This is a genomic window from Xanthomonas sp. GW, from assembly GCF_014236815.1.
Taxonomy (GTDB): domain Bacteria; phylum Pseudomonadota; class Gammaproteobacteria; order Xanthomonadales; family Xanthomonadaceae; genus Xanthomonas_A.
Map to the genome: position 1 here is coordinate 4,717,398 of NZ_CP051189.1, position 111,876 is coordinate 4,829,273.

The 111,876-nt window shown below is 68.1% G+C and carries 104 protein-coding genes (2 of these 104 running past the window's edge); 37 read left to right on the forward strand and 67 right to left on the reverse strand.

The annotated features are described in order from the left end of the window. The 6 genes from HEP73_RS20375 to HEP73_RS20400 form a co-directional block, all read right to left on the reverse strand. Positions 1 to 56, reverse strand: the beginning of a protein-coding gene (locus tag HEP73_RS20375) for a DUF3772 domain-containing protein (protein WP_458309699.1). 2,317 nt of this gene lie to the left of the window's left edge; the window shows 56 of its 2,373 coding nt (coding positions 1-56); it begins with the start codon at positions 54 to 56; its stop codon lies off the left edge, out of view. A 201-nt stretch (positions 57 to 257) separates the two neighbouring features. Beyond that, complete coding sequence (locus HEP73_RS20380; RefSeq protein ID WP_185821321.1) at positions 258 to 1,289, reverse strand: NAD(P)H-quinone oxidoreductase; 1,032 nt, start codon at positions 1,287 to 1,289, stop codon at positions 258 to 260. A gap of 246 nt (positions 1,290 to 1,535) precedes the next feature. Further along, entirely contained in the window at positions 1,536 to 2,885 is a 1,350-nt protein-coding gene (locus HEP73_RS20385) for a histidine-type phosphatase (RefSeq protein WP_458309635.1), read from the reverse strand. 9 nt (positions 2,886 to 2,894) lie between these two features. Next, on the reverse strand, positions 2,895 to 5,399 hold the full coding sequence (locus HEP73_RS20390; protein ID WP_185821322.1) for a TonB-dependent receptor domain-containing protein: 2,505 nt from the start codon (positions 5,397 to 5,399) through the stop codon (positions 2,895 to 2,897). Positions 5,400 to 5,516: 117 nt separating this feature from the next. Further along, positions 5,517 to 6,599: a FecR family protein gene (locus HEP73_RS20395; protein WP_185821323.1), complete on the reverse strand. Its 1,083-nt coding sequence runs from the start codon at positions 6,597 to 6,599 to the stop codon at positions 5,517 to 5,519. After that, positions 6,592 to 7,107 carry an RNA polymerase sigma factor gene (locus HEP73_RS20400; RefSeq protein ID WP_053838954.1) on the reverse strand — a complete coding sequence of 172 codons (516 nt, stop codon included), beginning with the start codon at positions 7,105 to 7,107 and terminating at the stop codon, positions 6,592 to 6,594. Before HEP73_RS20400 ends, HEP73_RS20395 begins: the two co-directional genes overlap by 8 nt. Positions 7,108 to 7,436: 329 nt before the next feature. Here HEP73_RS20400 and HEP73_RS20405 point away from each other — a divergent pair, with 329 nt between their 5' ends. Continuing rightward, positions 7,437 to 8,516 carry a pirin family protein gene (locus HEP73_RS20405; protein ID WP_255423578.1) on the forward strand — a complete coding sequence of 360 codons (1,080 nt, stop codon included), beginning with the start codon at positions 7,437 to 7,439 and terminating at the stop codon, positions 8,514 to 8,516. Positions 8,517 to 8,757: 241 nt separating this feature from the next. Here the strand turns inward: HEP73_RS20405 and HEP73_RS20410 are convergent, their stop codons facing one another. After that, complete coding sequence (locus HEP73_RS20410; RefSeq protein ID WP_185821325.1) at positions 8,758 to 9,360, reverse strand: DUF4142 domain-containing protein; 603 nt, start codon at positions 9,358 to 9,360, stop codon at positions 8,758 to 8,760. A 145-nt stretch (positions 9,361 to 9,505) separates the two neighbouring features. Here HEP73_RS20410 and HEP73_RS20415 point away from each other — a divergent pair, with 145 nt between their 5' ends. Both HEP73_RS20415 and HEP73_RS20420 read left to right on the forward strand, forming a co-directional pair. Beyond that, on the forward strand, positions 9,506 to 9,646 hold the full coding sequence (locus tag HEP73_RS20415; protein ID WP_184412621.1) for a hypothetical protein: 141 nt from the start codon (positions 9,506 to 9,508) through the stop codon (positions 9,644 to 9,646). A gap of 94 nt (positions 9,647 to 9,740) precedes the next feature. Then, complete coding sequence (locus tag HEP73_RS20420; RefSeq protein WP_185821326.1) at positions 9,741 to 10,481, forward strand: GntR family transcriptional regulator; 741 nt, start codon at positions 9,741 to 9,743, stop codon at positions 10,479 to 10,481. Positions 10,482 to 10,634: 153 nt separating this feature from the next. On the opposite strand, the gene HEP73_RS20425 is transcribed toward HEP73_RS20420, so the two are convergent. From HEP73_RS20425 to HEP73_RS20470, 10 genes are all read right to left on the reverse strand, one after another. Next, positions 10,635 to 11,990: an SLC13 family permease gene (locus tag HEP73_RS20425; RefSeq protein ID WP_185821327.1), complete on the reverse strand. Its 1,356-nt coding sequence runs from the start codon at positions 11,988 to 11,990 to the stop codon at positions 10,635 to 10,637. A gap of 141 nt (positions 11,991 to 12,131) precedes the next feature. Continuing rightward, positions 12,132 to 13,052: an acyltransferase domain-containing protein gene (locus tag HEP73_RS20430; protein WP_185821328.1), complete on the reverse strand. Its 921-nt coding sequence runs from the start codon at positions 13,050 to 13,052 to the stop codon at positions 12,132 to 12,134. Further along, a complete protein-coding gene (gene mdcB / locus HEP73_RS20435) occupies positions 13,049 to 13,864 on the reverse strand; it encodes a triphosphoribosyl-dephospho-CoA synthase MdcB (protein WP_185821329.1) in 816 nt (271 codons plus the stop codon). The genes HEP73_RS20430 and mdcB overlap by 4 nt, the downstream gene beginning before the upstream one ends. 821 nt (positions 13,865 to 14,685) lie before the next feature. Beyond that, positions 14,686 to 15,339: a malonate decarboxylase holo-[acyl-carrier-protein] synthase gene (mdcG, locus tag HEP73_RS20440; protein WP_185821330.1), complete on the reverse strand. Its 654-nt coding sequence runs from the start codon at positions 15,337 to 15,339 to the stop codon at positions 14,686 to 14,688. After that, positions 15,332 to 16,036 (reverse strand): biotin-independent malonate decarboxylase subunit gamma, encoded by a 705-nt coding sequence (gene mdcE, locus HEP73_RS20445; protein ID WP_185821331.1) that lies wholly within the window; start codon positions 16,034 to 16,036, stop codon positions 15,332 to 15,334. The genes mdcG and mdcE overlap by 8 nt, the downstream gene beginning before the upstream one ends. After that, the gene (locus HEP73_RS20450; protein ID WP_185821332.1) at positions 16,036 to 16,950 is read right to left on the reverse strand and encodes a biotin-independent malonate decarboxylase subunit beta; all 915 of its coding nucleotides are present in this window, start codon (positions 16,948 to 16,950) and stop codon (positions 16,036 to 16,038) included. Before HEP73_RS20450 ends, mdcE begins: the two co-directional genes overlap by 1 nt. 487 nt (positions 16,951 to 17,437) lie before the next feature. Beyond that, positions 17,438 to 17,752 carry a malonate decarboxylase acyl carrier protein gene (gene mdcC / locus HEP73_RS20455; RefSeq protein ID WP_185821333.1) on the reverse strand — a complete coding sequence of 105 codons (315 nt, stop codon included), beginning with the start codon at positions 17,750 to 17,752 and terminating at the stop codon, positions 17,438 to 17,440. A gap of 9 nt (positions 17,753 to 17,761) precedes the next feature. Continuing rightward, positions 17,762 to 19,405 carry a malonate decarboxylase subunit alpha gene (gene mdcA / locus HEP73_RS20460; RefSeq protein WP_185821334.1) on the reverse strand — a complete coding sequence of 548 codons (1,644 nt, stop codon included), beginning with the start codon at positions 19,403 to 19,405 and terminating at the stop codon, positions 17,762 to 17,764. A 204-nt stretch (positions 19,406 to 19,609) separates the two neighbouring features. Then, a complete protein-coding gene (locus tag HEP73_RS20465) occupies positions 19,610 to 20,056 on the reverse strand; it encodes a hypothetical protein (RefSeq protein ID WP_185821335.1) in 447 nt (148 codons plus the stop codon). Positions 20,057 to 20,156: 100 nt separating this feature from the next. Then, on the reverse strand, positions 20,157 to 20,912 hold the full coding sequence (locus HEP73_RS20470; RefSeq protein ID WP_185814309.1) for an IclR family transcriptional regulator: 756 nt from the start codon (positions 20,910 to 20,912) through the stop codon (positions 20,157 to 20,159). Positions 20,913 to 21,215: 303 nt separating this feature from the next. Here HEP73_RS20470 and fucP point away from each other — a divergent pair, with 303 nt between their 5' ends. Continuing rightward, a complete protein-coding gene (gene fucP / locus HEP73_RS20475) occupies positions 21,216 to 22,529 on the forward strand; it encodes an L-fucose:H+ symporter permease (protein WP_185823521.1) in 1,314 nt (437 codons plus the stop codon). 1 nt (position 22,530) lies between these two features. Then, on the forward strand, positions 22,531 to 22,896 hold the full coding sequence (locus HEP73_RS20480) for an L-rhamnose mutarotase (protein WP_185821336.1): 366 nt from the start codon (positions 22,531 to 22,533) through the stop codon (positions 22,894 to 22,896). Between the two features lie 373 nt (positions 22,897 to 23,269). Here HEP73_RS20480 and HEP73_RS20485 read toward each other — a convergent pair whose 3' ends face one another. From HEP73_RS20485 to HEP73_RS20520, 8 genes are all read right to left on the reverse strand, one after another. Next, positions 23,270 to 24,589, reverse strand: a complete 1,320-nt coding sequence (locus tag HEP73_RS20485) for an L-fuconate dehydratase (RefSeq protein ID WP_185821337.1) — start codon at positions 24,587 to 24,589, stop codon at positions 23,270 to 23,272. 265 nt (positions 24,590 to 24,854) lie between these two features. Beyond that, positions 24,855 to 25,712, reverse strand: a complete 858-nt coding sequence (locus tag HEP73_RS20490; protein ID WP_185821338.1) for a fumarylacetoacetate hydrolase family protein — start codon at positions 25,710 to 25,712, stop codon at positions 24,855 to 24,857. Between the two features lie 34 nt (positions 25,713 to 25,746). After that, complete coding sequence (locus tag HEP73_RS20495; protein WP_185814313.1) at positions 25,747 to 26,493, reverse strand: SDR family oxidoreductase; 747 nt, start codon at positions 26,491 to 26,493, stop codon at positions 25,747 to 25,749. A gap of 51 nt (positions 26,494 to 26,544) precedes the next feature. Continuing rightward, positions 26,545 to 27,399 carry an amidohydrolase family protein gene (locus HEP73_RS20500; RefSeq protein WP_185821339.1) on the reverse strand — a complete coding sequence of 285 codons (855 nt, stop codon included), beginning with the start codon at positions 27,397 to 27,399 and terminating at the stop codon, positions 26,545 to 26,547. Next, positions 27,396 to 28,397: an aldo/keto reductase gene (locus HEP73_RS20505; protein ID WP_185823522.1), complete on the reverse strand. Its 1,002-nt coding sequence runs from the start codon at positions 28,395 to 28,397 to the stop codon at positions 27,396 to 27,398. The genes HEP73_RS20500 and HEP73_RS20505 overlap by 4 nt, the downstream gene beginning before the upstream one ends. A 379-nt stretch (positions 28,398 to 28,776) precedes the next feature. Further along, a complete protein-coding gene (locus HEP73_RS20510; RefSeq protein ID WP_185821340.1) occupies positions 28,777 to 29,421 on the reverse strand; it encodes an HAD-IA family hydrolase in 645 nt (214 codons plus the stop codon). Between the two features lie 104 nt (positions 29,422 to 29,525). Next, positions 29,526 to 29,741 carry a hypothetical protein gene (locus tag HEP73_RS20515; protein WP_185821341.1) on the reverse strand — a complete coding sequence of 72 codons (216 nt, stop codon included), beginning with the start codon at positions 29,739 to 29,741 and terminating at the stop codon, positions 29,526 to 29,528. Positions 29,742 to 29,745: 4 nt separating this feature from the next. Then, positions 29,746 to 30,306, reverse strand: a complete 561-nt coding sequence (locus tag HEP73_RS20520; protein WP_185823523.1) for a peroxiredoxin family protein — start codon at positions 30,304 to 30,306, stop codon at positions 29,746 to 29,748. A gap of 345 nt (positions 30,307 to 30,651) precedes the next feature. Between HEP73_RS20520 and HEP73_RS20525 the strand changes: the two genes are divergently transcribed. Further along, positions 30,652 to 30,870: a hypothetical protein gene (locus HEP73_RS20525; RefSeq protein WP_185816727.1), complete on the forward strand. Its 219-nt coding sequence runs from the start codon at positions 30,652 to 30,654 to the stop codon at positions 30,868 to 30,870. A gap of 113 nt (positions 30,871 to 30,983) precedes the next feature. Here the strand turns inward: HEP73_RS20525 and glpK are convergent, their stop codons facing one another. The 4 genes from glpK to HEP73_RS20545 all read right to left on the reverse strand — a co-directional run bounded on the left by glpK (position 30,984) and on the right by HEP73_RS20545 (position 36,296). Then, positions 30,984 to 32,483 carry a glycerol kinase GlpK gene (gene glpK, locus HEP73_RS20530; protein WP_185821342.1) on the reverse strand — a complete coding sequence of 500 codons (1,500 nt, stop codon included), beginning with the start codon at positions 32,481 to 32,483 and terminating at the stop codon, positions 30,984 to 30,986. Positions 32,484 to 32,578: 95 nt separating this feature from the next. Continuing rightward, on the reverse strand, positions 32,579 to 33,397 hold the full coding sequence (locus HEP73_RS20535; RefSeq protein WP_185821343.1) for an MIP/aquaporin family protein: 819 nt from the start codon (positions 33,395 to 33,397) through the stop codon (positions 32,579 to 32,581). Between the two features lie 180 nt (positions 33,398 to 33,577). After that, a complete protein-coding gene (gene glpD / locus HEP73_RS20540) occupies positions 33,578 to 35,092 on the reverse strand; it encodes a glycerol-3-phosphate dehydrogenase (RefSeq protein WP_185821344.1) in 1,515 nt (504 codons plus the stop codon). A gap of 349 nt (positions 35,093 to 35,441) precedes the next feature. Then, the gene (locus HEP73_RS20545) at positions 35,442 to 36,296 is read right to left on the reverse strand and encodes a DeoR/GlpR family DNA-binding transcription regulator (RefSeq protein ID WP_185821345.1); all 855 of its coding nucleotides are present in this window, start codon (positions 36,294 to 36,296) and stop codon (positions 35,442 to 35,444) included. Positions 36,297 to 36,461: 165 nt separating this feature from the next. Here HEP73_RS20545 and HEP73_RS20550 point away from each other — a divergent pair, with 165 nt between their 5' ends. Continuing rightward, on the forward strand, positions 36,462 to 36,935 hold the full coding sequence (locus tag HEP73_RS20550; RefSeq protein ID WP_179569339.1) for a YehS family protein: 474 nt from the start codon (positions 36,462 to 36,464) through the stop codon (positions 36,933 to 36,935). 224 nt (positions 36,936 to 37,159) lie between these two features. Here HEP73_RS20550 and HEP73_RS20555 read toward each other — a convergent pair whose 3' ends face one another. Then, the gene (locus tag HEP73_RS20555) at positions 37,160 to 37,654 is read right to left on the reverse strand and encodes a hypothetical protein (RefSeq protein ID WP_185821346.1); all 495 of its coding nucleotides are present in this window, start codon (positions 37,652 to 37,654) and stop codon (positions 37,160 to 37,162) included. 655 nt (positions 37,655 to 38,309) lie between these two features. On the opposite strand from HEP73_RS20555, the gene HEP73_RS20560 reads away from it, so the two are divergent. Together HEP73_RS20560 and HEP73_RS20565 are read left to right on the forward strand one after the other, a co-directional pair. After that, the gene (locus HEP73_RS20560; RefSeq protein WP_185821347.1) at positions 38,310 to 39,128 is read left to right on the forward strand and encodes an HDOD domain-containing protein; all 819 of its coding nucleotides are present in this window, start codon (positions 38,310 to 38,312) and stop codon (positions 39,126 to 39,128) included. Between the two features lie 145 nt (positions 39,129 to 39,273). Further along, positions 39,274 to 39,903, forward strand: a complete 630-nt coding sequence (locus tag HEP73_RS20565; protein WP_185821348.1) for an imm11 family protein — start codon at positions 39,274 to 39,276, stop codon at positions 39,901 to 39,903. 76 nt (positions 39,904 to 39,979) lie between these two features. On the opposite strand, the gene HEP73_RS20570 is transcribed toward HEP73_RS20565, so the two are convergent. The 3 genes from HEP73_RS20570 to HEP73_RS20580 all read right to left on the reverse strand — a co-directional run bounded on the left by HEP73_RS20570 (position 39,980) and on the right by HEP73_RS20580 (position 43,117). Next, positions 39,980 to 41,353 (reverse strand): FAD-containing oxidoreductase, encoded by a 1,374-nt coding sequence (locus tag HEP73_RS20570; RefSeq protein WP_185821349.1) that lies wholly within the window; start codon positions 41,351 to 41,353, stop codon positions 39,980 to 39,982. Then, complete coding sequence (locus tag HEP73_RS20575; RefSeq protein ID WP_185821350.1) at positions 41,350 to 41,814, reverse strand: DUF4126 domain-containing protein; 465 nt, start codon at positions 41,812 to 41,814, stop codon at positions 41,350 to 41,352. Before HEP73_RS20575 ends, HEP73_RS20570 begins: the two co-directional genes overlap by 4 nt. 151 nt (positions 41,815 to 41,965) lie before the next feature. Further along, positions 41,966 to 43,117, reverse strand: a complete 1,152-nt coding sequence (locus tag HEP73_RS20580; RefSeq protein ID WP_185821351.1) for an exodeoxyribonuclease III — start codon at positions 43,115 to 43,117, stop codon at positions 41,966 to 41,968. 76 nt (positions 43,118 to 43,193) lie between these two features. On the opposite strand from HEP73_RS20580, the gene HEP73_RS20585 reads away from it, so the two are divergent. From HEP73_RS20585 to HEP73_RS20605, 5 genes are all read left to right on the forward strand, one after another. Beyond that, positions 43,194 to 43,388, forward strand: a complete 195-nt coding sequence (locus HEP73_RS20585; RefSeq protein WP_185823524.1) for a hypothetical protein — start codon at positions 43,194 to 43,196, stop codon at positions 43,386 to 43,388. A gap of 121 nt (positions 43,389 to 43,509) precedes the next feature. After that, positions 43,510 to 43,995, forward strand: coding sequence for a hypothetical protein (locus tag HEP73_RS20590; protein WP_185821352.1), 486 nt, complete (start codon positions 43,510 to 43,512; stop codon positions 43,993 to 43,995). 562 nt (positions 43,996 to 44,557) lie between these two features. Next, positions 44,558 to 45,478 (forward strand): hypothetical protein, encoded by a 921-nt coding sequence (locus HEP73_RS20595; protein WP_185821353.1) that lies wholly within the window; start codon positions 44,558 to 44,560, stop codon positions 45,476 to 45,478. 10 nt (positions 45,479 to 45,488) lie between these two features. Beyond that, positions 45,489 to 45,830, forward strand: coding sequence for a hypothetical protein (locus HEP73_RS20600; protein WP_185821354.1), 342 nt, complete (start codon positions 45,489 to 45,491; stop codon positions 45,828 to 45,830). A 292-nt stretch (positions 45,831 to 46,122) separates the two neighbouring features. Then, a complete protein-coding gene (locus HEP73_RS20605; protein ID WP_185814328.1) occupies positions 46,123 to 46,479 on the forward strand; it encodes a DUF1428 domain-containing protein in 357 nt (118 codons plus the stop codon). A 106-nt stretch (positions 46,480 to 46,585) separates the two neighbouring features. Here HEP73_RS20605 and HEP73_RS20610 read toward each other — a convergent pair whose 3' ends face one another. After that, the gene (locus tag HEP73_RS20610) at positions 46,586 to 48,703 is read right to left on the reverse strand and encodes a TonB-dependent siderophore receptor (RefSeq protein WP_255423580.1); all 2,118 of its coding nucleotides are present in this window, start codon (positions 48,701 to 48,703) and stop codon (positions 46,586 to 46,588) included. Positions 48,704 to 49,026: 323 nt separating this feature from the next. Next, on the reverse strand, positions 49,027 to 49,416 hold the full coding sequence (locus HEP73_RS20615; protein WP_185821356.1) for a ribonuclease domain-containing protein: 390 nt from the start codon (positions 49,414 to 49,416) through the stop codon (positions 49,027 to 49,029). A 304-nt stretch (positions 49,417 to 49,720) separates the two neighbouring features. Between HEP73_RS20615 and HEP73_RS20620 the strand changes: the two genes are divergently transcribed. Further along, a complete protein-coding gene (locus tag HEP73_RS20620; protein WP_185821357.1) occupies positions 49,721 to 50,551 on the forward strand; it encodes a lysophospholipid acyltransferase family protein in 831 nt (276 codons plus the stop codon). Between the two features lie 55 nt (positions 50,552 to 50,606). Here the strand turns inward: HEP73_RS20620 and HEP73_RS20625 are convergent, their stop codons facing one another. Beyond that, positions 50,607 to 50,963 carry a hypothetical protein gene (locus HEP73_RS20625; RefSeq protein WP_185821358.1) on the reverse strand — a complete coding sequence of 119 codons (357 nt, stop codon included), beginning with the start codon at positions 50,961 to 50,963 and terminating at the stop codon, positions 50,607 to 50,609. Positions 50,964 to 51,105: 142 nt separating this feature from the next. Further along, the gene (locus HEP73_RS20630; RefSeq protein ID WP_185821359.1) at positions 51,106 to 51,954 is read right to left on the reverse strand and encodes a DUF6348 family protein; all 849 of its coding nucleotides are present in this window, start codon (positions 51,952 to 51,954) and stop codon (positions 51,106 to 51,108) included. Between the two features lie 360 nt (positions 51,955 to 52,314). Between HEP73_RS20630 and HEP73_RS20635 the strand changes: the two genes are divergently transcribed. From HEP73_RS20635 to HEP73_RS20645, 3 genes are all read left to right on the forward strand, one after another. Then, positions 52,315 to 52,551 (forward strand): hypothetical protein, encoded by a 237-nt coding sequence (locus HEP73_RS20635; RefSeq protein WP_185823557.1) that lies wholly within the window; start codon positions 52,315 to 52,317, stop codon positions 52,549 to 52,551. Positions 52,552 to 52,566: 15 nt separating this feature from the next. Continuing rightward, positions 52,567 to 54,009: a DUF692 domain-containing protein gene (locus HEP73_RS20640; protein WP_185821360.1), complete on the forward strand. Its 1,443-nt coding sequence runs from the start codon at positions 52,567 to 52,569 to the stop codon at positions 54,007 to 54,009. Positions 54,010 to 54,157: 148 nt separating this feature from the next. Continuing rightward, positions 54,158 to 54,568 carry a hypothetical protein gene (locus tag HEP73_RS20645; protein ID WP_221899363.1) on the forward strand — a complete coding sequence of 137 codons (411 nt, stop codon included), beginning with the start codon at positions 54,158 to 54,160 and terminating at the stop codon, positions 54,566 to 54,568. A gap of 467 nt (positions 54,569 to 55,035) precedes the next feature. Here the strand turns inward: HEP73_RS20645 and HEP73_RS20650 are convergent, their stop codons facing one another. Beyond that, a complete protein-coding gene (locus HEP73_RS20650) occupies positions 55,036 to 55,770 on the reverse strand; it encodes a hypothetical protein (protein WP_185821362.1) in 735 nt (244 codons plus the stop codon). 223 nt (positions 55,771 to 55,993) lie between these two features. On the opposite strand from HEP73_RS20650, the gene HEP73_RS20655 reads away from it, so the two are divergent. Continuing rightward, entirely contained in the window at positions 55,994 to 56,713 is a 720-nt protein-coding gene (locus HEP73_RS20655) for a ThuA domain-containing protein (protein ID WP_185821363.1), read from the forward strand. 27 nt (positions 56,714 to 56,740) lie between these two features. On the opposite strand, the gene HEP73_RS20660 is transcribed toward HEP73_RS20655, so the two are convergent. After that, the gene (locus HEP73_RS20660; protein WP_185821364.1) at positions 56,741 to 57,154 is read right to left on the reverse strand and encodes a DUF4124 domain-containing protein; all 414 of its coding nucleotides are present in this window, start codon (positions 57,152 to 57,154) and stop codon (positions 56,741 to 56,743) included. A gap of 314 nt (positions 57,155 to 57,468) precedes the next feature. Here HEP73_RS20660 and HEP73_RS20665 point away from each other — a divergent pair, with 314 nt between their 5' ends. Further along, the gene (locus tag HEP73_RS20665) at positions 57,469 to 58,794 is read left to right on the forward strand and encodes an alpha/beta hydrolase family protein (protein WP_185821365.1); all 1,326 of its coding nucleotides are present in this window, start codon (positions 57,469 to 57,471) and stop codon (positions 58,792 to 58,794) included. A gap of 158 nt (positions 58,795 to 58,952) precedes the next feature. Here HEP73_RS20665 and HEP73_RS20670 read toward each other — a convergent pair whose 3' ends face one another. The 12 genes from HEP73_RS20670 to HEP73_RS20725 all read right to left on the reverse strand — a co-directional run bounded on the left by HEP73_RS20670 (position 58,953) and on the right by HEP73_RS20725 (position 74,101). Then, entirely contained in the window at positions 58,953 to 59,885 is a 933-nt protein-coding gene (locus tag HEP73_RS20670) for an XVIPCD domain-containing protein (protein ID WP_185821366.1), read from the reverse strand. A gap of 18 nt (positions 59,886 to 59,903) precedes the next feature. After that, positions 59,904 to 60,338 (reverse strand): DUF6393 family protein, encoded by a 435-nt coding sequence (locus HEP73_RS20675; protein ID WP_255423582.1) that lies wholly within the window; start codon positions 60,336 to 60,338, stop codon positions 59,904 to 59,906. 154 nt (positions 60,339 to 60,492) lie between these two features. Then, positions 60,493 to 61,059 (reverse strand): CPBP family intramembrane glutamic endopeptidase, encoded by a 567-nt coding sequence (locus tag HEP73_RS20680; RefSeq protein ID WP_255423583.1) that lies wholly within the window; start codon positions 61,057 to 61,059, stop codon positions 60,493 to 60,495. A 147-nt stretch (positions 61,060 to 61,206) separates the two neighbouring features. Further along, positions 61,207 to 61,410 (reverse strand): PNPOx family protein, encoded by a 204-nt coding sequence (locus tag HEP73_RS20685; protein ID WP_185821368.1) that lies wholly within the window; start codon positions 61,408 to 61,410, stop codon positions 61,207 to 61,209. Positions 61,411 to 61,561: 151 nt separating this feature from the next. Next, the gene (locus HEP73_RS20690) at positions 61,562 to 62,038 is read right to left on the reverse strand and encodes a hypothetical protein (RefSeq protein ID WP_185821369.1); all 477 of its coding nucleotides are present in this window, start codon (positions 62,036 to 62,038) and stop codon (positions 61,562 to 61,564) included. Then, positions 61,995 to 66,560 (reverse strand): RHS repeat-associated core domain-containing protein, encoded by a 4,566-nt coding sequence (locus HEP73_RS20695; RefSeq protein ID WP_185821370.1) that lies wholly within the window; start codon positions 66,558 to 66,560, stop codon positions 61,995 to 61,997. Before HEP73_RS20695 ends, HEP73_RS20690 begins: the two co-directional genes overlap by 44 nt. 458 nt (positions 66,561 to 67,018) lie before the next feature. Continuing rightward, positions 67,019 to 67,318 carry a SymE family type I addiction module toxin gene (locus tag HEP73_RS20700; protein ID WP_255423584.1) on the reverse strand — a complete coding sequence of 100 codons (300 nt, stop codon included), beginning with the start codon at positions 67,316 to 67,318 and terminating at the stop codon, positions 67,019 to 67,021. 949 nt (positions 67,319 to 68,267) lie between these two features. Then, positions 68,268 to 68,660, reverse strand: coding sequence for a SymE family type I addiction module toxin (locus HEP73_RS20705; RefSeq protein ID WP_185821372.1), 393 nt, complete (start codon positions 68,658 to 68,660; stop codon positions 68,268 to 68,270). A gap of 451 nt (positions 68,661 to 69,111) precedes the next feature. After that, on the reverse strand, positions 69,112 to 70,026 hold the full coding sequence (locus tag HEP73_RS20710; protein ID WP_185821373.1) for a ParA family protein: 915 nt from the start codon (positions 70,024 to 70,026) through the stop codon (positions 69,112 to 69,114). 74 nt (positions 70,027 to 70,100) lie between these two features. Continuing rightward, entirely contained in the window at positions 70,101 to 70,940 is an 840-nt protein-coding gene (locus tag HEP73_RS20715; protein ID WP_185821374.1) for a TSCPD domain-containing protein, read from the reverse strand. A 92-nt stretch (positions 70,941 to 71,032) separates the two neighbouring features. Next, complete coding sequence (locus HEP73_RS20720) at positions 71,033 to 71,752, reverse strand: hypothetical protein (protein WP_185821375.1); 720 nt, start codon at positions 71,750 to 71,752, stop codon at positions 71,033 to 71,035. 195 nt (positions 71,753 to 71,947) lie between these two features. Next, on the reverse strand, positions 71,948 to 74,101 hold the full coding sequence (locus HEP73_RS20725) for an adenosylcobalamin-dependent ribonucleoside-diphosphate reductase (RefSeq protein WP_185821376.1): 2,154 nt from the start codon (positions 74,099 to 74,101) through the stop codon (positions 71,948 to 71,950). Between the two features lie 474 nt (positions 74,102 to 74,575). Here HEP73_RS20725 and HEP73_RS20730 point away from each other — a divergent pair, with 474 nt between their 5' ends. Next, positions 74,576 to 76,021 carry a Do family serine endopeptidase gene (locus HEP73_RS20730; protein WP_185821377.1) on the forward strand — a complete coding sequence of 482 codons (1,446 nt, stop codon included), beginning with the start codon at positions 74,576 to 74,578 and terminating at the stop codon, positions 76,019 to 76,021. Between the two features lie 21 nt (positions 76,022 to 76,042). On the opposite strand, the gene HEP73_RS20735 is transcribed toward HEP73_RS20730, so the two are convergent. Continuing rightward, entirely contained in the window at positions 76,043 to 76,270 is a 228-nt protein-coding gene (locus HEP73_RS20735) for a hypothetical protein (RefSeq protein ID WP_185821378.1), read from the reverse strand. A 164-nt stretch (positions 76,271 to 76,434) separates the two neighbouring features. Here HEP73_RS20735 and HEP73_RS20740 point away from each other — a divergent pair, with 164 nt between their 5' ends. From HEP73_RS20740 to HEP73_RS20765, 6 genes are all read left to right on the forward strand, one after another. After that, positions 76,435 to 76,803 (forward strand): hypothetical protein, encoded by a 369-nt coding sequence (locus HEP73_RS20740; RefSeq protein ID WP_185821379.1) that lies wholly within the window; start codon positions 76,435 to 76,437, stop codon positions 76,801 to 76,803. 5 nt (positions 76,804 to 76,808) lie between these two features. After that, positions 76,809 to 77,300 carry a phage holin family protein gene (locus HEP73_RS20745; protein ID WP_185821380.1) on the forward strand — a complete coding sequence of 164 codons (492 nt, stop codon included), beginning with the start codon at positions 76,809 to 76,811 and terminating at the stop codon, positions 77,298 to 77,300. Then, on the forward strand, positions 77,297 to 77,752 hold the full coding sequence (locus tag HEP73_RS20750) for a hypothetical protein (RefSeq protein ID WP_185821381.1): 456 nt from the start codon (positions 77,297 to 77,299) through the stop codon (positions 77,750 to 77,752). The genes HEP73_RS20745 and HEP73_RS20750 overlap by 4 nt, the downstream gene beginning before the upstream one ends. Positions 77,753 to 77,898: 146 nt before the next feature. Then, positions 77,899 to 79,020 carry an AI-2E family transporter gene (locus HEP73_RS20755; RefSeq protein WP_185821382.1) on the forward strand — a complete coding sequence of 374 codons (1,122 nt, stop codon included), beginning with the start codon at positions 77,899 to 77,901 and terminating at the stop codon, positions 79,018 to 79,020. A 130-nt stretch (positions 79,021 to 79,150) separates the two neighbouring features. Beyond that, positions 79,151 to 79,867, forward strand: coding sequence for an HAD family hydrolase (locus tag HEP73_RS20760; protein WP_458309636.1), 717 nt, complete (start codon positions 79,151 to 79,153; stop codon positions 79,865 to 79,867). A gap of 73 nt (positions 79,868 to 79,940) precedes the next feature. Further along, complete coding sequence (locus HEP73_RS20765) at positions 79,941 to 81,311, forward strand: leucyl aminopeptidase family protein (protein ID WP_185821384.1); 1,371 nt, start codon at positions 79,941 to 79,943, stop codon at positions 81,309 to 81,311. Between the two features lie 274 nt (positions 81,312 to 81,585). On the opposite strand, the gene HEP73_RS20770 is transcribed toward HEP73_RS20765, so the two are convergent. Further along, the gene (locus HEP73_RS20770; protein ID WP_185821385.1) at positions 81,586 to 82,332 is read right to left on the reverse strand and encodes an anti-sigma factor family protein; all 747 of its coding nucleotides are present in this window, start codon (positions 82,330 to 82,332) and stop codon (positions 81,586 to 81,588) included. Next, the gene (locus HEP73_RS20775; protein ID WP_185814354.1) at positions 82,329 to 82,841 is read right to left on the reverse strand and encodes an RNA polymerase sigma factor; all 513 of its coding nucleotides are present in this window, start codon (positions 82,839 to 82,841) and stop codon (positions 82,329 to 82,331) included. The genes HEP73_RS20770 and HEP73_RS20775 overlap by 4 nt, the downstream gene beginning before the upstream one ends. A 252-nt stretch (positions 82,842 to 83,093) precedes the next feature. Between HEP73_RS20775 and HEP73_RS20780 the strand changes: the two genes are divergently transcribed. Beyond that, complete coding sequence (locus tag HEP73_RS20780; RefSeq protein WP_185821386.1) at positions 83,094 to 84,194, forward strand: catalase family peroxidase; 1,101 nt, start codon at positions 83,094 to 83,096, stop codon at positions 84,192 to 84,194. After that, entirely contained in the window at positions 84,191 to 84,778 is a 588-nt protein-coding gene (locus HEP73_RS20785; RefSeq protein ID WP_185821387.1) for a cytochrome b, read from the forward strand. The genes HEP73_RS20780 and HEP73_RS20785 overlap by 4 nt, the downstream gene beginning before the upstream one ends. 724 nt (positions 84,779 to 85,502) lie before the next feature. Here the strand turns inward: HEP73_RS20785 and HEP73_RS20790 are convergent. Next, on the reverse strand, positions 85,503 to 86,306 hold the full coding sequence (locus tag HEP73_RS20790) for a ThuA domain-containing protein (RefSeq protein WP_185823526.1): 804 nt from the start codon (positions 86,304 to 86,306) through the stop codon (positions 85,503 to 85,505). Between the two features lie 630 nt (positions 86,307 to 86,936). On the opposite strand from HEP73_RS20790, the gene fhuE reads away from it, so the two are divergent. After that, a complete protein-coding gene (gene fhuE / locus HEP73_RS20795) occupies positions 86,937 to 89,087 on the forward strand; it encodes a ferric-rhodotorulic acid/ferric-coprogen receptor FhuE (protein ID WP_185821388.1) in 2,151 nt (716 codons plus the stop codon). Positions 89,088 to 89,181: 94 nt separating this feature from the next. Here fhuE and HEP73_RS20800 read toward each other — a convergent pair whose 3' ends face one another. The 4 genes from HEP73_RS20800 to HEP73_RS20815 form a co-directional block, all read right to left on the reverse strand. After that, positions 89,182 to 89,784: a response regulator transcription factor gene (locus HEP73_RS20800; RefSeq protein ID WP_185821389.1), complete on the reverse strand. Its 603-nt coding sequence runs from the start codon at positions 89,782 to 89,784 to the stop codon at positions 89,182 to 89,184. 52 nt (positions 89,785 to 89,836) lie between these two features. Continuing rightward, positions 89,837 to 91,030 carry a sensor histidine kinase gene (locus HEP73_RS20805; RefSeq protein ID WP_255423585.1) on the reverse strand — a complete coding sequence of 398 codons (1,194 nt, stop codon included), beginning with the start codon at positions 91,028 to 91,030 and terminating at the stop codon, positions 89,837 to 89,839. Between the two features lie 136 nt (positions 91,031 to 91,166). Beyond that, the gene (locus HEP73_RS20810; RefSeq protein WP_255423586.1) at positions 91,167 to 91,994 is read right to left on the reverse strand and encodes an ABC transporter permease; all 828 of its coding nucleotides are present in this window, start codon (positions 91,992 to 91,994) and stop codon (positions 91,167 to 91,169) included. Beyond that, complete coding sequence (locus HEP73_RS20815; RefSeq protein WP_185821391.1) at positions 91,991 to 92,893, reverse strand: ABC transporter ATP-binding protein; 903 nt, start codon at positions 92,891 to 92,893, stop codon at positions 91,991 to 91,993. The genes HEP73_RS20810 and HEP73_RS20815 overlap by 4 nt, the downstream gene beginning before the upstream one ends. Positions 92,894 to 93,142: 249 nt before the next feature. Here HEP73_RS20815 and HEP73_RS20820 point away from each other — a divergent pair, with 249 nt between their 5' ends. From HEP73_RS20820 to HEP73_RS20840, 5 genes are all read left to right on the forward strand, one after another. Next, positions 93,143 to 94,387: an efflux RND transporter periplasmic adaptor subunit gene (locus HEP73_RS20820; RefSeq protein WP_185821392.1), complete on the forward strand. Its 1,245-nt coding sequence runs from the start codon at positions 93,143 to 93,145 to the stop codon at positions 94,385 to 94,387. A gap of 1,160 nt (positions 94,388 to 95,547) precedes the next feature. Beyond that, positions 95,548 to 96,240, forward strand: coding sequence for an ABC transporter ATP-binding protein (locus HEP73_RS20825; protein ID WP_179569547.1), 693 nt, complete (start codon positions 95,548 to 95,550; stop codon positions 96,238 to 96,240). A gap of 61 nt (positions 96,241 to 96,301) precedes the next feature. Next, entirely contained in the window at positions 96,302 to 97,459 is a 1,158-nt protein-coding gene (locus HEP73_RS20830) for an ABC transporter permease (protein WP_185814363.1), read from the forward strand. Positions 97,460 to 97,505: 46 nt separating this feature from the next. Continuing rightward, on the forward strand, positions 97,506 to 98,819 hold the full coding sequence (locus tag HEP73_RS20835; RefSeq protein WP_185821393.1) for an ABC transporter permease: 1,314 nt from the start codon (positions 97,506 to 97,508) through the stop codon (positions 98,817 to 98,819). 371 nt (positions 98,820 to 99,190) lie between these two features. Then, complete coding sequence (locus HEP73_RS20840; RefSeq protein WP_185821394.1) at positions 99,191 to 100,348, forward strand: alpha/beta hydrolase family protein; 1,158 nt, start codon at positions 99,191 to 99,193, stop codon at positions 100,346 to 100,348. Positions 100,349 to 100,410: 62 nt separating this feature from the next. On the opposite strand, the gene rarD is transcribed toward HEP73_RS20840, so the two are convergent. The 5 genes from rarD to HEP73_RS20865 all read right to left on the reverse strand — a co-directional run bounded on the left by rarD (position 100,411) and on the right by HEP73_RS20865 (position 105,641). Then, positions 100,411 to 101,370: an EamA family transporter RarD gene (gene rarD, locus HEP73_RS20845; RefSeq protein WP_185821395.1), complete on the reverse strand. Its 960-nt coding sequence runs from the start codon at positions 101,368 to 101,370 to the stop codon at positions 100,411 to 100,413. Next, positions 101,367 to 102,269 carry a drug/metabolite exporter YedA gene (yedA, locus tag HEP73_RS20850; RefSeq protein ID WP_185821396.1) on the reverse strand — a complete coding sequence of 301 codons (903 nt, stop codon included), beginning with the start codon at positions 102,267 to 102,269 and terminating at the stop codon, positions 101,367 to 101,369. The genes rarD and yedA overlap by 4 nt, the downstream gene beginning before the upstream one ends. Before the next feature lie 451 nt (positions 102,270 to 102,720). Beyond that, entirely contained in the window at positions 102,721 to 103,941 is a 1,221-nt protein-coding gene (locus HEP73_RS20855) for a PQQ-dependent sugar dehydrogenase (RefSeq protein ID WP_185821397.1), read from the reverse strand. Between the two features lie 90 nt (positions 103,942 to 104,031). Continuing rightward, positions 104,032 to 104,805: an SDR family oxidoreductase gene (locus HEP73_RS20860; protein WP_185821398.1), complete on the reverse strand. Its 774-nt coding sequence runs from the start codon at positions 104,803 to 104,805 to the stop codon at positions 104,032 to 104,034. A 41-nt stretch (positions 104,806 to 104,846) separates the two neighbouring features. Further along, positions 104,847 to 105,641: an SDR family NAD(P)-dependent oxidoreductase gene (locus HEP73_RS20865; RefSeq protein WP_185821399.1), complete on the reverse strand. Its 795-nt coding sequence runs from the start codon at positions 105,639 to 105,641 to the stop codon at positions 104,847 to 104,849. Between the two features lie 66 nt (positions 105,642 to 105,707). Here HEP73_RS20865 and HEP73_RS20870 point away from each other — a divergent pair, with 66 nt between their 5' ends. Further along, complete coding sequence (locus tag HEP73_RS20870) at positions 105,708 to 106,634, forward strand: LysR family transcriptional regulator (RefSeq protein ID WP_255423588.1); 927 nt, start codon at positions 105,708 to 105,710, stop codon at positions 106,632 to 106,634. 91 nt (positions 106,635 to 106,725) lie between these two features. On the opposite strand, the gene HEP73_RS20875 is transcribed toward HEP73_RS20870, so the two are convergent. The 3 genes from HEP73_RS20875 to HEP73_RS20885 all read right to left on the reverse strand — a co-directional run bounded on the left by HEP73_RS20875 (position 106,726) and on the right by HEP73_RS20885 (position 111,016). Continuing rightward, complete coding sequence (locus tag HEP73_RS20875) at positions 106,726 to 108,381, reverse strand: M28 family metallopeptidase (RefSeq protein ID WP_185823529.1); 1,656 nt, start codon at positions 108,379 to 108,381, stop codon at positions 106,726 to 106,728. A 140-nt stretch (positions 108,382 to 108,521) separates the two neighbouring features. After that, positions 108,522 to 109,445, reverse strand: a complete 924-nt coding sequence (locus HEP73_RS20880; protein ID WP_185821400.1) for an MBL fold metallo-hydrolase — start codon at positions 109,443 to 109,445, stop codon at positions 108,522 to 108,524. 278 nt (positions 109,446 to 109,723) lie between these two features. Next, complete coding sequence (locus tag HEP73_RS20885; protein ID WP_185821401.1) at positions 109,724 to 111,016, reverse strand: tryptophan--tRNA ligase; 1,293 nt, start codon at positions 111,014 to 111,016, stop codon at positions 109,724 to 109,726. A gap of 169 nt (positions 111,017 to 111,185) precedes the next feature. Between HEP73_RS20885 and HEP73_RS20890 the strand changes: the two genes are divergently transcribed. Further along, a protein-coding gene (locus tag HEP73_RS20890) for a hypothetical protein (protein WP_255423589.1) crosses the window boundary here: on the forward strand, positions 111,186 to 111,876 show its 5' portion. It continues 83 nt past the right edge of the window; the window shows 691 of its 774 coding nt (coding positions 1-691); it begins with the start codon at positions 111,186 to 111,188; its stop codon lies beyond the right edge, outside the window.

The following is a 111,876-nucleotide window of genomic DNA, read 5'->3' on the forward strand; positions in this document are numbered from 1 at the left end:
TGCGCGCTCGCCGCCGCGCTCAGGCACAGGAACAGCAGCAACAGCGAACGGCGCAACAACGGCAGCAGCAGGGCGGAACGGGAAGGCAGGCGCACGCGGGGGACCGGCAGGGAAGCGCGGACCACCGCGCGTGCGGCGCAATATACGGCGTGGCGCTTGAACAGGGCCAGCGGCGTGCGGCCGGTGGGCTTCTGTCGCGGCTGAAGCCGCTCCTACACAGAGCTTTCTGTAGGAGCGGCTTCAGCCGCGACAGGGTCTCACTGCCCCGCCCCGGCCTGGGTCAGCAACACGATCTTGCCGATATGCGCGCTGGATTCCATCCGCGCATGCGCCTGCGCCGCGTCGGCCAGCGGGAAGCAGCGGTCCATCTGCGGCTTGATCCGGCCCTGTTCCAGCAGCGGCCAGACCTGCTGCTCCAGCTCGCGCGCGATCGCCGCCTTCTCCATCACCGAACGCGCGCGCAGGGTCGAGCCGGTATGGGTCAGGCGCTTGGCTAGCAGCGGCATCAGGTCCAGCTCACGGACCTTGCCCTGCTGGATGCCGATCTGCACGATGCGCCCGTCCAGCGCCGCCGCCTGATAGTTGCGCGGCAGGTAGTCGCCGCCGAGCAGGTCCACGATCACGTCGGCGCCGCGGCCGCCGGTCAGGCGCAGGGTCTCGGCGACGAAGTCCTCGTCGCGGTACAGGATCGCCGCCTGCGCGCCCAGCGCCAGGCTGGCGGCGCGCTTGTCGGCCGAGCCGACGGTGCTGATCACGCGTGCGCCGAACGCGTTGCCGAGCAGCGTGGCGACGCTGCCGATGCCGGAGGTGCCGCCGTGCACCAGCATGGTCTCGCCGGCCTGCAGGCGGCCGCGCTGGAACACGTTGGCCCACACGGTGAAGAAGGTCTCCGGCAGCGCCGCAGCCTCGGCCAGGCTCAGCGGTGCCGGCACCGGCAATGCGTTGCGTTCGTGCACCACGGCGTATTCGGCATAGCCGCCGCCGGCGACCAACGCGCACACCGCATCGCCGAGCCGGTAGCGCTCCACGCCCTCGCCCAGCGCCACCACCTCGCCGGCGAACTCCAGCCCCGGCAACGGCGACGCGCCGGGCGGCGGCGGGTAGCTGCCGCGGCGCTGCATCACGTCGGGACGATTGACCCCGGCCGCGGCGACCCGCACCAGCAGTTCGCCGCGGCCCGGATGCGGCAGCGGCAGGCGCACCGGCACCAGCACCTCCGGCTCGCCGGGGTGGCGGATCTCGATCGCGGTCATCGAATCGGGGAGCGAAGCGGCGGACATCGGCGACATGGCGGGAACCTTCAAAGACGGCGCAACGCCACGCGGGCGCGCAGCGCGGGAACCGCATGATCGGCCTTCGCCGCGTTGCGATCCGTGATGGCGCGCGCAGGGTGCCAGACACAGCCCCTCGGAAATCGGACGGTCGCCGTGGAGCCGGTGTAGGAGCGGCTTCAGCCGCGACCGGACGCTACCGGTGAGGCCCGGTCGCGGCTGAAGCCGCTCCTACAGGGGGCGCAACGCGACGAGACGATTGCGTTAGTCGCCGGCCACCGCGGCCTGCACCGGCCACGCGCTCAACGCCGGCACGTCGGCCTGCACCTGCTGCGCGTCCAGCCGCGCCTGCAGCGCCGGCAACGCGACCGCCAACGGACAGCGCAGTCGGCCACCGCAACCCGGCAGTGGCCAGCGCCGCTCGCGCAGCTGGTCGCCGTCGAAACGGTTGTCGCGCAGCGCCTGCAAGGTCGGCACCACGCTGCGCAGTTGCAGATAGTCGCGGCCGCGCTGCCGCACCAAGTCCAGCAACAGCGCGCCGCCGGGCGGATAGGCATCGGGCTGGCCGCGCACCGGACCGGGCACGCCGAGCAGGCCGGCCAGATGCGCCAGGTTGGTGTCGTGGCCGAGCAACAGCAGCGCGCGGGTGTGCGCCGGTGCCAGCGGCGCCACCGCCGGGGTCTGTCCGGCCGCGGCCTGCAGCGTCGCCAGCAGGTGCGCGAGCAGGTTGGAGCCGCCGGCACGCGCCGCCGGCAGGGCGCGCTTGCTGTGGTCGAAAGAGGCGTTGTGCAGCCCGATCAGGCGTTGCAGGGCGGCCGCATCGGCGCGGCCCCACGCCACCTGCGGCAGCGGCAGGCCCTGCGCGTATTCCAGCATCAGGTTCTCGGCCAGGCTGCCGGCGGTCTTCAGCAGCTTGGCCGCCTGCGCGGGATCGTGCAGCCGCTGCGGATCGTCCAGGCGTGGCGTGTCCTGGCCAGGCGCTTGCGCGGCGCAGGCGGCGCCCCGGCAGCCGGACAGGACCTGCTGCAGTTCGCGCAGCCGCTTCCGCGTGGCCGCATCTGGATGCAGCGGCGCGACCACCGCGTCGTTGTCCTTGTCGTCGTGCTTGTCCTTGCCGGCCGCGTAGTGGAACAGCGGATTGTTCTGTGCGGTCGGCAACGCCAGGTACTGGGCGCGGCAGCCCGGCTGCAGGCCTTCACCGAAGGCCGCGGCGCTGGCGTGGTTGCGCGGCGTGCTGTCGGCGATCAACACCACCTGCGCCTGGCCACAGTCAGGCGCCAGCACGCCCTCCTTCAGCCAGCGCTGCCGATAGCGCGCGCCCAGCGCCTGCATCCCCGCCGCGCCGTGCGCGGTGAGCATGCCCGGCGCCACCGGCCATTGCGGCCAGGGCTGCGCCGCGTACCTGGCCAGCGCTTGCGGATCCTGGGTCGGCGCGCGCACGCCGTGGCGCATCACCACGATGGTCAGGCGCACTTGCGCTGGCGCGTCTGCGCCGGCGCGCGCCGCAGCCACGGCCGGCAATGCCGCCGCGGCCAGCATCAACAGCGCGGCCACGCGCTGCAGGCGGCGCCGCGCAAGCGTGGCGGTCCTGGGTGCTTCGATGGAGAGGTGCATGCCCCGGCCTCAGAACTTCAGCGACAGATCGAGGAACACGCCGCGTCCGGCCAGGCCGAAATACAGCGGCTGGTTGTCGGAGGAGCGCGCACCGGCGTAGCCGATCAAGGCGTGCCGATCGAGCAGGTTGTTGACGTCCATGCTGATCGAATAGCCCTTCAGGCCGTAGGGGCCATGCGTACTGCGATAGCCCAGCGCCGCATCCAGGCTGGCGTAGCCGCCCAGGCGCTGGTCGTTGCCGAACACGGTCGCGCCGCTGGCGTCCGTGGTGTTGTCCACGCCGTACTGCGCGCCGACCACCTTTTCCATCAACGAGCCGAAGTAGCCGGTGCCGCTGTTGTACAGCAGGCCCAATGCGCCGGTCACGTGCGGGGTACCGGCGACCTGGGTGCTGCTGTGCTTGTAGGTCGCCTCGTTGTAGCTGGCGTTGGCGTACAGGCTCAGCGTCGGCGTCAGCGCATAGGTGGCTTCGGCCTCGGCGCCGCGGTACACCGCGCCGCCGCCGTTGACGTAGGCGCTCTCGGTGCCGCTGTCGGTGGCGACCAGGGTCTGGCTGATGTAGTTGCTGAAGTCGATGTAGTAGACGTCGGCGCCGAAGGTCAGTCCGCGCGCGGCGTAGCTGGTGCCGAGCTGGTAGTTGCTGGTCAGCTCCGGCTGCAGGCCGCGCCCGCCGTTGAGTTCGATCACGTCGATCGGCGGCGCCAGGAAGCCGCGCGCGGCCTGCAGGTAGCCGCTCCAGTGGTCGCTGAAGGCATCGTGCAGGCTCAGCGACGGCAGCGTCGCGTCGTAGCTGGCGCTGGTGTAGGACGGCGCCGGCGGGGTGCTCTTGTTGAGCTGCGCGTCGAGCTCGCGCTCCACCCGCGAATAGCGCACGCCGGGGCTGAGGGTCAGCGTGTCGCTCAGCTTCCAGTCGTACTGCACGTAAGGCTGCAGCGTGTCGGTGCGGTCGTGCAGCTGGTAGTTGTACAGATAGCCGTACTTGGTGCCGCTGGCCGCGCCGGTCGTCATGTCCACAGGCAACTGCTCGCGTTCGTCCAGACTGCGCTCCACCCACACGCCGGTCTGCAACTGGCCCGGACCCAGGTCGCGCGCCAGCCGCAGCACGTCGCCGAAGGCATGGAAATCGTTGTCCGACAGCTTGCCGGGCACGTCGGTGGCCGACTTGGACAGCTTCTTGCCGGTGCTGGAGTAGAAGGTCACGCCGTTGTCGGCCGCGCTCTCGCTGGTGGGGATGCTGCTCTTGGCGGCGGTATGGTCGAAGCTGTTGTAGTAGACCTTGTTGTCGAGGTCCCAGTCGCCCAGGCGCGTGCTCAGGCCCAGGTAGCTGAAGCTGGAGTAGTACGCGGCGCTGTTGTAGCCGGTGTAGTTCTGCAGGGTCGGATCGTTGCCCAGGCCGTAGCGCCAGCCGTGTTGTTCGATCTGCGCGCGGGTGGCGCCCTGCACGGTGTTCTGGTGCTCCTGGTTGTAGCTGCTGACGAAGGTCAGCGTGGTCGCCTCGCCCAGCTCGGTGACGGTCTTGACGAAAGCGTGCTCGCGGCGGTCGTCGGTGCCTTTCAGGTAGGTGTCGCTGGCTTCCTTGGACAGGTCGGCGAACACGCGGGTGTTGCCGATGTGCTCGTCGGCGCTGACCCCGGTGGACCAGGTGTCCCAGCTGCCGCCGGTGGCGTACACGGTGACGCCGTCCACCGCGCTGGGGTTGCGCGTGCGCAGCGCCAGGGTGCCGCCGAAGGTGGCGTTGCCGATGGTGGCGCCGCCGCCGGGGCCGCGGTCGATCTCGGCCTGGCCGAGCACGTGGTTGTTGAAGTACGCGGACGTGGTGTGGTGCAGGTCGCTGGCGTCGCCGAACGGAATGCCGTCGAAGGTGATGTTGAACTGGCCGTCCTGGAAGCCGCGGATGCTGATGCCTTCGTTCTTGCCCAGGCCCGGGCCTTCCGGCGAGGTGGTGACCACGCTCGGCGCGTACTTGATGATGTCGTCGTAGTTCGCGTTCAGGCGCAGGCCGTCGCGGATGAAGCGTTCGTCGATCACCGAGGTCGGCTGGCTCGCCTCCAGCGGCGCGGCGCTGGGTGCCAGCGTATCGACGCTGTTGGCGGTAACGTTGATCGGCGCCAGTTCGCGCGGGCCGTCGTCGCGGTCTCCCGGGTCGGCGGCCGGCGTGGCCGCGGCGTGCGGTGCACGCGGAGCGGCGGCACTGCGTTGCACCGGGGCGCCGCGCACGATGCTGACCGTGCCCGGGGTCGGCATGCGGTAATCCAGGCCGGTGCCGGCCAGCAGTTTCTGCAGCTGCTGCGCCGGCGCCAGGCCAGCCGGTGCGCCGTTGCTGCGTTGCCCGGTCGCCAAGGCCGGGTCGTACATCAGTTGCAGGCCGCTGTTGCGGGCGAACATCTCCAGCGCCTGGTCCAGCGGCATCGGCGCGATCGCCGGCGCGGTGGCGGCGACGGGGGCCGACCAGGCCGGCAACGAGGAAGTGCTGCCGAGCAGCAGGGCGATGGAAACAACGAGTGTGTTGCGCATGGGGCGTGCTACCGGAGGGGAGAGGAAGGCGGCCGTGCGCATCCAGCGCGACGGCCATGCCTACCTAGGAGTGCCGCACAGCGCCGCGCGGCTACCGGTAATTGCATGAATTTTTTCTTACATAGGCGCCGGCGCGCTGCGGATCGTCACCGCCTGCGCGTCGCGGTGCACCTGCACGTTCGGCAGGCTGCCCAGGTAAGCGACGAAGGCTTCCGGATCGCGCAGGTGGAACACGCCGCTGATGCGGCGCGCGGCCAGCGCCGGATCGGCGATGCGCAGCGGCTGCGTGGTGTAGGCGTTGAACAGCCGCGCCACCTCGCCCACGCTGCGGTCGTGCACGCCGACCTGTGCCGGCAGCCAGGCGGTGGCGCCGGCGATGTCGGCATGCGCGTCCATTCCCAGCAACCGGCCGCGCGCATCCAGCCGCGCCTGCTGGCCGCCGCCCAGGTCCGCCAGCTGCGCGCCCTCGCTGGGCAGCGCGCTGCGCCGCCACCACGGATGCGCGCCGCGCAGCACGTGCACGCGTCCCTGCAGCACGGTGACGCGGGTGGCGCCGTCGTGCTGGTCGACGCCGAACACGGTGCCGATATCGCGCAGCACCAGCGTGCCGACGCTGACCCGCAGCGGCCGCGCCGGATCGTGGCCGAGGTCGAACAGCGCCTTGCCGCGCAGCAGCGCGATGTCGCGGCGCTGCGCGCCGTAGCGCACCGCGATGGCGCTGCCGCGATCCAGGCGCACCACGCTGCCGTCGGCCAGCGCCACCTCGCGCCCGGCATCGGTGCCGGCGGCGTAGACCGTCGCCGGCACCGTCTTCGGCGCCGCTAGCTGCGTGGCGACGCCGATCGCCGACAGCGCGAGGACGGCGGCCAGGCCCAAGGCCCAGCGCCGGCTGCGCTTGCGTGGCACCGGCACCGCTTGCGATCGCGGTGGCGCCGCGCGGCCGAACTCGGGCCGCAACGGCACCACCACCGCGCCGCTGTGGCGCGCATGCGCGCACAGCTGTTCGCTGCTGGCCTGCTGCGAGTGCGCCGCGGCCTGCAGGTCCTGGTGCAGGTGCGCGATGCCCAGGTATTCGGCCACGTGCGTGGGCGATTGCCGCAGCCAGGCCAGGAACTCGGCCTGCTGCACCGGCGCCAGCGGCGCTTCGCGCTGCGCCAGATACCAGGCCGCGGCCGCCGCGGCGATCGGCGACTCACGCATAGCGCGCCATGCCCTGCCGGCACACCGCCAGACCCTTGATGATGTATTTCTTGACCATGTGGCTGGAGATCTGCAACTGCTCGGCGATGTCCTGGTAGCCGAGTTCGTCGCGGTAGCGCAGCACCATCGCCGCGCGGCATTTCGGCGGCAGCCGCGCCATCAGTTCGGCCAGGCGCCGCCGGCGCTGCTCGCGGTGCACGTGCGCATCCGCTTCGCACGGCACCGCCAGCCGCTCCAGCACCTCGTCCAGGCAGGTGTCGCGCTGCGTGCTGCGCTGGTTGAGCAGCGCGTGCTCGCGCATCAGGTTGGCGGCGATGGTGAACAGGTAGGCTTCCGGATTGGCGATCTCCGGCGCGTGCGCCTCGCTGCGCTGCAGGCGCAGCCACACTTCCTGCACCAGGTCCTCGGCGTCCCACGCCGCGGCGCGGCGGCGCAGGAAATAACGGCTCAGCGACGGCCGCCATTGCAGGAACAGCCGCGACAGGGCCGGCAAGGGTTCGGGACGCACCAGGCGCTCGCAGGGTCGGAAAGGCCTGCGATGCTGGTCGCGACGGATGACAGTCCGATGACGCACGGGCCGCGCGTGCGCGGAGGACCGGCTGCGCCCCAGCCGGCATTCAGTTGCGCGCCGATGCCGGCCTCGGTCGCTCGGTCGGCGGAGGCGCGGGGCCGGTGCCATTGCCTGCCCAATGGCCCTGTACGCGGCGGCGGCGCGTACAGCGTTTCCCGTGCGGGACAGGATGTCCTTCGGAGCGGCCTTCCGTTCCATCGGCATCGCCCCATATCGGAAGCGTTGCCGCCTCCATCTCGGGCGGCGTTCGCATGAAGGATCTCTCCATGACCGACCCTGTCGTCCAGATCAAGCCGCTTGGCTTTCCCTGGGAAACGATCGACCCGTTCCTGTTCTGCGTCTATCACGACGACGCCTACCCCGCCGGCAACGGCGCGATGGGGCCGGCGGCGTCGCTGCAAGGCCGCGCCATCGGCCAGGACTTCAGCCGCAAGGACGGCTGGAGCATGTACCACGGCGAGGAGGTCCCCGGTTTTCCCGGCCACCCGCACCGCGGCTTCGAGACCGTGACCATCGTGCGCCAGGGCCTGATCGACCATTCCGACTCGCTCGGCGCGGTGGCGCGCTTCGGCGCCGGCGACGTGCAATGGCTGACGGCCGGCGCGGGCATCGTCCATTCGGAGATGTTCCCGCTGCTGGACACCGCTGCGCCCAACCCGCTGGAGCTGTTCCAGATCTGGCTCAACCTGCCGGCGCGCAGCAAGATGGTGGCGCCGCACTTCACCATGTTCTGGGCGCAGAACCTACCGCGCTTCAGCGCCACCGACGACGCCGGCCGCAGCACCGAGGTGGCCTGCGTGGCGGGTCGCATCGGTCCCGTCGATGCTGCACCCGGTACGGCCGGCGGCCCGCTGGCGCCGCCACCGGATTCGTGGGCTTCGCAGGACGATGCCGACGTGGCCATCTGGACGATCCGCATGGCGCCCGGCGCGCGCTGGACCCTGCCCGCCGCGCAAGGCCGCGGCACGCGCCGCAGCCTGTACTTCTTCAAGGGCGCAGCGGTGACCGTGGGCGGACGCGAGGTGACCAGCCACGCCGCCATCGAGTTGCGCGCCGACCAAGCAGTCGAGCTGATCAACGGCGATGGCGAGGCGAGCGAGTTCCTGGTGCTGCAGGGCCGCCCGATCGCCGAACCGGTCGCCCAACACGGCCCGTTCGTGATGAACACCCAGGCCGAGATCGCCCAGGCCATGGCCGACTACCGCCGCACTCAATTCGGCGGCTGGCCTTGGAAAGACGAAGCGCCGGTGCATGGCAGCGATCCGACCCACTTCGCGCGACACCCGGATGGGCGCGAGGAGCGGCCGGCGTTGCAAGCGGCAGCTGCGGAGATCGCGAACGGCTAGTGGTCGCTCCCTGGCCAATGGCTGCGGGCTAGCAGCTGTCCCTTCTCCCCTCGGGAGAAGGTGGCCCGCAGGGCCGGATGAGGGTACGGGCGAAGCCTCGCGCACCCAAACTCCGCGAGTCGCTTCGCGACGTACCCTCACCCCAACCCCTCTCCCGAGGGGAGAGGGGCTATGTACTGCGTCGCGCTAAGCACCGCAGCCGGTTCGCGACAGACAGCAACGACAACGCAACAAGACCTCCTCAGTAGCGCGCCGACGCCAGCGCCTGCGCGCGCTCCAGTTGCTCGGCGATGCGCTTGCGCGCCTGCTGTAGTTCCTGCTTGGTCGCGTCCTGTTGCGCCGCCGGCACCAGCTCGGCATCGATCACCGCCAGCGCATCGGAATAGCTGCGCACCATCGTCGCCATGTAGGCGTTCATGTACGCCGAATCGTCTTTCTCCTGGTCCAGCGCCTGCAGCTGCGCCTTGCCCTTGGCCGCCTGCGCGGCGATCTTCTCCGCGTCGCCGGGACCGCCCTTGCCGGCGTCCGCGGCTGCGGCGCCGTGGTGCGCGGCGACCACTTCGCGGGCGAAGTCGGCGACGCTGCCGCTGACGTTGCGCGACAGCGCCTGCTGCGACAGCGCCACCGCATTGCCTTCCAGCACCTGCAGCATCGCCTTGGCCGAGGCGTCGCCGCCGATCGGCGCGCGTCCGCTCTCGCCGCCGACCGGAGCCGCGGTCGGCGCCGGCGAGGTCGCCGGTGCGGTGCGCGAGGTCTGGTCGCCCGGCTTGCCGCAGCCGCTCAGCGCCACGGCGGCCAGCGCCGCAAGAATCGAAAGCCGGGTCGTGATGCGCCTCGGGGTCATGGGGGTGCTCCTGGTTTGTCAGCCGCTACCTTGCCTAGGCAGCGCGCAAACCCGCGTGAATCGCCGGGTTTTTTCGTGACGCGGCATTGACGCGCGCGGGCGCATGCAGTGGTCTACCGCAACCGCGGCATCGTGGAGAGCGCACATGGCGAACAACGAGAAAACCGGCGACAAGGCGGGAAAGGCCGCCTCCAAGGTACTCAAGGACGGACGCACCGGAAAGGACAGCAAGACCGCCGCCGCCTCGGCGCTGTCGCAGCGTCCGGACAAGAAGAAAGGCAAATAGCGCGTACCGGCGGGAAACGCCGCGGCGGCGTTTCCCGCCGGCCGCTAGAATGGCCGCATCGCCAGCACCGGCTCCAGAGCGTTTCGACCCGCCGATGACCCTCGCACCCGACACCCGCGCGCCGCGCAAGCGCGTGGCGCTGTACGAAGACGTGGCCGAGCGGCTGCGGCAGAAGATCTACGACTACGTGCTGCCGCCGGGCGAGTGGATCGACGAACCGGCGCTGGTCGCCGAACTGGGCATCAGCCGCACCCCGCTGCGCGAAAGCCTGAAACTGCTGGCGGCCGAAGGCCTGGTGCAGATCGAACCCGGCCGCGGCGCGCGCGTGACCCGACTGAACCTGGAAGACCTCAACGAGCTGTTCCCGGTGATGGCGCTGCTGGAAGGCCGCTGCGCCTACGAAGCGGTGCGCAAGGTCGACGCCGCCGGCCTGGCGCGGCTGGAAACGCTGCACGCGCGCATGGAGCAGGCCGCCGACGAAGGCGACCTGGCCGAGTACTACCGGCAGAACTACCTGATCCACGAATCGGTGCAGGAATTCGCCGGCAACCCGTGGCTGATCCGCGTCACCCACGACCTGCACCGCATCCTCAAGATGCACCGCGGCCGCCAGCTGCTGGCGCCCGGACGCATGCAGCAATCGCTGTCCGAACACCGCGAACTGATGGACTGCTTCCGCCGCGGCGACGCCGAAGGCGCCGAGCGCACCATGAACCGCCACCTGCAAAGCCAGGGCAACGCCCTGGCGATGTACGTGGCCGCCGGAGGAAAGTTGAATGTGCCGGCTCCATTGCCTAACGGCCGGGAATGGGGAATGGGGAATGGGGAATCGTAGGAGCGGGTCTGCGCGATCGATCGGCGCCACTCAACTTCCTGCAAAAAAGCATCGGCCCCGAAGGGCCGACGCTGCAGCAACGAAACCAATAACGCATCGGCTCGCGGGAACTGTTTCACCCCATTCCCGATTCCCGTTTCCCCATTCCCAGCTTCAAAGCCACCCCGGCACCACCAGCAGCAGCCACGCCAGCAGCGGGCCGAACAGGACCACCAGGCCGCTGTAGATCAGGAAGCGCTTGTACAGCGACTCGCGTTCGTCCGGGGCGGCCGAGGCCACCACCAGCGCGCCGTTGGTCGAGAACGGGCTCACGTCCACCACCGTGGAGGAGATCGCCAGCGCGCAGATCACCCCGGCCGCACCGAGGTGGCCCTGCAGCAGGAACGGCACCGCCAGCGGGATGGTCGCGCCCAGCACCGCCGCCGACGAGGCGAACGCGGAGACGATGCCGCCGACGTAGCACACCAGCAGCGCGCCGAGCAGCGGGATGCCGATGTCGGACACGCCGTTGCCGATGTAGTCCACCGCCCCGCTCTCCTGCAGTACCGCCACGTAGGTGACCACGCCGCTGATCAGCAGCACAGTGGACCAGCTGATGCCGTCCACCGCGCCCTTCTGCGCCTTCGGCGACAGCAGCGCCAGTACCACCGCCACGGTCATCGACACCAGGCCGACGTTGAGGTTGTAGATCAGCGAGGCAATGCCCAGGCCGAGCAGGCCGAACAGGGTCAGCACGCGATCGCGGTTCAGGCTCACCGCCTCCAGCGCCGCCGGATCGGTGGACAAGGTGCCGCCGCCGGCCGCCAGCAACGCGCCATGGCCTTCGATCGCGAACTGGCGGTGCGAGGACTGATCGCCCACCGGCACGTACTCGGCCGTGGCCAGCGACGGCGCCTGTCCGCGCCGCAGCAGCGCCAGGCCGCCGAAGGCGAAGAAGCAGATCAGTGCCATCAGGAAGTTGAAGCCGAGACTGGTCAGGAACACCGCCATCTCGGTCACGTCCAGCCCGGCCTTCTCCACCACCTTGTTGGTGATGCCGCCGTACACGCTGATCGGCGAGAAGCCGCCGGCCTGCGCGCCGTGGATCACCAGCAGGCCCATCAGCAACGGATTGATCCTGTACTGCTTGGCGAAGCGCAGCGCGACTGGACCGATGATCGCCACCGCCGCAGGGCCGAGCGCGCCGAACGCGGTCAGCACCGCGGTGACCACGAACATCACCCACGGGATCGCCACGATCTTGCCGCGTACCGCGCGTACCGCCCAATGCACCAATAGATCGATGGTGCCGTTGTTGCGCGCGATCGCGAACAGGTAAGTGATGCCGACCAGGGTCAGGAACAGGTCGCCGGGAAACCCGGCCAAGACCTCCTTCCCGTCCATGCCGACCCAGACGCCACCGATGATGAAGGCCAACGCGAACGCGACCGCGCCCATGTTGACCGGCAACGCCGTGGCCACGATGAACATGACGATCAAGCCGATGATCGTCGCGATTTGTGGACTCATGCGCCCTCCCGAGCTTGCTGGATCCGTACCACTACCACTGCCGCGAATGGCCACCCGCCATCCTGGGTCGATCGCCCACTGCCCACTGCCGTAGCGGCGCGACGGCTGTCATCGCCGCCCCCTCCCGCCGCCGCGGCTGCATCACTGCATGCGTTGCTCCGCCTGCCGCACCCATGCCGCCGCCGCGGCCAGGCTGCCGAACTCCTCCACAGAGCGTGCCTGGCACTCCGGCAGCAGCTCGCGCGCGATGCGCGCCAGCGCACCGCCCGGTCCCAGTTCCAGGAACACGCACGCGCCGCGTTCGGCGGCCTGGCGCAGAGTGCCGGCCCAATCCAGCGTCGTCGCCAGCTGCGCCGACAAGGCGCCGACGGCGTCGTCGCGGTCGCCGATCCGGTGTCCGTCGATGCCGGCCAGCACCGCGGCGCGCGGCGCCGCCAATGGCGCGGCACGCAGATCGGCGGCGAACGCCTGCGCCGCGCTCGCCAGCAACGGCGTGTGCGCGGCCACCGCCACCGGCAGGCGGGTGACCCGCGCGCGCTGCGCACGCGCCTGTCGCTCGCCGTGCGCCAACGCATCGGCATGGCCGCCGAGAATCAGATGGTCGTCGCCGTTGACGATGGCCAGATGCAGGCCGGTCTGCGCACACAGCGTCTCGGCCTGCTCGCGCAGCAGGCCCTGCACCGCGATCAGGCCGTCGCCATTGCGGCTGGCCGCATCCATGCGCTGCGCGCGCTGCACCGCCAGCGCAAGGCAGGCGGACGCCTCCATGCCGCCGGCCAACGCATGCGCGGCCAACTCGCCGATGCTGTAGCCGAGCAGCAATGCCGGCGTCGGCAGTTGCGGCAGCAGCGCCGCGGCATTGGCCAGCACCGCGGTGCACACCAGCGGCTGTGCGATGGCGTTGTCGTAGCGCGCGTCGTCGCCGGCCAGCGCGCGCGGATCGGCGCCGAGCACCTGCGCCGCCGCGGCCAGCACCGCTTCGGCCGCCGGCTCGCCGACGCTGTAGTCGAACATCGCCGGATGTTGCGCGCCCTGTCCCGGGCACAGCAGGGCCAGGCTCATACGCCCTCCTGGCGCTGCAGGAAGCAGGCGCAGGCGAGCAGGTCGGCGCTGCCGCCCGGGCTGAGCCGGCGTGCGACGAAGGCGTCGCCGATGCGCGACAGCTGCTGGCGCCAATCCGGCTGCGCCGCGCCGCCAGCCTCGAGGAAAGCACGCGCGCTGCATTGCGCGAAGCGCAGCCCGTCGCGGCCGCCGCGATGCAACAGATTCAGATCGTCGGTCTGCGCGATCAGCTGCAGCAGGGTCTGCGCCAGCGCCGCCTCCTGCGCCAGGCCGGCACGCAACGCCGCGCGCAGGCTCGGCAACGCCACCTCGCGCAGCAGCGGGAACCCGGCCGCCGCCTGTTCGCGCACGCCGGCCACGCCATGCAGGCGACGCATGCGCTGGCCGTGGCTGTGCGGGTCCAGTGGTGCGTCGAGCAGCGCCTCGCGCCAGAAGATACCGACCGCATTGCAGACCGCCATGCCATCCGGCGCCGCAGAATGCTGGCTGCGCAGCCGCGCCGCCGCGGCGACCAGCAGGCCCAGGCTGAAGATCGCGCCGCGGTGCGTATTGACGCCGCCGGTGGCGCGCAGCATCGCGCGCTCGGCGCCGATGCCAAGTTCGCGCAGCGTGGGGAACGCCGCATCGGCCGCGCCGGCGGTGGCGATCGCGACGAAGTAGCCGCGCAACGCGAACAGGCTGCGCAGGAACGTGGAAGCGTCCATATCGTCGTGGCTGCCGCGATCGAACGGCGTGACCAGACCCGGCTTCGGCGCGCAGGCCAGCTCGGCATGCAGGCTGGCGACGGCGAGACGACCGAGGCGGTGCGGCATGGACAGGCGGTGGGGAGCGATCGCCGCTGCCTTGGCTGCGGCCACAGTCGCTCGCGGATGGCGGGCGAATTGTACCGTCGCTGCTCGGGCTTCGATCGTCGCGACTGAAGTCGCTCCCACAAGGGATGCCATGCCTGCGACAAGTCCTGTGGGAGGGGCTTTGGTCCCGACCGCTTCCGGTGTTGGCAAGACCGCGACTTCGTTCGTCGCGGCTGAAGCCGCTCCTACAGGGGCTTGCGGGCTGTTCGCCGGGCGCACTGTGGGAGGGACTTCAGTCCCGACGCGGTCAGGTCGCAGCACCTCCATTGCTTCACTCGTCGCGACTGAAGTCGCTCCCACAAAGGTCTTGTGGCTTTCTTGCAAGGTGCCCTGTAGGAGCGGCTTCAGCCGCGACAGACAAGCAAAACCACCAGGATTTCTCACTTCGTTCGTCGCGGCTGAAGCCGCTCCTACAGGAACTTGCGGACTATTCGCCGGGCGCACTGTGGGAGGGACTTCGGTCCCGACGTGGTCAGGTCGCAGCACCTCCATTGCTTCACTCGTCGCGACTGAAGTCGCTCCCACAAGGGTCTTGTGGCTTTCTTGCAGGGTGCCCTGTAGGAGCGGCTTCAGCCGCGACAGACAAGCAAAGCCACCAGGGTTTCTCACTGCGCTCGTCGCGGCTGAAGCCGCTCCTACAGGGGCTTGCTGGTGGCCGGCTACCTGCACTGTAGGAGGGGCTTCAGCCCCGAACGCTTCTGGCGCCGGCCCGTCCACGGCTGCGGCCGCCGGCGATGCCGAGAAGCAACCGTCTTCGGTACCGCGCAGCGCCTGCAGTTCCATCACACCCCCCATGCCTGCAGCAGCTCGGCGCGCGGCTGCAGCCGGCAGTCGCGCAGCGCCTTGACCAGCAGTTGCGCGCTGTCGCCGGCCAGTTCGCGCCAGCTCACCGCGTTGCCGTCGGGCAGCAGCACTTCGCCATCGACGCGATGCCCGTGACGCTGCTCCCAGCGCGCAAGGTCGGCGAGCAGCGCGGGTGCCTGCGCCGGCGACGGCACCGTCCACAGCAAATCGATGTCCGAACCGGCCTGCACATAGGGCAAGCCGGTCAGCGCCTGCCAGGCGAAGGCGCCGAACACGCGCGGGGTCAGGCCATGCGTGGCGGCCAGCGCCTGCAATTCGCGCAGCGGCACTTGCCACTGCGGCACGGCCGGCACCTGCGCGCAGACCTCGTCCAGCGTCAGCGGCGCGCGCTGCCGCAACACCGCATCACGCTCGGCCGACAGCGACAGGCGCTGCTTGCCTTCGGCCGGCGGCAACGGCACGCCGAGACGCAACAGCTGCGCATCGTCGCTGCGATCGCCGCGCGCGACGATCGCCGGATGGCCGGCAGCGAACCAGTCGCGCAGGCGCGCCTGCGCACCCGGCGTGCGCGCCTGCCACGGCGCATCGGCCGCGAGCCAGACCAGGTCGTGCCGGGCGAGCGGCTCATGCATGGCCGGCGGCGACCTCCGCGGCGATCGGCGCGGCCAGCAGGCGGCCGTTGCGCTCGGCGCCGCGTTGCGCGCGCACGTCGCCGTGCAGCGGCGCCTGCAGCGCGGCGACCAGCGCTTGCGCCAGATCGCCCTGCCACACCGCTTCCACCGCGCCCATCGCCACGTAGTTCTCCACGCCCGGCGCGAACACCGGCGAGCTCTTGCTCAAGGCTTGCAGCTTCTCCAGCGGCTGCTTGGTGACCCGCGCCATCGCGCGCAGGTCCATCACCCGCACCTGCGCCTCGGGCAGCGCGTAGATCGCGTCGGCCATCAGCCCGAACGCGAGGAAGCCGCCGCTCACCGATTCGCCGTAGACCAGCGTCAGCAGCCGCGCACCACGCCGCCGCGCCAGGTCCAGGCATTGCGCCAGATGGCCGAAATAGCCGTTGATGCCGAGCAGTTCGTCCTTGCGCGACGGCCGCTGGCCGGCGGTATCGACCAGCATCACGATCGGCCGCTGCGGGTGCGTACGAGTGCTGTCCAGCACCGCGGCGGCCAACGCCAGCGCATGCTCCACGCCCACTTCCAGCTTGTCGGCGCTGCCGATCACGGTGACCTCGCCCAGCGCGGTGCTGGCGCTGCCGCCGATCACGCCGTCGCGTACCTCGACCCGGTGGCCGAGCGGGAACAGTGCTTCCAGCAAAGGCTTCAGTTCCATCACGGGCTCCGATCGGCGACGGCGGCAAGGAAGGCGGCGGTATCCAGCAACGGCAGCGCTTCGGGATCGGCGATGCCCTGGCGGCGCCAGATGTCCACGCCGTCGCGGCAGTCGCCGTAGCTCTCCAGGCGTTGGCGCAGCACGGCGTGTTCGGCGGCGATACGCGCCAGGCCGTCGTCGTCTGCGGACGGTGGCGCCGCTGCCAGCGCGGCGATCGCCGCGGCGCGGAAATCTTCGATGGCATCGGCGACCAAGGCCTGCGCCTCGCCGAGCAGATAGCGGTGCTTGCCGCCGGTCACGCGCCACACCAGCGCGCGATCGCGCGAATCGAATTCCTCCACCCCGCGCACCGTCTCGATCACTTCCGGACCCGACAGGCCCAACCGCCCTTCTTCGGACATGACGATGCGCGTGCAGCAGCGGCTGACGATGCCCATGCCGCCGAAGCAGCCGTTGCCGCTGCCGATCAGCGCCAGCACCGGCACGCCGGCGGCGCGCGCGTCCAGGGTGGCGCGCATGATTTCGGAGATCGCGATCAGACCGGCATTGGCCTCGTGCAGGCGCACGCCGCCGGTATCGGGCAACAGCAGCACCGCCGAAGGTTTGGTCGCCACGGCACGCTGCAACAGCCCGGTGAGCTTGGCGCCGTGCACTTCGCCGACCGCGCCGCCCATGAACTGGCCTTGTTGCGCGGCGATCAGCACCGTGCGCCCGTCGAGCCGGCCCTCGCCGACGACGATGCCGTCGTCGAACGCGCCGGGCTGGTCCAGCTGCGCCAGGTGCGGACTCATCGCGCGCTGGCGCGGGCCGACGAACTCGCGGAACGAGCCGGGATCGAGCAGTCCCGCGATGCGCTCGCGCGCGTCGGCTTCATAGAAACTGCGCGGACGGCGATTGTTCGGGATCGCGCTCATGCGCAGCTCCGGTGTGGGCGGCGGACTCGCCGGATTAGTAGTGCGGGGCGCTCGTTCATTGCAGCAGGCGTCCGGATCGCGGCCGGCGCCATCCAGGCACTGCCGGAGGAGCGCATCGGGGCTGAAGCCCCTCCCACAACAGGGCTCTTCGCAAGCACAGCATCCCTTGTAGGAGCGACTTCAGTCGCAACGAGCGAAGCCCGAACAGCGGCCGCTGCGGATGCCCTCGGCACCGAAGCACTTCTCGAAAGGGCAGCGCTCCCTGTAGGAGCGGCTTCAGCCGCGACGAACGGAGCCAAAATGTCCCAGACTCCGGACACCGTCGGAGCTGAAGCCCCTCCTACAAGAAGAAACCGAGCGACATCCCCTGTAGGAGCGGCTTCAGCCGCGACGAACGGAGTCGAGCTATCGCCGGCTGCGGATACCGTCGCGGCTGAAGCCGCTCCTACAGGGAGTGTGGCGATTGCGGATGTGCGGATTGAACGCATCACGCATCCTCCTGCAACGCTTCCACCGCCTGGTCCAGGCGCAAGCCGACCACCGCCGGGGTGGCGCCGACGTCGTTGATCGAGATGCGCACGTCGCGCAGCGGATGGCGCACGGCGAAATCGTCCAGCACCGCCTGCCAGATCGTGCCGAAGCCGTCGGCGGCGGTGACGATCTCGATCTGCATCGCACCGCCCAAGTCCTGCGGTTCGATCAGCACTTCCAGATTGCCGGAGGACACCACGCCGACCAGCACGTGGTCGAGCCGGCCGTTCGGCGCCAGGCGCCCGTCGTAACGATAGCGAAGGGTTTCCATCGACATCCCTTACCAGTTGCGGAAACGTTGCGGCGGTGCGTACAGGCCGCCGGACCAGCGCACCAGATCCTTGACGCTGCGCGCGGCCAGCAGGTCGCGGCTGGCGTCGCGCAGGCGGATGCCCAGGTCCTCGGGGCGGCGGATCACGCCGCGGTCGCGCAGGTTCTCGACCATGCGCCTGTCGCGGCCCAGGCCGACCGCGGTGTAGCCGGCCACGCCGCGGATCGCCTGTTCGCGCTCCTCCGGCGTCCGGCACAGCAGCAGATTGGCGATGCCCTCTTCGGTCAGCACGTGGCTGACATCGTCGCCGTAGATCATCACCGGCGGCAGCGGCATGTTGGCGCGCTCGGCCAGTTCCCAGGCGTCGAGCCGATCGACGAAGGCCGGCGCCATGTGTTCGCGGAAGGTCTCCACCATCTGCACCACCAGCTTGCGACCGCGCGGCATCTCGCCCGGGCGCGCGGCCTCGCGCCCGGCCTTGAGCCAGGCGTTGCTGCCGTGGCGGCGGCCGCGCGCATCCGAACCCATGTTGGGCGCGCCGCCGAAGCCGGCGATGCGGTCGCGGGTGGCGGTGGAACTGTTGCCCTGCAGGTCGATCTGCAGTGTGGAGCCGATGAACATGTCGCAGGCGTACAGGCCGGCGGTCTGCGAGAACGCGCGGTTGGAACGCATCGAGCCGTCGGGGCCGGCGAAGAACACGTCGGCGCGCGCGGCGATGTACTTCTCCATGCCCAGTTCCGAGCCGAACGAGTGCACGGATTTGACGAAGCCCGACTCGATCGCCGGGATCAGCGCCGGATGCGGATTCAGCGCCCAATGCCGGCAGATCTTGCCGCGCAGACCGAGCGACTCGGCGTAGGTCGGCAGCAGCAGCTCGATCGCCGCGGTGTCGAAGCCGATGCCGTGGTTGAGCCGGTCCACGCCGTACTCGGCGTAGATGCCCTTGATCGCCATCATCGCCATCAGCACCTGGATCTCGGAGATCTGCGCCGGGTCGCGGGTGAACAGCGGTTCGATGTAGTGCGGGCGCGGCGCCTGCACCACGTAGCCGATCCAGTCGGCGGGGATGTCCACGCGCGGCAGCGTGTCCACGATCTCGTTGACCTGGGCGATGACGATGCCGCCCTTGAACGCGGTGGCCTCGGCGATCACCGGCGTGTCCTCGGTGTTCGGCCCGGTGTAGAGATTGCCGTGGCGATCGGCGGCCTGCGCGGCGACCAGCGCCACGCGCGGCGTCAGATCAACGAAGTAACGGCCGAACAGCTCCAGGTAGGTGTGGATCGCGCCGATCTCGATGCGCTTGTCGGCGACCAGCCGCGCCAGGCGCAATGCCTGTGGCCCGGAGAAGGAGAAGTCCAGACGCTGCGCGATGCCGCGTTCGAACACGTCCAGGTGCGAGGGCAACGCCAGCACCGACTGCAGCATGTGCAGCCCGTGCACCCGCGCCGGATCGACCTCGGTCAGGCACTGCGAGAGGAAATCGGCCTGCTTCTGGTTGTTGCCTTCCACGCACACGCGGTCGCCCGGCTCGATCACCGCCTCCAGCAACGCCACCGCGTCCTTGGCCTCCACCAGGCGCCCGCGCGCCAGCCCTTCGGCGCGCTGCAGGCGTTGCCGGCGATTGTCGGCGAGCGTGTTCCAGTCCTGAGGCATAAGGCTTTCCGTCGGCGAATGGAGGGCGGCAGCGCCTGGCGGCGGGGCCTGCCAAGATTGTAATTACGATATAATTATGAAACCGTGACCAATGCACGCTGCGGTGCAACAGGCGCCTATCGGGCCTGTGGCACCTGGATCCCGGACAACTACGATTCAACCGTCCGCCGCGTGCTGGCCGTGTCGTTACCGACCTTGCCAGGCCTAGTCAGGCATCTCGCCGAACGCGCGCTGATACGCCACGCGATCGAAGCGCAGCACCGCGCGCGCGCGTTGCTCGGTCAGCGGACGCAGCACCCAGCGCACGTCCACACCACTGCGGCACGTGCTGACCGTCGGGATCGCCAGGAACCAGCGCGCACCGGGCCCACTGCAATACCAGAACGCGTTGCTGCCGTTCATGGCTTCGCTATCGAACATGAAGGACGCATCGTAATTGGCGTCCATGAATTGCTGCACCTTCTTCACCACGACCAGATCCGCACCGGTGAGAAGCACGCCATCGCTGGTCAGGGAAACGCGCCGGAAGGATTCCTCCACCGCTCGCTCCAGCCAATGATCGCGACGGCGCTGAAGCCAAATAAGCCACGCCATGAAAGCAACGACCACGACGATGGCAGCGACGGTGACGGCGCCCTCCCAGGTAAACACGGGCTCTCCCCCCACCTATGTCGCTGTCGTCATGCTGATGCCGGGCTTGCCACCTGCGCAACCGCAGCCTGGCAGCGTGTCCTGCGTACCGCGCGACAGGCTACCCACCCAACGCCGCACTGATCTCCGCCGCAGCCGCGCACACCGCCTGCATCGCCGCCTGCGCGTCGATCTGCTGCGGGCGGCGTTCGATGAAGGGCACGGTCAGCGTGTAGATGGCGCTGCCGTGCTGCAGGATCGGCGCGGTCAGGTCGATCACGCCGACCACCGCTTCGCTGGGGTGGATGCTGTAGCCCAGCGCGCGCACCTGCGCGGCGGCGGCGAGGAACGCGTCGCGATCGTAGCCCACGTCGCTGGCGTCCAGGCGCTGCAGCAACCGCGCCTGCGCGTCTTCGTGCTGGAACGCGAACAGCACCAGGCCGGAAGTGGAATGCGCGAGCGGGCGGCGGTGGCCTGGGCGCACCACCATGCCCAGGTCGCTGGGCACGTCCATCTGCGCGATGACCACGATCTGGTCGTCCGACGGCGCCACCAGGTGGCAGGGCTGGCGGATCGCATCGGCCAGCCGGCGCATCACCGGCAGCGCCGCCTCGGTGACGTTCTGCACCTGCGGTTGCTGCATGCCGAGCATGAACAGGCGGTTGGTCAGCACGTAGCCGCCCTCGCCCGGCCCCTTGGTCAGATAACCGCGCTCTTCCAGCACCTGCAGCATGCGGAAGATCTCGCCGCGCGAGCGGCCGATGCCCTGCGAGATCTCGCTCATGGTCATCGGCCGCGCGTCGCGCGCCAGCAGTTCCAGGATATCCAGGCCCTTGTCCAGGGCGGGAGCGCGGTACTTGGGCGGGGGCGTGGTCATTCCGTCGAGGCCAGGCGGGGGGTGGAAGGGCGCTAGGGTACAGGGAATGTCCGTGGACAGAAGCGCGGCGAAACCAGCCTGCGCCTGGCGCACGGATGTCCGCATCGCCTGCCAGGTCCGACCCGTGCACGCCGGTACCGGCGCTTGCGAAGACCGCCTGCGCCAGGGTTCGGACACCACGCACGCCATGGCGCGCCATGCAAATATAAACACGGATTTTATATTTGCATGGCGACAGCGACCGCAGTACGCTCCGGCCACAACTTCAACGCCACGCGGCACATCCTGGGAGGGGTAGGCGGCATGCACTACAGCAGCGACACCGCAACAGCGGCGCCCGGCAGCCTGGCGCGCACCGCCATCGTGCCCCTGGTCCTGATCGTCAGCCTGTTCTTTCTGTGGGGCATGGCGAACAACCTCAACGACATCCTGATCAAGCAGTTCAAGAAGGCGTTCGAGCTGTCCGACCTGCAGGCCGGGCTGGTGCAGAGCGCGTTCTATCTGGGCTACTTCGTGTTCGCGATCCCGGCGGCGATGTTCATGCGCCGCTTCAGCTACAAGGCGGCGGTGGTGCTCGGCCTGCTGCTGTACGCGACCGGCGCGTTCCTGTTCTACCCGGCCGCGCAGGAGCACACCTACGGCTTGTTCCTGCTGGCGCTGTTCGTGATCGCCAGTGGCCTGGCGTTCCTGGAAACCACCGCCAATCCGCTGGTCACCGTGCTCGGCCCGGCCGAAGGCGCGGCGCGGCGGCTGAACCTGGCGCAGGCGTTCAATCCGCTCGGCTCGATCACCGGGGTGATGATCGGCCAGCACTTCATCCTCTCCGGCGTGGAGCACACCCCGCAGCAACTGGCGGCGATGGCGCCGGCCGCGCGCGCCAGCTTTTTCGCCGCCGAATCGGCGGCGGTGCAGACCCCGTATCTGATCATCGGCGCGGTGGTGGTGCTGTGGGCCCTGCTGATCGGGCTGACCCGCTTCCCGGTCACCCGCGACAGCGGCGCCGCGGCCAGCGGCGGCAAGGCCTATTTCGGCCCGCTGCTGCGCAACCGCCGCTTCGTGTTCGCGGTGGTCGCGCAGTTCTTCTACGTCGGCGCCCAGGTCGGCATCTGGAGCTACCTGATCCGCTATCTGCAGGACGCGGTGCCGGGCACCCCGGAAAAGACCGCGGCCAGCTTCCTCACTGTCTCGCTGGTGCTGTTCATGGCCGGCCGCTTCATCGGCACCGCGTTGCTGCGCTTCGTGTCGCCGGCGGTGTTGTTGGGCGCGTTCGCGCTGCTCAACCTGCTGCTGTGCGGCGTGGCGATCGCGTTGCCGGGCTGGACCGGGCTGTATGCGCTGGTGGCCAGCAGCGCGTTCATGTCGGTGATGTTCCCGACCATCTTCGCGCTGGGCCTGGACGGCTTGAACGACGACGCGCGCAAGCTCGGCTCGTCGCTGATCGTGATGTCGATCATCGGCGGCGCGGTGCTGACCGCGCTGATGGGCGCGCTGTCCGACCGCGCCGGCATCCACTGGGCGATGACCGTGCCGGCGCTGTGCTTCGCGGTGATCCTGGTGTTCGCGTCCTATGCGCGCGACCGCGCGGCAGCGACGCCAGCTACCGTTGCGGGAGCCTGAGATGCCGCGTCACTGCTATCTGCTCGACCTGCACGACGACCCGGCGCTGATCGCCGAATACGAGCGCTGGCATCGCCCCGACACGGTGTGGCCGGAGATCGTCGCCTCGTTGCGCAATGCCGGCATCCGCGACCTGGACATCCACCGCTGCGGCGACCGCCTGGTGATGCTGATGGAGGTGGACGACGACTATTCGCCCGCGGCCAAGGCCGCCGCGGATGCCGCCGACCCGCGCGTGCAGGCCTGGGAAGAGCTGATGTGGCGCTTCCAGAAGCCGTTGCCGGGTTCGGCGCCGGGCGAGAAATGGCGCGAGGCGCTGCAGATCTTTTCGCTGCAGGCGGCGGTAGCGGAGCAGGCGCGGGACTGAGATCTCTTGGTAAGGACTGCGGTCCCTGCCATGCAGAGAAACCACCCTGTAGGAGCGGCTTCAGCCGCGACAGACTGCATCGGTAGAACGCGTCGCGGCTGAAGCCGCTCCTACAGGGGGCGTGCGCGATGCAAGCAGTGACACTGCGAAAGCACTTGCTCCCGATGGCTTGCGAAGCCGTCAGTGCCCCACTTCGTTCGTCGCGGCTGAAGCCGCTCCTACAGGAACTTGCGGCGAGCCAACTGGGTGCACTGTGGGAGGGACTTCAGTCCCGACGGCTTCCGCAGCCGTCGAGTCCGCCGCTGCGTTCCTCGCGGCTGAAGCCGCTCCTACAGGGCGCGTGCGCGGCGTAGAGCCGCGCACGCATCTCGCGCTAAGCCTGCTGCGCGGCCAGGTCCGCGCTCCAGAACGGGCCGTCCGGATACAGGTACTGGGTGACCGACTGCGCGTGCATCTCGGCCGAGAAGCCCGGCAGCGTCGGCGCCAGGTAGCGGCCGTGTTCGATGCGTACCGGATCGACGAAGTGCTGGTGCAGGTGGTCGACGAATTCGATCGCGCGGTCTTCCATCTTGCCGGTGATGGCGACGAAGTCGGCCATCGCCAGGTGCTGCACCAACTCGCACAGGCCGACGCCGCCGGCATGCGGAAACACGCGCACGCCGAACTTCGCCGCCAGCAGCAGGATCGCCAGGTTCTCGTTGACCCCGCCCACGCGCGCGGCGTCGATCTGGATCAGGTCCACCGCGCCGGCCTGCAGCAGTTGCTTGAACACCACGCGGTTCTGCGTGTGCTCGCCGGTGGACACCGGCACCGGCGCGATGCCCTGGCGGATCGCGGCGTGGCCGAGCACGTCGTCGGGACTGGTCGGCTCCTCGATCCAGGCGATGTCGAACTCGGCCAGCTGGCGCATCCAGGCGATCGCCGGACCCACGTCCCAGCGCTGGTTGGCGTCCACCGCCATCGCGATGTCCGGACCGATCGCTGCGCGCGCCAGGCGGCAGCGGCGGATGTCGTCCTGCACGTTGGCGCCGACCTTGAGCTTGATCGTGCGGAAGCCGTCGGCCACCGCTTCCTTGGCCAGGCGCACCAGCTTCTCGTCGGAGTAGCCGAGCCAGCCAGGCGAGGTGGTGTAGGCCGGATAGCCCTGTTCGAGCAGCGTCTGCAGGCGTTCGGCGCGCAGCGGTTCGGCCGCGCGCAGCATGGCCAGCGCCTCGTCGGGGGTCAGCGCGTCGGTCAGATAACGGAAGTCGATGGTGGCCACCAGCTGTTCCGGCGACAGCTCGGCGATGTAGCGCCACAGCGGCTTGCCGGCGCGGCGCGCGGCCATGTCCCAGGCGGCGTTGATGACGCCGCCGATGGCCATGTGCATCACGCCCTTCTCCGGGCCCAGCCAACGCAACTGCGAATCGTCGGTGAGGCTGCGCGCGAAACCGCCCAGGTCGCCGATGACGTCTTCCACCTCGCGCCCGACCACATGATGCGACAGCGCCGCGATCGCCGCGCTCTGCACGTCGTTGCCGCGGCCGATGGTGAACACCAGGCCGTAACCGGCGAGGCCGTCGTCGGCATCGGTGCGCAGGCGCAGGTAGGCGGCCGAGTAGTCCGGATCCGGATTCATCGCATCGGAACCGTCCAGTTCGCGCGAAGTGGGGAAACGCACGTCGAAGGTCTCGAGGGCGACGATTTTGCTCATGGGGATCCTGGTGGTGAGGCGGTAGAGAAAAAGAAAAATGCGATTGACAAGCCCCCTCTCCCCCCGGGAGAGGGGTTGGGGTGAGGGTGCGGGAGTGCACAACTGCCGGCGCCCTTCAGAACACGAACGAAGTAGAAGCACTCAGCCGTGTTGCACACGCGGGATACGAAACGCGAGCGAAGACCGTATCCAGATGGATGGCGAGGTGGCTTCGCCCCTACCCTCACCCCAACCCCTCTCCCAGTGGGAGAGGGGCTTTGCGGCTTTAGCTTGCGTCGCGGGGATGGGCGACCACAGCCTGGCGCTGCTCGCCCAGGCCTTCGATGCCCAGCGCCATCACGTCGCCCGGTTTCAGGTAGATCGGCGGCTTCTGGCCCAGGCCCACGCCCGGCGGTGTGCCGGTGCTGATCACGTCGCCCGGCATCAGCGTCATGTAGCGGCTGATGTGGCTGACCAGCTCGGCCACGCCGAATACCATCGTGCGCGTGTTGCCGTTCTGGTAGCGGTGGCCGTTGACCTCCAGCCACATCGACAGATTCTGCGGGTCGGCCACTTCATCGCGGGTGACCAACCACGGGCCGAGCGGGCCGAAGCCGTCGCAGCTCTTGCCCTTGACCCACTGCCCGCCGTGCTCGAGTTGGAACTCGCGTTCGGACAGGTCGTTGATCACCGCGTAGCCGGCGACGTGCTCGAGCGCGTCCTCCAGCGACACATCGCGGGCGACGTCGCCGATCACCACGCCCAGTTCCACTTCCCAATCGCTCTTCTTCGAGCCGCGCGGAATCGTCACGGTGTCGTTGGGGCCGCTGATCGCGGTGGTGGCCTTCATGAACAGCACCGGCATCTCCGGCACCGCCATGCCCGACTCGGCGGCGTGGTCGGCGTAGTTCAGGCCGACGCAGATGAACTTGCCGACGCGGCCCACGGCCGGCCCGTAGCGCACCTCGCCTTCCACCTTGGGCAGCGTGGCCGGGTCGAGCGCGCGCAGCTTGTCCAGGCCGGCGGCGGTGAGGTGTTCGCCGGCGACGTCGTCGATGATCGCGGACAGGTCGCGCAGGTGACCATCGGCGTCGAGCAGGGCAGGACGTTCGTGGCCGGGTTCGCCGTAGCGCAGCAGTTTCATGGGATGTCCTCTTGGAAGTGGAAGGCAGGCGCGGTCAGTTCGACCAGCCGCCGTCGATGATGTGGGTCTGGCCAGTGGTGAACGAGGCGTCGTCCGAAGCCAGGTACACGACCAGTTGCGCGATCTCGCGCGGGTCGCCGAGACGGCCCATCGGCTGGCGGTCGGTGAAGCTCTTCCACACCGCCTGCTCGTCGCCGCCCAGCGCCTTGACCCGCTGGCCCAGCGACGGCGTCTTGATCGTGCCCGGGCAGATCGCGTTGCAACGGATGCCCTTGGCCACGTAGTCGGCAGCGATGGCCTTGCTCAGCCCGATCACCGCCGCCTTGGTCACGCCATAGGCGAAGCGGTTCGGCACGCCCTTGATGCTGGAGGCCACCGAGGACATGTTGACGATGCTGCCGCGGCCCTGCTCCAGCATGCCCGGCAACACCGCCTGGCACAGGTAGTACATCGCATCGACGTTGATCGCGAACGAGCGCCGCCACGCCGGCTCGTCGCAGTCGAGGATGCTGCCCTGGTGCACGTAGCCGGCGCAGTTGAACAGCACGTCGAACGGCGCGTTCGCCGCGACCAGCGCCTGGATCGCCGCGGCGTCGGTGACGTCCAACGTCTGCGTGACGATCGCATCGGATTCGGCGGCCAGCGCCTGCAATGCGGCGGCATCGATGTCGGTGGCCAGCACCTGTGCGCCCTCGCGCGCGCAGGCCAGCGCGCTCTCGCGGCCGATGCCGGCGCCGGCGGCGGTGATCAGGCAGCGCTTGCCTTGCAGGCGGCCGCTCATGCGCGGCTCCGGGGATGGAAGGCGGACGTGGTCATGGTGGGGCACTCTCGATCAGGGGGAAGGAAGCGGCTGGGGCAAACGGTAGAAGCGGCGTGCGTTGCCGGCGAACACGTCGGCAGCGTGGCCGGCGGCATGGCGCGCGACCAGCGCCTGCGCCAGCGCGAGCCAGTCGCCGTAGCCGGCGCGCTGGGTCAGCACCGGCCAGTCGCTGCCCCACAGCACCCGCTGCGCGCCGAAACAGGCGAACACCTGCGCCACGTACGGCTCGATCGCCGCCGCCTCGGCATCGGCAGGCAGTTCGGTGAGCAGGCCGGACAGCTTGCACAGCACGTTCGGATGCCGCGCCAGCTGCGCCAGGCCATCGGCCCAGGCGGCGAAACCGTCGCCGCCGATCGCCGGCTTGGCGGCATGGTCGAGCACCACGCGCAACGCCGGATGGCGCCGCAGCCGCGCCTGCAGCGCGGGCAGGTGCAGCGGCTTGACCAACGCATCGAACGCCAGGTCGTGCCGCAGCATCGCGTCGAACGCGGGATCCAGCTGCGGCCGCGCCAGCCACTGCGGATCGGCCAGGTCCTGCACCATCGGCCGCAGGCCCTTGAGCAGCCCGTCGCCCTCGACGCACAGCGCGGCGATGCGCGCGGCCGCGTCGGCGGCCTCGAAATCGATCCAGCCGACCACGCCGGCTATGCGCGGCTGCGCGCGTGCGAGCTGCAACAGGTAGCGGGTCTCCGCTTCGGTCTGCGCCGCCTGCACCGCGACGATCGCGTCCACGCCGTGCGCATCGAGCGTGGCGATCAGGTCTTCGGGCACGAAGTCGCGATACAGCGCGGCGAGTTCGGGCGTCAGCCAGTCGTAGTCGCCGCGCGCCAGCTGCCAGAAGTGCACGTGCGCATCGACCACGTTCACGGCGTCGGCACCTGCGCCTGCAGCAGGCCCTGGTTGCGCAGGTCGCGCCACAGCGCGGGCGGGATCGGCGCGTGCAGGCGCGCGGCGGCGCTGGCCACCTCCGCCGGCGTGCGCATGCCGGCGACCACCGCGGCGACCGCCGGGTGTGCGAGCGGGAACTGCAGCGCGGCCGCGCCCACGTCCACGCCCTGCGCCGCGCAGGCCGCGAACAGCTGCTGCGCGTGCTTGAGCGTGGCTGCATCCACCGGCGCGTAGTTGTAGGTGTCGCCGGGGCCGCGCGCGTCGCTGAGCAGGCCCGAGCTGTACGGGCCGGCGACCAGGATGCCGACCTGGTGCTGCAGCGCCTGCGCCATGATCCGCTGCGCCGCGTGCTGTTCGAGCAAGGTGTAACGGCCGGCCAGCATCACGCAATCCAGCGGGAACAGCGGCATCAGCTCCAGCGCGATGTCTTCCTCGTTGACGCCGATGCCGATCGCGCGGCAGGCGCCGCTGGCCTTGAGCTCGGCCATCGCCGGCAAGGCCTCGTCCAGCGCCTGGCGCAGCATCGCCGGGTGGCGTTCGCCATGGGTGAGGCGGCCGATGTCGTGCAGCAGCAGCACGTCCACGTGGTCGGTGCCGAGCCGCTGCAGGCTGGCCTCGAATTCGCGCAGCACGCCGTCGCGGCTGTAGTCGAATGCGGCGCCGCGTCCGGCCACGGCGAAACCGTCGCGCCCCGGCGCGGCACCGGCCTCGTCGTAGACGCGGCGCCCGACCTTGGTCGACAGTGTGTAGCTGGCGCGCGGCAGCCCGCGCAGGCCCTGCCCGAGCCGGCGCTCGCTCAGCCCGTAGCCGTAGTACGGCGCGGTGTCGAAATGGCGGATGCCGGCGGCATGGGCATCGGCGACCGCGGCCAGCGCCACCGCATCGTCCACTTCCGCATACAGATTGCCGATCGGCGCGGCGCCGAAGCCCAGCGTGGCGATGCGCACCTCGCTGCGGCCCAGCGGGCGCTGCGCGATTGCGCCGGGCTCGGCGGCGGCGACCGCGGCGTTCACTGGCACCGGCCTCGACCGTTCGCCGGCGCACGGCGCCCGCTCGGCCTGCAGGATCGGGGACCGCTGGAATTGCGCATGCCACGCCTCCGCCCACCTGGGGCCAGATCGGATGATGGCCGGATCGCGTCGCCCTGGCCGCTGGCGCCGCTTGCCGACTGTTCGTATATGAATATAGCAATCATAAGTGAACAATCAACGACGCGGTGCAGCATGGGGCTGGGAATCGGGAATGGGGAGTCGGGAATGGGTAGAAGCGGCTACCCGGCGCGGAGGGATTGCGAGCAGGCAGGGAACGACGGCGGGGCGGGAATCGGGCGCTGGGTCGCGGGCGCAGCTCGCTAGATCAGGCCGGGATGGGCAGGCCCAGCCGGTCCCAGACGTCCGCCGGGCGCTGCAGCAGCGGCAGCGGCGTGTGCGGCTGCAGCGCGGCTGGCAAGGTGTAGCCCCAGCCGACGCCGGCGAAGGCGATGCCGGCCTGGCGCGCGGCGTCGGCGTCGCGGATCTCGTCGCCCACACAGAGTGCACGTGCGGCCGGTACCCGGCACGCCTTGAGCGCTGCGCTTAGCTTGCGGCGCTTGCCCAGCACTGCTGCGCCGCAGCCGATGTGGCGGAAGCGCGCGGTCAGTTCGGTGCCGAGCACGCGCTCGACATTGTCGCGGCTGTTGGAGGTCACCAGGGCCAACTGCACGCCGGCCCGCGCGAGCGCGTCCAGCAATTCGGTCACCCCGTCGAACAGGGCGATGCGCTCGATCTGCGCGGCCATCAGCGCGCGCATGCGCCGCGCCACCGCCGGCACCCGCCACCAGCGGATGCCGCTGCGCGCCATCAATTCGCGCGCGCTCAGGCTGCGGATTTCCTGCAGCCGCTCCGGCTCGAAGCGGCGGAAGCCGAACTCGTCGGCGACGTCGTTGATGGTGTCCAGGAACCAGGCGAAGGAATCGGCCAGGGTGCCGTCGAAATCGAAGATGATCAGGTCGTAGCGGCGCATGCGGCGGCAGCATGCCGCAGCACCGGCCGCGTCGCCAGCAAGGCCGCGCCCCGCGCCTGCATGCGGTTAAGCCGGAGCCGGCGGTGGCCGGCCCCGGCGCTGGCTCAACCGCAGCAGTAGCAGACCAGCGGCTTGCCGGGACCGCCCGGCCCCAACTCGCCGCCGAACGGCGCGCACTCCTGCTGACACGCCCAGGCGCTACACGATGCATCCTTCTCGATTCCGTCGCCGGCGGTCGCCTGCACCGCGCCGAAGCCCATGCAGGCCAGGAACACGGCCGCGACCATGCCGTTACGCAACGCTGTCCAACGCTGTTTCATGTCGTCACTCCTCGAGAGTTGCCAAAGCCGCCGGCGCCTCCGTGCGTCGCACTGCGGCCACCAGGTCCTGCACCCGCTCCGTGGTATCGAAGACGCCGACGCGTGCGTAACGCACCCGCCCATCGCGGTCCAGCGCCAGCATCGATGGCACGTTGCGCGCGCGAAACAGCATCAGCGCGCGGCGATCGGTGAGCGTGGTCACCGGAAAGGGAAAGCGATGCTCGACGGCATAGCGGCGCGCCTGGTCGGGGCTGCACTGGCACACTCCCAGCACCTGCACGCGGCCGCCCTGCTCGGCCAGGCGCTGCGCCGCCTGCACCACGCTGGGCGCCGAACGCTTGCAGTACGGACAGGTGGTGGTGAAGAAGAACAGCACCTGCGTGTCCCCCGCCGGCACACCCAGAGTCAGCGCCGAACCGTCCAGCGCGGTCGCTGCGATCTTCGGCACATACATGCCCAAATAGGGTTCGGTGGTGCGGGTCACGAACCAGCGCCGCTCTTCGCGCAGCTGGCGGTTCTGCCAGGCCAGCACCATCAGCAGCGCGCAGGCCGCGAGCAAGGCCAGCCAACTCCAGGGAAAACGACGTGCCATGCGCTGTGCATCCCGTGCGGTGTCGCTTGCAGGCTGCGCAACTGCGCCGGGTTCGGTCAACGCCTGGCGTGCGGTTTTTGCGGCCGCGTGGCGATGCTGGGGAGGCAATCACGCTTTACCGCAGGTACGCATTCCAGTGGCGTGCGCCGCGTTGCAGGCAAGCGCACGGCCTGCACGTCGCAGTTCTCTAAATCATGGGAGCAGCGTCTGCAGCGAGACGCGCTGGCGCGCCTTCATCCGCCCTTGCCTTCCGCTTCACACGCTGCGTTCGCGGCGGCGCGCACGGTGCAGCCTGGTTTTCCGAATCATGAGGCGCATATGCAGATGCAGAATCCCAACCCCGGCCAGGATCCGCAGCAGCCACCGAACGAGGTGCCCGGCCAGGTTCCGAATCCGGGCGTGGATCCGATCCCGGATCGGCCGGTGGACCCGATCCCGGACCAGCCGATCGACCCGACCATCCCGCCGATCAGCGATCCGGTCGGCGATGTCGATGCCCCGGTGCCGGGGCCGCGCGGGCCGACGCAGTACGTGTAGCGTCCGGCCCAGAAAACTCCCCTGTAGGAGCGGCTTCAGCCGCGACACGGCGTTACCGATAACGCCTGGTCGCGGCTGAAGCCGCTCCTACAGAGACAAAGCATTGGCGATGGCTAGCGAATCCGGAACCCCATCGTCGCCTCCACCGCCTGTTGCCAGCCGGCATACAGTTCCTCGCGGCGCTCGGCCGGCATGCTCGGCTCGAAGCGGCGGTCCACCGCCCACTGCTGCGCGATCTCCGCGCGATCCTTCCAGAAGCCCGTCGCCAATCCGGCCAGGTACGCGGCGCCCAGCGCGGTGGTTTCCGCGACTTCCGGGCGCAGCACCGGCACGTCGAGGATGTCGCTCTGGAACTGGGCCATGAAGTCGTTGCTGATCGCGCCGCCATCGGCGCGCAGTTCCTTCAGTTCGATCCCCGAGTCGACCTGCATCGCGGTCAGCACGTCGCGGGTCTGGTACGCCATCGACTCCACCGCGGCGCGAATGAAGTGTTCCTTGGTGGTGCCGCGGGTCAGGCCGAATACCGCGCCGCGGATGTCGCTGCGCCAGTACGGCGCGCCCAGGCCGACGAAGGCCGGCACGAAATACACGCCGTCGTTGTCGCCTGCGCGCTCGGCGTAGGACTGCGAGTCGCTGGCCTTGCCGAACATGCGCAGGCCGTCGCGCAGCCACTGGACCACCGAACCGGCGACGAAGATCGCCCCTTCCAGCGCGTACTCGACCTTGCCGTCCACGCCCCAGGCGATCGTGGTGAGCAGACCGTTCTTGGATTCCACCGCCTTCTCGCCGGTGTTCATCAGCATGAAACAGCCGGTGCCGTAGGTGTTCTTGGCCATGCCCGGCTCGAAACAGGCCTGGCCGAACAGCGCCGCCTGCTGGTCGCCGGCGATGCCGGCGATCGGCACTTCGTGGCCGTAGAAATACTGGCCCTGGGTGGTGCCGTAGATCTCGCTGGAGGAACGCACCTCGGGCAGCATCGAGGCGGGGATGTCGAGCATCTGCAGCAGCTCTTCGTCCCAGCGCAACTCATGGATGTTGTACAGCAGCGTGCGCGAGGCGTTGGTGTAGTCGGTGACGTGGACCTTGCCGGCGGTGAGGTTCCAGATCAGCCAGCTGTCGATGGTGCCGAACGCCAGCTCGCCGCGCTGCGCACGCTCGCGCGCGCCCTCGACGTGGTCGAGGATCCACTTGACCTTGGTGCCGGAGAAATACGCATCGATCAGCAGGCCGGTCTTGGCCCGCACCATGTCCTCGTGGCCGGCGGCCTTGAGCTGGTCGCAGATGTCCTTGGTCTGCCGCGACTGCCAGACGATGGCGTTGTAGATCGGCTGCCCGGTGGCGCGGTCCCACACCACCGCGGTCTCGCGTTGGTTGGTGATGCCGATGCCGGCGATCGCGCTCGCGTCCACCTGCTGGTTGTTCAGCAGTTCGGTGATCGTGGTGTAGACGCTGGTCATGATCTCGCGCGGGTTGTGCTCCACCCAGCCCGGTTGCGGGAAGATCTGCCCGAACTCGCGCTGCGCCATGCCCGCGATGTGGCCCTTGCGGTCGAACAGGATCGCGCGCGAACTGGTGGTGCCCTGGTCGATGGCCAGGATGAATTTCTTTTCCATCGGTGACTCCTGCGGGGTCGTGAAGGCGCGCGCCGCGGCGGCGCCCGAAATGGATGGGGAGGTGCCGGCGGTGCCGGCACCCAGGTCGCGCCGGCTCAGGCCTGGCGCGACGCCGCTTCTTCCTCGAGCGCCTTGATCCGCGCCGGCAGGAACGGATAGATCAGCCATTGGTAGGCCGCGCCGCCGATCACGCCGCCGATCAGCGGGCCGACGATCGGAATCCACCAGTAGCTGTTGGCCGACGGCAGCGCCGAAGACCCCCAGCCGGCGAAGTAGGCGAACAGGCGCGGCCCGAAATCGCGCGCCGGATTGATCGCCCACGCTTCCAGGTAGCCCATCGAGGCGCCGATGGTCGCCACCAGCAGGCCGATCATCAACGCGCCGGAATTGGCGGTGGGCGCGGCCTCGTTGTAGCGCTCGGTGATGGCGAAGATGCCGAAAATCAGGAACGCGGTCAGGATCACCTGGTCGCGCAGCGCATGCATCGGGGTGATCGCCAGGCCCGGTGCGGTGAAGAACACGCCGGCCGCGCCACCCGCTTCGCGGGTCAACTGATGGGCCTGGTTGTAGTGGTCGATCACCGGCGCGAACAGCAGATAGACGATGCCCGCGCCGAGGAAGCCGCCGACCACCTGCGCCGCCCAGTACGGCAACACCTTTTTCCACGAGAAACCGCGGAACACCGCCAGCGCCAGGGTCACCGCCGGGTTGGCGTGGGTGCCGGAGACCGAGCCGGTCGCGTAGATCGCGATCGTCACCGCCAGGCCCCAGGCGATGCACACGCCCCAATAGGCGTTCTGGTAGGGGCTGGGGTCGTACAGCACGTACATGCACGCCACCGAACAGCCGAAGGCGATGATGATCACCATCGCCATCGCCTCGGAAATCAGTTCGCCAAGCAGTTGCCGGTTCATGCGCGCTGCTCCCGCACTGCTGTCGTCGTCTTGCCGGTCATGCCGGTCGTCGTCTTGCACATGCCTGCCACCCTCCACGGTCGTTCCCAGGTTCGCGCGCGGCGGCGGATGCCGATGCGCGCGGCGATTGCGCACGCGCGGCCGGCGCCCGGGACGGGCACGCCGGCCGCGGTGCTTGCCTCATGCGGGCGCGGCGGCCACCGCGGCCGGCGCCTGTTGCAGATAGTCGATCAGCCGCTGGCGGCCGGCCGCGTCGATGCGCAGGCCGAGCTTGCTGCGGCGCCACAGCAGGTCGTCGGCCTGGGTCACCCACTCGTGTTCGCGCAGGTAGTCCACTTCCGCCTGGTACAGATCGGCACCGAAATGCTCGCCCAGTTGCTGCAGCGATGCCGCGTCGCCCAACACTTGCACCGCGCGGGTGCCGTAGTTGCGCGCCAGCCGCCATGCGGTCGCTTCGCTCAGCCATGGCCGCGCCGTGCGCAGTTCCTGCGCCAGTACGCGGATGTCGCGGCGCTCGCCGCCCGGAAGCGGCGCGCCGCGCGCGGTCCACGCCGGCGCCTTGCGCCCGGCGTGCGCGACCAGCCGGTCCACCGCTTCCTCGGCCAGCTTGCGATAGGTGGTGAGCTTGCCGCCGAACACGTTGAGCAGCGCCGCGCCGTCGTCCGCGTCCACTTCCAGCAGGTAGTCGCGGGTGACCTCGGCGGCGTTGTCCTCCTCGTCGTCGAGCAGCGGGCGCACGCCGCTGTAGCTCCACACCACGTCGCTGGGCGCGATCTGCTTGAGGAAATAGCGGTTGGCCGCCTCGCACAGGTAACGCGTCTCCTCGGCATCGATCTTCGGCGCGGACGGATCGGCGCGGTAGTCCACGTCGGTGGTGCCGATCAAGGTGAAGTCGTGCTCGTAGGGAATCGCGAACACGATACGCCGGTCGGGCTGCTGGAAGATGTAGGCGTGGTCGTGCTCGAACAGCCGCGGCACCACGATATGGCTGCCCTTGACCAGGCGCAGCGCGTGGTCGTGACCGACCTTGGCCACGTCGTCCAGGAACTGCACCGCCCACGGCCCGGCGGCATTGACCAGCGCGCGCGCCTGCAGGTCCTGGCGGCGGCCGTCGGCATGCTCCAGCTGCACCTGCCATATGCCACCGACGCGGCGCGCCGCGACGCAGCGGGTGCGGGTCAGGATCCGCGCGCCGCGTTGCGCCGCGTCCATCGCGTTGAGCACCACCAGCCGCGCGTCCTGCACCCAGGCATCGGAATAGACGAAGCCGGTGCGGAATTCCTCGCGCAGCGGCGCGCCGACCGGATCCGAGCGCAGCGCCATGCGCTTGGAGCCCGGCAGGGTGCGGCGGCCGCGGCCGAGATGGTCGTACAGGAACAGGCCGGTGCGGATCATCCACGCCGGGCGCAGGTGCGGCTGGTGCGGCAGCAGGAAGCGCAGCGGCCAGATGATGTGCGGGGCCAGGCGCAGCAGCACCTCGCGCTCGGCCAGCGCCTTGCCGACCAGCGCGAACTCGTACTGCTCCAGGTAGCGCAGCCCGCCATGGATCAGCTTGGTGCTGGCGCTGGAGGTGTGCGAGGCCAGATCGTCGCGCTCGCACAGGCACACCGACAGGCCACGGCCCACCGCATCGCGGGCGATGCCCACCCCGTTGATGCCGCCACCGACCACCAGCACATCGTAGATCTCGCGCATTGCCTGACTCCAGAAGCGTCGTGTCACCGGGCAAATACCCGGGTCGACGACGAAGGACGAAAAGATCGTAAACGAACATTTTCGAACATAGCACGCTGCAGTGCAGCGTAGAGTCAACGCAGAGCCTTGCTGTTGGAGGCATAGGCACATGGCGACCGCTTCATTTCCGGCAGCCGGGCTCCCGCCGATAGCGACTCCCGGCGGGGTTTAACGTCATAATAACGAAACAATACGAACATAAACGCACACGAAATGCGGGGTTCGTCTGTTCCCAGCGCCGGTCGCTGCGCCGCCCGGCATGCGCCCGCATGCCGGCTTGCCTCACCCACGCACGTCGCGGCGGCGCAGCTCAGTCTGGATCGGCCTGGCTGCTGGCCACCACATCCGCCTCGGCCTCGCCGTCGGCGCCGCCCTCGGCGACGAACACGCGGGTGCCGGCCTCGGCCAGCACCGCGGCCAGTTCCGGCGGCGGCGCGCGGTCGGTGAACCAGGCCTGGACCCGCGCGATCGGCCCGAGCCGGACCATGGCGTTGCGGCCGAGCTTGCTGTGGTCGGCGGCCAGGAACACCTGCCGCGAGTGCTCGATGATGGCCTGCGCCACCCGCACCTCGTGGAAATCGAAATCCAGCAGGGTGCCGTCCGGATCGATGCCGGAAATGCCGATCACCCCGAAATCCACCTTGAACTGGCGGATCAGTTCGATCGTGGCCTCGCCGGTGACGCCCTGGTCGCGGCCGCGCACGCGCCCGCCGGCCACCATCACCTCGAAGCTCGGATTGGCGCTCATCATCACCGCCACGTTGAGGTTGTTGGTGATCACCCGCAGCCCGCTGTGCCCCATCAGCGCGCGCGCCACGTCCTCGTTGGTGGTGCCGATGTTGATGAACAGCGACGCGTCGTCGGGGATGTGCTGCGCCAGCAGCGTGGCGATGCGCCGCTTCTCCTGCGCCTGCAGCGACTTGCGCGCCGTGTAGGCCAGGTTCTCCACGCTCGACGGCAGGCTGACCCCGCCGTGGTAGCGGCGCAGCAGGCCGGCCTCGCACAGCAGCGCCACGTCGCGGCGGATGGTCTGCGGGGTCACCTCGAAACGCGTGGCCAGCCCTTCCACTTCGGCATAGCCCTGCTGTCGCACCAGCGTCACCAGCTGTTCCTGGCGCGGATTGAGCGCGGGCACCGCGCTCGGCTTGGGAATCGTGTTGTCCATGCGCCGATGATGGGGCGCATGCGCGCGCGGATGCAAACGCCGCCATCGCGATCGCACGGCGCCGTGGCGACCGGCGCGCCTCGACGCGACGCGCCTACCCCCCATGCGGGACACGGCCTAGACTACGCACCCCGCCGGACGCCCACCGGCAGCACCGGACCGGCCATGATCAACAACGACGTACTGCGCTCCATCCGCTACATGCTCGACCTGAGCGACCAGATGATCGTGGACACGGTCCACCTCGCCGATCCCGCCTTCCCGATCGACAAGAGCGAAGTGCCGGCCTACCTGAAGAAGGAAGACGAGGACGGCTTCGTCGAATGCAGCGATCTGGTGCTGGCGCACTTCCTCGACGGGCTGGTGTTCCACTACCGCGGCCGCGACGACAGCCTGCCGGCGCGCCCGGTGGAAACCCGGGTCACCAACAACGTGGTGCTGAAGAAGCTGCGCGTGGCGTTCCAGCTGAAGGACGTGGACATGCACCAGATCTTCGCCGACGCCGGCTTCCCGGTGTCCAAGCCGGAGCTGTCGGCGCTGTTCCGCCAGCCCGAGCACAAGAACTTCCGCCTGTGCGGCGACCAGCTGCTGCGCAACTTCCTCAAGGGCCTGACCTTGCGGATGCGCGCGGCGGGGTGAGGCGGAGTGCGCGATGCGCGCTGGGCGGGCTTGTTGCTGAGGAGGAGCGCTTCAGCCTCGACGGTAGCCGAAGCCGTCGTCTTGCCGAGGCCTTGGGTCGCGGTTGAAACCGCTCCTACAGGAGCCGCAGTCCGTGGCAATGCGATGCTGTCCCGACGCTATCCAAAGTCGTCAGGCTCTCCGCTTCGTTCGTCGCCACTGAAGTCGCTCCCACAGGAAGCGAGTCAGCGGATCCGATAGACCCGCGCCTTCGGCAGGTCTTCGTCCACCTGCAGGAACCAGCGTCCGGCGATGCCGGGCACGACCTTGATCGCCGGCGAGGCCAGCGCGGTGCGCAGGGTCATGCTGCCCTTGAGCACCTTCCACTGCTGGCCGTTGTCCAGCACGAACACGGTGCCCGGCGCCCAGCCGGCGACCTCGCCCTGCACGCGGGCACTGATCGGGCCGTCGTCCAGGCCGATCATCATGCCCTGCCCGGCCTCGGGCTCGCCGGCGACGGCCGCTGCGGGTGCAGACGCGGGCCGCGCCGGGGCCTGTGCCGCCTCGCGCGTCTCGGCGTCGCGCAGCAGGCGATTGAGCGTGGCCAGCTGGGTCGGGGTCAGGCCGACCTCGCGCAACTGCTCGGCACTCAGCTTGTGCTCGATCTCCACATACCCCGACTGCGCCTGCGCCATCGGCGCCGCCAGGGCGCATGCCAGCGCCAGCACTATGTATTTCATCGTTCGATCCTGCCGCGTTCGCGGATAAGAAAGGCCGCACGGTCGATGGGACCTGCTCCCCAGTTCGACGAGTTTGGGTCAATCCGGTGACACTTGGATGACGCGCCGCACCCGTGGCCATCGCGGACAGCTTGCCCGACAGCGAACGCTACGGCCGGTCGCCGCCCCTCGGCGCATCGCCGTGACGACCGGCCACGGCGATCGCATTGCAGCGCTGCCGGCGTTCACGCTCGCAAGCCCGGCGCCCCACGGCGCTCTGGCACGTCCTGCGCGCCGCGACGGGTAAGGCACCCTACCCCAGGGAATCGCCGAACGACCGACGCGCGATGTCCTGCGCGGGCGCGCACGCGCTCGATCACCACGCGCCGCGCATCTTTCGGTCCAGGCGTCGACGGTCGCCGCTCTCGGTCGCAGTGGCTTGCATCGGAAACGCCTGTCGCGACCGATGGCCGAGGCGGCTCCGCGCCGCACCCGCGACGTGTTGTTCACACACCGCGCGGCATGTCCAGCCGGCGCCATCAGGACGGACCATACCCCCAGGTGTGCACGCCGCCCGCCGCGATTCGGTCTACGATGCGCGGGGTCGCCACCCATGGCGGGCGCCGCCCACTCCCTGCGCCGGCGGTGTCCCTTCCCGTTACGTTTTGAGGTCCCCATGAAACTAGAGGTGCTGTTCGACCAGTTGCACACCCTGCCGACCATCCCCAAGGTGGCGCAGGAGCTGATCCTGCAATTCGACAATCCCACCACCAGCCTGGACAGCGTGGCGCGCAGCATCGAGCGCGACCCGGTGATCGCGGCCAAGGTGCTGCGCCTGGCCAATTCGGCGCGGTTCCGCGGCGCGCGCGATTCGACCAGCGTCGAGGACGCGGCGCTGCGCCTGGGCTTCAACACGCTGCGCACGCTGGTGCTGGCCTCGTCGATGACCGACGCGTTCCATGCGCCCGCCCATTTCGACCTGCGCGCGTTCTGGCTGCACAGCTTCGAGGTCGCCGGCATCTGCCGGCTGCTGGCCAAGCAGAAGGGCCTGGATCCGGAAACCGCGTTCACCTGCGGCATGATGCACAACATCGGCGAATTGCTGATCCAGACCGGCGCGCCGGACTATGCGGCGCAGCTGCATCCGGATGCGTCCTCCAGCGGCCGCGCCGCCGACGAGACCGTGCAGTTGGGCTTCGGCTACCCGGAAGTGGGCGCCGAACTGGCGCGGCGCTGGCACCTGCCGGAGGTGATCCAGACCGCGATCGCCTTCCAGGCACGGCCGCTGCAGGCGCCAGAAGGCCAGCCGATGCCGCGCGTGGTGGCACAGGCGGCGCTGGTCGCCGATGCGCTGGAGCGCTGCGGCGGGGCCACCCCGGAAGCGCGGCAGGCGGTCAGCGGCCCGCTGCTGGACGACGTGGACCTGGACGCGCTGTTCGCCGTGCTGCCGGACGTGATCGAGGCCGACCGCGCGTTCACCGAGATGCTGCGCTAAGCGTTGCTCGCCGCGCCTTCGGCAACGAGGGAGATCGGAAACCACTGTAGGAGCGGCTTCAGCCGCGACCGGACGTTACCGGTAACGCCCGGTCGCGGCTGAAGCCGCTCCTACATTTTAAAACCGATCCCGCAACAGGACTTATATGGGCGACAACACTGAAGAGTTTTTTATTGTCAATCACTTATCCGATGACAAAGGCGCGCCCTCTTTTTTTGCCTCTGAATGGACACCTCCCTTTCCGGAGTTCCACTACCCTTCCGAGTTGCCGGGGCAGAGCGATTTTGCTTCCAGCTACTTTATAAAGGCGAAAACCAATCTACTGGAAGCCGACTACCTTGTCGATGAACTCTTAGCCTCGGATGCAATGCTTGAGTTGGTCGAAACGCTGAAAGCTCCAGTAATCACATGCCCTATCAGTATCGAGCTCTACAGAAAAAAAACGCCATCCAGGCGCTACAACCTACTCATACCGACCAATCGACTTGCTATTCTCGACCAAGAGCGCTCCATATTCGAAATTGATGCGGATAAATATACCGGCAAACTCCTGATGCCTTCCGACAGCGGCACGCAAGAAGTTATCTATGCAAGAATAGACAAATTCATAATACGCAAAGGCATCGAAAGTCATTTGTTTTATTGCATGGAAATAAAAGAAACTGTTTGCTCCAGAACATTCAAGAACGCTTTTGAAAGCCATAAGCTCACAGGCGTCAAGTTCATGGCGTTGGACGCCTCTTACCGCTACGACCCTTGGGCAGATTTCTGTTAGTTCGCCACCCTGCCCCCGGTGGAGACGGTCCGCACTTCGATTGACGGCGCGACCTCCTGCACTAGCCGCTCTCACGCTACGCCCGCAGCGCGCCGACCACGCTCGGCCATAGCTCGGACACGGTCGGATGGATCGGCACCGCCCACTGCAGCGTCTCGAACGGCTGCTCGGCATTGATCAGATCGAGCACGCCGTGGATGGCTTCGTCGCCGTTGATGCCGAGGATCGCCGCGCCGAGGATGCGGTGGGTCTGCGCATCGGCCACCAGTTTCATGAAGCCGGCGGTCTCGCCGTTCTCGCGCGCGCGCCCGACCTGGGTCATCGGCCGCTTGGCGAACAGCAGTGGGCGGCCGCTGGCGCGCGCCTGCGCCTCGGTCATGCCGACCCGGCCCAATGGCGGGTCGGTGTACAGCGCGTAGCCGGGCACGCGCTGCGACACCCGGCGCTGGCCGCCGTCGAGCAGGTTGGCGGCGACGATCTCGTAGTCGTTGTAGGCGGTGTGGGTGAACGCGCCGCGGCCGTTGCAGTCGCCCAGCGCCCACACGCCGGCGGCGCTGGTCGCCAGTTGCTCGTCGACGACGATGTAGCCGCGCGCGTCGATGGCGATGCCGGCGTGTTCCAGGCCCAGGTCGTCGGTATTGGGCTGCCGTCCCATCGCCAGCAGCACATGGCTGGCGACCACTTCCGGCGCGCCTTCATGGCAATCCACCTGCACCGCCACGCCCTGCGCATGCGGTGCGAAGGCGATGCATTGCGCGTGGGTACGCACCGCCACGCCCTCGCCTTCCAGCACGCTGCGGATGCAGTCGGACACGTCCTCGTCCTCGCGCGCGATCAGCCGCGGCTGCCGCTCGACCACGGTGACCTGCGCACCGAGGCGGCGGAAGATCTGCGCGAATTCCAGGCCGATGTAGCTGCCGCCGATCACCGCCAAGTGCCGCGGCACTTCCTGCAGCTGCAGGATCGAGGTATTGGTCAGGTAGTCGATCCGTTCCACCCCCGGCAGCGCCGGCACGTGCGCGCGGCCGCCGACGTTGAGGAAGATCTTCGGCGCACTGATGCATTCCTCGCCCACGCGCAGCCGCTGCGGCGCCTCGAAGCGGGCATGGCCGCGCAACACGGTGAGCCCGGGCATGCCGCCCAGCCACTGCTCCAGGTTGTCGCGCGCGCTGTGCGTCACCGCATGCGCGCGTGCCATCACCCGCGCGATGTCGATGCCGACCTCTCCGTGCACCTGCACGCCGTAGTCGGCGGCGCGCCGCGCCAGGTGCGCCACGCGCGCGCTGGCGACCAGGGTCTTGGTCGGCATGCAGCCCGTGTTGACGCAGGTGCCGCCGACCAGTTGCCGCTCGACCAATGCCACCTGCATGCCGGCGGCGACCAGCCGGCCGGCCAGCGAGGGCCCGGCCTGGCCGGCGCCGACCACGATCGCGTCGAATGGGCGGCTCATCGCAGCAGCGCCATCGCCAGGACGCCCAGGCCGATCGCCGCCGCGTCTTCGAGCAGCGCGGCCGGCAGATCGCGACCGAAATGCCGCGCCATCGCCGCGCGCGCCACGGCACCGCCGTAGGTCCCCAGCACCGCGCCCAGCGCACCGGCGACCATCGCCGCCACCCACAGCCCGCCGCCCATGCCCACCGCCGCGCCACACAGCCCGCCCATCACGATCCGCGTGCCGAACTGCACCGGCACCTTGCGGCTGGGCGTGCCCGGCAACTGGTCGGTGACCAGCTCGCCGACGGCCAGCAGCGAGACGATCCACGGCGTGAAGCGCCAACCCAGGAACGCCAGCGGCGTGCCGACCAGCGGCAACACGCCCAGGCTGGCGGCCCAGCTGACCACGGCCGGCGCGGTCATCGCGCGCAGGCCAGCTACGATCCCGATCAACAGCGCGACGACGAGCAGGCTCATGGCGGCGACTCCGGCAGGTGGCGAAAGAAACCCGGGACAACCTGGCAAGTGCGGCATACCGCACGGCAGGCGGCAGCGGCCCTTGAGTATAGGCAGCCCTGCACGGCGCCCGCCATGCAGGACCGATTTGCGCACGCGCATGCAATGCTGGTCAGGGCGTTTGGTTTGGCTTTGTTGGCTTTGTTGGCTTTGTTGGCTTTGTTGGCTTTGCTGCCTTCGCTGGTTTTGCTGGCTTTGCTGGTTTCGCGGACCTGGCCTGCTTGGTGGGTTTGACCGTCTTGCCGATCTTGGGCGACTGCAATGGCTTGGCTGCACCAGTCGGCTTGCCCACTCTGTCTGCCTTGGTCGTCTTGGTCGTCTTGGTCGCCACCGGCGGCGCATGCTGCTTGGCGGTTTTCCCGGCTTTCGCCGACTGCATCGGCTTGGCCGGCTTCGCCGCCTTTTCGGCCTTCGCAGGCCTGCCCTTTTTCGCAGGGCCGGTGACCTTGTCGGCCGGCGCGGCGACGCTGCCACGCTTCGTGGCGGCTTTCAGCGCGATCCAGGTCGGCGCATGATCGCTGGCATGCGGCAGGTCGCGCACCCAACGGTCCACCCCGGCGTCGTGCAGGCGCGCGGCCAGCGGCGGGTTCAGCAGCAGGTGATCAATGCGCAAGCCGGCATCGCGCTGCCAGTGCTGGCGGAAGTAGTCCCAGAACGTGTAGATCCGGCGCTCGCCATGCACCTTGCGCAGGCTGTCGGTCCAGCCTTGCGCGAGCAGGTCCGCGTAGGCCTGGCGGCTTTCCGGCTGCAACAGCGCATCGCGGCGCCACGACGCCGGGTTGTAGATGTCATCGTCGGTCGGCACCACGTTGAAGTCGCCGATCAGCGCCACCGGATGCGGCAGCGCGACCAGATGCCGCGCATGCCGTTGCAGCCGCGCGAACCAGTCCAGCTTGTAGTCGAACTTCGGCCCCGGGCGCGGATTGCCGTTGGGCAGGTACAGGCAACCGACCAACACGCCATGCGCCATCGCCTCCAGGTAGCGGCTCTGCGTATCGCGCGGATCGCCCGGCAAACCGCGCCGGCTCTCCACCGGATCGCTGCCCTTGGCCAGCACCGCCACCCCGTTCCAGGCCGACTGCCCCATCCACAACGCGCCATAGCCCGCCGCGTGGATGTCGGCGATCGGAAAGCCCGCATCCACGCTCTTGAGCTCCTGCAGCCCGATGATGTCCGGCGCCTCGCGCCGCAACCATTCCAACAGCTGCGGCAGGCGGCTGCGGATGCCGTTGACGTTGTAGGTGGCGATCTTGAGCGTCTTCATCGCATGCGCCGTTGCAGAACCGGCCATCACCTTGGCCCAGCTACGCTCGGCGCATCGTGAAAACCGGGAGCGCCGCATGACCCCACTGGACAAGCCGTTGCGCCGGGAACTGGAGATCGATGGCAGGCTGTACACGCTGACCGTGGACCCGGAGGGTCTGAAACTCACCGAAAAAGGCCGCCGCAAGGGCCTGGCTTTGCGCTGGAGCGACCTGGTCAACGGCGACGCCGCCCTGGCCACCGCGCTGCAGGCCTCGCTCGCGCCGACGTGACGCGCGGCGCGCGGTCCGGCCGCGTGTGGCGTAGACAATTCGCGCCTCGCGCTCATCGCTGCGCCGCTGGCACATGCCGATGGTATTTTTGTCCGATCGGCCATCGGCAAGGAGCGGACGCATGCAGTCGAAGAACGGCACCAATCATGCAGCAGGCATTGGCCAGCGACCGAAACGGCTGGCCAGCATCGCCGTGCTGACGCTGGCCGCACTGGCCGGCAGTGCGAGCGCGCAGCAGGAGGCGTTGCGGATCGTGACCAAGACCGTCTATGCGAAGGACACGCCGGAGTGGCGCCAGATCCGCGAGTGGATTGTGCAACACCCCTCGACGATCGAAGGCAAGCGCCTGGGCGATCCCGACCAGCTCAGCGCGGTGAGCCTGGACTACAGCGTGAGCATGCCGGCCGCCACCCGCGCGGTGCCGCGACCGCTGCCCTTGCCTGCCACCGGTACGCCTGGCGACAGCATTGCCATCGCATCGTGCGCGGAAGGTTACCTGCAGTCGTGGCACTACGTGCCGGACGATAGCCCGCAGCACCGCTGGGACCTGCAGTCCTACAGCCTGGAGCTGACCGCCGCGTGCCCAGGTGGCGCCAGCCAGAACTGACATGCAGCGCTGCGCAGAGATGGCAGCCCGGGTGCGGATAAGCGCAGCCTTTCGCTCCCTGTAGGAGCGGTTTCAATCGCGACCGGCGAAGCAGCGCAACCACTGCGCCGACGATGCGTCGGGGCCGATGGCCGAGGCCATCCAGAGCGCCTCCTGCAGCGCCCCCAGCGGCAATGCCCTTGTGGGAGCGACTTCAGTCGCGATGCGCTTTCCCGGTAACGCCCGTCGCGACTGAAGTCGCTCCCACAGATGATGTCCTGCGGATCGCAGTCGCTCTAACCGGATCGATCGCTGGCCTGGCATGCGAAGCGGCCCGAGTGCTCCCCATCGCATGTCCAGTCCGGTCCGCCATCCACGCATCGCGGCCACTCGCCATCAAAGCAGCACCAGCGATACCCGCGAACCGCATACATCGCCGCATCGTGCGTGGCCGGTCCGCCCGGCTTCGCGCGTTCGATAGGAGGACGCCACTGAGCCAGGCACGCCGCCGGCGCTCTTCCGCATTCATGCAACCGCTCGCGCGGCGTCCGCGAGCGCGCACGCAACACCCATGGAGAAGCACATGCTAAGGATCGAAATCGCGATGTTTTCCGGCCGCCCCAATCCGGTCTGGTACGTCACCGACAGCGCCGAGGCCGAACGCCTGCTCGGCGAGGTGAGCGGCAACCAGGGCGTGATCGCCCGCCCCGGGACCGGCTTCGACGGACTAGGCTTTCGCGAGGTGCGCGTCGAATTCCTCGAAGACGCACCAGCCAAGAACAAAGGCATTCCGCGCCAATTCGCGCTGGCTTCCACTGCCAGCCGTGACTTCAAGGCTTCCGGTGCGCTGGCGCAGCGCCTGATCGAAGCCATGCCGCTGCGTTCCAAGGTGCAGTTGCTGGAACACGCGTTGACCCCGCTGGACGCCAAGCTGCGCGACAGCGTGCTCGAACGCCTGCAGCGCTACCTCGCCGATCCGCCACGGCGCACGCCGGCACCGCCGGCTCCGCCACGCAGCTCGCTGCGCACCACCATCAAGGACGAAGCCTGCGGCAAATGCGAATACGAGGTGAGCCAGTACAACCCCGGCTTCTGGAACGGCGCCGGCGTGGTCGGCCACAACAACTGCTACAACTACGCGCGCAACTGGCGCACCAACACCTTCGCCCAACCCGGGCGCGCGCACGGCGCCCAGACCTCGACCATGGCCTGCAACACCGTCACCGCCGCGGCCATGGCCGACGGCCTGCGCAAGCGCTGCGACTGCCTCAGCGAGAAGGAATACCCGCGCCGGCTGATGGCGCTGGTCATCGACGCCGGGCACGACTACCACTGGTACCGGCACCAGCGCGGCGGCTTCTGGGGCCACAAGCCCGGCGGCACCCCCGCGCGCAACTACGACAACAGCGGCCAGCTGATCCTGAATCCGGAAACCTGCGACCGTGGCGGCTACGAGCAGTTCTGCGGCTACTTCTACGCCGGGCGCTCGGTGGTCATCAACTGACGCAAGGCCGATGCACGTCGAGCTCGACATCTACAGCGGCCAACCGAATCCGTGCTGGGACCTCGACGCCATCGCCGTGCGCGGGCTGCGCCAACACTGCGAACGCCTGCCACGCGTGCCCGGGCCAGCCGCCGCGCCGCCGGCGCTGGGCTATCGCGGCTTCCGCTGGCAGGACGGCGCGGCGAACTGGCGCGCGCATGCCGGCGAGGTGAGCGTCGGCGCTGCCGTCTACCGCGATACCGAGCGCAGCGTGGAGCGCTATCTGCTGGCGACACTGCCGCCGCCCTACGCGCCGCTGCAAGAGCGGGTGCAGGCGGCGATCGAACGCGGTGAGCGTTCCGGCCCGGCGTGATCGCGCGACGCATCCACTCGCGCGCATCGCAGGGGCCTTCGGTCCATGCCGCCGACTGACGCAGCGAGCCGGTAGCGGCGATGTCGTGCCCATCTGATTCGCGCACGTCATGCGCAGCGCACGCGATGTCAGGCAGGCGCATTCATGGTCCCGTCCAGCGCACGGCTTCACATGGCCGCGGGGCCATGGCGAACAAGATCTCCCTCTCGGCAATCGCGTGTCGATTTCCCCCCTTCTCGCACGTCGTATGCAACAAGGCGCCCATCCCGGCGCGCCGCACCCGGAGGTTTCCATGTCGTATGTCGATGGTTTCGTGCTGGCCGTGCCCACGGCCAACAAGGAGAAGTTCCTCGAACACGCCCGCATCGATTCGGTGTTCATCGAATTCGGCGCGCTGCGCGTGCTCGAATGCTGGGGCGATGACGTGTCGCGCGGCCAGCAGACCGACTTCTTCCGCGCGGTGGACGCCAAGGACGACGAGACGGTGGTGTTCTCGTGGATCGAATGGCCGGACAAGGCCACCCGCGATGCCGGCATGAAGAAGATGATGGAAGACCCGCGCATGGATCCGGCGGCCAATCCGATGCCGTTCGACGGCAAACGCATGATCTATGGCGGCTTCGTGCCGGTGCTGGAATTGAACAAATAGGCGCGCCAGCGGCCGACATGCGACGCGCTTTGCGCCGCCACCGCGGCATGCCATCCGTGCATGCCGCTTCATGCCGCGCTGCGATGACCGCGCAGCGCGGGGCCGCTCAGAACCTGTAGCTGAAGCTCAGCGTCGCATTGCGTCCGGCGGCGTAGTACAGGTTGCTGTACTCGTCCAGCACGAAATACTTGCGATCCAGCAGATTGCTCGCGTTGAGCTGCAGCGACGCCTGTGCATTGAACGCGTAGCGCGCCATCGCGCTGAGCAGGGTCACCGAGGCCTGGTCCACGCCCTGCGGGCCATTGGGGCCATCCACCGTGGCATGGCTGGCGGACTGCCAGTTGGCGCCGCCGCCCACGCTGAGCCGGTTCCAGCTACCCGGCAGCCGGTAGGTGGTGAACAGGCGCACCAGCGTGCGCGGCAGCGCGGTGCGCAGATCGGCGCCGTCCGGGCCTTCCAGTTCGAAATGCGACCAGCCGAACGACGCGCTCCAGTCTTCGCTCAGTTCGCCCGACGCTTCCAGTTCGAAGCCGCGCGAGCGCGTGCCGTCCACCGACACGTAGGCCTGGGTCAGGCCGTCGGGCAGGGTCTTGCCGACATCGGCCTCGGCCACGTTGTCCTGGCGGGTGTCGAACAGCACCAGCGCGGTGTTGAGGCGGCCGTCGAGATGGCGGCCCTTGAGGCCGATCTCGCGGCTGCTGCCGAGTACCGGATCGAGGAAGCTGCCGTCGCTGCGGCGGTTGTCCTGCGGGTCGAAGATCTCGGTATAGCTGACGAACGCCGAATACACCGGCGTGATCGCGTAGATCAGCCCGGCGTAGGGCACGGTCTTGCGGTGGTCGTGGCGGAACACGCCGCTGTACAGGTCGTCGGTGTCGTTCTTCCAGCGGCTGTAGCGGGCGCCGGCGACCAGCGTCAACGGCTCGACCAGCGACAGGCGCGCGGCGGCATACGCGCCCTGCTGGTCGGTGCGGATGTCGGTGACCTTGTCGGCGTTGGCCGCGAACTGCGGAAAGGGATAGTCGCCATTCCACTGCAGGAAATCGCCGATCGGCGCCAGCGCCTCGGTGGCGTTGACCCACGACCGCTTGGCGTAGCGCGAACCGCTCAGGCCCAGCACCAGCTCGTGTTCGCGGCCCCAGGCCTGGAACGGCCCGGACGCGTATACGTCGAGCATGTTCTGGCGGCCGCGGTCGCGGCTGCGGTAGGCGGACGGCTCCAGCGTCTCGCCGGTGACGCGGTTCGGGAAGCCGTAGACGTAGAACAGCGCCATGTCGCCGTCGGTGGCGCGGTGGCTGGCCAGCGCCCGCAGCAGCCAGCCATTGCCGAATTGGTGCTTGAGATCGGCGAAGGCGGTGGCGGTGGTGGTGTTCCAGTAGGTCCAGTCCGCGGCGCTGCTGAAACCGCGCGGCCACTCCAGGAAACTGCCGTCGTCGTAGAACACCGGGTAGGTGCCCCAGGTCACGCCCTTGGGCCGGTTATTCTGGTAGTCGTAGCCCACGCTCAGCGTGGTGGCGGCGCCGAGGTCGGCATCGACCACGCCATACAGCACGGTCTTCTTCTTGCTGTAGCGGTCCAAGTAGGAATCGCCCTGCTCGTAGGCGCCCACCAGGCGGCCGCGCACGCTGCCGTCGGCGGCCAGCGGCGCGGCGACATCAGCGGTGCCGCGCAGCGTGTTCCACGACCCCGCGCTCAGCGACGTGTCGGCCTGCAGGGTGCGGCTGTCGGCGCGCTTGCGCACGAAGTTGATCGTCGCCGACGGGCTGCCGGCGCCGGTGAGCAGACCGCTGGCCCCGCGCAGCACCTCGATGCGTTCGTAGATGGCCGTGTCCAGGCTGGCATCGGCGGACCCGGCGTTGACCCCCGGCGCGACCGGCACGCCGTCGTAGGCCATGTTCTCGACCGGGAAACCGCGCGCATAGAACAGCACCCGCTCGGTGTCGTATGCGTTGGAGGACACGCCGGTGACGTTGTCGAGCACGTCGCGCACCGAGGTCAGGTGCTGGTCCTCAATCCGCTGCGCAGTGACGATGCTGACCGACTGCGGCGTCTGCTGCGGGGTCAGCGCCAGGCGCGTCGCCGCCGCGGTCTGTTCGACCGTGTAGGAACGCGCGCGTTCGGCCTTGACGTTGATGGCGTCGAGCGTGGTCGGGTCATCGTCGGCGGCACCCGGCTGCGCCGCGGCCGACAGCGCGACGGACAGACCCACGGACAACAGGCTCAAGCGCGATGCGGCAGCGCGAAGACGGAAAACGGACATGGAACCCCCGGATGAAGTGAGCGCAGGCAGGCGGCCTGTGCGGACTCTCACGACTGGGGCTGGCAGGAACAGGGCTTGCGCGTCGTCAAGTCCGCGCAGTCTATCCGAGCGTGGCCGCCGGGACGAGTGCGCCGCGCGCCCGGCGCAAGCGTCGGCTGCGGATGCGCATGGACGTCTGTGCAAAAAGGCATCGGCGCGGGCAGCTGCATCGCTTGCTACCGAGGGTCGCCCAACGCAGCGCGCCCGGCGGACCGGGCACGCTGTCTGGCATGGCTGCAGGCAGTCGCTCAGGAAATCGTGCAGAAGGTGCCGTAGTGATCGGCCGAGTAATAGCGATTATCGACGACCGACTTTTTGGCCCCATCGGTGACCAGGAACACCAGCCGATAGGTGCCGGCCGGGTCGCCGGGATTGCGCCGTGCCTTGCCCTCGTAGTAGGTCTGGCCGCGGCCGGCCCGGGGCAGGCGTCCTTCTGCGTTGTCGAAGACCTGCACGTCGACCGCGGCACGGCCACAGGCGGCGATCGGGTCAGGCACGGTGATGCAATAGTTCAGGTCGCGAACCGTCTCACGCACATAGGGCGGCAGCGTGCCGCAGTTCGGGACCTTCTGCGCCTGCGCCTGCGCAGCCGACAGGGCGAGGACAGCCAGCAGCGTGAATCTGATCGAGGGATACATGGATGACTCCTTGGGAACGGATGGAGGGATTGCCGCCGATGCGAACAGCACGCAGGCCGCGCACCGGACTATGAGAAGAAACGACTGCGCCGCCCGTCCGTGAATTCCTGATGTCCCTGTGCGGGCGGCGGCCGACGTGTTCGCTGCGAGCATCCGACCGCCAGGCGCGCCACAAGCGCCGGCAATGCCGCCATGGCGCTGCCGGCAGGTGCCGGACGCCACAGCGTCGGCTACCATCTGCGGCGCGCCGAAGCCGGCGCTCGTCTTCTGTGCACATGCCTGCCTCCCCGCTCATCCGCCGCCCATGAACCACGCCGCCCCGTCCCGCCCTGTCGCGGGCACTGCCCTCGCTGCGCTGCGCGTGGCCGCCAAACTCGCCGTATTCGTCCTGATCAGCGTGCCGCTGCTGCCGCTGCAATGGCTGCTGATGCGCTTCATCCGCGGACGCGGCGCCTTCGTGCTGCCGCGGCTGTGGTTCGCCTGCCTGCGCAGGGCGATGGGCATCCGCGTCGAGGTGGTGGGCACGCCGCGCCGCGGCGGCGGCACGCTGTTCGTCGGCAACCACATCTCGCACTTCGACATCGTGGTGCTGGGCAGCCTGCTGCACGCGCGCTTCATCGCCAAGAACGACATGGAACGCTGGCCGGGCATGCGCCGGCTCGGCGCCCTGGCGCAGACCCTGTTCATCAGCCGCCGGCGGCTCGACGCGGCCAACGTGGCTGCGGCCGTCGCCGCGCAGATCCGCCCCGACCACGACGTGGTGCTGTTCGCCGAAGGCACGACCTCGTCCGGCGAGCGCGTCGCCCCGTTCAAGTCCAGCCTGTTCTCGCTGTTCCTCGGCGGCGACGCCAACGCCCGGCCGTGGACGCTGCAACCGTTCACCCTGGACATCCTGTCCGTCGATGGCCGCAGCCTGGCGCACGGCGGCGAGCGCGACGCCTACGCGTTCTACGGCAGCATGCAGGCCGGCGCCCACGTCCTGCACTTCCTGCGCTCGTCCGGCGCCGTGGTCAGGGCGACCTTCCACGCACCGCTCGCGATCGCGCCCGGCACCGACCGCAAGGCGCTGGCGCAGCAGGTGCATGGCATCGTGGCGTCGGCATTGGCCGTACAGCCGCACGATGGGGAGCGATAGGCCGACACCGCATCGCCGCCGCATGGCGCGGCGCAAGGTGCGCGTGTCGCGGCCTCTAGGGATCGATGGGCTGGCTGCGCGAACAGGTGGCGATGAAATAGGGAACGCCGCTGGCCTCGGCGTAGTTGAAGAACAGCACCCAGCGCTTGCGCACGCGTCCGTTATGGTTGCTGGCGCTCAGCGGGCTGGCCACTTGCATGCCGCACATGGCGGGAAACAGCGCAACCCGGGTTTCGAACGTCTGCGCGGGCGCCAAGGGGCCACGCATGGAACGCGTCACCTTCCAGCGCACCACCTCGACCATGCCCGCAGGACCCATGGCCGACGGCGATTGCTCGCGCCGCAGCGACAGCATCTCCGCTTCCACTGCGACGGCTGCTTGCGCCTGCGCGTCCTCGACACTGTCGTACATGGCGCAACTGCATGCCGATCCGGCAAACGGAACCAGGCTCAGCAGTACTACCAACACCCTCCTCATCTTCGCGCCCTCAAAGCCTGGTCAGCATGTGGCGCCGAGACGCCGGCAGTGTCGTGCAGCCGCGACCCGGGCGACATCACGACGCGACGTCCGGTACCAGCGGCGCGGCCGGCGCATCGGGCGGACGTACCACCACGTACTGCTTGCGGAACTCAAGCCCCGGATGCGCCGGCCAAGTCGCGGCATAGCGACGCAGGCACTCAGCGCCCTCGGCGAAATCGACGCCGTTGATCCGACAATCCGCCGCGACCTCGCCTTCCGCATCGCGCGAGGCGAACAGGCGGATTCCCAGCATCCGCGCATCGTTTTCCAGCACCGGCATGAAGGCCTCCAGGCTTTGCGTGAACAGGCAGCACGGACAGAACGCATGCCCAGCCTCATCCACATCGCCGACATCGCAGGCGGCGGCCTGCGCGGCACCGCCCAGATGGGCGACCGGTCCAAGCACGACCTCGCGCCGATGCGCGGCAGGCGGCGGAAATCCCAATTGCAGGGTCATGCAATGGCGCTCCTGCTGCGCAGCGGACACCGCCTCGGACAGCGCAACCAGATCGGTGCGCGCCCAGGTCGCAAACCCCGACACCAGGCTCTGCTCGATGTCCGGGCCCCATGCGTGCTGAAACTCGGCGATGCCGTCGGGGAACAGGGTTCGATGGCGGACCTGGATGGTAGTGGCGGTACGGATGCCGTCGGGTGGCAGCTCGACCACGTCCAAAAGTTCGACGAAAACCTGCAGGCCATTGCCGAGGACGAGGTGGCCGTCCTGCAGCACCGGCGCCAGGCCTTCGCTTTCCAGCACCTGCGCCAGCAGTGCGAGCAGGCCGTGATCGCGGACGGGTGGCGCATCGGCCGGCTCCGCGGCATTGGTGCTGACCGGCTGGGGCGGTCGCTTGTCGACAAAGAAGCGCAGCAGTCGTTTGAACATCCATGATCCGATGGCAGGCGAGTGGGTCGTCGCGCGACGGATTATAGATTCCGCGATCGGACGATCGGCGACAGCGCCCCTGGGCGGCGGGCATCCACGGACCTAACGGGCGCACCGATCGGATGGCCGGCCCGGCCGATCGTCCCTTTCCGCTCGCTAGAGCGCCCGCGCGGCCGTGTTCGCGTGAGCGTGGCCGCTATGCGGCACTCCCCGCGTTGTTATCGGCAGGCAACAGCGACCGGCGCGGCGTCTTCCCGACCCGCACAGGATTTCCGGCGCGGCTGCCTGCCTGTCGCAGCGCGCGTCCGCACACGGACAGTGTCCGCGCAGGTCCATCCCAACAGTTCATGGAGAACGCAAATGAAGAGCGCAAGGGCAGTATCGTCGTTCCGGTCCCCGCACGCGGTCACCGTCGCGGTGCCGGTGGAGGTCGGCAACGACATCGAGAAGATGCACAAGGTCACTCGGGAAATCCTCGGCCGGCTGGGCTGCGCGGCCTGCCACTCCGGCTTCGACCTGCGCTTCGTGATCGAACGCGACTTCCGGGTCAATCCGGCGCTGGAGATCGAGGGTTTCGCGCCGCGGATCGGCCCCTGACCGGAGGCATCGGCAATGCATACCCTGCCCGATCTCGGCGTCGGCCTGGTGCTGTGGCCGGAGTTGATGCCGGTACTGGCCGAGGACGACGGCGCGATCGGGGTGGTCGAGATCGAGCCGGAATTCTTCTGGTTCGAGACCGGCAACGCGCAGGCGCCGATGCGCATCGACACCGACATGGTGCGGCAGCTCGCCGAGCTGCCGCAGCACAAACTCGTGCACGGCGTGGCCTCCCCGGTGGGCGGCTCGCTGGCGCCCGATCCGCAACGCCTGCAGTTGATGCGCGACGTGGTGCAGGCGCTGGACGCGCCGTGGGCCAGCGAACACCTGAGCTTCAATGCGGTACCGGTAGCCGGCGGCCCGGTCGATTCCGGTTTCCTGCTGCCGCCGCTGCAGACCGTGGCGAGCGCGCGACAGGCGGCGGCCAATATCCGCGCGATGGCGCAGGGCCTGCAGGTGCCGTTCGCGGTGGAGAACAACGTCAATTATCTGCGCCCGGTCGCTGGCGAACTCAGCGACGGCGCGTTCATCGCCGAAGTGGCGACCCAGGCCGACTGCGGCATCCTGCTCGACCTGCACAACCTGTGGACCAACCAGAAGAATGGCCGCCAGCCGGTGCGCGAGGCGCTCGCCGCGCTGCCGCTCGAGCGCGTCTGCGAACTGCACCTGGCCGGCGGCTTCGCGCACCGCGGTTACTGGCTCGACGCGCATTCCGGACTCGTCGATGAAGAATTGATGCGACTGGCCGCCGAGCTGATGCCCGCGCTGCCCAACCTGCACGCGATCGTCTTCGAGATGCTGCCGACCGCCCTGGCCCACGTCGGCATCGCCGATGTGCGCAGGCAGATCGACAGGCTGCACACGCTATGGGCCCTGCGCCGACCCGGCACACGCGCGCCGCAGGCGGCAGCGGGCCTCGTGCGCAGCGATGACGGCGCCGTACCGTCGCCCGCCGACTGGGAACGGACCCTGGGTGCCCTGGTCCGCGGCGACGCGCCGGGCGCGCATCCCGTCGCCGCATTGCTGGCGGATCCCGGCGTCGCCCTGCTGCAGGAACTGGCCGGCAATGCGCGCGCCGGACAGATCGCCAGCGCGGCGCGGCTGACCACGCGCATGTTGCTGGCGCATGGTGGCGAAGCGGCCTTCCGCAGCGTGTTCGAGGACTACGCCGCCGCGCAGCCACCGCGCCAGTTCGCCAGCAGCGAGGCGCTGGGCTTTCTGGAACACGTGCAACTCGCGGCGCCGGCGATTCCGCAGCTGGCGCAGGTGGCGATGTTCGAAAGCGCGGTGATCCACTCCGCGCTGCAAGGCGACGCGCGCGTCGTCGCCTTCGATAGCGACCCGGTGCCGCTGCTGACCGCGCTGGCCGAGCGTCGCGCCCCGCCAGCGGCGCAAGCGCCCGGCAGGTTCGCGATCGAGCTGCAGGGCGGCGCTGTCACCGCTATCCGCGCAGGCTAGCGCCGTCCGCAAACCGCTGGACGAATCGCATGCCATCGGTGCGCGTGGCTGCATGTCACGCAGGTGACATCGCGACTTCCTAGCCTGCGCCCAGGGCTGGCGGCCGGCGCCGCCAAGGACGGTCGCCATCGAAATTCTGCTGTGGACTGTGTTCGCCGTGGTGATGAGCGCCGTGCTGCTGTTGGGCGCATCGGTGGTGATCGTCGCCACTCGCGAGAATGGCCTCTACTCCGCCGAAGAGAAGACCTGGCAACGCCTGATGCACGGCGGCATCCCTGCCGAGGCCGAGATCCGCGCGCTCAAGCGTTCCGAGCACGGTCTGTCGCGCGGCGGCAGCCAGGGCCAGACCGTGCACGCGGTCGAACTGACGCTGGACGTCTTCGACGACGCAGGCGGCGTGTCCACGGTAACGCTGCGCACACTGATCGACGAAGCACTGTTGCCGCAGTTCTGCGTCGCCGGCACCCGCGTGCATGTGCTGCGCGATCCGGACGACGCCTCGATCCTGGCAATGGACCGCGCGCGGACGCCGCTGGAGATTCCGCGCGCAGGCGGTTGATGGTGGCCTGCGCAGGATGCAGGATTTCCCTGGGATGCCGCTCCCTGTAGGAGGGGCTTCAGCCCCGACAGTATCCGAAGCCGGAACACTCACTGCTCCGCTCGTCGCGGCTGAAGCCGCTCCTACAGGGGATTGCGGCTGGCTTGCCGGGTGCACTGTGGGAGGGGCTTCAGCCCCGACAGTATCCGGAGCTGGAACACTCACCGCTTCGCTCGTCGCGGCTGAAGCCGCTCCTACAGTGGCTTGCGGCAAGCTTGCCGGGTGCACTGTAGGAGGGGCTTCAGCCCCGACAGTATCCGGAGCCGAAACACTCGCCGCTGCGCTCGGCGCGGCTGAAGCCGCTCCTACAGGGGATTGCGGCTGGCTTGCTGGGTGCACTGTGGGAGGGGCTTCAGCCCCGACGGTATCCGGAGCCGAAACACACAACGCTGCATTCGGCGCGACTATGACCGCTCCCACATTCGCCGCTACGGCTTCGCCGCCTCGCACAGCTTGCGGTTGAACCAGGTGGACTTGGCGATCGGCAGATAGCTGTCCCAATCGGTCGGCGGCAGCATGCTGCCGTTCTTGTCCAGTTCCTGCTGCAGCGAGTCCTCGTCGCGACTGCCGGCGGCGATGGTGGTGTCCAGCACGGCCAGGCACTCCTTCGGACGGCCCAGGCGCAGCAGGGTGATGGCGCGGTCGTTGGCGAAGCGGTCGCGCTCCAGCCAATGGAAGAACGTGCCGCATTCCTTGTCGAACGCGTCCATCCCCGAGAGCGCGGCCGCATAGTGCTTGCCGCGATAATCGGCCAGGTACGCCGCGCGCCGCCGCGTGCTCGCCGCGGCGGTGCAGCCCGCCGGCAACGCCAGGTACTCGCCCTCGAAGCTGGCGCGCGCGCCGCAATAGTCGCGGCAGCTCTCCTCGGTCAGCGCCTTCACCTCGAACCCGCCGGGCGTGCGCTTGAACGACACGCGGCACGGCGTGTCGCTGCCTTCGGTGGCCTCGGCGATCTCGCCGCGCAGCGTGCCGGACAGCCCGCAGCTGTGGCCGTTGGCGCCCATCGCGTCGATCGTGAACTGGCGCACGTCGCCCTGCCCGCTGATCCGCAGGCTGCCCCAGCCCTCCTTGGTGCCGTACTCGACCGGCGCCGGCGCAGCAGCGACGGCAGCGAACGCCGCACCGCACACCAGCAGCGCACTCCAACTCCATCGTCCTGACATGGCGGTTCCAAATTCGGCAAGGGAGTGGAATTTTCCTCCATCTTGCGGGCGGTCGACCAGTGCGGCAGACATCTTTCGCAGCCGATGCTCCGGTGCTGCATGGAAAGCCGCGACGCCGGGCTCCACGCATCTGGACGCGCCATGCGCAGCGCCAGCGAGGCACGCGCGGTCCCGAACCGCAATTGCACTACCCGCCAGCCAGCATCCGGGGCAGAATCAGCCCATGACGCCACTCGCCTTCTCGCTCGCCGCCATGCTGGCCGGCGTCGCCGCAACCGCCCCGGCGCCGGAGCGCATGCTGATCTTCAGCAAGACCGCCGGCTTCCGTCACGAGTCGATCCCGACCGCGGTGGCGACGCTGCGCCAGCTGGCGACCGAGGAAGGCATGGCCGCGGACCACAGCGAGGACGCGAGCGACTTCACCGCCGACAACCTGGCCCGCTACCGCGTGGTGGCGTTCGCCAGCACCACCGGCGAGGTCCTCGACCCTGCGCAGCAACAGGCGTTCGAAGGCTTCGTGCGCAATGGCGGCGGTTTCGTCGGCGTGCATTCGGCGGCCGACACCGGCTACGCCTGGCCGTGGTACGGGCGCCTGGTCGGCGCCTGGTTCCAGGGCCATCCGCCCGGGCTGCAATCCACCCAGGTGCAGCCCGAACGCGACGGGCGGCCCAGCGGCACGCCCTGGCCGATCCACGACGAGATCTACAACTACCGCAGCAATCCGCGCGCCCAGGTGCAGGTCATCGCCACCGTGGACGAAACGCGCTACACAGGCGGCACCATGGGCGCGGACCACCCGATCGCCTGGTGCCACGCCTTCGACGGCGGCCGTGCCTGGTACACCGGCCTGGGCCACGACGCGGCGGTGTATGCCGATCCGCACTTCCTGGCGCAACTGCGTGCAGGCGTGCGCTATGCGGCCGGCCGCTCTAGTTCGTGTTGATCCATGCCCGCCTGCAGCGCTGTCGATTCACTTGCAGGCTTGGGTAACGGCTTTCTCGACCGCCTGCATGAAGTCGCGATCGTCCTTCATGGCAGGATCTGCGCGAGCGCTGTCGCGCACATGCTTGGCGCGCGTGCATGCCTCCGGGCCCGGCTCGCGCACCGAGCTGATCAGGTTCGCGCCGAAGCTGGGTTCCTGGCGGTTGCCGGAAGCGGCCTGTGCGCCACCCTGCCGGGCGGGCGGTTCTGACAACGTCCCTTGGCGCTGGCCGCCAGCCGCCGAAGCGGGTGCCGCGCTCTCCCAGCGCTTCTGCTCGGCACCGCTCGCGCAGGGTGCCGATTGATACACCGTGCCGAGCTTGGGATCCTTGCATTTGTAGGCCGACTGCGCCGATGCCGGCAGCGCCAGCACGCACAACACTGCAGCAAATATCCTGACCATGGCGTCCTCCCCCCGAGGTAAAGCATTAGCTTATACGAACGGCTTTACCCAGTCGGCGCGTAGCGGCACGCCCGAACGGGCCATGTGCCGCATGCGTCGCCCCGACCGGTCCAATCGCGAAGATGCTGCCGCAGTGACGGGAACAACGCGCTCACCGGCAGGCGGACGCCGAAGCGGCGGCGCAGCCCGCTTGCAACATTCCGACAGCCCGGCTGCAGGCGCGGGAGCTATCCAACCGTCCCCCCTACCTTAGGCACGTTGCCGGCAGCGTCCGAAGCTGCGAGGGTGCGGCTTCGACACGACAAGGTTTGACCATGCTGGCGTTCCTGACCGCGACGCTCGTCGCTGCCGCGCTTTCCGCTTCCGCGCCACTGGATGCCGTCCCGCAAACCCGCCTGGATGCCGACCTGCGCTGCCTGCTCGGGGTGTATGCGCTGCCTGAGGGGCAGTCGGTAACCATCACCGGCGACGGTGGGAAGCAGCGCGAACTCCACTACACGCTGTCGAACGGCCGGTTCGGCCGCCTGCAGCTGGACGCCAGTGGCGGATACGGCGCAGACGCCGTGTATATCCGTTTCGCCCCCTGCCGTGCCGGCACGCTGCAACTGACCCAGGGCGAGGTCACCGAGACCGGCACCCGACTGCGCCTGGTCGAAAAGGAAACCACCTTCAGCAGCGATGGCATCGCGCTGCACGGCAAGCTCGTATTGCCCGCCACTGGCCGAGCGACATCGGCGGCGGTGTGGGTCGAAGGTTCGAACAACGACCCCACTACCGACGATACCGTCTGGCAATACGAACTCGCGCGCAGGGGCATCGCCGTCTTCGTCTACGACAAGCGTGGGACCGGCGCCTCCGCCGGCGCCCTCTCCTCCGATTTCCATGCGCGCGCACGCGACACCGCGGCCGCGGTCAAGGAAACCCGGCGGCTTGCCCCAGCCGTTCGCCGGGTCGGCGTGATCGGCGGCAGCCAAGGCGGCTGGGTCGCGCCGCTGACCGCCACGCTGGTGCCGCTGGATTTCGTTGTGGCCGCCTTCGCGATGGCGGAAGGGCCGATCGCCCAGGACCGCGAGCTGGTGGAGCAACAGCTGCAGCGCGCAGGGTTCGACGAGACTGCGCTGGCCGAAGCCAGGGAACTGACCGCCCTCACCGAACGCATCGTGCGTTCCAACATGCGCGACGGCTTCGCCGAGCTGGACGCCTTCAAGTCCAGCCATGCCGATGCGCCTTGGCTGGCCGCCATCCAGCCCCGCTCGTACACCGGCCTGTTCCTGAAACTCTCGAGCGCCGAACTCCAGGCGAACGGCGCCGCCCTCGCGCAAGGGCTGAGCTTCGACTACGAACCACGGCCGGTGATCGAGGCGATCAAACCGCGCCAACTGTGGTTGCTGGGCGGCAGCGACCGCCAGGCCCCGAACGCCGCCACCCAAGCCATTCTTCGACAACTGCAGCAACGCCGGGAGGACCTCGCTGTGGTGGTGTTCCCGAACGCGGACCATGGCCTGATCGAGTCGATCAAGACCGCCGACGGCGTGGCAAAGACCTATTCGGCGCACCTGTTCGACGTGACTGCGGACTGGATCGACGACGGCAAGCTTCCGGCGGCAGGGAAGTTCATCGTGATGCCGGTGGCGGACTGAACCTCCCACGCCGATCGCCCGACAGCGAATTTCTGCAAGCAGGGAGATCCCTGCCTAGAGCGAGATCTTCGCCGACCGAGGTAACCCGACCGGGTTACCTCGATCTGGCCCGCAAGCCGCCGGTGCGCGAGGCGTGCCGAGTTCCCCCGATGCCATCGTCACAACATGCTCCGCAACCCGTGGCTGGGCTGATCCATGTCGCGCGATGCCTCTTGTGCAGCCGGCTGTACCTGCTGCGGATTGGCGGCTTCCAGCTTCTGCAGATTCTCCGCCAAGGGCTGCTTGATCGCCTCGGTCTTGTCGACATGGGCGCGCAGCACATCCGCATCGTTGCCGGGGTTTTTCCAGGTCGCGAACACATTGCCGTTGGTCGGGCTGGGCGTCACGTCCTGAATCTCGGGCAAGGGCGGCGTGCTCAACATGGCCTGCACCGCCAGCGCGCCCGCGATGCGTTCCTTGTCCTGCTGGTTGGTGTAGACGCCCGCCTCCGGGCCGAGCCTGTCGAGTCCGGCCACGGCCTGCTTGAACAGCGGATCATCGCGAAGCTGCGCCTCGCGTTGCGCATCGAGGGGGGCTCCGGCGGCGCTGAACGTGCGTCCCGACGTGCCCAGGCCCGGCACCGTCGGCACGACCGATTCGTCGAGCTGGCGCCCCGATGCCGGCGCCCAGTGCCCGAAGAAACCATCGTTCTTCGGCTCGGGCAGGCCCACGTCGCGAAGCACGCTGTCGGCCAGCGTGTTGGAGTTCTGCACCTGCGGATCGTAGGGGTACTTGTCGTCCTTGGCCTGTGCGTTGGCGACCATCCGCTCCCACGTCCTGGACAGGTCAGCTCCCTGTGCGATGCCTTCGCGATACTGCGCTTGTCCGGTGGTGTTCGGATTCTCCGGATGATCGGGATTGGTGCGGTCGTAGGGAAGGTTCGTCTCGACGTGCATCCTTCCGTAGGGCAGGCCGGGCTGCTCGTCGCCCGTCCAGCCGCTGATCGTGCGCTGGTTGCCGTCCTTGTCCGTATAGAGCAGGAACTTGTGGTGGTACTCCTTGCCCAGCGCCGATCCGATGTTGCGATATCCGACCTCGATGCTCTCGTCCATGGGATGCTCCGATAGTCCCTATTGGTTTTTGATGTGGACGGCGTCGACCTTGGTCACCTTGCCATCGGCATCCAGGAAGAACGTCATCACGATCGAGCGGGCATCCGGATCCAGCATGGCCTGCCCCTTGTTGTCCCTGACCACGATCTTGTCCGGGGTGTTCTCCACGATCTTGGACGTCGGGGATTTCCCGAACGTCTCCAGCACCGTCGATTTCTCGGCGCTCGGCGGAATGTATTTGGCGACGATGTCGCTGACATCGATCTGCTCGAACCGCACGGGCTTCCGGGATGCGTAGATTTCTTCCAGCATGGGGCCAACTCCTGATGTCATGACATCTTTCTGGGTAGTGCTACTGTTCGTGCCCGCGTTGGCGCAGGACGCCAGCGGTAGCACCGCGGCCGCGGCCAGCGCCAGCAACGCAGCGGATCTGTTCAGCATGAAGCGTGGCATGGTGATCTCCCGTTGCCGCCGATCCAACATGGTATGCCCGGCGAGCATAGAGCCGAATGCTTGAATGCCCGTAGACTAATTCGCCTGGCACGCGATCAGAACCGATGCGTCGACGCAGGCACGCAGCGCCATGTCTTTCACTCAATCAGACAGGTTATGCATAGGCCATCAGCGCAAGCAGGTCCATCAGGCCGTGCGCGATGATCGCAGGCCAGAGCCTGCCGGTCCGCGCGAACCACCATCCAAATATCAGCCCCACGATGACCAGCGAAATCGCGCCGATGGGCCCCTGATACAGGTGATACGAGGCACGGATCGCCACGCTCACGTTCACCGCGAATGCAGGGCTGTGGTTTCGCTGCAAGGCGCGGATCACGTAGGCGCAGACGAACACCTCCTCGAAGATCGGATTGATCAGCGAGACCACCACCACCCCCGCCAGCGACAGTTTTCCGGCCACCATGGCATCCATGGAAGGATTCACTTCCTCGGCCATGTACGTGCCCATCCACTCCACGGGATAGCACGCCACGATGCACGCAATCAGCAAGCCGATCGCGGGCCGGATGTCGCGCCCCTGCCACTGCAATCCCAAGACGTGCGGCGTCCACCCGCGGAACCACAGCACCGGGACGAGCAACGCCAGGACCAGCAGCTCGTAGAAAGCCAATCCCCACAGGCCCTCTGCGGAAAACGACGGCTCGGCGACGGGCGCCAACACGGCCGAAAGACTCCAATAGATCGGAAGTCCGAATGCGGTCGTTACGACGACCAGCAACTCACCCCATACCGCGGATGATCTTTCGCGCCCTTGCATCGATTTCCTTTGTTATCCGCTGAGACGCAGTTGGCCGATCCGACTGGCGCGCTAGTACAGCATGTCCTGTGTCCGCTTGGGCAGCTCTCGGTCGTAGGCGGCAGCATCGAAGTCGCCATCGGCCAGATGGGCGTGCATGGTGCCGGCACTGGGCAACTGCTCGCGCGGCAGGTGCCGCGCCGGATCCCACAGGGCGGAGCGCACGATCGCCTTGGAACAGTGGAAATACGCGGCGTCGATATGCACCACGATCACGCTGCGCGGCAGCTTGCCGCGGATCTCGAAGCGAGCCAGCCGAGGGAGCGGAAGCCGAGCGTGCGACGGCGACCACTGAAATATCTACTTCAACCGCACATTTCCTCCACCCCTTTTGGCTGCGAATCGTGGAGTCACACGCTGAATGAAATCACGATTCCCACAACAACTTCTCGACAACCACCCATTTCCCCGCCCGCTTCCTAAGAAACACATCGCCATTTTTGCCCGTTGGTGGAAAACCGACCTCCACGAAGGCAGCATCATCATCGAAATACATTTTCTCTATGGCAATAAACTCATCCTGGTGATTGAACCCAGGCGACGAGGAACGAACAATCTTCATACCGCCATTCACAACTCCGCAAGCCTCGACTTTTGACGACATTCCATCCCATAAGAAAGTAATTTCCCGGGAAGAAAAATGCTCTTTTGCATAACCCCTTATCTCCGAATTATCCGCAATCGCTCTCAGCACATCGAAATGATTTGAATTGCATTTCGCACCTTCTACTGAATGAGAATTGACTGAACAGCCACATACAGCGAGCGCTATAGACGCAACAACACAAAGAGCAACGCCTTTAGTTAGATAGCGGAATCTTCGTACCGTAGACATAATTTTCATAGTACCAACCTTCCTCGACGCGTGAATTATCATTATTCCAAAAATATTCCGTGAAATGCACCAACTCATGCTCAACTGTACTATTTAGAATATTCAACAATTCCTGGCTTCGGTCACCCGATTCATACCTATCAAAATAACTTTGATGTACAAATATTTCACCACTTCCCGGCTTATATCTTCCGTTATCATGCCTCATGTATTCGGGAGTAACAACGGGGCCACCACACGAATCCAGTAGATGGTCAAGATGGTCTTTCCCAATATTCGCAAAACGGGCGAATCCATCGTATTTCTTCTGAGTCATCCTATTCTTAATCGCATCAAGATACGCCACTGTGGCAGGGTATTTCTGATGAACCCATGGATGGAATCTCAACAACCCCAACGGATCAATGTTCGAAATGGGATTTCCTTCAACATAGTTGTATGTAGATAGGCCACCGCCAAGCCCAATCAGATCACTCTGCCCATACCGCCCAGTGCCAGTGTCGTAGTCACGAAAGTAGTTCTGGTTCAGCCCCGTCGCGTTGTCGTAACGCTGCCCAGGAAAGCGCATGCCGAAAACGAATGCCGCGCCATCGCGATCCGCATCCTGGTCCGGCGGCGAGTTGCCGAAGGCCTCGCCCTTGATGTCCCACTTCCAGATTGCTACGTCGCGCACTGGGTCGATGACTGTCCGCGGTGCGCCGAGGTGATCCGGCTGCACGTAGTTCAAGGCGGTGCCGGCCAGCACGCCCACCGGTAGATCGTCGAGCCAGATGGCTTGTTGGAGCGCCTTGCCGTCCGTGTCGTAGTCGCCCAGCCAGTGCCCGGCTTCGTCGTAGACCGTGTAGGTGTTGGTCGTGCCCAGGAAACGGCGCACCTGCTCGCCGCGGTCGTTGTAGCGATACTCCATCGCCAGCGTGCCGCTGCGCTTGGCCTGGCTCAGGCGCCCGGTCGCGTCGTAGGCGAACTCGCGCGCCGTGCCGTCGATGGCCGTGGTGTTGCCCGCAGCGTCGTAGCTGCGCGCGGCGCCGGCCACACTCGCCAGGCGGTGGCTGTCGGTCGGGTAGTTGTAGGTCTGGGTGCCGCCGTTGACCTGGGCGCTGAGCCGGTTGCCGGTGGCGTCGTAGCTGTAGCCGTCGATCACGGTGCCGGTCGGGCCGTCCTTGAACGCGGTCAGCCGGTCCAGGTTGTCATAGCCCAACGTGACCACGGGTGCCGTGTTGCCCGGCGCAGTCAGCGAGGTGAGATTGCCGACCGGGTCGAAGCCGAAGCCGACGTTGAGGCCGTCGCTGCGGCTGTCCTGGATCGCCTGCGGGCGGTAGTCCTGGTCGAGCACGCGCTGCAGTGGCCGGCCGTTGCCGTAGGACCAGCCGGCGCTGGGGCCGAACGGGTAGTAGGTGGCGCCGCCGAGTAGCTTCTGCCGAGTGCCGCCGGCTGCGGTGACGCCCACTTCCGTCGCCTGGCCCAGCGCATTGCGCACGTAGTCCACCACCGCGCCGTCCGGGTAGGTCACCCGGCTCAGGCGGCCGCCCTTGGTGTAGGCGTAGCGCACCGTCAGCGCCTTGCCGTTGGTGGTCTGCACCTTGCGCATCACGCGCCCGAAGCGGTCGTAGCAATACTGGGTCAGGCCGCTTCCGTCCTGCAGCTTGCTCAGACGCCCGAGCGCAAAGGTCTCGCCGGTAGCGCAAACGGTTTGGGTCGCATCGTAGGTGTAGGTGGCGATCAGCGCCTTGTCGGCGTAGGTCGCCTTGGCCAGGCGGCCGAGCGCGTCGTAGACGTAGTTGGTCTTGGTGGCGCGCGCATCGGTCTGGGTGGCCAGGTTGCCGGCGCTGTTGTAGGTGTAGCTGGTCACGCCGGTGTCGGGGCTGGTCAGCTTGAGCAGGTCGCCGAGGCCGTTGTATTGGTAACTCGTGGCCAAGCCCTTGGGATCGGTGACCTTGGTGGTGCGATCCAGGGCGTCGTAGTCGAACTGGGTCTTTGCGGCGATGCCACCGACGTCCTGCAGGGCCTGCTTGACCCGGTTCAACGGGTCGTAGTCGGTCTGGGTCTTGCGCTTGAGTGCGTCGGTAACCAGTTGCACGTTGCCGTTGAGGTCGTAGCTGAAGTCGGTGGGATCGGCCTCGGCGGTGGCCTGGGTGGCCAGCTGGCCGAGATTGTTGTAGATCCGCGACAGCGTGTGCTTCAGCGCGCCGGACGCGTCCTTGGTGTCTTCCTTGAATCGGTTGCCGGACGGATCCAACGTGTAGTGGATCGTGTTGCCGGCGCCATCGGTCACGTCGGTCAGGCGATGCGCAGCGTCGTAGCCGTAGATGGCGAAGGTGCCGTCCGGATCGGTGACCTTGCTGACGTTGCCAACCTCATCGTAGGCGACGAGCGTGGTCTGGTCCTGGTCGGACGGCGTGCCATCGGCATTCGCGCGCAGCGTGCTCGATGCAGCCCAGCCGCGCGGGGTGTAGGTGAGGTCGCGGATCAGGCCGTTGGCGTCCTGGGTGCGCGTCGGGCGGCCGTTGCGATCGTAGGCCACATAGGTCGTCGCCCGACCCAACGCATCGACCACCTGATACAGGTCCCCTGCGCGATGGCAGGCGCCGCCGGCATTGGCGCAGCCGGATTCGTCGGCGGTCAGGTAGTAGCGATACGTGGTCGTATCCGCGACGTCGGTGCGCGGGCCGTCCTGGCTCAGCACCAGGCCGATTTGCGGGCACTGCGTGCCATCGACGGTATCGCAATAGCTCGTCCGCCATTGGCGCACACCAGCCGGCGCGTTGGCGGCGCTGCCACAGCTGTAGCTCATGGCAGCGGACACGGCTGGATCGACCTCACAGCGTGCCGTTTGCTGGCCGCGTGCGTTGTAGGTCCAGGCCGTCTTGGCGGCCGTGGCGCCGGCCGCGTCGAGCACGGTGCGGGTCAGCGGCACGCGCAGGCTGGTGTTCCAGGTGGTGTTGGTCGTGCGCTGCTGCGTGGTACCCGAGGCATCGATCTGCTGGGTCAGCAGGCCGCCCGCCGCGTAGGTGGTCTTGGTGACCGTGCCCTTGAAGTCGGTCGTCGAGGCCGGGTAACCATTGGCATCGTAGGTCAGCGACTTCCACGGCTGGTTGCATTGTTCGCCGCACGCCACGCCGGCACCGGTCGGCTTCAGCGATCCATAGCCACTGTCGGTGTAGCCCAGGGTGACCCGCGTCCCCAGTGGCGAGGTGATGGTCGCTGGAATGCCCCAGTTGTAGGTCGATGCAGCGTATTCGACCGTCATGGCGTCGACGTTGCCGGCGAAGCTGGAGGAGATCGCCTTGCCGTTGCTGGCGTAGCCGGTGCTCTCGAAGCGGACGCCCTTCTCGTCGATGACGCCGGTCAGTGCCGTGGGCAGGTTTGCCTTGGAGGTGAGCGTTTGCTCGTTGTAGACGTATTGGCGGGTCTTGCCATCCGGATACTGCACAGAGGTCAGATTGCCGGTGGCGTCGTAGCCGTAGGTCAGCATGCCGCCATCCGGCAAAGTGACTGTGCTCAGGCGGCTATTGCTGTCATAAGCGAAGCTCAGCGAGCGGCCACCCGCGTCGGTCACCCGCTGCAGTAGATTGGGAGGGGTCTTGGTGCCGGGCACCGTCGGCGGATCGCTGTAGGCCAGGGTCAGCACCGTCTGGCCCATGCGGTCGAAGACCGAGCGCAGCAGGCCAGCAGTGTCGTAGATCTCCGTCTGCTGCGTGGCCCTCACATCCAACGCAAAGCCCAGCAACAGGCCAGCGCTGTCCCGGCGCTCGGTGAGGATGTCGGGCATGTCCGGATCTGTCGTCCACACCCCGTTGCTCAGGCGGAACCGTTCCACGCCGCCATCCGGACGCCGCGCCTCGACCCGGCTGCCGCCATTGGCGACGCTGGACAACATGACATCCAGGGTGCGTTCGAACGAATGGCGCCACTGCTTGCCCAGCGCGACCGGGGTGACGAAGGTCTTGCTGTTGTAGAAGCGGCGCAGCGTCAGCCAAGTCGGAGAATCGTAATCGGTGTCCTGGCGGAACATGTTGCCGGTGGCCGTGTTGATCGGGTCGCCTTCGAAGGAACTGCCCCGATGCACGCCACCCTGTTTCAGCGCCGCGTCGCCGCTGCTGCCATGCGGGCCCGTGTTGTCGCCCTGCTGGCCCAGGCCGCCGGTGCACATGGTGTTGCAGCTGCCCGCATTCTTAGCTGGCGAACCTTGGCCGGGGATGTTGTCGTTCGCGAACACCCTCCCCCACTCGCGCCCGTTGGAATAGACGTAGGCAACCGTATAACCGTCGCTGTAAGAATCGGTAATGACAGGCGGGTTGACGCAACCTCCCGTACCGCTTTCACACAGCCGCATGATCCCGTCATGGATGAACTGCACCGCTTGACCAACCGTCGGAAAGGCGGCCGAGCCGCTCGTAGAGTTGGCCGAATAAGGTGGCCCGTATTGCGGCTGCGGCGCCGCGTAGCTCAGCGGCGAAACCAGCATCCCGGCAAGCAGCCAAAGGCAGGCCACGCCGATACGGCGGGAAATGCGAACGTGGGGGTTCGACATAGCGTCATCCTTGAGCTTGGATAGAGTTGTAGGCGGGCAGCCGCGCGTGGGCATTGCCCGGCACCAAGAAATCGTATCGTTCCTTTGTTGCAAATTCTGAGACGGCCAGAACCTTTTTTGCGGGAGCCGGCCTGACCCGCTACCGGCCAACAAGCGGTGGGAGCCACGCCGCAGCCACCGCCCCCCAGCAAGGTCCACCGCCCTGCCTAGCCCATCGCTGGAGTCGAGCCGCAGGCAGCCAACTGGAGACTGGAAACTCAAAGGTCGAGCGCCGGGTGCTCCCTGCCAAATCAAAACTTGCCCATCGTCTGGACTAATGCTTGTGCCCATCGCTCGTGTCGCGCGCACGAACGATGGGCGCGTGGCGATAAAACCACGCGGCAACTTCCGATCCTGGCCGGCAATCCGCCTCGCGTCCGACCGGCACCGACACGCACTCGATCAGTCGGCGCGATGGCTCAGCACCGTTTGGCGTTCGGCGCAGGCGTGATCACCAACGCGCCATCGACGATGGCGATGCAGGGCTTACTACCCGGCGCGAATCCCAAGGCTTCCAGCCACTGGCCACTCAGGCGCAGGGTGGGAATGCGCTGGCTCTGCCGGTGGCCGTCCACCCGCACGTCGTGGCAGGTGTAGCCAATGGTGCACTGCGTGGGTTGGTGCGGACGCGGCGCGCGCTTGGGCGGCAGTTCGTCTTCCGTCAGGACCGGATTGAACAGCGTGGTGTACGTCAGGTCGCCGAGCGGGACGCGCGGCATCGGGGCAGCGACGAAAGGCGCGGCGGGCGACGGCGTGGCATCGCGGGTGCGGCGACGGGAGGACGGGTTGCTCGTGGGTACGGTTGCTTTGCGGGACATAGACGACTTCTCCTGAGTTGAAAGAAGTCCGCCCACTGCTGCCAAGCAGGGTGGCGGACGGTACGGGTTGGCAGACCGGACTCAGGGACCGGCAGGCCTTGCGGCCTCCACGTACCGCCCGCCATGAAGCATGCGAGCTATCGCCCACGAGAATCCCGGGCAACAAAAAAGCGCCGGGCATCGAAGATGGGCGCTGGTGCGCCTGAGTGATCGGGCTGCCAAGCCCGGCTGCGTGATTTAACGCAACGATTCAATCGTGCTCTTTGACAAGGTAGGCGTCAACAAGCTTTGTAGACAGAAGTACAAGCTGTGTACCAATGAAAATTCCACTCTGACGCCGATTTTCCTAAGAAGAACGTGCTCGGTGGGTCACGCTAGTCACTAGCGACCTACTTCCTTCTGCGCAACTTTCTCCAATCGACATAGCATGGAATTATCAAGAACGGCTGGATGATTGCGAGCTCATAGAGAGCGAACTTCCAGCCGTTCGGTATGCCCCTCAGGTAGAGAAACCCATAGCAGAACAGGCAGACCAGTAAAACCGTAACTTCATAGCCAAGCAACCGCATCAATGGCCTTCTCACCTGAGACAACCCTCTTTCATTATTTGAACACTAAGTTGCTGACGAAGGCACCGGCAAGTCGAGCACCTTCAACATTTCAGCATAACGGATTGAATGACATAGGGCCTATGCAACCATCAAATTCTTCCAGCAGGCGACCTGCTCTTCGCTAGAGATGCCGGTGAACATGCAAAAGCATTAAGACATTTCTACCAGATGGACAAGTACCGCAACGACTGGAGTGCTGCTTCACTTCCTCGCGCGAGGAAGTGAAGAGGTCCTACCAACTATGATGCTTTCGACGTCGGCGTGATCACCAACGCGCCATCGACGATGGCGATGCACGGCTTGCTGCCCGGCGCGAATCCCAAGGCTTCCAGCCACTGGCCGCTCAGGCGCAAGGTAGGAATGCGCTGGCTCTGCCGGTGGCCGTCCACCCGCACGTCGTGGCAGGTGTAGCCAATGGTGCACTGCGTGGGTTGGTGCGAACGCGGCGCGCGCTTGGGCGGCAGTTCGTCTTTCGTCAGGACCGGATGGAACAGCGTGGTGTACGTCAGGTCGCCGAGCGGGACGCGTGGCATCGGGGCGGGGACGAAAGGCGCGGCGGGCGACGGCGCGGCATCGCGGGTGCGGCGACGGGAGGACGGGTTGCTCGTGGGTGCGGTTGCTTTGCGGGACATACGGAACTCCTTTGAGAAGGAAGTCCGCTCCCCGACGCCAATCGGGGTGGCGGACGGTGCACGATTGGCGTACCGGTCAAAGGCTCCGGCGAGCCCGAAGGCTCCCGCGCACCGCCCGCCATAAATCGGCAAGCATTCGCGCCGTCGATGCGGCCAACAAAAAAGCGCCGGACATCGGAGAATGGGCGCTGATTGCGCCTTCGAACACGGGACGCCAATCCCGGCTGCGTGATTTAACGCAGTGATTCAATCTTGCTCTTTGACAAAGTCGTCGTCAACGAGCTTTTGTAGACAAAAATGCAGGCTATGCACAACTAGAAAATCTACTCTAACCCCGGCATTCCCGACCCCGGCACTCCCTGAAATTATAACCCAAGGCGCCGCTTTATCTCTTTAGCCAACAACCCAAATTCATAGGCAGCCTCATCAACCTGCTCGTTATAACCAGAATTCACATGACCGCGAAGCTTCCCGATTGCCACCCCGCTGTTCTGGGCTTGCGGCGCCAAACTATGGAGTGGAAATTTTTGATTGCTGCTAATTTATTTTGGGGTGAATATGGCACAAAGCTAGGATGAATCGCCCCTAGCACATCAACAACCCTATCCTTAACTCTCGGAGCTATCTTTCTCTCCCAGAATTCGTGAGGCTTAGTTGAGGACCGACCTGAAAAAACCTTATATGCAGATGTGACGTATCCAAGATAGACCGGAGTTCCTTTAAGTAATCTTTTCTGAGCAACCGGAGATGCCAGACTTCGAATCGTAGCCCAATCACGAATCCAACGGTCAACAGAACGACCGACAGTACTGAGCGCACGCAAGGAAAAAAGGTCTGCTGCTACCGGCGTGATAAAGGCATCCGAACCTAAAAGAATACTTCTATTTAGAGGCCCTACATTCGGACCTATATCAAAAAGAACTATGTCCACCTCATATCTAGCAGCCATTTCCTCTGCCATATCATGGAGCACACAAGTGACATCGTAATCACGCTCTTTCCTAGCAAAGGATCCTGTCCAAGCAGCTGGAAGCTCCTCTTCGTAGTCAGCTAAAAGTACGTCTCCTGGGCATAACCAAATCTTATCTTCACGCACTTCGTAAAGATCAAACTTCCTAACTCCACCCTTACCATCCACAACTGGCTTGATAGCTGACCAAATAGTACCCCCATCATCGGTTCCAGATTCACCAAGCAGTTCATCAAGCAAGTGTTCGTCTAGATAATAAGATGTCAAATTGCACTGCGGGTCCGCATCAATCAGTAGAACTCTGAGCCCCAGATCAGCAAGAGCATCCGCAACACTAACGGTCAGCGTCGTTTTTCCCACGCCTCCCTTATGGTTAAAAAATGTCAATTTCTTCATTGATCCATCCTTAGAGAAAAAACTTTCAGTTTTCACTTACAACCCAAAATTTCTGATAGATAGAAAGGATTAACTCAACCGCACTTCGAATACCCACAATTCAAACAAGTAGCACACCCGTCCATGATGACCAGGGCCTTGGTGTTGCACTTGTGGCACATCGTGGCCGACGGCGGGAAGCTCGCGCCGTCGCCGGTGACGGCGATGTCTTCTTCGTGGTCGGCGGTGGAATCGGTCGAGCCCTTACCCTCATCCGCCCTGCGGGCACCTTCTCCCGTAGGAGAAGGAACGGCCGGCTTCATTTCATTGTTTTTTTTTGAGCGGTCTTCGTACTGCTTGCGCTTTTCGTTGATCAGCGCGCGCTGGTGGTCGCTCATCTCCGGGTCGTGCAGCAGGCCGATGGACTTCATGTGCTCTTCGACGATGCTGCCCAGTTCGGCCACCAGCGAAGGCATGTACACGCCGCCGGCCTTGAAGTAGCCGCCCTTGGGGTCGAACACGGCTTTCATCTCGTCGACCAGGAAGGTGACGTCGCCGCCCTTGCGGAATACGGCGGACATGATGCGGGTCAGCGCCACGATCCACTGGAAGTGTTCCATGGACTTGGAGTTGACGAAGATCTCGAACGGGCGGCGCAGTTCGTGCTCGGTGCCGGCGTTGAGCACGATGTCGTTGAGGGTCACGTACATGGCGTGTTCCACCAACGGCGATTTGATCTTGTAGGTGCTGCCGATCAGCACGTCCGGGCGCTCGATGCGCTCGTGCATGTGGATGATGTTGTCCACCGGCACTTCGGCCTCGGCGGTGGCGCGGTCGATCGACGCGGCGGGCACCGGTGGCGCCGCTTCGCGCGCCTTGTCTTCGGCGGTGACAACGGCGTAGCCCTTGATTTTCTTGTCGATCTTGACGGCCATGATGCGTTCCTGATGTGCGTGTCGTATTGGGGCGCGCGTCCCTCGCCCTGCCCCTCTCCCGCGAACGGGAGAGAGGGTGCAGCTGGGACGGCTTACTTCCGGGCGCGGGTGGCCGCGGCCTTCTTGCCGGCGCTCTTGCGCACGGCGGTCTTCTTCGTTGCGGCGGTCTTCTTGGCGACCTTGGCGGTGCTCTTTTTGGCGGCCTTGGCGACCTTCTTCACTGCCTTCTTGGCGACGGCATTGCGCGCGCCGACGCTCTTCTTGACCGCGGTCTTCTTGGCGGCCACCGACTTCTTGGCCACGGCCTTCTTCGCGGCGACCTTCTTGACCGCCTTCTTCGGCGCGGCCTTCTTCGCTACCGACTTCTTCGCTACCGCCTTCTTGGCCGGCGCCTTCTTCACTGCGGCCTTCTTGGTCGCGGTCTTCTTGGCGGCGGCTTTCTTGGCCGGGGCCTTCTTCGCAGCCGCCTTCTTGGCGGTCTTCTTGCCGGCCTTCTTCAGCGCGGCGGCTTCGGACTGGGCGTTGGCCTTGGCCGTTTCCAGCTTCTTGCGCGCGTTGGCGACGGTCTTCTTCACCGACTTGCTGGCCTTCTCTGCGCGCTTGACCACGGCCTTCTCGGCCTTCTTGACCGCCTTGCGGGTCTTGGCGACCTGGTCCTGCACGCGCTTCTGCACGTTCCCGGCGGTCTGCTTGACGCTGGCGACGGCGTCGCTGGCGGTGGCGGCGATCGCGTCGCCCATGTTGCTGGCGGTCTCTTTTACATTTTCGGCGACTTGCGTCAGCGTCGCCGTCACACCATTACCGTTGCTCATAAAAAACCTTCCTCAGGGTGTCAGTGTTTATGTAACGCGGGCGATGCTATACCGATTGGCGTGAAGCGTGGAACCGGATGCGACGGCAGCCGGCGCGCGGTAGGGAAGCGTTGGGGAAAGCAGGCCTGCCGCTTTCCCCGTTTCCCCGCCGCCGCCTGTCCCCCGCCGCTGCGGGGGACGCAAAAAACGCGGCGTTCAGAACTTGCCGTAATACCCTTCTTTCAGCGCGTCGAACAGGTTGGCGGCGGTGTGCATTTCGCCGTCGTATTCGATCTGCTCGTTGCCCTTCACTTCCACCATGCTGCCGTCTTCCAGTTCGAAGCGGTAGGTGGTGTTCTCCAGGTCCGCTTCCTTGACCAGCACGCCCTGGAAGGCGGCCGGGTTGAAGCGGAACGTGGTGCAGCCCTTCAACCCCTGCTGGTGGGCGTAGCGGTAGATGTCCTTGAACTGCTCGTAGGGGTAGTCGGTGGGGACGTTGGCGGTCTTGGAGATGGAGCTGTCCACCCACTTCTGCGCTGCGGCCTGCACGTCCACGTGTTCCTTGGGGTGGATGTCGTCGGCGGAGATGAAGTAATCCGGCAGCTGCGCGTCGGCGGCTTCGGCGAACGGCATCGCCTTGGCGTTGACCAGGTGACGGTAGGCCAGCAGTTCGAAGGAGAACACGTCCACCTTCTCCTTGGACTTCTTGCCTTCGCGGATCACGTTGCGGCTGTAGTGGTGGGCGAAGCTGGGCTCGATGCCGTTGGAGGCGTTGTTGGCCAGGCTCAGCGAGATGGTGCCGGTGGGGGCGATGGAGCTGTGGTGGGTGAAGCGCGCGCCCACTTCGGCCAGCTCGTCCACCAGTTCCGGCGCCACTTCGGCGATGCGCTGCATGTAGCGGCTGTACTTGGCGTGCAGCCGCTTGCCTTCGATCTGCTGGCCCACGCGCCAGCCGTCCTTCGCCATTTCCGGGCGCTGGCGCAGCATCGCGGCGGTGACTTCGAAGGTCTCCTGCATGATCGGCGCCGGGCCTTTTTCCTTGGCCAGGGTCAGTGCGGTTTCCCAGCCGGCCACGGCCATTTCGCGGGCGATGGCTTCGGTGAATTCGCAGGAGGCGGCGCTGCCGTACTTCATCTGCAGCATGGTCATGGTCGAGCCCAGGCCGAGGAAGCCCATGCCGTGGCGGCGCTTGCGCAGGATCTCGTCGCGCTGTTGCTGCAGCGGCAGGCCGTTGACCTCGACCACGTTGTCGAGCATGCGGGTGAACACCCGCACCACTTCCTTGTATTCCTCCCAGTCGAAGCGCGCCTGCGCGGTGAACGGGTCGCGCACGAAGTTGGTGAGGTTGATCGAGCCGAGCAGGCAGGCGCCGTACGGCGGCAGCGGCTGCTCGCCGCAGGGGTTGGTGGCGCGGATGTTCTCGCACCACCAGTTGTTGTTCATCTCGTTGACGCGGTCGATCAGGATGAAGCCCGGCTCGGCGTAGTCGTAGGTGGAGACCATGATCATGTCCCACAGGTGGCGGGCGCGGATCTGCCCGTACACCTTGCACGCGACCAGGCCGTCGTCGCGCACGATGTAGTTGCTGTGGGTGGGCCAGTCGCGCCAGACCACGTCGGTGGCGCTGGTCAGGTCGATGTCGGCCTCTTCCTTGCGGTTGACCGGGAACACCAGCGGCCAGTCGGCGTCGGTTTCCACCGCCTGCATGAAGCCGTCGGTGATCAGCAGCGACAGGTTGAACTGGCGCAGGCGCCCGTCCTCGCGCTTGGCGCGGATGAAGTCCTTCACGTCCGGGTGCGACACGTCGAAGGTGCCCATCTGCGCGCCGCGGCGGCCGCCGGCCGAGGACACGGTGAAGCACATCTTGTCGAAGATATCCATGAACGACATCGGCCCGGAGGTGTAGGCGCCGGCGCCGGCCACGAACGCGCCGCGCGGGCGCAGCGTGCTGAACTCGTAGCCGATGCCGCAGCCGGCCTTGAGGGTCAGGCCGGCTTCGTGGACCTTCTCCAGGATGCCGTCCATCGAATCGGTGACGATGCCCGACACGGTGCAGTTGATGGTGCTGGTGGCCGGCTTGTGTTCCAGCGCGCCGGCGTTGGAGGTGATGCGCCCGGCCGGGATCGCGCCGCGGCGCAGCGCCCAGGCGAAGCGCTCGAACCAGTGGGCGCGCTTTTCCTCGGTGGCCTCGGCATCGGCCAGCGCGCGCGCCACGCGCTGGTAGGTGCCGTCGATGTCGGCATCAAGCGGTTCGCCCTGCTTGGTCTTCAGGCGGTACTTCTTGTCCCAGATATCCTGCGACGCAGGCTGCATCGGGATGGGGTTCTGCTTGGACTCGGTCTGGACGACTTCCAGGCGCACCGTGCTCATTCTTTTCTGTTCTCCTCGAACCTGTGCCGATGGGGCGGATGGGGGTGGACCGTCCGCCGTGTCTCTTATTTGTATGCGGTTTGCGCTGCGCGACGACGACAGCCGCGGCAGCGCGCGCGGCGCCGCCCTTCGGCCGAATGGGAATGCGTAGGGCGTTCGACCGCCCGTCTCACGTTCACGCCATGCGTCACTGCGTGCGCCCCCTGGGGTCTGGACCCCAGCGAAAACCCCAGTAGTTGGGTTGCTTTGACGTCTTACCGCTACATGTAGTGGCAAAACGAAGTGCCCAAGCTACCCCTGGGCAGGCCCGCTGTCAACGCCGAAACCGGGCGGTTCGGCACCTCCGTACGCCGCCGTGGGTGTGCCCGGCGCCGGGCTTTCACTGGCGGTTAAACGCCGCGCGTTCATCTTGATTTATGCGCCCCGGCGCCCATCTGCCCTGCGTCTCCCGCCGCGTCATCCGGAACCCGACCCATGCGACCGCTGCCCACGCTGCTGACCCTGACCGCCGCCGCTGCCTTCGGCGGTTTCGCCGCCACCGCGATCAACGCGCACCTGGACAACCGCGCCGAGGCCGCGCCCGCCCCCGCCGCGCCGGTGGCGCAGACCCTGGCCGGCAGCGCGGCGTTGCCGGCCTCGGTGGCCGGCCAGCCGCTGCCGTCGCTGGCGCCGATGCTGCAGCAGACCATGCCGGCGGTGGTCAGCATCAACACCAAGCAGGTGGTGCGGGTGCGCAATCCGTACTTCAACGACCCGTTCTTCCGCCGCCTGTTCCCGGACATCCCGCAGGAGCGGATCAACGAGTCGCTGGGTTCGGGCGTGATCATCGACGCCAAGAACGGCTACGTGCTGACCAACCACCACGTGGTGGAGAACGCCGACGACGTACAGGTGACGCTGGCCGACGGGCGCAGCTTCAAGGCCGAGTTCATGGGTTCGGACGCGGACACCGACGTGGCGCTGATCCGGATCAAGGCCGACAAGCTCACCGAGATCCGCCTGGGCGACAGCAGCAAGCTGCGCGTTGGCGATTTCGTGGTGGCGATCGGCAACCCGTTCGGCTTCACCCAGACAGTGACCTCGGGCATCGTCTCGGCGATGGGCCGCAACGGCATCCGCGGCCTGGGCTACCAGAACTTCATCCAGACCGACGCCTCGATCAACCCGGGCAACTCCGGCGGCGCGCTGGTGGACCTGCACGGCGAACTGGTCGGCATCAACACCGCCAGCTTCAACCCGCAGGGCAGCATGGCCGGCAACATCGGCCTGGGCCTGGCGATCCCGTCGAACCTGGCGCGGGCGGTGGTCGAGCAGTTGCTGAAGAACAACGGGGTGATGATCCGCGGCACCTTCGGCATCGAGACCCAGAACCTGACCGCGCAGATGGCGCAGGGCCTGGGCCTGGACGCGCCGCGCGGCGCGCTGGTGACGCGGGTGCTGAGCGGTTCGGCCGCGGCCGGCGCGGGGCTGCAGCCCGGCGACGTGGTGGTGGGCGCCAACGGCGAACGCCTGGACAGCGCCGAGGCGCTGCACAACTACGAAGGCCTGCAGCCGGTGGGCAGCACGGTGACGCTGGACGTGCGCCGCGACGGCAAGCCGCTGCAGATCAAGGCCACGCTGAAGGAGCAGCCGCGCGCGGTGAGCGGCGAATCGCTGGACCCGCGGCTGGGCGGCGCCAGCTTCACCGACCTGCCCGAGTCGCTGCGCCAGTCCGGCATCAACGGGGTGCTGGTGGGCAGCGTGGCGCGCGGCAGCCGCGCGGCGCGCAATGGCTTGGCCAGCGGCGACATCGTGATGGCCGCCTCCACCGGCGAGTTCGCCGACCTGGCCAGCTTCCGCGCCAACTTCGCGCGCAAGCCGGCGCAGCTGGTGCTGCGCGTGGTGCGCGGCGGGGCGCAGGCGGATTTGTTGATGCAGTGAGGTGGGGTGCCGGCGCCGCGCTCATTCCAGGCGCGCGGCGTAGTCGTCGCGCACATAGCGGTTGAGATAGGTGCTGAGGCCGCTGCCGGCGTCGGCCAGGCGCTGCATTTCCGCCACGTGATAGGACCCGGGATGGTGGCGGTCGTAGCGGTAGGTGCTGCCGTCGACGAAACGCAGCACGATCCAGTCCGGTCCCATGTCGTAGGCGACCACGCCCGTGCCGCCGCGTTTGTTCCCATAAGCGCGCATCCGTTTCTCCCGGCCCTGGTCGCGGGCACCGCAAGCGGCGACACTGTGGATCGCCAGGGCCTAACAAGCCGTACACCGTGCCGATGGTATTGCTGTCGCCCGCGATCCGCGAAGCGTCCGCGCATAGCGGGCGGTATAGCCCCCAAACCCTCAGGAGACACGCGATGAATGCCAACCCCACCAATACCGAAAACCTCAAGGACAACCTCAGCGAAGCCGGTTCGCACCTGAAGTCGGCCGCCAGCTACGCCGGCGACGCGATCAAGGGCGCCGCCGGTGCCGCAGGCGACGAGCTGAAGCTGGGCAAGGCCAACGTCAAGGCCGAGCTGTCCGACAGCGCGCTGTCCGGGCTGGCCGCTGCCGAGTTCGGCGGTGCCGCGGCGAAGGAACAGGTCGATGTGCTGATGGACAAGGGCCGCGACCTGATCGACAGCGCCGCCGAGCTGATCCGCGAGCGTCCGCTGGCTTCCTTCGGCGTGGCCTTCGCCACCGGCTGGATCATCGCCAAGCTGGCCCGCAGCAGCGACAAGTAAGCCTCGTGAGCGACGAGCAGGCCCGCGACGGCACCGCCGCGCCCGATCCAGCGGAGGCCGAACGGCCCTCGCTGGAGCAATCGTTCCGCGAGTTCGGCCAGGCCGGCCGCGAGGGCCTGAACGCCACGCTGGAAGCCAGCCGCGCGCTGCGCAAGCTGGTGGTGGCGGATCTGGCCCTGGCGCGTGCCGCACTGGCCCGCGCGTTGGTGTGGTTGACCATCGCGGTGTCGTTCGGCGCGTCGGCGTGGATGCTGCTGATGGGCGCGCTGATCGCGGTGCTGCAGCGGATGGGCTGGTCGTGGCTGGCGTCGATCTCGGCGACGGCTGCGTTCAGCCTGGTGGTCACCGCCCTGGGCGCCTGGCAGGCGCTGCGCTATTTCGAGATGAGCAAGCTCGACGCCACCCGCCGCCAGCTGGCGAAGCTGGGGATCGGTGGCGACGACGACGAGGATCATGCCGGCGGCAACGCAGCCGCGGCCAGCGAGACGCGCCGATGAAATTCGAGCAACTGCAGCACCGCATCGCCCGCGCCGAGACGGTGCTGGAAGGCCGCCAGCAGCAGATGCAGACGCAGTGGACCACGCTGCAGCGGGTCTGGCGCGAAGGCTGGACGCCGCTGCGCATCGTTGCGGTGGGATTGGGCGCCGGTTTTCTGGCCGGACGCGCCGAACCGGCGGCGGCGATCGGCAAGCTCGGCGGCGCGCGTTGGCTGCAGATGCTCAGCGCGGTCTCCAGCCTGCTGACCGCGACCAAGGTCAAGGAAGCCTCCGACCAGGCCGAACGCGCGGCGGACACCGCGCAGGACGCGGCCGAGGCGGTCGAGACGCCCGCGGCCGCAGGCGTGCCGCGGCCGCCGGTTGCGCCCGTCGTGGCCACTGCGCCGGTCGATGCGCCGTTCGCCGCGCCGCCGCGCGCGGCCGAAGCGGCCACCGACGTCTCCGAACGCTGAGCGCGGCGTAGCGACCCGCTGCGGTCGCCACGCCGCCTTCATACCGCGCAGGCCAGGATCGGCCTACACTCCGCTTCCCCTTTTTGCGCCGAACGGCGCGTGTCCAACGGACGCGTGCCGGGGCCACCGTACGCAGCGCAGGTCCGATGAGCACTCTCTCCGAATCCGTGGCCGACGCCGGCGACGTGGCACCGCCCCCCGAGGACGCTCTGCCGCCAGCGCCCGCACCGCGTCCGCGCGGGCCGATGTCGTTGGTGGTGCTGGCGACGCTGGCGGTGGGCTACACCCTGTGGGCGGCGCAGGAGGTGATCCTGCCGGTACTGCTGGCCGCGTTCTTCGCCCTGGTCGGCAATCCGATCCTGCGCGGGCTGCGGCGGCTGTACGTGCCGCGCTTCCTCGGCGCGCTGCTGGTGCTGGTGTCGGGCATGGCGGTGGCCGCGGCGCTGACCATGCAGTTGGCCGGGCCGGCCGCCGAGTGGGTGCAACAGGCACCCGGGCAGATGCGCCACATCGCCACCCAGGTGCGCGACCTGACCAAGCCGATGCAGCAGGCCAACCAGGCGGCGGAGAATTTCGCGCGCGCTGCCGGCGGCGACAACGGGCGCCGCGTGCAGGTGATCCGCACCCAGCTGGACGATCCGTACAAGGCGCTGGTGCGCACCCCGCGGCTGGCCGCCTCGGCGCTGGCGGTGGTGTTGCTGACGTTCTTCTTCATGGTGTTCGGCGAGAACCTGCAGCGGCATGCGATCGCGCTGCTGCCGAACCGCCAGCAGCAGAAATTCACCACCGACATCCTGCGTTCGATCGAGCGCGAGGTGTCGCGCTACGTGCTCACCATCAGCGTCATCAACACCCTGGTCGGGCTGATCTTCGCCGGCATCCTGGTGCTGCTGAAGATTCCGCTGCAGGAAGCGCTGCTGTGGGGCACGGTGGTGGCGCTGCTGAACTTCGCCCCGTACGTGGGCCCGCTGATCGGCGCGATCCTGATGCTGCTGATGGGCTTCGTGGAGTTCCGCGATCCGCTGAGCGCGGCGCTGCCGGCGATCCTGTACCTGGCGCTGCACATGCTCGAAGGCCAGGTGGTGACGCCGATCGTGCTCGGCCGGCGCATGGCGATCTCGCCGCTGATGCTGATCCTGGCGCTGATGCTGTTCGGCTGGCTGTGGGGCATGATCGGGCTGCTGCTGGCGGTGCCGCTGCTGGTGTGCATCAAGATGGTGCTGGCGCGGGTGGAAGGCATGCAGCGCTGGGCCAGGTTGCTGGAATGAAGCCGGGACTCGGGACCGGGGACTGGGGACTCGGAAAAGCGATCGACGTCGGCTTGGGGGCCGGCGTGCATGTCTACCTGGGGCGACGGTCGCTGCGGCGGGTTCGCGTAAAATGTTGCGAGTGACTTCCTTGCCTTCCTTCCCCGTTCGCGCGATCACGCTGGACCTGGACGACACGCTGTGGCCGTTCGCGCCGATCGGCGCGCGTATCGAGCAGGTGCTGCACGACTGGCTGCTGCAGCACAGTCCGCGCACCGCCGAGCGGTTCCCGATCGTGGCGATGCGCCAGCTGCGCGACGAGGTATTCGCCGCGCATCCGCACCTGGTCCACGACCTGAGCGAGATGCGGCGGCTGACCCTGCGCCGCGCGTTGCGCGACAGCGGCGCCGACGAGGCGCTGGTGGAGCCGGCGTTCGCGGTGTTCTATGCCGCGCGCAATCAGGTGGAGTGCTATCCGGACAGCATCGCCGCGCTGCAGCGGATCGCCGCGCGGGTGCCGGTGGTGGCGCTGAGCAACGGCAATGCCGACCTGGCCACGATCGGCCTGGCCTCGCATTTCGCGTTCCAGCTCAGCGCGCGCGAACACGGCGCGGCCAAGCCGGACCCGAGCATCTTCCACGCCGCCTGCGCGCGCCTGGGGGTGCCCTACGCGGAGGTACTGCACGTCGGCGACCATATCGAGATGGACGTGGTCGGCGCGATGCAGGCCGGGTTGCGCGGTTGCTGGATCAACCGCGACGCGCAGGCCTGGCATCCGCCCACGCCGCCGGACCTGCACTTCGACACCCTCACCGGCCTGGCCGACTGGCTGGACGCCACCCAGCCGGCCATCGGCGCGCGCGCATGAGCGCCGCCCGCTGCCGCTTTTCCGCCCTGGCCGCGCGCCGCGCCGGCCGCGCCCGCCCCACAAGGACCCGCTGATGTCCCTGCCTTCCGGCTTCACCGATGCCTCCCCCCACGCGCTGCCGCTGCATGTGCTGGACCGCGAACGCCTGGCCGAATGGCGCGCCGCGCAGGCGCCGGCCTGGGTGGCGTGGCTGGACGCGCAGCAGTTCGTGGCCGCCCCCGGCACGGTGCTGTTGCTGCCCGGCGCGGATGGCGTGGCCGCGGCGGTGCTGGGCGTCGGCGACCGCGGCGATGCCTATGCCTACGCGCACGCGCCGCACGCGCTGCCGGCCGGCAGCAGTTGGCGGCTGGCCAGCGCGCTGAGCGAGGAGGAGCAGGCCGCGCTGCACCTGGGCTGGGGCCTGGGCAGCTACCGCTTCGCCCGCTACAAGCAGCCGACGCGGGTGCCGGCGCAACTGCTGGCCACGCCGAGCGCGGAGGTGCGCGACCAGCTGGAGGCGTGCGTGCGCGTGCGCGACTGGGTCAACACGCCGGCCGAGGACATGGGGCCGGACCAGCTGGAAGCGGCCGCGCGCGCGATCGCCGACGCGCATGGCGCGCAGTGCGAAAGCATCGTCGGCGAGGAATTGCTGCTGCGCAATTTCCCGGCGATCCACGCGGTCGGCCGCGCCTCGCACCGCGCGCCGCGGCTGATCGTGCTGCGCTGGGGCGAAGACGCGCACCCGCACGTGGCGCTGGTCGGCAAGGGCGTGTGCTTCGACACCGGCGGCCTGGACCTGAAACCGGCCGACGGCATGCGCCACATGAAGAAGGACATGGGCGGCGCGGCGCATGCGCTGGCGCTGGCCGGGCTGGTGATGGCGCAGCGGCTGCCGCTGCGGCTGACCGTGTTGCTCGCGGCGGTGGAGAACGCGGTCGGCCCGGACGCGTTCCGCCCCGGCGACGTGATCGCCACCCGCCAGGGCATCAGCGTGGAGATCGACAACACCGATGCCGAAGGCCGATTGGTGCTGTGCGACGCGCTGACCTACGCCAGCGAACAGGCGCCGGATGCGATCCTGGATTTCGCCACGCTGACCGGCGCGGCGCGGGTCGCGCTGGGGCCGGATCTGCCGGCGTTGTTTTGCAACGACGACGCGCTGGCGCAGGCCTGGATCGCCGCCGGCGAACGCAGCCGCGACCCTGTGTGGCGCATGCCGCTGTGGCGCCCGTACCTGCGCTACCTGACCAGCTCGATCGCCGATCTGGCTAACGCCGGTTCGCGCATGGCCGGCGCGGTGACCGCGGCGCTTTACCTGGAGCGCTTCGTGCCGGCGCGGCAGGCCTGGGCGCACCTGGACGTGTACGCCTGGAACGACAGCGACCGCCCCGGCCGCCCCGCCGGCGGCGAAGCGCTGGCGCTGCGCTCGGCCTACGCGATGCTGAAGGCGCGCTACGCCGGGTAGGGTTTGGCGGGGTGTCGGTGTCTATCGACACTGTTCCGGCCACGGCACCTCCACCGCTTCGCTCATCGCGGCTGAAGTCGCTCCCACAAGGAACTTGCGGCTCGCTCGCAGGATGCACTGTAGGAGCGGCTTCAGCCGCTACAGACAAGCAAAATCGCCGGGTTACTGACTTCGTTGGTCGCGGCTGAAGCCGCTCCTACAGGAGCAGGAACTTGCGGCCTGTTCGCTGGGTGCACTGTGGGAGGGACTTCAGTCCCGACGCCTTTCTGCTGGCTCAGCCCTGCCCGCGCAGCAGCGGGGCAATCTGGCGCATGCGGGTCTGCGTGGCCGGGCCGACCAGGGCGAAGGCGGTGTTTCCTTCGGACCAGTACTGAGCCAGCAGGCGGCCGTCGCGGCGCTCGCCGTTGCCGAGGCGGGCGCTGCGCGGACGCAGGTACAGGCCGATGCGCGCGCCGTCGGCGTCCTGGTAGACCAGCATCGCCGCGGCGCCCTCGGGGGTAGACAACAATCGCCCGCCGCGCAGCGCGAAGCCCTGCGCCTGCAGGTCCGGCACCGCGCCGGCGGCGCCGAAATGGGTGCGCAGCCAGCCCTGCAAGGCCACCCGTCGCGCCGGGTCGAATTCCAGCGGCTGCTCGCCGTCGGCGAACAGGCGGTACGCGGCCACCGCGTCGGCCATCGGCAGGCGCTCGCCGCCGAGGCGGCTGTCGCGCAACTGCCAGCCAAGCGTGATGCCCAGGCCCAGCGTCAGCACGCAGCTGGCCGCCATGGCGGCCAGCGTGCGGCGCCGCTGGCGCGTGCGGCGCCGCAGGGCCGGCATGGTCAATGCGGGATTGGCCGGCAACGTCTCGGCACCGGCCCATGCCGCGCGCAGCGCGTCGGCGTCCTGCTTCCAGCCGGCCACGCGTGCGGCGTGCTCAGGATTGGCCTGCAGCCATGCGGCGACCTGTGCGCGCCGCGCAGGGTCCAGGCGGCCATCGACATAGGCGTGCAGGGTTTCGTCGTCGGGGCGCAACACGGTCATTTGAGCACTCGCAAGGCAGGGTTGCCGCTGCGGCCTTCGCCGAGCTGGCGCAGTTTCTCGCGGGCGCGCGACAGCCGCGACATCACCGTGCCGATCGGCAGGTCCAGCGCGGTGGCGGCGTCGCGGTAGCTGAAGCCCTCGACGCTGACCAGCAACAGCAGCGCGCGCTGTTCGGCCGGCAGTTGCGCGAACGCGGCCAGCATCGCGCGGCCGTCGTGCACCTGCTCGGCGGACGGCGCCTGGGTCGGCTGCTGCGGCGCGAACAGGGCCAGCACCCGCTGCCAGCGCTGCGCGCGCCGGCGCGCGTCGACGAACTGCCGGTACACGATCGCGAACAGCCACGGCTGCAATGCATCGGCGTCGCGGCGCGTGGACCAGCGCCGCAGCGCGCGTTCCAGCGCCGCCTGCACCAGGTCGTCGGCACTGGCTGCATCGCCGCTCAGCGACTGGGCGAAGCGTCGCAATCGAGGCATCAGCGCACGCAGGGAATCGTCGTCGAGTTCGTCCATGGGCAGGGTCGCGTGCAGCGCTCGGGAAGGGGGCAATCACAGGTAGGACGCACGGCGAGGCGGATTATTCCCTGGCCGAGGCGAGTCGCCTGGCTGGGCGGCGACACCCACGCAATTGTGCAGCCTGCCGGGCCGCAGGGAACCGCTGCCGGCGAAAACGCGCCACGCAAATGCCGAACATGCGCGGTGTCGGGAATAGAACGCGGCGCCGGACGTCTCACTCCCAATCGCCACCGCCACAGGAGTCGCCCCATGTCCCGTCCCGCTCCCACCCCGCCGCCGCGCCCGCGGCCCTGGCTACCGCTGGCCGGCATTGCCGCCATCGCTGCCGCGCTCGCCGCCGCCTTCGCCTGGAGCGCGGGCTGGCTGGGCGGGCCGCAACGGCTGACCGCGCAGCGCATGACCGACGCCATCGAGGCCGGCGGCCCGCCGCATCCGGGCTTCCGCCGCGCGCACAGCAAGGGCATGTGCGTGAGCGGCCATTTCGAAGGCAACGGCCAGGCCAGCGCGCTGTCCTCGGCGCGGGTGTTCGCCCAGGCCTCGGTGCCGGTGCTGGGGCGCATGTCGATCGGCGGCGGCGATCCGCACGGCGCCGATGCCACGGCGCGGGTGCGCAGCATGGCGCTGCTGCTGCGCAGCGACGACGGCCAGCAGTGGCGCACGGCGATGAACAGCTTCCCGTTCTTCGTGGTGGCCACGCCGGAAGGCTTCATGGCACAGACCCTGGCCGCGCAGCCGGACCCGGCCACCGGCAAGCCGGACCCGGCGAAGATGGCCGCGTTCGTGCAACGCTATCCGGAAGCGAAGAAATTCCAGCAGTGGGCCAAGACCGCGCCGTGGTCGGACAGTTGGGCCAACACCCAGTACAACGGGGTCAACAGCTTCCGCTTCATCGCCGCCGACGGCAGCAGCCGCTTCGTGCGCTGGTCGATGCGGCCGCAGACCGCGTTCAAGGAATTGTCGGCGGCGCAGCGCGCGCAGGCCGATGCCGACTTCCTCGGCGAGGACCTGCAGGCGCGGCTGGCGCAAGGGCCGCTGCGCTGGGACCTGGTGCTGACCGTGGCTGCGCCCGGCGATCCGGTGAATGATCCGTCGCAGCCGTGGCCGCAGGACCGGCAACAGATCGTCGCCGGCACGCTGGTGCTCGACCACGCCGAGCCGCAGGCCACCGGCCCGTGCCGCGACCTGAACTACGACCCGTTGATCCTGCCGCGCGGCATCGCCGGTTCCGACGACCCGATCCTGGCCGCGCGCTCGGCGGTGTATTCGCACTCGTTCAACCGCCGCGAACGCGAGATCGGCCGCGGCCAGGCGCCGGATGCGACCGGCCAGGCGCATGGGGGTGCGCAATGAGCCGCGCCAACGCCTCCGGGCATTTCAATCTGACCGCGCGCCTGCTGCACTGGCTGATGGCGGCGATGATCCTGACCATGCTGTTCGTCGGCGTGGGCATGGTCGCCTCGGTGTCGCAGCGGCCGTGGCTGCTCGACCTGCACCGCCCGCTGGGCATCGCGATCTTGCTGCTGGCGATCGTGCGCCTGGGCAACCGCCTGCGCCATCGGCCGCCGCCGCTGCCGGCCGACCTGCCGTGGTGGCAGAAGACCGCGGCGCTGGCCTCGCACTGGTTGTTGTATGCGCTGATGCTGGCGATGCCGTTGCTAGGCTGGTCGATGCTATCGGCCGGCGGCTATCCGATCGTGCTGTGGCCGGGCGCGCAGTTGCCGCCGATCGCGCCGCACAGCCCGGCGCTGTATGCCTGGCTGCGCAGCGCGCATGGTTGGCTGGCGTATCTGCTGTTCGCCACGGTGCTGGGGCATCTGTGCGCGGCGCTGTTCCATGCATGGGTGCGCCGCGATGGGGTGTTTTCGAGCATGGCGCGGGGTGGTGCGGCGCCGGTGGTGGTGGTGAACCAGGCAGCGTCGCGAGAACATGGCTGAGGGTTTGCGCTGTGCTGGTTGTGGGCTAGCGGGACGACTTCGGGTGGACCTGGACTATCGGCCGCGATGGCGTGATCGGTAACGCCCGTCGCGACTGAAGTCGCTCCCACAAAAGGCGTGCGGCTTGCTAGCCCGGTGCACTGTAGGAGGGGCTTCAGCCCCGACAGACCGCCTGACGGCGGTTCGGTTCCTGTCGCGGCTGAAGCCGCTCCTACAAAAAGCGGGTGGCGTGCTGGCCCGGTGCTTCTGTAGGAGGGGCTTCAGTCCCGACAGATTGCCTGACGAAGGTTCGGTTCCTGTCGCGGCTGAAGCCGCTCCTACAAAAAGCGGGTGGCGTGCTGGCCCGGTGCTTCTGTAGGAGGGGCTTCAGTCCCGACAGATTGCCTGGCGACGGTTAGGCTCCTGTCGCGGCTGAAGCCGCTCCTACAAAAAAGCGGGTGGCGTGCTGGCCAGGTGCTTCTGTAGGACGGGCTTCAGCCCCGACAGACCGCCTGACGACGGTTCGGTTCCTGTCGCGGCTGAAGCCGCTCCTACAAAAAAGCGGGTGGCGTGCTGGCTAAGTGCTTCTGTAGGAGGGGCTTCAGCCCCGACAGACCGCCTGACGGCGGTTCGGTTCCTGTCGCGGCTGAAGCCGCTCCTACAAAAAGCGGGTGGCGTGCTGGCCAAGTGCTTCTGTAGGAGGGGCTTCGGATTGCCCGGCAGCGATAGTGCGGCGCGGGCGGATTCAGTGCGGGCGCGGCGCGGGCGGGGCCGTCTCGCCGGCGATGCCGTGGCCGGTGGCGGCCCAGTAGATGCCGCCGTACAGGTGTTCTAGGTAGCGCGGATCGTTGTAGGCCTCGGCCTGGTGGCCGAGCGCGGTGACGAACACGCGCGCGCCTTCGAAGCGGTGATACCAGGCCACCGGATGCGGCTTGCCCATGCCCTTGGCGACCTGGCCGGGCCAGATCAGCGTGGGGTCGTAGCTGGTTTCGTCCACCGTCAGCAGCGTGACCAGGTCGTCGCTGTACGGCGGATCGTATTCGTACCACTCGTCCGACCACAGCCAGCGCTGCGGCAGGCCGGCAGTGGCCGGGAAGTTGCGATCGACCACATCCACCATCGCGGTCTGCAGATAAGGATGGGTGCGGAACGCGCGGCCGATCAGACGGTCGTACCAGTCCCACTGCCCGCGCGCGATCGCGAACGCCTTGTGCACCGCGACCACGCCGCCACCGCCGCGCACGAATTTCTGGAAATTGGCGCGCTGCGCCGGATTGAGATCGGTGGCCGGCGTATTGAGCAGCACGATCGCCGCGTATTGCGACAGGTCGCCATCGAAGGCTTCGGCGTTCCACGCCCACACCAGCTCGAAGTAGTGCTGCCGCGCCAGCGCCTCGAACTGCGGTTTGGCCACCGGGATGTAGTCGTGGTGGTACTTGTTGGGAATCGCCGCGACCAGCACCTTGAACTGGCCGTCGGCCGCCATCGCCGCGGCGGCCGGTAGCGACCAGGCCAACAGCAGCGCCCCTGCCAACAGCATTGCGCGCATCCACTTCATCCACGTTCTCCTGTCCGTCGATCGGGCGCATCACTCGGGATTGGCGATGATGGCGGTGGTCGGAATCGCACCGCCGTCGAAGACGCTCCTTTCCGGGCACTCCCTGCTTGGCGCGTCGCTGGATCCGATTTCCGACAGCATAGTCACTGGCGGCAGCGCCACCACGCGGGCACGCACAATTTCATAGGCGCCTGCGCTTCCGGCATACCGATCGCCGCCGGCGCGGCGCGACAGTGGACTTGCGTCGCAGCGCCGGCAGGACGTCCCCACTGGCGGCCACTGCGCCGCGCATCGCCCCCGCCAGAACGACCACAGGACGGCGTGCAATGTGGCAGCGCCGACATGGCCGCGCCGACCCGACACCGTTACACTTGCCACCGTGGGCGCGCCCCGATCGACAGATCACCACGCCCGTTTCCCCGAACTACCCGTCATGCGCCGGCCGCTCTTCCGAGGTAGCCGGCCGCATCGACAGCGCCAGCCAGGTGTCGACGTCCCGCGCACAGGCCTCGCCTGCGCACGGCGCATGTCCCGCTCCAAGCCAGCCTCCAAATCCGACCATCCTGCGGCGCTGCGTGCAGCGCGGTCGATGGCCATGCCTGCTTGCCACGGAGCCTTGCGATGACCCGTTTCCTCCCTCCCCGCCGTTTCCCGCGCCGCTCGTCCCTGGCCATGGCCTGCCTGCTCGCCAGCGTGCCGGCCTTCGCCGCCGACGCGGCCGCCGACACCGCACCCGATTCCGATGTGACCACGCTCGACAAGGTCAGCGTCAAGGGCGAGCGCGCCGAAGGCTACAGCGTGCGCAAGACCACGGCCGGCACCCGCTTCGAACTGGCGCCGCGCGAGATCCCGCAGTCGGTGAGCATCATCAGCCACCAGCGCATCGAGGATCAGGGCCTGGACGACATCATCGACGTGCTGGAGAACACCACCGGCGTGTCCAACACCCGCTCGGACAGCGAGCGCTTCGAGTTCTACGCGCGCGGCTTCTACATCGACAACTACCAGTTCGACGGCATCCCGACCACGATGGTGCAGAACTGGAGCTACGGCGACTCGGCGCTGGACCTTGCGCTGTACGACCGCGTGGAAGTGGTGCGCGGCGCCACCGGGCTGATGACCGGCGCGGGCAATCCGTCGGCCTCGGTCAACCTGATCCGCAAGCACGCCGACAGCGCCGAGCTGGCCGGCAGCGTGCAGGTCACCGCCGGCAGTTGGGGCCGGACCCGCACGACGGTGGACGTCAGCACTCCGCTCAACGCCAGCGGCACGGTGCGCGCGCGGGTGATCGGCAGCTACCTGGATACCGATTCGTACGTGGACCGCTACAGCCAGAACAAGACCCTGGGTTATGCGGTGATCGACGCCGACCTGACCCCGGACACCCAGCTGAGCGTGGGCTACGACTACCAGAAGAAGCAGTCCGACGACGTCACCTGGGGCGGCTTCCCGCTGTGGTATTCCGACGGCAGCCGTACCAATTATTCGCGCTCGTTCAACCCGGCCGCGGACTGGACGTTCTGGGACACCACCACCAAGCGCGCCTTCGCCACGCTGCAGCACGATTTCGCCAGCGGCTGGAAGATCAAGGCCAACGCCACCCACGACCAGACCAACGTCACCGACAAGCTGTTCTACCCGTTCTATACGATCTACGGCTTCGACAAGAACACCGGCGCCGGCGTGGTGCCGTACTCCGGCTACTACGTCACCGAGCGCAAGGTCGATGGCCTGGACGGCTATGCCGAAGGCCCGTTCCAGCTGTTCGGGCGCGAACACGAACTGATGGCCGGAGTCAGCTACAACCGCCGCCGCTACGTCAACGATGGCGCGTTCGATTTCCCGGCGCCGATGGACAGCTATCTGAACTGGACCGGCAACTATCCGGAGCCGACCTGGTCGGCGCTGACCGAATTCAGCCGCGGCACCGTCACCCAGAAGGCAGGCTATGCGGCCGCGCGTTTTTCGCTGGCCGATCCGCTGAAGCTGATCGTCGGCGCGCGCTACACCGACTGGAAGGTGGATGGCGCCGAAAGCGGCGTGGCGTACACCAGCCGGCAGAAGGAAACCACGCCGTATGCCGGCCTGGTCTATACGATCGACGATGTGTGGTCGACCTACGTCAGCTACACCGACATCTTCCAGCCGCAGACCTCGCGCACCCGCACCGGCGCGTACCTGGATCCGGTGATCGGCAAGAGCTACGAGGCCGGGGTCAAGGCGGCGTGGTTCGACGATCGCCTCAACGCATCGCTGTCGGTGTTCCGCATCGAACAGGACAACGTCGCCCAGGCCACCACCGAGTTCGTCCCAGGTACCACCGAGACCGCGTACGTCGCGGCGCAGGGCACGGTCAGCCGCGGCTTCGAGTTCGAGCTGAACGGCGAACTGGCGCCCGGCTGGAACGGCACCTTCGGCGCCTCGCGCTACGTCGCCAAGGATGCGGGCGGTGCGGACATCAACGCGCAGCTGCCGCAGACCACGCTCAAGCTCTACACCAGCTACACCCCGCGCAGCCTCACCGAGCTGACCTTCGGCGGCGGTGTCAACTGGCAGAACCGCATCTACTACGTCGATGCAACCTACGGCCGCTTCGAGCAGGACGCCTATGCGCTGGTCAGCGCGTTCGCGCGCTACCGCCTGTCCGACGAATTCACGGTGCAGGCCAACCTCAACAACCTGCTGGACAAGACGTACTACGCGCAGATCTACGGTTACGGCGCCTGGGGCGAACCGCGTAGCGGCTCGCTGAGCTTCACCTGGTCGTTCTGATCCGTCGTCCCGTCCGGCGCGATGCGCTGAACGGGCCTGGATGCACCCGAATGCCGGTGGCCCATGTCCACCGGCATTCGCGTTTCCGGCAGCGCTACAGCCAGCCCTTCTGCCGCGCCAATCGCGCCGCCTCGATGCGGTTGCCGACGCCGAGCTTGCCGATCGCTTCGGACAGATAGTTGCGCACGGTGCCGTGCGAGAGTCCCAGTTGCGCGGCGATATCGCCGGCCGAGGCGCCCTCGCCGGCCAGGCGCAGCACCTGGCGTTCGCGGTCGTTGAGCGGGTCGGCTTCGGACCAGGCTTCCAGCGCCAGTTCAGGATCGATCGCGCGGCCGCCGCGGTGCACCTGGCGGATCGCGTCGACCAGGCGCTCGGGCGGTGCGTCCTTCAACAGATAACCGCCGACGCCGGCATCCAGCGCGCGGCGCAGGAAGCCGGGACGGGCGAAGGTGGTGACGATGACCACGCGGATCGGCAACTGCTGGCGCTGCACCCGCTGCGCCAGTTCCAGGCCGCTGAGGCCGGGCATCTCGATGTCGGTGACCAGCAGGTCCGGGGTGTGCGCCTGCAGCGCGCGCCACGCGGCCTCGCCGTCGGCGGCGCTGGCGACCACGGCGATATCCGCTTCCAGGCCCAGCAGCGCGCTGAGCGCACCGCGCACCATCGCCTGGTCTTCCGCCAGCACTACTCGAATCACGCTTGCCCCCGGTGCTTGTGGGCGCATTGTAGGGCGCCGGCCGCAGTCACGTTCAGCGCAACGCGGGATCCTGGCAGCCGCGCGGTTCCGGCGCGGTCTCCGCTGCGAGCAGTGCCGCAGGTGGGTTCCGCGGCAACGGCGCCGACGCCAGCAGGCGGGTGCCCTGGCCGCGTTCGGACTCGATCCGCAACGCCCCGCCCACCGCCTCCAACCGTTCGCGCATGCTGGCCAGGCCGGTGCCCGGCTGCATCGCGCTGCCGCGGCCATCGTCGCGGATCTCCAGCCAGGCCTGGTCGCGCTCGCACCACAGCCGCAGCTGCGCATTGCGGGCTTCGGCATGGCGCTGGATGTTGGTGGCGGCCTCGCGCAGCACCATGGCGAACACGGTCTCCAGCTGTGCGCACTGCGGCAGCGCATCGACCTGATAGCGGAAGGTAACCCCGGAGGATTCCAGCAGCAGTTTGGCCGAGGCCATCTCCGCCGCCAGCTGCGCGGCGCGGATGCCGCTGACCGCGCGCCGCACCTGGCCCAGCGCCTCGCGCGCGACCTGGCTGACGTCCTCCATCTCCTGCCGCGCCGCGGCCGGATCGCGCGCCAGCAGGCGCGCGGCCAGGTCCGACTTCAGCGCCACCAGCGATAGCGTGTGGCCGAGCAGGTCGTGCAGATCGCGGCCGATGCGCTCGCGCTCGGCAACCCCGGCCAGGCGCCGCACTTCCTCGTGGCTCAGGCGCAGCTGCGCGTCTGCGCGCGCGCGGCGTTCGAAGCTGATGTTCATCAGCCCCACCGACAGGCCGATCACCACCGCGCTGGTCATGTACAGCGGCGACCAGCCGCGCAGCCACCAGGCCAGCGCGAAGGCGGCCAGCAACAGCAGCATCGCCGCCAGCGCGCGCGCCATCGGAAAGCAGAACGCCAGGAACGCGCAGGCATAGATGATGTAGCACTGCGCGCCCGGGTTGTACGGCAGCAGCACGAAGCCCAGCGTGGCCATGCCGGCCACGCACCAGCGCAGGTAGCGGCGATCGCGGTAGTAGGCGCAGTAGTACAGCGCCAGGAATACGGCGTAGCTGGCCATGGTCGGCCAGAACCAGCTAGTGAAGTACTGCGGCTCGTACAGCGGCGTCACGAACAGCCAGATCGACCAGACCAGCGACAGCCACACGAACCACTGCGTGCTGCGCCGGGCATTGCTCCAGCCCAGGCGCCGGGCGATCAGCGATTCGGGCGAAGCGTCCAAGGCGATCACGGCAGGCTCCAGGGGCGGACGCGTTGCCGCGGTGCATAGCATAGCGAGCGATCGCCGGTGCCGTGCAGCGGTGCCGACGGCGTGGCTGGAATGGGCGATGCCGGCAGCGCCGCGCCGGCGCGACAGAGGCCGGCCATCAGCCGCGGCGCAGGCGCCGATGCGCCAGCGCAAAGAACACCACGGTCACCGCCAGCAGTGCGGCGATGTGGCCGGCGACGCTACTGCCGTTGTCCTGGCCGACCACGCGCAGCGCGAGCTGGCCCAGGTGGTAGGACGGCCACAGCGGCGCCAGCGTGGTCAGCAGCGAGGGCAGCATCTGCAGCGGGATCCACAGGCCGGACAGGAACGCCATCGGCAGGTAGATCAGGTTGACCACCGCCGGCGCGCCGCTGCCGCCGACGCGGGCGCCAATGTACAGCCCGATCGCGCAGAACGGCAGCGTGCCCAGCACATCGACCAGCAGCAGCAAGCCGCGCTGCGGCAACGCCAGGTGTACCCCGCCCAGCACGCTGCCGAGCAGTTGCAACAGCACCCCGATCGCCAGCGCGAACAACATCGCCAGCACCGTGCGCGCCAGCAGCATCGCCGCTGGCGGCACCGGCATCGCACGCTTGAGCGTGAGCAGGCCGCGTTCGCGGTCCAGCGCCAGGCCTACGCCGAAGCCGAACAGTGCCGGCGCCATCACCCCGAACACGCCGTAGCTGGCCATCAGGTACACCGCAGCGGCAGGGTTGCCGCGGTTGAGCACGATGCCGAACAGCAGGTAGAACATCGGCGGGAACAGCAAGGTCGGCAGCGCGAAGGACGGGGTGCGCAGCCAGCGCAGCAGTTCGTAGCGGATTTCGCGCAGAAGCAGCGCGGCGTGGTCGCGTAGTTGCAATTCGGAGGAGTCGTACAACGGCAGGGAGACGTCGCGCGCGAGTTCGGCGGCGGAATCGGTGCGACGCGGGTCCAGAGTATTCATGCGGCCTCCGCACGGGTGATGGCGAGGAACGCGTCGGCCAGGCCGGCACGCCTGACTTCCAATTCGTCCAGCCCCGGATCGGCGGCGAGCAATTGCGCCACCACCGGCTCGGCCGGTTCGGCGACGATCTCCAGCACGCCGTCGCGGCCGTCCACGCGCCGCACCTGCGGCCAGCTCGCCACCTGCGCCGCGTCCAGCGCGCTGCGGCAGCGGATCGTGCGCTGCTCGAAGCGCGCGCGCAGCTCTTCCACGCTGCCCTCGGCGATCAGCGTGCCGCGTTGCAGCACCGCGACCCGGTCGGCCAGCGCCTCGGCCTCTTCCAGATAATGCGTGGTCAGCAGTACCGCGCAGCCGTCCGCGACCAGCTCCTGAATCGCCCGCCATAGGCCCTGCCGCGCCTCGATGTCCAGACCGGTGCTGGGTTCGTCCAGGAACAGCACCTGCGGCCGCCCGCAGATCGCCATCGCGAACTGCACGCGCCGCTGCTGCCCGCCGGACAGGCCGCCGTAGCGGCGCGCCATCAGGCCATCCAACCCGGCCAATGCCACGCAATCGGCGACGCTGCGCGGGCGCCGGTAGTAGCCGCGCGTCTGCTCCAGCAGTTCGCCCACGCGCAGCGTGTCCGGCAACCCGGCGGACTGCAGCATCACCCCGGCCTGGCGCCGCGCGCCGAGCGCACGCGGGTCCTGCCCGCACAGCTGCGCGCTGCCGGCATCGGCCACCTGCAGCCCGAGCAGCAGCGCCACCGCCGTGCTCTTGCCGGCGCCGTTGGCGCCGAGCAGCGCCAGCAACTGGCCGCGCTGCAGCTGCAGGTCCACGCCATCCAGCGCGACCACCGCGCCGTAGCGTTTGTGCACGCCGCGCAGTTGCGCCAGCGGGATGTTGTCGGGAGCGGGCATCGGCATGGACCGGTGGTGGCGGGAGTGGCCATGCTGCGCCGCGCCGTCGGCGCATCCCAGTGCGGCCCGTCAGCCACGGCAGGTGACAGCTGTCACTGGCGATGGCCGCGCGATTGCCGCATGCTGCGCTCCACGCCATGGGGAATGGCGCCGCACTGCCGCAGCGCAACGCAGAAAGTGACTTCCGGCAACTTGGAAGCGCGCGCCTCGCCGATCCACACTGCGCCTACCGATTCATCCAGGGACACGATGAGTACCTCCGCCGAACTGCTCAAAGAACTCCGTATCGACCGCAAGGCAGCGCCGAGCGAGCCGCCGTCGCGCCGCGGGCTGTGGATCGCCGTGGTCCTGGTGCTGCTGCTCGCGCTCGGCGTCGGCGGCTGGCTGCTGTTCGGCCGCGGCAAGGCCATCGAGGTGACCACCGCGCCGGTGGTGGCGATCGCCGCCGGCAGCAGCAGCGCCTCGGTGCTGGATGCCAGCGGCTACGTGGTGGCGCGGCGCATGGCCACGGTCTCGGCGAAGATCACCGGCAAGGTGCGCGAAGTGCTGATCGAGGAAGGCATGCGCGTGGAGCAGGGCCAGGTGATGGCGACGCTGGACCCGATCGACGCCGGCGCGCAGCGGCAGTTATCGGCCTCGCAGCTGGACGCGGCGCGCAGCCAGGTGACCAACATGCAGGCGCAGCTGCGGCAAGCCGAGGCCGATGCGCAGCGGCTGCAGACGCTGTCCACGCAGCAGCTGGTGTCGCGCTCGCAATACGAGCAGGCGCTGTCGCAGCGCGACGCCCTGCGCGCGCAGCTGCAGAGCGCGCAGCGCAACGTGGTGGTGGCCGGCAACCAGCTGTCGATCTCCGACCTCAACGTGGACAACACCATCGTGCGCGCACCGTTCGCCGGCGTGGTCACCGCCAAGGCGGCGCAGCCGGGCGAGATCGTATCGCCGCTGTCGGCCGGCGGCGGTTTCACCCGCACCGGCATCGGCACGGTGGTGGACATGGACTCGCTGGAGATCGAGGTGGAAGTGGGCGAGGCCTTCATCGGCCGGGTCAAGCCGGGCATGCCGGTGGAAGCCGTGCTCAACGCCTACCCGGAGTGGAAGATCCCGGCCGAAGTGATCGCGATCATCCCCTCGGCCGACCGCGGCAAGGCCACGGTGAAGGTGCGCGTGGCGCTGAAGCAGAAGGACCCGCGGATCGTGCCGGAAATGGGCGTGCGCGTGAGCTTCCTGGAAGCGCCGCAGGCGCAGGCGCAAGACAAGCCGCAGGGCGTGCGCGCGCCGGGCGCGGCGATCGTCAAGCGCGGCGGGCAGGACGTGGCGTTCGCACTGAAGGAGGACAACACGGTCGAGCAGCGCGCGCTGAAGACCGGCATCGCGCTGGGCGACGACCGCCAGGTGCTATCGGGCCTGACGGCGGGCGACACGGTGGTGCTGGATCCGCCGGAGACGTTGCGCGACGGGGTCAAGGTGAAGATGGCGGAGGCGACCGAGCAATAACGGCGCCCGCATGTGAGGTACCGCGCGTTGGCGCGAACCACTGCATGCTGCCCGTGTCGCTACTGCCTTGCTGGATCGGCATGAAGACGACGGCGCATTTATTCTGTTTACCGTCCAATTTTTGCCGTAGCGAGTGTCGCTCCGACCAATCGTTTCCTCGTATCGCTTGGTTCTTGCTCGTACTGGATCAAGCCTGCAATTGGCTGCACAAGCTCCAACCGCCACACCGCTCTTGATATTGCTGTAGCTGTAGCTGTAGCTGTTATTGCTCTGCTTTTGCTCAGCGCTGTTGTCGCTCTGTTGCCCTGCTGTTGCTGTTGCTGTTGCTGCTGTTGCTGTTGCTGCTGTTGCTGTTGCTGTTGCTGTTGCTCTGCTATGGCTTTTGCTTTGCTATGGCTTTTGACTTTCCGGGTTCCCTTCCGCAGCGGCGGATGGACCGGGGAAAAACCCGAAGGGCGGCGCACAGGGATGTGCGCCGTTCGCGGCAGGGGCAGGATGCCCCTTCCGCGAATCCCCGGTGCATCCGCGGACCCGGAGCGCGCAGCGCGGAGGGCGCAAGGCAGGGCGCGCTTTCTTTTGGTTACTTTTCTTTGCGCGAGCAAAGAAAAGTAACCCGCCAAGGGCGGAAGCCTTTGCTGTTGCTTATTTGCTTGGGCGTTTGCTTTTGTAGGAGCGGCTTCAGCCGCGACTGGCTCTGTCAGAAAGTGTCGCGGCTGAAGCCGCTCCTACAAGGGCTCCAACACTGCAGGAGCAAGAGCAAAAGCTTTCGCCTATGGCGAGTTACTTTTCTTTGCTTGTGCAAAGAAAAGTAACCAAAAGAAGCGCTTCACCACAGCCGAAGGCTGGTCAAGCACACCCTACTCCGCGCCCTCCGCGCTGCGCGCTCCGGGTCCGCGAATAGGACGGGATTCGCGGAAGGGGCATCCTGCCCCTGCCGCGAACGGCGCCCATCCCTGTGCGCCGCCCCTTCGGGGTTTTTCCCGCCCTATTCGCCGCTGCGTAAGGGACCCGGTAAAGCAAAAACTAAAGAGCAGAAGCACAGCAACAGCACTGCAACTGCAACTGCAACTGCAACTGCAACTGCAAGCGACACAAGCATCCGCGAATCGCCTCACCGCAATCGGCACATCCACTACCCGTCCACTGCCAGGAACACCACCATGTCCACCCTCGTCAAACTGCGCAACGTCACCAAGACCTACCAGCGCGGACCCGAGAAAGTACAAGTCCTGCACGGCATCGACCTGGACATCGCACGCGGCGACTTCGTCGCGTTGATGGGTCCCTCCGGCTCCGGCAAGACCACCCTGCTGAACCTGATCGGCGGCCTGGATACCCCCAGCGGCGGCGAGATCGAGATCGAAGGCGAACGCATCGACCGCATGAGCGGCGGCCAACTGTCCACCTGGCGCAGCCAGCACGTCGGCTTCGTGTTCCAGTTCTACAACCTCATGCCCATGCTCACCGCGCAGAAGAACGTGGAACTGCCGCTGCTGCTGACCAACCTCAACGCCGCCCAGCGCAAGCGCAACGCCGAGATCGCCCTGACCCTGGTCAACCTCGCCGACCGCCGCAGCCACCGCCCCAACGAATTGTCCGGCGGCCAGCAGCAGCGCGTGGCGATCGCCCGCGCCATCGTCTCCGACCCCACCTTCCTGATCTGCGACGAACCCACCGGCGACCTGGACCGCACCGCCGCCGAGGAGATCCTGCACCTGCTGCAGCAACTCAACCGCGAACACGGCAAGACCATCATCATGGTCACCCACGACCCCAAGGCCGCCGAGTACGCCAGCCACACCGTGCACCTGGACAAGGGCGAGCTGGCCGACGCGCCGCTCGTGGCGCATTGAACCGGCCGCTGCCGCCGCGCGCATTCCGCGCCCCGGCATCCCGTCCCCTGGAGGATCGAACATGAAATATTTTTCGTTGGTCTGGGCACAGCTGTTCCGCAGCAAGACCCGCACCCTGCTGACCCTGCTGTCGGTGGTCGCCGCGTTCCTGCTGTTCGGCATGCTCGACTCGGTGCGCGTGGCGTTCAACTCCGGCGGCAGCGTCGAAGGCGCCAACCGGCTGATCGTGTCCTCGCGGCTGTCGATCACCCAGTCGCTACCGGTCAGCCTGCAGTCGCAGATCGAATCGGTGCCCGGAGTGAAAAAGGTCACCTATGCGATGTGGTTCGGCGGCATCTACCGCGACCCGAAGAACTTCTTCCCCAACTTCTCGGTGGCGCCGAACTTCTTCGACGTGTACAGCGAGTACGACGTGCCGCCGGCGCAGCTCAAGGCGTTCCGCGAAACCCGCACCGCGGCGGCCGTAGGCGCGTCGTTGGCCAAGAAGAACGGCTGGAAGATCGGCGACACCATTCCGCTGCAGGCCACCATCTTTCCGCGCGGCGGCAGCAACGACTGGCCGTTGACCCTGACCACCATCTTCAAGGTCAAGGACGCAAAGAACGCGCAGGCCGAGAACCAGTTGATGATGAACTGGAAGTACTTCGACGAGTCCAACGACTACATCAAGAACAAGGTCAGCTGGTACACCGTGCAGCTGGGCAGCGCCGACCAGGCCTCGCGGGTGGCGCAGGCGATCGACGCGCTGTCGCTGAACTCCGACCACGAGACCAAGAGCCAGACCGAGGCCGCGTTCTCGCAGGCCTTCGCCAAGCAGTTCGCCGATGTCGGCCTGATCGTCACCGCGATCATGGCTGCGGTGTTCTTCACCCTGCTGCTGCTCACCGGCAACACCATGGCGCAGGCGGTGCGCGAGCGCATCCCGGAACTGGCGGTGCTGAAGACGCTCGGCTTCCGCGACGGCACCGTGCTGACCCTGGTGATGGTGGAGTCGGTGCTGCTGATCGTGCTCGGCGGCTTGATCGGCATGGGCCTGGCGGCGCTGGTCATCCCCGGCGTGGCCGCGGCCAGCGGCGGCATGATGCCGATGCGCGGCGTGCCGGCGCAGACCTGGTTGGTGGCGTTGGGGCTGATGGTCGCCATCGGCATCGTGGTCGGGCTGCTGCCGGCGTTGCGCGCGCAGCGCCTGAAGATCGTGGACGCGCTGGCCGGGCGCTGAGCCCGCCGCCGCATCGTTCCCTGTCGCATTCTCGGAAGACGCACTGATGAAACTCAAACTCTGGTTGGGAAACCTGCTCTCGCTGCTGCTGCTCGGCATCGGGCTGGCGCTGTGGATCGCCTTGCCCTGGTACGGCGTGCTGGCGCTGGCGGTCGGCGTGGCGCTGTGGCTGCTGCTGACCCGCGGCGGCCGCCTCGCGCTGGCCGCCACCCGCATCGGCGTGGCCAGCCTGCCGCAGCGCTGGGGCGCCTCGTCGGTGATCGTGGTCGGTATCGCCGGCGTGGTCGGCGTGCTGGTGGCGATGCTGGCGATGGGCGAAGGCTTCCAGGCCACGCTCAACAGCACCGGCGACGACACGACCGCGATCGTGCTGCGCGGCGGCTCCGGCGCCGAGACCAACTCGGTGATCACCCGCGACCAGGTGCCGCTGATCGCCAGCCTGGCCGGCGTGGCCAAGGGCGCCGACGGCAAGCCGCTGGTGTCCCCGGAGCTGTCGCAGGTGATCAACCTGCCGAGCAAGGCCGACGGCACCGACACCAACGTGCAGTTCCGCGGCGTCGGCGACGCCGGCTGGGCGGTGCACGACAAGCTCAGGATCGTCGAGGGCCGCCCCTTCGGCGCCGGCCTGCGCGAGATCGTGGTCGGCCAGGGCGCCAAGGCGCAGTTCCGCGGCCTGGACGTGGGCAAGACGCTGAGCCTGGGCCGCGAGCAGTGGACCGTGGTCGGCGTGTTCGCCTCCGGCGACGCGCACGACTCGGAGCTGTGGGCCGACGCGCAGACCCTGGCGTCCACCTACAACCGTAGCGCCTACCAGTCGATCAACGTGCGCACCGCCGGCAAGGACGGCTACGCCCAGTTCAAGGCGGCGATGGCCGCCGACCCGCGGCTCAAGCTCGACGTGGAGACCACTCGCGCCTACTACGCCAAGCAGGGCGGCAACCTCAGCAAGCTGATCAGCATCCTCGGCACCGTGATCGGCGCGATCATGGCGGTCGGCGCGGTGTTCGGCGCGCTCAACACCATGTACGCGGCGGTGGCCACCCGCGCGCGCGAGATCGCCACGATGCGCGCGATCGGCTTCCGCGGCACGCCGGTGGTGACCGCGGTGATGCTGGAGACGATGCTGCTGGCGCTGCTCGGCGGGCTGCTCGGCGGGCTGATCGCCTGGACCGTGTTCAACGGCTACAGCGTGTCCACCCTGGGCAGCAACTTCAGCCAAGTGGTGTTCCAGTTCAAGGTCTCGCCGGCGCTGCTGTGGAGCGGGCTGAAGTGGGCGCTGGGCATCGGCCTGGTCGGCGGGCTGTTCCCGGCGCTGCGCGCGGCGCGGTTGCCGATCACTACCGCACTGCGCGCGCTGTAGCGACTGGCCTGCGTGCCCGGGCAGGCGCCATGCCTGCCCGGCTCGGCGCCACGCGGTCGGGCAGAGCCGCTGACTTGCGCAAGCACCGCCCTGCAGGTCCAGTCCAGCTTGCCGCAAGCCGCCAGCGCCGCGCCGACCTGAACGCCAGGCTGCGCCACGCAGCACCGACCCAGCGCCGAACAGGCCCGGCGTGGCGCACACGGGCGCGGCGCATGCGCCCGCAGCGCAAGGCGCCGCCGGGAAAACCGGGCCGGCGACCGCGCCTCGGCGCCCCTTACCCGCGCCGCGTCATCGTTTCGTCATCCAATTGCGGTAGAGCCGCGCCAACGAAGGCGCTAGCCTGCGCGGCCGTTCACCCACCGCCTATCGCCATGCCGTCGCGCCTCCGCCTGCTGCTCGTCCTCTGCACCAGCCTGTGCCTGGCCGCCGGCTGCCTGGCTGCACGCACCTCCACCTCGCTCAGCGACCGCCTGGTCGCGCCGGGCGGCGTGTCGCCGCTGATGGACGAGGAACGCATCCAGGGCCTGCTGGCGACGCTGCCCAACCGCAGCGGGCACGTGCTCACCCCGGCCGGCATCCCGATCTTCTGGCGTGCGATCGATCCGGGCGACTACCGCATGCGCTACCGCTATGAGCATGCCGGCCGCGACGCAAACGGCCACGAGCGCGCCGATTTCGCGATGGACGTGGCCGCGCCGCAGCCCGGCACCCACGCCGCCCCGCGCGGCACCGTGGTGCTGCTGCATGGCTGGATGATGGACGGCGATTCGCTGCTGCCGTGGTCGCTGGACCTGGCCCAGGCCGGCTACCGCAGCATCAGCATCGACCTGCGCAACCACGGCCGCTCCGGCGGCGGCCCGGCCGGCTACGGCACCCGCGAGTCCGACGACGTGGTCGCGGTGATCCGCGCGCTGCGCGCCCGCGGCGAGATCCAGGGCCCGCTGTACCTGTTCGGCGTGTCCTACGGTGCCGCCACCGCGCTGTTCACCGCGCAGAAGCTGGGCGGCGACGTCGATGGCGTGGTCGCGATGGAATCCTTCGCCAACGCCGGCCGCGGCATCCGCGACATGATCCCGCACATGCTCGCCAGCCGCCCGCAGGGCCTGATGGCCAGCGCGGCGATGGACCTGGCGCGCTGGCGCTACGGCGGGCAGAACCTGGACGCGGTCATCGCCAACGCCAACCAGCGCCTGGCGCTGAACCTGGACCAGGTCGACGTCACCGCCGCCGCGCGCACCGCGCCGGCCTGCCTGCTGTTGCTGCATGGCAGCGCCGACCAGCACATCCCGGTCGCGCACGGCCGCCTGCTGGCGCTGGACGCGCCGCGCGCGCACTACCTGGAGATGCCCGGCGAGAACCACATCAGCCTGCCGATGCGGCTGGACCTGCTGGCGCCGACCGTGGAGGACTGGTTCGCCGAACTGCCGGCACAGCGCCACGACGGCCACTGCCCGTCGCCGCTGGCACCACGCGTGGATGCCGAGCAGCAGCTGACGGACACCGCGGCTGCAAGCGTCGGCCGCAGTTGAGCCGGGATTGGGGATTCGGGAGTGGGGATTCGTAACAGCGGACTGCGCAGGCCGCCGCGCTATCAGGGGGAGCGGCTTCGGCTCTTGCGAATCCCGAATCCCGAATTCCCAATCCCGGCCCCTCGCCGCCGCCCCCAACCCGAGCGCCACAGGCTCTCTCCCGCGAACAGCAAAAGCCCGACCCAGATCGCGGCGAAACCGATCGCCTTGCCGCTGTCGAACGGCTCGCGGAAGAACCACACCCCCAGCAGCAACTGCAGGCTCGGCGCGATGTACTGCAGCAAGCCGACCAGCGATAGCGGGATGCGCCGCACGCCGTAGGCGAACCCGATCAGCGGCACCGCGGTGACCACGCCGCCGAACACCAGCAGCAGATCGTTGCGCCAGCCCCAGCCGGTGGCGAAGCCACCGCCGTGCCCGCTCTCGCTCCACAGCACGAAGCCCAGCGCCGGCAGGAACAGGTACAGGCTCTCCACGCCCAGCCCGGCCACCGCATCCACCTGCACCAGCTTGCGCAGCAGGCCGTACAGCCCGAACGAGGCGGCCAGGCTCAGCGCGATCCACGGCAGCGCACCGGCATCGACGGTGAGCCACGCCACGCCGAGTGCGGCGCACGCCACCGCCAGCCACTGCAACGCGCGCAGCCGCTCCTTCAGCACCAGCACGCCGAGCAGCACGTTGACCAGCGGATTGATGAAGTAGCCCAGGCTGGCCTCGATCACATGACCGGCGTTGATCGCCCAGATGTACAGGCCCCAGTTGAACGCGATCGCCACGCTGCTCAGCGCCAGGATCGCCAGCGCGCGCGGCTGCGCGGCGATGCTGCGCCACCACTGCAGGCGCGCGCTGTACAACAGCCAGCCCACCACCAGCACCGCGCTCCAGACGATGCGGTGGGCGATGATGTAGGCCGACGGCACCGCCTTGAGCAGATGCCAGTACACCGGCACCACACCCCACAGCGCGAAGGTCAGCGCGGTGATCAGCAGGCCGCGGCGCGTCTCCTGCTCGGTGACGCTCATCGCCGCGTCCGCGCCACGGTGATGACCACCACGCCGGCCAGGATCACCGCCATCGCGCCGAGGTCGCTGGTAGTGAAGCGCTCGGCGCCGAGCCAGCTGCCCAGCCCCACCGCGATCACCGGATTGACATAGGCATAGCTGCCGGCCAACACCGGCCGCACGTTCTGCAGCAACCACACGTAGGCAGTGAATGCCACGATCGAACCGAACACGCACAGGTAGGCGACTGCCATCAACGCATGCGGCGTCGGCCACGCGTGCGGGCGTTCGCCGCTCAGCACACCCGCGGTGACCAGCAGCACGCCGCCGCACAGCATCTGCCCGGCCGCGGCCATGAACGGCATCGGCAGATCGCGACCGCGCGACCACACCGAGCCGAACGCCCAGCCGATCGGCGCGATCAGCAGCAGCACCAGGCCCTTGGGACTGGCGCTGAGGCTGCTGCCGGCATTGAGCCACAGCACGCCGGCGAATCCGACCACGATGCCCAGCCATTCGCCGCGGCTGGCGTGCTGCCCGCGCAGCGCGCCGAACAGCGCCATCCACAGCGGCACCGAGGCCACCGCGACAGCGGCCAGGCCGGAGGACACCTGGCGCTCGGCCAGCACCACCATGCCGTTGCCGCACAACAGCAGCAACGCGCCGAGCACGGTCAGCGACCCCCATTGCGCGCGCGTCGGCGCGGCCACGCCGCGCCAGCGCAGCACTGCGTACAGCAGCGAACCTGCGACCATGAAGCGCAGCCCCGAGACCATGCTCAGCGGCGGCGTGCCGCCCTCCAGCGCGAAGCGGATCGCCAGATAGGTCGAGCCCCAGACCACGTAGACCAGCAGCAGCGCAAGGACGACGAAACCGCCACGCGCGGGAACGGCGGCGACAGGAGAAGGCGGGGACGACATGCGCAGAAGGACCGGGCGGTGTGGAAATGGATTCTAGGCCAGCGGCGGCGGCCAGCGACAGCAGCGCGGCGCGACGCGCGTGGCATGCTGTTTTGCACGTGTCGTACGCGGTGCGGCGCACGCGCCCTATTCGCGAAGCATCGACGCTGCATGCCCTATCTCCGATCGTGATAGCGCACGCGCTTTCCGTGCAGGAGCAGCGCTGTCGAAGTTGGCGCATCGAGGCACCGCGCCGGCAGGCTCGCCTGCGTCGGGACTGAAGTCCCTCCCACAGTGCACCCAGCACGCTCCCCGCAAACCCCTGTAGGAGCGGCTTCAGCCGCGACGAACGGAGCCGGAAACTGCACCGGCTGCGGACACTGTCTGAACCGGTCGATAACCTTCCGCATGGCGGCGGTTCCTCGCGACTGAGCGGGCGCACCCGCCATCGCGAGGGACACCGCCTGTGCGCTTATTTCGGTGTGAGCCGGAACAGGCCACCGGGCTTGGCATCTTCCAGCAACCACAGCGAGCCATCCGGCGCTTCCTCGACATCGCGGATGCGCTTGCCGATGCTCCAACGATTGACCGCGGTAGCACCGCCCTTGCTATCGACGGTGACGCGGATGATGCCCTGACTGACCAGGCCGCTGATCAACGCGCTGCCCTTCCACTGCGGGAACAGGTTGCCCTTGTAGAACATCAGGTTGCCGGGCGCGATCACCGGCACCCAATAGATCGCCGGCCTGGCAAGATCGGGCCGCGTCTCGGGTTTGGGAATCGGCACGCCGTTGTAATTGACGCCATACGAAACCAACGGCCAGCCGTAGTTCTTGCCGCGCTGGATCAGGTTCAGTTCGTCGCCGCCATTGGGACCGTGCTCGAGCTCCCACAGCCGACCGTCGGGAGCGAAGGCGAGGCCGTAAGGTGTGCGGTGGCCGATGGACCAGGTTTCGGCCGGCGTGAGGTTGGAGATGGGGAACGTATACGTGCTGACCACCGGTGCCGTCTTGGCCGCCTCGGTATCGCTCGCCGGATCGATCAGCGGGATGGTGCGCGCGCCGCCCCTGCCTGCCCACGGGTTGCCCGGCGCGGGCTTGCCGTCCAGCGTCAACCGCAGGATCTTGCCTACCGGCTGATTGAGATCCTGTGCCGGCGTGAAGCGCTGGCGGTCGCCCACCGTGAGGAACAGGTACCTGCCGTCCGGCGAAAAGGCGATCTGCGCGCCAGCCTGGCCGCCCTTGCCCGTCGGCATCTGGCGCCACAGCACCTTGAAGTTGTCCAGCCGGGCCTCGTTGCCCTCCATCACGAGTCTGCCTCGGCCCATAGCCAGGCCGCCGCCGTAGTCGCCGGGTGCGACATACGTCAGGTACACACTCTTGTCGATGGCGTAGTGGGGCGACAGGAAAACGCCCAGCATGCCGTTCTGGCCTTCCACGTAACTGGCTGGCACGCCCTTGACCTCGGTCTTGGCGCCTTGCGGGGTCACCAATTGCACGCGACCGACCTTCTCGGTGATCAGCATGCGGCCATCAGGCAGGAACGCGATGCGCCAGGGCAGATCGAAGGTGGCCACCTTGGTGACGTTGAAAGGGAGCTCAGGGTCGGGGTTCTGATTGCCTGCGTTGGTCTGCGCATGCGCGACACTCGTCAGTAGGACTCCGAGCAGGACAGCATTTGCCAGCGTCTTCATCTGCATGATTCCTCGCGTCAAGGTGGCGCGAGGAATCGTAGTGTTTTCGACGCCGCCCGGGTGTGACGGCGGCCCGTCCTGGGATGTCGGTCAGAATAGCCAGTCGACCAGCAACTCCCCGCCGGAGACCTCGAGGACGGTTCCGGTGACATAGGGGTTGGTCATCAGGAACACCGCCGCGTGCCCGACGTCGGCGATCGTGCCGACCCGACGCGCAGGAAACGCCGTCGCGACCTTCTTGCGCAGGGCCTCGACATCGTCGGCGGGCAGGGCGTCCCAAAATTCCGAGTCGATGAAACCGGGCCGTATCGTGTTCACCCGGACGGGCGCCAGGTCCAGTGCGAGGGAACGCGACAACGCGTCGACAGCGGCGAACGTCGAGGTGACGGCCGCCATGCCAAGCTTCGCCCTCGCTCCAATACCGCCGGTAAGGAATGTCATCGAGCCGTCGCGCGCCAGGTGCGCAGCGGCATGGCGGGCGCAAGCCCATGTCCCCATGAACTTGCCCTCCATGTAGCTACGGACGCCGCGCATGTCCGGGTCCATGAACGAGCCCCAGGATCCGATCTCCGGTCCCGCGGTGACCACCAGGTGGTCGAACGGCCCGATGGATTCGAACGCGGCTTGTACCGCCGCCTCGTCACGCATGTCCAGGGCGATCTGCTCGAACGCGGCAAGCTCGGGTTGGTCTTCGATCGCCACCTCGCGGCGACTGGCCACCGTGACGCGGGCGCCGGCGGCGTGCGCTGCGCGGGCAACGCCCAAGCCGATCGCCCGCTTGCCGCCGACGACGACCACGCGCTTGCCGCTGAGCTCGAACGACAGGGGCGCCGGGCTTATCTTGTGGGCTGCAACATGATGCATGAGCGTGTTTCCTCGGTAGATGCGTGGGGTAAGCAGCTGCTTCAGGCGATCGTCCGCACGACGCCACCGTCGACGCGCAGCGCCGTACCCGTCGTGCCCGAGGCCTGCTCCGAACAGACGTAAACGACCAGGTTGGCGACTTCTTCGGTGGTGGTGAACCGGTTGAGGAGCGAGGTCGGGCGCATGGTTTTCAGGAACTGCTGTTCCGCTTCCTCCCGCGTAATGCCTTGCGCCTGCGCAGTCGCCTGCATCCAGCCATCCATGACTTCCGAATTCGTCGGACCGGGGAGAACCGAATTCACCGTTACGCCCGTGCCACCGACGTCCTCGGCCAGGCCCCGCGCGATCGTGAGCTGGGCGGTCTTGGTCATGGCGTAGTCGATCATGTCCTTGGGCACGGCCAGCGCGGACTCGCTGCTGATGAAGACGACGCGACCCCAGCCGCGCTTCTTCATGTTCGCCAGATAGTGGCGCGATGCGCGAACGCCGCTCATGACGTTCAACTGGAAGAGATCGATCCAGTCGCTGTCGGGAACCTCATAGAACGATGTCATGCGTCCCGCTCCCACGTTGTTGACCAGGATGTCCGCATCGGGCGCTCGCGCGAACAACTCCGCCGCGCCTGCGGGCGTCGCGAGGTCGGCACAGACGCCGATGACGTCGGCGTTCGGCAAGGCCTCGCGCAGCTCCCGGAGCGTCGCGTCCACCCGTTGCTCGCTTCGCCCGTTGATGACCACCGCGGCGCCTGCGCGGGCCAAGCCTGCGGCGATGGCGCGACCGATACCGGCGGTAGAACCCGTGACGACCGCCTTGCGGCCAGTGAGATCGATCTGCATGACGCCGAACCCTCTCATCGTGGAGAGAGGCGATTGTGGGCAATGCCGTAGCCGGGGATAATCCCCTTGAACGCGATAACATTAATTCTTCGGGGGAATGATTTGGATCGTTTCCAGGAACTCAGTGCCTTCATCGCCGTCGTAGAGGCGGGTGGCTTCACCGCGGCGGCGCGCCGGACCGGGGATTCACAGTCGTCGGTCAGCAAGGCCGTCGGTGCCCTCGAAAAGCGCCTCGGGGTGGCGCTTTTCAACCGGAGCACGCGCAGCGTGACGCTGACCGATCAGGGCCGGCGGTACTACGATCGGGCAAAGCCACTTCTCGACGAAATGGACGACGCCGACAGCGAGCTGACCCAAAGCACGAAGGGCGTCTCGGGTCTGCTCAGGATCGCTGCGGCAGGTACGTTTGGCCGTCTGCACGTCTTGCCGGTGATCCCCGGCCTGCTGTCGCGCCACCCCGGCCTGAAGGTGGACCTCGTCCTTTCGGATTTCGTCCGGGACATGATTGAAGACGGGATCGATCTTGCGATCCGGGTGGGGACCGTCAACGATCCGGAAGCCATCGTCCGGCGCATTGCCAGCACGCCGCTCGTATGCGTCGGATCGCGCCGCTACTTCGAGCAACACGGCATACCGAAGACGCCGGCCGATCTCGTGGATCACAATTGCCTCGTGTATCGCGGGATGACGGAATCGACGCATTGGCCATTCGTCGGACCCGACGGTCGGTTCAGCGTGTCGGTTGGCGGAACGCTCACATCCAATAGCGTCGAAGCGATCCGGGCTGGCGTCCTGGACGGCGTGGGCATAGGGCTGTTTACGCAGGCGTCTTTTATCGACGATCTCCGGGGTCCAGACGTCATCGGCATCCTCGGCGAATTTCTGGACGAGACCAGAGACATCAACATCATCTGGCCGAGACGTCGTTTCGTGCCCGCCCGGGTGCGACATGCCACCGATTTCTTCGCGCAGGCCATACCGCGACGGATTTGAGCGCGCTGAGAGGCTACTTCAGCGAAAGCGCTCAGGTTCGGGAGCGCGCAGGGTGCCCAGGCCAGCGACAGGCGGGCTGACACCACCACCCTCAGCGCCGCGCGGCCTCGCTCGCATCGCGCGCCGGCTTGAACTCCGAGCCGTCGTCCCAGCGCGGCCACTCGCGGCTGTCGGCCAGGCGCTGGCCCAGGTCGTACAGCAGCAGCGTGTCGGCGGCATGCCCGGCCGGATCCCAGGACGCGCTCCAGCGATCGCAGGGCTGGTGGTAGCAGTCGGCGAAATAGCGGTCGCGGATCGCCTTGCCTGCCGCCACGCCGCCCTCCAGCTTGTCCAGCCCCGGCCCCACGGTGATCGCCGGCACGCCGGCGCGGGCGAAGGCGAAGTGGTCGGCGCGGTAGAAGAAGCCCGCCTCCAGGTTAGGATCCGGCGAATAGGCGCGGCCGCGCGCCTGCGCCGCTGCGGCCAGGTCGCGCTCCAGCGATACCCGCCCGCGGCCCCACGAGGCGATGTCGCGGGTGGCGCCGTCGGGGCTGAACATCTCGCTGTTGATCACCGCCACGGTGGTCGCCAGCGGCGCCAGCGGATGCGCGGCGTAATAGGTCGCGCCGAGCAGGCCCTTCTCCTCGGCGGTGAGCGCGATGAAATACAGCGTGCGCTGCGGCCGCGGCCCCGCGGCGAACACCCGCGCCAGTTCCAGCACGCTGGCCACGCCGGTGGCGTTGTCGATCGCGCCGCGGCGGATGCGATCGCCGCTGGCGTCGGCCGCACCGAGGCCGAACGCGTCCCAATGCGCCGAGTAGATGATGGTCTCCTCCGGGTACGTGGCGCCTTCCAGCTTGGCCACCACGTTGTGGGTGACCACGCGCTCGCGCTTGAGCGCGAAGCGCACCGACAGCGCCGCATCGCCCAGCGCCTGCGGGCGGAAGTCGGCGCGCTGCGCGCGTTTCTTCTCCGCCTCGAAATCCAGCCCGGCGCGCTGGAACAGCGACACCGCCAGCGCGCGCTGCATCCAGCCGCGCACCGGCACGTGCTGCGCCCGCGCCTGCGCGTCGCTACGCTCGATGTCGAACAGCGGCGACAGCCCGGAACTCTTCACCGTGGCCCAACCGTATGCGGCCGGCGCGGTCTCGTGCACGATCAGCACGCCGGCCGCGCCCTGCCGCGCGGCTTCCTCGTACTTGTAGGTCCAGCGCCCGTAGTAGGTGACCGCACGGCCGTCGAAGGCGCCGGGCTGCGGCGTCTCGAAGTCGGCGTCGTTGATCAGCATCACCGCGATCTTGCCCTTCAGGTCCACGCCCTTGTAGTCGTCCCAGCCGCGCTCGGGCGCATGGATGCCGTAGCCGACGAACACCAGCGGCGCGTCCTTCAGCGTCACCTTGCTGCCGGGACGCAGGCTCTGCAGCACCACGTCCTCGCCGTTGACCAGCGCCTGCGCCGCGCCGGCCACGCGCAGCGTCGCCGTCACCGGTCCGTCCACCTGCGCGCGCACCAGCGGCACCGCCTGGGTCCAGCCGCCGTCGTCGCCCGCCGGTTGCACGCCGGCCAGACGGAATTGCTCGCTGAGATAGGCGATGGTCTTGTCCTCGCCCGGCGTGGCCGGCGCGCGGCCTTCGAATTCATCGGATGCCAGCGTGCGCACATGCCGCTCCAGCGCTTCGGCATCGATGCCGCCACCGGGCAGCACCTCGTTGGCCGCCTGCGCGGCGCCTCCCATGAACAGGCAGGCGGACAGCAGCAACATGCGCATCGGATTCACGGCAACGACCTGAAAAAACCTGGCTGCACAGTGTAAGCGTGGCGCCGTCACGAAACAGCAATGAGACGGATAGAGACACGAGGAGCGCAGACACACGCTCTTCCCAATCCCGAATCCCGAATCCCGGCCTTTCAGCGATCCAGCCAGCAGGCCAGACCCTGCGCATTGAGCTCGATATCCATCTGCAGCACCCGCTCCACGCCGGCATCGTCGAGCGGGCAGCCATGCAGCCGCGCGCGCTCCAGGTACAGCGCGCTCAACGCGGCGACCAGGCAGCGATGGCGATCGGAACGCCCGTCGCAGCCGCGCGCGATCGCCACCATCGCGTCGAGTTGCTCGAACAGATCCGCCGCCAGCGTGTCCGCCGCGCCGACCGGACCGTAGTGGGTCAGATACAGCGTCTGCGGCGCATGGCCGAGCATGCGCTGGATCGAGGCGCGCATCGCCTCCGGATCGAACTGCACCGGCGAGGAGGTCGGGATCACGAACGCGCCCTGCGCGCTGTCCAGTTCGCGGTACGACAGGCCGAAGGTGTCTCCGCTGAACCAGCTGCGGCTGCGCGCGTCCCATACGCACAGGTGATGGCGCGCGTGGCCGGGCGTATCGATGCACAGCAGTTCGCGCTCGCCCAGCCACAGCCGATGGCCGTCCTCGGCGACGACGACGCGCTCGGCCGGCACCGGCACGATCGTGCCGTAGCTGCGCGCGATCTCGGCCTCGCCGTACACCGCGGTGGCGCCGGCGATCAGCCGCGCCGGATCGATCATGTGCGGCGCGCCGCGCGGATGCACCAGCAGGCGCGCGTTCGGCAGCTGCTGCAGCAGCGCGCCGGCGCCGCCGGCGTGGTCCAGATGCACGTGGGTCAGGATCAACCAGTCCACGTCGCCCGGCGCCAGGCCCGCGCCGTCGAGCGCGGCGAGCATGGCCGGCAGCGAGTGGCTGGTGCCGCAATCGACGAACGCGCCGCGTCCGTTCTCCACGATCAGGTAGGCCGCATCGAACTGCGCGCGCTGGAAGCCGGTGTCGATGAGATGGATGCTGGGGTCGCGTGGCATGGCGCAAGGCGGTGGCTGGGCGAAGCTCCATTCTAGGCCGTATGGAGGTTGTTGCCAGCCCCGCTTGGCTACGCCTCGGGCTCCAGGCAATCCATGCCCCGGGCCTTGTCATCGCGACATGCATTTCTGGGAGCGCGGCGCAGGTAACCCGCCTTTACAGCCAGCTGCGATCCTGGGCTTTTTGTGGGAGGGACTTCAGTCCCGACGCATTACCGCCAAAGCCTCGTCGGGACTGAAGTCCCTCCCACAACATTGCTGGCCTGGACCGTTTTCTGTCCTCAGCCCGCGTCGCGCAGCCGCTGCAGCGCCGCCAGCACGGCCTCGACCGGCACCGCCAGGGTAAGGTCCGGAATCTGCAGCGCATCGGCCTGCACGGCCTGCTTGAGCGCGCCGATCACGCGCCCTGCGTCGCGCGGCGATTCGAAGCCGCCGCTCTGCAGCAGCAGCGCGCCTTCGCCGTCGAGCAGCTTGAAGTAGAACCGGCCGTCGCCTTCGCGGTACTGCTTGAAGCTCGGCAGCGCCTGCCTGGCCTCTGCCGCATCGGCGTGCCCGGCGTCGCGCAGCGACAGGTCGCGCAGGCCCACCGCATGCCGCAGTTCGGCCAGGAACGGCGTGGCGTAGCGCGCGCGCAAGCGCTGCGCGTTGTCGCGCAGGATCGCTTCGATGTCGCCCGGGCGCGCCATCAGCGCCTCGTAGCGCTCGCGCATCGGCGCGATCTCCGCATCGATGCGCGCGAACAACTGCTGCTTGGCCTCGCCCCAGCCGATGCCGCCGGCGAAGGCCTGCGCGAACGCGGCGGCTTCCTCGGCGCTGGCGAAGGCCTGGTACAGCTGGAACAGCGCCGAGCCCTCGGTGTCCTTCGGCTCGCCCGGCGCGCGCGAATCGGTGACGATGGAGAACACGCGCTTCTTCAGTTCCTCGCGCGGGGCGAACAACGGAATCGTGTTGTCGTAGCTCTTGCTCATCTTGCGCCCGTCCAGCCCGGGCAAGGTCGCCACGTTCTCGTCGATCAGCGCTTCGGGCAGGGTGAAATAGTCGCGGCCGTAGACGTGGTTGAAACGCTGGCCGAAATCGCGCGCCATCTCGATGTGCTGGATCTGGTCGCGACCCACCGGCACCTGCTGCGCGTTGAACAGCAGAATGTCGGCGGCCATCAGCACCGGGTACATGAACAGCCCGGCGCTGACACCGGCATCGTCGTCCTCGCCATCGGCGCGGTTCTTGTCCACCGCCGCCTTGTAGGCGTGGGCGCGGTTGAGGATGCCCTTGCCCGCGACGCAGGTCAGGAACCAGGTCAGCTCGTTGGTTTCCGGCACATCCGACTGGCGGTAGAACCACACCTTCGACGGATCCAGCCCGGCCGCCAGCCACGAGGCCGCGATCTCCAGGGTCGAGCGCTGGGTGCGCGCCGGATCCTGCGCCTTGATCAGGCTGTGCAGGTCGGCCAGGAAATAGAAGCTCTCGATGCCGGGGCGCAGGCTGGCCTGCAACGCCGGGCGGATCGCGCCGACGTAGTTGCCCAGGTGCGGGGTGCCGGAGGTGGTGATGCCGGTAAGGACGCGGGTGGTCATGCGGAGAATCGACGGCCAATGGATAACCCGGCGAGTTTAACCGCTGCACGGCAACCCCGTTCCGGCGCATGGCGCGTTCAACAGCAGGTCCCTTCCGTGGAGTCGCCGTGATGCGCAAGCCCGCCCGCCTGTTTTTTCGCCCCGCCCGATCGGCCCGATCGCGATCGCCTTGCTGTGCATCGGCCTGTTGTGCGGTTTCCGCCCCTACCCCGCACCGCCCGCGCCGCTGGTGACGCTGGACGTGATCGACCGCGACGCCGACGGCGCCAACCTGCCGCAATACAAGCAGCGCGGCGAACGCTGGATTGCCGCCGAACCGGGCCACCGCTATGCGCTGCGCCTGACCAACCGCAGCGACCGCCGTGTGCTGGTGGTGCTGTCGGTGGACGGGGTCAACGCGGTCAGCGGGCAGACCGCGTCCAGCGACCAGCGCGGCTACGTGCTGGACCCATGGCAGAGCAGCGAGATCGCCGGTTGGCGCAAGTCACAGCGCGAGATCGCGCAGTTCGTGTTCACCGACCTCGCCGACAGCTACGCCGCGCGCACCGGCCGCCCCGACAACGTCGGCGTGATCGGCATGGCGGTGTTCGACGAGGCGCCGGCGATCGTGCCGCAGGCGAGCGTGGAGGAAGACCGCGAGCGCGCTGCAGCGCCGATCGCGGCAGCGCCCCCTGCCGCAGCCGCACGCGCAGAAAGCGATGCGGTGCAGGGCAAGATGCAGCGCCTGGGCACCGGCCATGGCGAACGCGAATGGTCGCCGTCCAGCGTCACCGAATTCGAACGCGCCAGCGACGTGCCGCGGCAGCGCCTGCAACTGCGCTACGACAGTCGTGCGCGGCTGGTCGCACGCGGGGTGATCC

Coding starts and splice junctions, on each gene's coding strand:
- HEP73_RS20380 (WP_185821321.1), bottom strand. CDS start 1,289: ATGTCGCCGATGTCCGCCGCTTCGCTCCCCGATTCGATGACCGCGATC.
- HEP73_RS20385 (WP_458309635.1), bottom strand. CDS start 2,885: ATGCACCTCTCCATCGAAGCACCCAGGACCGCCACGCTTGCGCGGCGC.
- HEP73_RS20390 (WP_185821322.1), bottom strand. CDS start 5,399: ATGCGCAACACACTCGTTGTTTCCATCGCCCTGCTGCTCGGCAGCACT.
- HEP73_RS20395 (WP_185821323.1), bottom strand. CDS start 6,599: ATGCGTGAGTCGCCGATCGCCGCGGCGGCCGCGGCCTGGTATCTGGCG.
- HEP73_RS20405 (WP_255423578.1), top strand. CDS start 7,437: ATGACCGACCCTGTCGTCCAGATCAAGCCGCTTGGCTTTCCCTGGGAA.
- HEP73_RS20410 (WP_185821325.1), bottom strand. CDS start 9,360: ATGACCCCGAGGCGCATCACGACCCGGCTTTCGATTCTTGCGGCGCTG.
- HEP73_RS20415 (WP_184412621.1), top strand. CDS start 9,506: ATGGCGAACAACGAGAAAACCGGCGACAAGGCGGGAAAGGCCGCCTCC.
- HEP73_RS20420 (WP_185821326.1), top strand. CDS start 9,741: ATGACCCTCGCACCCGACACCCGCGCGCCGCGCAAGCGCGTGGCGCTG.
- HEP73_RS20425 (WP_185821327.1), bottom strand. CDS start 11,990: ATGAGTCCACAAATCGCGACGATCATCGGCTTGATCGTCATGTTCATC.
- HEP73_RS20430 (WP_185821328.1), bottom strand. CDS start 13,052: ATGAGCCTGGCCCTGCTGTGCCCGGGACAGGGCGCGCAACATCCGGCG.
- mdcB (WP_185821329.1), bottom strand. CDS start 13,864: ATGCCGCACCGCCTCGGTCGTCTCGCCGTCGCCAGCCTGCATGCCGAG.
- mdcG (WP_185821330.1), bottom strand. CDS start 15,339: ATGCATGAGCCGCTCGCCCGGCACGACCTGGTCTGGCTCGCGGCCGAT.
- mdcE (WP_185821331.1), bottom strand. CDS start 16,036: ATGGAACTGAAGCCTTTGCTGGAAGCACTGTTCCCGCTCGGCCACCGG.
- HEP73_RS20450 (WP_185821332.1), bottom strand. CDS start 16,950: ATGAGCGCGATCCCGAACAATCGCCGTCCGCGCAGTTTCTATGAAGCC.
- mdcC (WP_185821333.1), bottom strand. CDS start 17,752: ATGGAAACCCTTCGCTATCGTTACGACGGGCGCCTGGCGCCGAACGGC.
- mdcA (WP_185821334.1), bottom strand. CDS start 19,405: ATGCCTCAGGACTGGAACACGCTCGCCGACAATCGCCGGCAACGCCTG.
- HEP73_RS20470 (WP_185814309.1), bottom strand. CDS start 20,912: ATGACCACGCCCCCGCCCAAGTACCGCGCTCCCGCCCTGGACAAGGGC.
- fucP (WP_185823521.1), top strand. CDS start 21,216: ATGCACTACAGCAGCGACACCGCAACAGCGGCGCCCGGCAGCCTGGCG.
- HEP73_RS20480 (WP_185821336.1), top strand. CDS start 22,531: ATGCCGCGTCACTGCTATCTGCTCGACCTGCACGACGACCCGGCGCTG.
- HEP73_RS20485 (WP_185821337.1), bottom strand. CDS start 24,589: ATGAGCAAAATCGTCGCCCTCGAGACCTTCGACGTGCGTTTCCCCACT.
- HEP73_RS20490 (WP_185821338.1), bottom strand. CDS start 25,712: ATGAAACTGCTGCGCTACGGCGAACCCGGCCACGAACGTCCTGCCCTG.
- HEP73_RS20495 (WP_185814313.1), bottom strand. CDS start 26,493: ATGAGCGGCCGCCTGCAAGGCAAGCGCTGCCTGATCACCGCCGCCGGC.
- HEP73_RS20510 (WP_185821340.1), bottom strand. CDS start 29,421: ATGCGCCGCTACGACCTGATCATCTTCGATTTCGACGGCACCCTGGCC.
- HEP73_RS20515 (WP_185821341.1), bottom strand. CDS start 29,741: ATGAAACAGCGTTGGACAGCGTTGCGTAACGGCATGGTCGCGGCCGTG.
- HEP73_RS20525 (WP_185816727.1), top strand. CDS start 30,652: ATGCAGATGCAGAATCCCAACCCCGGCCAGGATCCGCAGCAGCCACCG.
- glpK (WP_185821342.1), bottom strand. CDS start 32,483: ATGGAAAAGAAATTCATCCTGGCCATCGACCAGGGCACCACCAGTTCG.
- HEP73_RS20535 (WP_185821343.1), bottom strand. CDS start 33,397: ATGAACCGGCAACTGCTTGGCGAACTGATTTCCGAGGCGATGGCGATG.
- glpD (WP_185821344.1), bottom strand. CDS start 35,092: ATGCGCGAGATCTACGATGTGCTGGTGGTCGGTGGCGGCATCAACGGG.
- HEP73_RS20545 (WP_185821345.1), bottom strand. CDS start 36,296: ATGGACAACACGATTCCCAAGCCGAGCGCGGTGCCCGCGCTCAATCCG.
- HEP73_RS20550 (WP_179569339.1), top strand. CDS start 36,462: ATGATCAACAACGACGTACTGCGCTCCATCCGCTACATGCTCGACCTG.
- HEP73_RS20555 (WP_185821346.1), bottom strand. CDS start 37,654: ATGAAATACATAGTGCTGGCGCTGGCATGCGCCCTGGCGGCGCCGATG.
- HEP73_RS20560 (WP_185821347.1), top strand. CDS start 38,310: ATGAAACTAGAGGTGCTGTTCGACCAGTTGCACACCCTGCCGACCATC.
- HEP73_RS20565 (WP_185821348.1), top strand. CDS start 39,274: ATGGGCGACAACACTGAAGAGTTTTTTATTGTCAATCACTTATCCGAT.
- HEP73_RS20570 (WP_185821349.1), bottom strand. CDS start 41,353: ATGAGCCGCCCATTCGACGCGATCGTGGTCGGCGCCGGCCAGGCCGGG.
- HEP73_RS20575 (WP_185821350.1), bottom strand. CDS start 41,814: ATGAGCCTGCTCGTCGTCGCGCTGTTGATCGGGATCGTAGCTGGCCTG.
- HEP73_RS20580 (WP_185821351.1), bottom strand. CDS start 43,117: ATGAAGACGCTCAAGATCGCCACCTACAACGTCAACGGCATCCGCAGC.
- HEP73_RS20585 (WP_185823524.1), top strand. CDS start 43,194: ATGACCCCACTGGACAAGCCGTTGCGCCGGGAACTGGAGATCGATGGC.
- HEP73_RS20590 (WP_185821352.1), top strand. CDS start 43,510: ATGCAGTCGAAGAACGGCACCAATCATGCAGCAGGCATTGGCCAGCGA.
- HEP73_RS20595 (WP_185821353.1), top strand. CDS start 44,558: ATGCTAAGGATCGAAATCGCGATGTTTTCCGGCCGCCCCAATCCGGTC.
- HEP73_RS20600 (WP_185821354.1), top strand. CDS start 45,489: ATGCACGTCGAGCTCGACATCTACAGCGGCCAACCGAATCCGTGCTGG.
- HEP73_RS20605 (WP_185814328.1), top strand. CDS start 46,123: ATGTCGTATGTCGATGGTTTCGTGCTGGCCGTGCCCACGGCCAACAAG.
- HEP73_RS20615 (WP_185821356.1), bottom strand. CDS start 49,416: ATGTATCCCTCGATCAGATTCACGCTGCTGGCTGTCCTCGCCCTGTCG.
- HEP73_RS20620 (WP_185821357.1), top strand. CDS start 49,721: ATGAACCACGCCGCCCCGTCCCGCCCTGTCGCGGGCACTGCCCTCGCT.
- HEP73_RS20625 (WP_185821358.1), bottom strand. CDS start 50,963: ATGTACGACAGTGTCGAGGACGCGCAGGCGCAAGCAGCCGTCGCAGTG.
- HEP73_RS20630 (WP_185821359.1), bottom strand. CDS start 51,954: ATGTTCAAACGACTGCTGCGCTTCTTTGTCGACAAGCGACCGCCCCAG.
- HEP73_RS20635 (WP_185823557.1), top strand. CDS start 52,315: ATGAAGAGCGCAAGGGCAGTATCGTCGTTCCGGTCCCCGCACGCGGTC.
- HEP73_RS20640 (WP_185821360.1), top strand. CDS start 52,567: ATGCATACCCTGCCCGATCTCGGCGTCGGCCTGGTGCTGTGGCCGGAG.
- HEP73_RS20650 (WP_185821362.1), bottom strand. CDS start 55,770: ATGTCAGGACGATGGAGTTGGAGTGCGCTGCTGGTGTGCGGTGCGGCG.
- HEP73_RS20655 (WP_185821363.1), top strand. CDS start 55,994: ATGACGCCACTCGCCTTCTCGCTCGCCGCCATGCTGGCCGGCGTCGCC.
- HEP73_RS20660 (WP_185821364.1), bottom strand. CDS start 57,154: ATGGTCAGGATATTTGCTGCAGTGTTGTGCGTGCTGGCGCTGCCGGCA.
- HEP73_RS20665 (WP_185821365.1), top strand. CDS start 57,469: ATGCTGGCGTTCCTGACCGCGACGCTCGTCGCTGCCGCGCTTTCCGCT.
- HEP73_RS20670 (WP_185821366.1), bottom strand. CDS start 59,885: ATGGACGAGAGCATCGAGGTCGGATATCGCAACATCGGATCGGCGCTG.
- HEP73_RS20675 (WP_255423582.1), bottom strand. CDS start 60,338: ATGCCACGCTTCATGCTGAACAGATCCGCTGCGTTGCTGGCGCTGGCC.
- HEP73_RS20690 (WP_185821369.1), bottom strand. CDS start 62,038: ATGAAAATTATGTCTACGGTACGAAGATTCCGCTATCTAACTAAAGGC.
- HEP73_RS20695 (WP_185821370.1), bottom strand. CDS start 66,560: ATGTCGAACCCCCACGTTCGCATTTCCCGCCGTATCGGCGTGGCCTGC.
- HEP73_RS20700 (WP_255423584.1), bottom strand. CDS start 67,318: ATGCCGCGCGTCCCGCTCGGCGACCTGACGTACACCACGCTGTTCAAT.
- HEP73_RS20705 (WP_185821372.1), bottom strand. CDS start 68,660: ATGTCCCGCAAAGCAACCGCACCCACGAGCAACCCGTCCTCCCGTCGC.
- HEP73_RS20710 (WP_185821373.1), bottom strand. CDS start 70,026: ATGAAGAAATTGACATTTTTTAACCATAAGGGAGGCGTGGGAAAAACG.
- HEP73_RS20715 (WP_185821374.1), bottom strand. CDS start 70,940: ATGGCCGTCAAGATCGACAAGAAAATCAAGGGCTACGCCGTTGTCACC.
- HEP73_RS20720 (WP_185821375.1), bottom strand. CDS start 71,752: ATGAGCAACGGTAATGGTGTGACGGCGACGCTGACGCAAGTCGCCGAA.
- HEP73_RS20725 (WP_185821376.1), bottom strand. CDS start 74,101: ATGAGCACGGTGCGCCTGGAAGTCGTCCAGACCGAGTCCAAGCAGAAC.
- HEP73_RS20730 (WP_185821377.1), top strand. CDS start 74,576: ATGCGACCGCTGCCCACGCTGCTGACCCTGACCGCCGCCGCTGCCTTC.
- HEP73_RS20735 (WP_185821378.1), bottom strand. CDS start 76,270: ATGCGCGCTTATGGGAACAAACGCGGCGGCACGGGCGTGGTCGCCTAC.
- HEP73_RS20740 (WP_185821379.1), top strand. CDS start 76,435: ATGAATGCCAACCCCACCAATACCGAAAACCTCAAGGACAACCTCAGC.
- HEP73_RS20750 (WP_185821381.1), top strand. CDS start 77,297: ATGAAATTCGAGCAACTGCAGCACCGCATCGCCCGCGCCGAGACGGTG.
- HEP73_RS20755 (WP_185821382.1), top strand. CDS start 77,899: ATGAGCACTCTCTCCGAATCCGTGGCCGACGCCGGCGACGTGGCACCG.
- HEP73_RS20765 (WP_185821384.1), top strand. CDS start 79,941: ATGTCCCTGCCTTCCGGCTTCACCGATGCCTCCCCCCACGCGCTGCCG.
- HEP73_RS20770 (WP_185821385.1), bottom strand. CDS start 82,332: ATGACCGTGTTGCGCCCCGACGACGAAACCCTGCACGCCTATGTCGAT.
- HEP73_RS20775 (WP_185814354.1), bottom strand. CDS start 82,841: ATGGACGAACTCGACGACGATTCCCTGCGTGCGCTGATGCCTCGATTG.
- HEP73_RS20780 (WP_185821386.1), top strand. CDS start 83,094: ATGTCCCGTCCCGCTCCCACCCCGCCGCCGCGCCCGCGGCCCTGGCTA.
- HEP73_RS20785 (WP_185821387.1), top strand. CDS start 84,191: ATGAGCCGCGCCAACGCCTCCGGGCATTTCAATCTGACCGCGCGCCTG.
- HEP73_RS20790 (WP_185823526.1), bottom strand. CDS start 86,306: ATGCGCGCAATGCTGTTGGCAGGGGCGCTGCTGTTGGCCTGGTCGCTA.
- fhuE (WP_185821388.1), top strand. CDS start 86,937: ATGACCCGTTTCCTCCCTCCCCGCCGTTTCCCGCGCCGCTCGTCCCTG.
- HEP73_RS20810 (WP_255423586.1), bottom strand. CDS start 91,994: ATGAATACTCTGGACCCGCGTCGCACCGATTCCGCCGCCGAACTCGCG.
- HEP73_RS20815 (WP_185821391.1), bottom strand. CDS start 92,893: ATGCCCGCTCCCGACAACATCCCGCTGGCGCAACTGCGCGGCGTGCAC.
- HEP73_RS20820 (WP_185821392.1), top strand. CDS start 93,143: ATGAGTACCTCCGCCGAACTGCTCAAAGAACTCCGTATCGACCGCAAG.
- HEP73_RS20825 (WP_179569547.1), top strand. CDS start 95,548: ATGTCCACCCTCGTCAAACTGCGCAACGTCACCAAGACCTACCAGCGC.
- HEP73_RS20830 (WP_185814363.1), top strand. CDS start 96,302: ATGAAATATTTTTCGTTGGTCTGGGCACAGCTGTTCCGCAGCAAGACC.
- HEP73_RS20835 (WP_185821393.1), top strand. CDS start 97,506: ATGAAACTCAAACTCTGGTTGGGAAACCTGCTCTCGCTGCTGCTGCTC.
- HEP73_RS20840 (WP_185821394.1), top strand. CDS start 99,191: ATGCCGTCGCGCCTCCGCCTGCTGCTCGTCCTCTGCACCAGCCTGTGC.
- rarD (WP_185821395.1), bottom strand. CDS start 101,370: ATGAGCGTCACCGAGCAGGAGACGCGCCGCGGCCTGCTGATCACCGCG.
- yedA (WP_185821396.1), bottom strand. CDS start 102,269: ATGTCGTCCCCGCCTTCTCCTGTCGCCGCCGTTCCCGCGCGTGGCGGT.
- HEP73_RS20855 (WP_185821397.1), bottom strand. CDS start 103,941: ATGAAGACGCTGGCAAATGCTGTCCTGCTCGGAGTCCTACTGACGAGT.
- HEP73_RS20860 (WP_185821398.1), bottom strand. CDS start 104,805: ATGCATCATGTTGCAGCCCACAAGATAAGCCCGGCGCCCCTGTCGTTC.
- HEP73_RS20865 (WP_185821399.1), bottom strand. CDS start 105,641: ATGCAGATCGATCTCACTGGCCGCAAGGCGGTCGTCACGGGTTCTACC.
- HEP73_RS20875 (WP_185823529.1), bottom strand. CDS start 108,381: ATGCGCATGTTGCTGCTGTCCGCCTGCCTGTTCATGGGAGGCGCCGCG.
- HEP73_RS20880 (WP_185821400.1), bottom strand. CDS start 109,445: ATGCCACGCGACCCCAGCATCCATCTCATCGACACCGGCTTCCAGCGC.
- HEP73_RS20885 (WP_185821401.1), bottom strand. CDS start 111,016: ATGACCACCCGCGTCCTTACCGGCATCACCACCTCCGGCACCCCGCAC.